The following is a 115,343-nucleotide window of genomic DNA, read 5'->3' on the forward strand; positions in this document are numbered from 1 at the left end:
AATGGTTTATTCGGTTCATCAATATTTTGCTTTGTATCTTTATCTTCAAGCACAGACTCAGCTTGTGAAGAAAAACTCATAAAGAGTAATAAGATACTTACCTTTTTATAACTCATGTTTCATTCCTTCATAAAAAACAATTAAATCATTTAACACATCTCTAAATTTAACCTTACAATTAATAATGATAATCATTATCAAATACAGGTTTGGCAAGTATATTGGGTTTGTCAAAAAATAGACAGAAAAATATGTATAAATTTTGGTTGAAAACGTTAACAAAATTATTTTTATTTAACGGTTAAAACAACCTAGTGTTTTCATGTTTATTATCAGAATAAAGCAACGAAATGGAGAGTGATGTTAAAAACGTCGTATCGATTTGATGTTAATTTTCAGGTTCCCTTTCAGATAAGCAGGAAACCTGAATGAAAAAATTATATCAGTTCAAAATGAGCTTTTTTACTATTGTAAATAGTTTCATTAGATTATTTTTTTCCATTCGTTTTAAGCCCGTTTTAAACTTTGACATTTCATATGCCTATTTTGAGCCTAATTTTATGCCTTGTATTTGCAGACAAGGCATATTGTAATTATTGTGGAATTAGCGACATGACAACTGTTTCGAAAGGCTCAAGAGTGATTAATGCCGTTTTTTCCACACTCGTTGGTTTTTGCGCATAAGCTTCACTGTGATAATCAATGTTGATTTTAAAATGTGAACTTGCCTTTGCCGGCAACTCTAAATCATTTTGTAAATCCAGATAATAAATTTGCTGTTTATCTGACGGATTGCGTAAAGTAATAATGGATTTATCTTGCGTCCATCCCGCCCAACCATATACCCCTAATTTTGTGGGATCTTTACCAATCCAATGGGTATCGAATAAGACGTTTTGGTTATCTCTTGCCCAATTAGCAGCCGATGCTAACGTATCCCAATTGTTTGTTGTCATCAGTTCAGGCGTAATGTACATTTCTTGTAATTGCGTTCCTGTTGCAAAGTAACTCCAAACTTGATCAGCAAAGTCATTTTCGGTTTCTTGTTGCAAATGTTTTGCTTGTTTAGCGTATACAATACCATGCAGCATAAGTGAATTTAATGGAAACAAGGGACCTTTTAAAACAATAGAACGATAGGTTTCCGCATCACGATAAGTTAACCACTGTTGAACTTTACTACCGGGTCCATAATAATTGACATCATCGCCACCTCGCCAGATAGAGTCGGCATAAAATAACCAAGACGGCGTCGCTTGTGTACCAGTTGTTAGATTAATATATAAATGATCATTAGCTTTACGCATATCTTGGATCAAATGGATCGCAGCATCAAAATCACTGGTAAATTGGCTGCCGGCGATCACTTTATCTGCATTACCTGTTCCATCGAGTTTGAACATGGTAATGTTCTGATTTTGGATTAATTCTAAAATTCGTTTATGAAAATTAGCGTAGTATTTAGGGCCTGATAAGGCGAGTTTGCCATCCATTGTTTCATAACCCAGTTTTAATGCATTGGCAACACGAGTATCACGTGGTTTATTGTATCCACCCCAAGGTGACAACCAAATACCCAGCGCGGCGTGATATTTTTCTGATGCGGTTTTTAATTTTTTAAATTCACTCGGAAAATTATCACCAAATCCCCAGTTACCCGTTAAATTATCCCAACCATCATCAAACAGATAACCATCTAGGGTAACATGACGTTTTTCAACTAATTCTTGACCATATTGTTCGATTCGTAACAGTGCTTCCTTTTCAGTATAGGGATTAAAAAATCCGATATCTAGCCAAGAATTATAATGTAAGTACGGGCTATATGGTCGCTGGCGAACTTGATTAATAAATTCATTTACATGGCGTCTTAATTGCCCTTTTTCATAAGTGCCAATATAGGTTTTGTAACTCAAGGTATGATTCACTTGTAACGGGATAGCTTGCGGAATTTTTTGCAACACACCACCTTCATAGGCAACGGTATTGGTCAATGGATTTTCGGGAATGATAAAAAAGGTATCACTAATAATCGGCGAACTGACAACGGAGCCGTAAACAAATGGCGCTTGAGAATGAAATGGCATTATAGAAACGTCTGACATTGAAAGTGCCTGTTTTTTAGGAGTGATTTGCAGTTCATAACTGGCAAAATGTTTATCATCATTGAGAATCAATAGGGTTTGAATCGCAATATCATGACCACTGAAATTTATATAAATTTGATTGTCTTTTTGTTGTAAATTATCTAAGTGAAAATCTTTATCGGTCAATTTTTTCCCCGAATTTAGTGTGATCTCAAATAGCGTATTAACAGTGATTGAATCATTAGTTACGGGATTAGTAATATTAAACGATGTGACGTTTTGTTGATTACCACTATCAGATAGGGTGATTTGGGTATGCTGCCCTGTTAATTGATATTCTTTAGCCCACACCGCATCAACAGACAAACCCAATGCGCTGAGTAACCCTATTGTGATCCAATTTTTGACATACGTTTTCATTACGACCTCCTGATTGATAAAAATTCGACAAAAGAATTGACCGAAACATGAATATCAGTATAGGTATTTGAATGATGATAAATTGTGATCTTGATTGCAGATTACAGGTGGATTGAAATTGTTAAAAAAAGCTTTTATTTGTCTCAAAATGAAAAGCTAATTTGGCTTCATGTTGAAATACAATGCTATTTTTTCCCTAAAATAGAGATAAGATTGTTTGTACCGAGTTCAACAATGAAAGATTGTTGATAATTAGACAGCGAATTTGCTTTTATTATCTGATGTGACAAAGATCGCATTTTTGATAAATACTTGCCAATTTGAATGCGTAGTTCAACAAAAATTCAGTTGTTGTCAATGCTATAATGATTTTAAGTGATAAATTTAAGCAAAATAGTGATATGGATGATAAATCCAAGGTATTTTCCATTTATATGCTGTCAATAAATTAGCTATTTGAACTAAATAATTAATCAAATAATTTGAATTGAATCGAAATACAATGATAACTGTTTGTATCTATTGGCATGAATATTACATTCTTTGAATTTGTTGATTTCTGATATGCTATCTGTTCGTTATTGCCTAATGAATAATGACACTATGCAACAAATCAAAGATAACTTAGAAAAAAATCAGATAGCTATTTATTTTTCTGTGGTAATGATAGCTATTGGTCTGGTATTTTGTTTAGACAACACCTCAATATTCGACATGTTTATCAATCCAGTATTAGCATTCATGTTGTTTGTCACTTTCTTACAAGTTCCTGTGACTGAGATTAAACCGTTTTGGTCTTATAAGCGATTTATGGTGGCATTACTTATAACAAATTTTGTTATTATACCTGTTGGGGTTGGATTATTAGCGCTATTTCTACCTTCCGAGCCTTTCATTAAACTGGGCGTATTACTTGTGTTACTTGCCCCTTGTATTGATTATGTTGTCACTTTTTCTCATCTTGGACGCGCAGATGCCCGTTTATTATTGATGGCAACACCTTTATTATTGTTGTTACAAATGTGTTTACTACCTGTTTACTTAACTTTTATGATTGGCGAACAGGTCAACCAGCTCATTCACCTCCAACCCTTTATCCATGCTTTTATATGGTTAATAGTCATTCCTTTCTGTTTAGCTACCTTAATGCAAGTCTGGGCTGTACGAAATCACACAGGCAAAAAAATGATACATGGGTTAAATATGTTACCCGTTCCAGCCACGGCATTAACGCTTTTTATCGTTATTTTGGCAGTTCTACCTCAGCTGAAAGGTAATTTATCAGTCGTTGTATCCGTTATTCCATTTTATATAATTTTTGCTATTGTCGCCCCTTTAGTTGGATGGTTAGTTGGTCGGTGTTTTCATGTTTCCGTCGCAGGAAGTCGAGCGATAGCTTTTAGTGCAGGTACTCGAAATGCGCTAGTCATTTTACCTTTAGCGTTAGCCATACCTAATGCAATACCTATCCTACCTGCAATTATCGTTACGCAAACACTTATCGAATTAATCAGCGAGCTAGTTTATGTTTATGTTATTGCTAAACTAAAATGATGCTTATAAGACAATGGGCTAAATGCCCATTTCCATTTTTTATTGCTCAATCAATTTTAATTTAGCGATCACAGGAATATGGTCGCTTACAAGCGGCCATTTGATACCATTCCACTCATTGCCATCATTGGGAATAATGAATTGCTCAACTTGCCATATTTGATTTCGACTTGTAAAAATATGATCTAAATCTAATCCAGGATTTCCTGCTGGCCAAGTGCGAGTATCGACATTTTCTTGTTTTACCAAAGTCCAGTATTTTTCAAGCTCTTTAATGACTCTATCATTTTTAACAGAATTAAAATCGCCTAACAATAACATAATTCCAGATACTAAATTAGGAAATTCATCATCTAAGTCCAGATCGTCAAAAACAATACTATTAATAAAACGTGCTTGTGACATTCTTACCTCATCTTCTTCATGCCAATCAAAATGAGTATTAAACACATAAATTGGCGAATCAAAACCCGGCACATTAATTTGACTTAACATCAGGGATCGTTGTTCAAAATCACCAGAGGGTAACAAAAAAGTTTTACTTTTTACTATTGGATATTTAGACAATATGGCATTACCGTAATTACCGCCTTTCATGTCCGTTGCTTTGCCAAACAGATAGTACATGCCCGTTTTTTCTGCTATTACTTTTGCTTGATCAAAGCCATCACTACGTGTGGTATTTTGATCGACTTCTTCAAGAGTTATGATATCCGCATCCATTGCTTTAATCGCGTTAGCAACTAAATCTAAATTAACCTTATGCTTTCTAAGCCCGCCTGCAATGTTGAAATTTGCAATGGTAATTTCTGGTTGATCTTTACCGGTATACACTTTATTCGGCGAATGTTGATATTGTGATATCACTAAATCTTCTGTTGCCAATGCATATGAAAATAACGAAAACAAACCCACTATAATCAGTACTAAACAATTTTTCTTCATATCTTTATCCTACAACTTTTTTGATTTCATCAATTCGAGTTAGATTATTCGAAGCTCTTTTTGATATTAATTGAATTTAAATGGACATGTCGCGATCACAATCACAACTTAATGATTATCATTGGAAAATACTGTCATATAAAAATGACTGATAAAAGCCATGCAGTGATACATGGCTTTCACTATTATGGTTGTGATGATTTATTTTTAATAATCATTTGTACAGGATAATGATCAGAGTAATTATCCGTAAAATCGTCTTTTAAGACTTTAACCTCAATAACGTCGTTTTTTAATGGGGGGGATATATAAATATAATCATAACGCAGCGGTGTTGAAGCTTGATCGTAAAATACTTTGGTTGGCGCTGTCGCAATAAATTCTTTATTTGTAATTTTCAACGCATCAATAAACCCTGCATCCAATAAATTTTGTTGAACGGTATAACTTAATTGTCCATTAATAAGATTTTCTAATATCGGTCTTTGTTTCTGTTTTTCTTTGATATCGTTTAACAGATTACTTTTATCGTAGGTTTCTTTATCCGCAGGTGAAAAAGAGTTTAAATCACCAGCAATAATCCATTTACCATTTGGATCACGGCTATATTTGATAGAATCGATAATTAAGTTCATTTCATCAATTCTTTTTTCTGTCCAAAATGGATTCATATGGGTAATAACAAAATGATAATTGCCAATATCGGCATACAGCGCACCATGCCATAGATTATCCACGACTTTATCAACATTGACTATAGGGTATTTTGACGTAATGGCGACAGGGAAAAAAGCGGCATCATCAGGTTTTTCTTTCAATAATACCGCATATTTATGTCCATAACTTGCGGCAAATTTTTCAAGCTTTTCACGAGTAAAAAAATTCATTTCTTGCCAGGCAATAATATCGGCATCTTGTGCTTTTGCCCATTCGATAAATTTCTGTTTTCCGTCTGTTTCGTCTAATTTCATACCATTATAGACATTGTAACTAATGATTTTAAGGTCTTTCACATCGTCAATTGAAGCAAATACAGTTGAAGTACTTAGGATAAAACTACTGATAATGGCTGCTAATTTTAATTTCCTTTTAATCATAATGATATACCTTTCTTTAATTAAGATTGGTTATTAGTATGAGGTTGATTGTGGTTTAAAAAAATATTTTTTTCTGATTTTTGTGATGTATATCAATATATTTTTATCTAGGTTGATGTTTTTTATGACGAATCAGTCAGCAATCAACGAAGTATTCCTTATAAAAATAGATTTTTTATTGATTATTGTTTGAAAATTAAGACATAAAATGAGTAAAAATTATTTTATGCCTTAACACAAAAAAGACGAAGTTTAATGCTTATATCAACACTTCAATTCCTTTTATTCTTGCAAGATAACAAAATTCAAATCGCTAATTGATTCAAGTGCATCAGCAATATCATTTAATGCTTCACTATAACCATCACAATTTTTGAAAGCTTCGGTGTTGGCATCGATTATTGTTGATTTAAAATCTTTGTAACCTTCACTAAAATCACTTCCTGTTAAGGTTAAAATTTGCTGCCAATTATTGAGTTTTGCTTGAATATCATTACGTCCTTGTTCACAAGCGATAGAATTTAAAGCAATATCAGGAATAGAAAACGTCGGTAATTTGTTTAATTCAGGTGTACGTTCAACAAAACGTACTCTATCTAAAGGTATATCATAATCATCTAATTCTTCTACATATTCTGGCGCAATTTTCCAAAACTCCGCTTCCCGGTATATTTTTTTTATCGTCGAGAATTTGGTAGAGTCCCTGATCGTGATTTTCTCTGGTACAGGTTTGTCAAGATCATATTTCCACCAATATTCGCTTTGATCAATAAATAAGTCATTGGTCACACTAAGAGGTAACTCTATTTCCTTTACCTTTCCATCATACATTATTGATACAGTGGTCATACTTGATTTTTTGGACATTAGTAGCATACCATAATCAGCGGGTTTCATTTTTTCGTCGATAAAATAGAAGTTCATTATTACGTAATTATTTAATGTTGGATTAATGATATTAAGTTCATTCTTTCGATTGGGTTTTACCAGAATATTTAAAGTTTCTTGGTTATAAACTAGAATATGTTTACCAAATTCAAAAGAGTAAGCGATCTTTGAAACTGGAGGAATAACGTGTTCAGTTCCATCAATGGTTACTTTTATTTCGTTCGAAGTTGGATTATCGATCATAGTTTGAATTTTACTTGGTACAAAACAGCCGACTAAAGCCAAACTGCAAACAACAATTAAAAAATATTTAATTTTAGTCATTACTTTTATTTCATTTTATCTTTTTTGGGGATTGCGATTTTACCACAATCATATATAAACACCACGCAAAAATTACAAATATTTCATTTATAATCAATAAGATAAATAAATTAAAAAAAAGAAAAAATTGTAAATATTGGAATGAATATTCTTAATAAAAAATTAAAAAAAATTTTTTAGATTTAAATAATGTTAAGTGAAAAAAATAACGATTTGTTTAATAGAACCTAATGTCACTTTATAACCCTAAAAAACTTAACATAGCATGATTAGCTGTTATTTAATGGGTTGAAAATAACTTTAAAGCAAAATGGAGCGAAGGTAAATTTCAAATGCTGATAAGATTAAATGATTAGATTTGATAATAAAACCAATATCTTTTATCCACCTAAAGATATTGGTTGTTTTTTAACTATCCTATTTTGGCCAAATAAATCGACCTTTAGCGTCCGGATCTTCTTCAATAAATTTTTTAAGTTTATCGGATTGGTAAAGTTGCTTAACGTCATTTGCCCATGCCGTGTTGAGATCTTCTTTTTTAACGACAACCATTAGCTCTAAATTGGGGGATAATTCTTCTTGAATTAATATATTATCAGCTGGTACTTTACTCAACCATGCCACACCGCCTGGCATAATTGCGTAATCAACTTCGCCGAGTACTCGCGGAATAATTTCTGATAAAAGCGTTTTAAATTTTAAATTATAGCTGTTTTCTATAATATCATTTAAGGTGATTATGCCTGATTGTGTGTCTGGTTTAAGCTTGATCCAACCTATTTTTTGTAACAACAATAATGATCGAGAAGTGTTGGAGGGATCATTCGGGATTGCAATGATTTGATTGGATGCAATATCATTGATTGAATGATGTTTCTGTGAAAATAGAGCGGCAGATATGGAAGGAATGTGTACTAAAGAGACAAGGTCGTTATGGGTCTCTTTGTTATAGACATCAAGATAATCTTGATGCTGTGCAGCATTCATATCAATACTCCCTTCAACCAGCGCGGTATTGGCATCCCGCAAAGAACTAAAATTGACCAGTTTGACGCTGTAGCCTTTTTTTTCTAATTCGGGCTTAACCACTCGCTCCATTAAAATGTTGTGCATACTAGGGGGTAATCCAACTATGATCTCTTTTTTGTCTGATTGTTTTATGTCCTTGCTTTTGTCTGTGTCACAACCTATCAACACGAGCCCCAATAATATTAAGGTAGGTAAATATAAATATTTTTTCATTATCATTCCTTCTGGATTGTGTTTGCAATATTTACAAAATATAACTCTTTGTTAATGTGTGTTATTTTTATAACGATAGGATATTTAGGATTATAATTATCAAGCTTTCATATTGATAATACTTAAAGTTTATATCATTATTCGATTAAGATATATAAATTTTCTGTTTAATCGCTGATCTATTTGTGGTTAAATATATTCATCATTCAGGACGTTCAAATAAATATAAAGGATTAAAAAGCATGAAAATATATATAATCCCCCTCATCTATAGTTGCTTACTATTGACTTTGTTAGGATGTGATAATAAGCAAAGCGATTCTAAAATCATCATCAATAATTATATTAATAATGGTCAATATGATGTTGCTCCTCACTCAAAACTGATTAAAAAGCAGCGGTTTGAAGGAAGTTATTTTGGTACGATTGAAACGAACGCAGATGGTTTGATCACCTTTTACAATTTGAACGATAAAAAAGTCTATTTTGATTATCAGCAGTCACAATATATGATCAAAAATCAGGAACTTTCAAAATACAAAATTAATGTTGATGATAAACAAAACATTGTTTCGATAACTGACTCATCCGGCAACGAAGTTATCCGCTCAACCTATGACGAACAAGGACGAGTTGTGAAACTTGAAAACAGCATTATTGGTGGTTCCAATTATCTATTTATTAATCAAATTACTTATAAAAATGAATTAGTTGTTGAAAGAGACTATGAAATTTTTGATAAAACAGATGAAGCAAATATCGTTCCACTTTACCTCAATAAAAAGCAATACTTTTATAATGCAGAGAAGCAGCTCATTAATAGCGTCGAACATGCTTTTATTGCTCAAAATGGTCAATATGAAAGCAATGAACACAATCAATTAATCCCCACAGAGCAATTAAACTGCGTTTACGATGATCCTAACCAGTATGGTGATTGGACAAAATTATATTGTTTAAACGAACAAGAAGAAACAAAGCGATTTATTTTACGCTCTTTCGAATACTATGACTAATGAAGGAAACAGCAATGAAAAGGATCATTTTCGTATGTGGTTTATCAATCATTCTATTTGGTTGCAATAAAAATGAAAAACTGAGTAATGTTGAGCTCACTAACAACTATTTATTGTTTAGTAGTGTTGAGAATATTCCGTATTCAAAACTGATTAGGCAACAAAAGATTATTGGCAGCGATCGCCAACAATATCTATCAGATGATAAAGGTTTCATTGTCTCAGTTGATATTGATCATGTGAAGATCACAAACGACTATACGACGAAAAAAAGCCATTTTTCGATAGATAATCAATATGATTTGGATTTAAATATGGATTTCGATGATAAGCAGAATCTTTTGCATTTAGAAGATTTAGCCAAAAAGATCGAATGGTCTTCAACTTATGATGATCAAAATAGAATAATAAAAATCGAGCGTATTTCCAATCCATCGACGATCAGTGATATTCAGTATGAAAATGGAAATATTTCTCGAATTGTTAATACTTATATCTTAAAAATGGATTTAGCCAATGTTTACACGTCAAGCGAAGAAAAGATATTTTTATATAACGACAAAAATCAATTAGATAAAGTTATCATTAAATTTTTTGATGACAAAGAGTTCAAACCAACAGAGACAAAAAGATGTTCCTTTTATGGATATAATGAACAAGGTGATTGGACGAAGTCATATTGTTTAAAAATGAATGAGAATTTTACTTATTTTAATTCACGAAAAATTGACTATTAAAAGTGTGCAAATAAGCTAATTTAATATGATTCTCCCTAATACTGGATAATGCTATTAAGGAGAATTGACCTACTTGCTCACTTATAATGCGCCTACAATTCGATGCGGAATATATAACTCTTCAAGATAAGTGATATCCTCTGGGGTTAACAAGACGTTTAACGACCCAACTGCATCATCTAAGTACCTCGTTTTTGTCGCACCAATAATCGGTGAGGTAACGCCTTTCGCAAACTGCCATGCTAATGCAATTTGAGTCATTGTTACGCCATATTTTTCAGCAAGTTCATGTACTCTTTTTACTATATTGGTATCGGTTTCTTGAGTACTATCATATTTTTCGATAGCGGTTTTATCCGTTTTACTACGTAACGTATCAGTCGTCCACTCTAATCGAGCAAGACGACCAGCAGCTAAAGGACTATAGGGTGTTAATGAAACATTAAATTGTTTACAAATTGGAATTAATTCTCTTTCATCTTCACGATACAATAAATTATAGTGATTTTGCATCGAGACAAATTTCGTCCAACCGTTTTGCTCAGCAGCAAGTTGCATGTTATAAAATTGGTAGCCATACATCGCAGAAGCACCTAGTGCTCGAACTTTTCCAACTTGAACCAACTTATGTAATGCTTCCATTGTTTCTGTAATTGGTGTGGTATAGTCAAAACGATGTATAATATATAAATCGATATAATCCGTACCTAATCGTTTAAGTGATCCGTCTATCTCTTTTTCAATTGCCCCTTTTGATAAGTGACCGTCATTAAAATAGACTTTGGTGGCTAAAATAACTTTATCACGAGCAATATTTTTTTTGATTGCTTGACCTAAATACGTTTCACTGGTTCCTGCTGAATAAATATTGGCTGTATCAATAAAATTGATACCCAAATTTAACGCATGCTGAATGATCGCTTCACTCTCACTTGGATTAAGTGTCCATGCATGCATTTTACTGGCAGGATCGCCAAAACTCATACAGCCCAAACAAAATCGTGACACTTCAATATCGGTATTGCCTAGTTTTACATATTCCATCATATCCCCTCTTTTTCCCAACCTAATTGTAATAGTGAGCATTGAACATTGTTAAATTTATTCTAAAACGGAATGTCATTGAGATAAACCAGCGATTCTTTTATAGTATCATGAATTAAATTCATCAATATGGTCAATATGCATAACTTTAATGAGCTAAATTATTTTATTATTATCGCTGAAGCAAAGAGTTTTGTTAAAGCGGCTAAATCGTTAGGTGTTTCATCCTCTGCACTCAGTCATAGTATGCGAAATTTAGAAACACGCCTTAATTTAAGACTTTTTAATCGTACTACGCGCAGTATGTCTCTTACCGAAGCTGGTGAGCAGCTTTACAAACAATTAGCCCCATTATATCAATCAATTAATGACGAAGTCAGCGCATTAGGACAGTTTCTTAATACACCTTCCGGAACAATTCGAATCAATGCCGCGAGCCTTGCGGTTGAAAGTATTATTTATCCTAAATTAATACCTTTATTAAAAAATTATCCTCAAGTAAAAATAGAAATTGTTTGCGATAATAATTGGGTTGATATTGTTAAGCAAGGATTTGATATGGGTTGTCGTATTGGTGATGATCTTCCTAAAGAAATGATTGCGGTAAAAATTTCAGAACCTTTAACAATGGCTTTAGTGGCAAGCCCCAATTATCTTAAAAATAGAATGATTCCTAAATGTATTAAAGATTTGGATCAGCATCAACTAATTGGTTTTCGCATTTCAGCCCAGCACGCAACAGAATTAACATGGGAATTTACGGATCAAGGACACATCATTAAGTACCAACCTTCATCCCAATTTGCGATTAACAATCATTTACGCAAACAGGCTGCATTAGATGGTTTAGGCATTACCTGGATGGGTAGACCCAATGTTGAAAAACAACTAGCTGAAGGCAGTTTGATAGAATTATTAACAGAATTTGCTATTACTTACGAACCCTTTTACATTTATTACCCTAGCCGAAAAGGACATTCAAATGTATTTAAATTAGTATTAAATGCATTGAAATACGAATGATTCAATGAGTTGTGGTATCCAATTCCATAATGCATCTTGTACCCATTTGTTGTCCTATTTAAGTCATAAACATATTACGTCAATAGACTAATGATAAAATAAGCGTGAGTTTAAAATGCTCAACCTTATTGATCAGATCAATATATGATCAAAAACAACTCATTTTTTAGTAATGTAATGATCATTATTGCACATTTTATGCACTTTCTTTACTTATTTATGTTATTTGCTTAATTAAATTTAATCAATTAAATTTAATTAGTTAATCATTAATTTCACTATACAGACTACTTTTTCAACTGAATTCAACTCATGCAAACATGATTATTTATCATTTGTCAGCCGTGAGTGCATAAAATCTAATATCCCCCCTACTTTTTAATTGAACAGGAGCTCTTGATGGATTCACAAATATGGGTTTTAGGTGTGTTGATTAGTAGTATTTTGTTAATAGTTATCAGTATTGTAAAATTGAAGCTTCATCCTTTTTTAGCCCTGCTATTATCGAGTTTTTACGTAGGCATATTAATGGGCATGAAACCATTAACAATGATAAGTGCAATTGAAGATGGTATCGGTGGAACACTTGGTTTTTTGGCTGCCGTAATTGGTTTAGGTACGATTCTAGGCAAAATGATGGAAGTATCCGGTGCAGCAGAACGCATAGGGATAACTTTGCAAAAATGTCGTTGGTTATCTCCCGAAGTCATCATGGTATTAGTGGGTTTAATTTGTGGTATCACCCTATTTGTTGAAGTAGGCGTAGTGCTTCTTATTCCTTTAGCTTTTTCAATAGCCAAAAAAACGCAGACTTCGCTATTAATGTTAGCTATTCCATTATGTACCGCTTTAATGGCTGTGCATTGTATTGTTCCTCCTCATCCCGCCGCATTATATGTTACTAATGCTTTAGGGGCAGATATTGGTAGTGTGATTTTATATGGCTTATTAATTGGACTTATTGCCTCATTAGTGGGGGGGCCCATTTTTTTAAGAATCATTAAAAATAAGATGCCATTTAAAAAAGTCCCTGAAGAGTTTTCTGATTTAAAAGTGCGTACCGAAGACGAATTACCTTCCTTAGCTGCTACGCTGTTTACAGTATTATTACCCATAATATTAATGCTGATCAAAACCACAGCAGAGTTAAATATTGATAAGACTACGTCCTTGTATGCAACGCTGGAATTTATTGGAAACCCTATTACTGCAATGTTTATTGGTGCATTTGTCGCTTATTATGTTTTAGGTCTTAGACGCAATATAGGAATGAGTAAATTATTAAATCATACCGAAAATTGCTTTTCATCTATTGCTAATATTCTGCTAATCATCGGAGCTGGAGGCGCATTTAACAGTATTTTAAAAACCAGTGGATTAAGTGATAGTTTAGCCAATATATTATCGCAATTAGATATGCATCCGATCTTATTAGCTTGGCTCGTCGCCATTATTTTGCATGCTGCGGTCGGTTCTGCAACGGTTGCTATGATGGGAGCCACAGCGATCGTATCACCTATGCTTAGCATGTATCCTAATGTCAGTCCCGAAATTATCACATTAGCAATTGGCTCAGGTGCAATTGGTTGTACAATTGTGACCGATTCATTATTTTGGCTGGTTAAACAATATTGTGGCGCAACAATGACCGAAATCTTCAAATATTATACCAGTGCTACTTTTATCGCTTCTGTCGTTGCATTACTTTGCACATTTTTATTATCAGGTATGATTTAATCATTCAACATAAGGAGTCAAAATGAATCAAATCGAAATTGAATGTCTTATTAAAGATAATCCTTTAGTTGATAAACTGATTAAACTTGAACCCTGTTACTGGTTTAATCCTAATATTACAACATTAGAAATAGGATTAAATTATGTGGGACTTGATCAACAAGATATTGCCGAGGCAAGCAATCGCTTAAAACGATTTGCCCCTTATTTAGCCATTGCTTTTCCAGAAACTTTAGCAACAAAAGGCATTATTGAATCTGATGTAGTTGAAATAGATCATATGAAAACAGCCTTAGAAGCACGTTACAATCAAAATATTGCTGGTAAGTTACTGTTGAAAAAAGATAGCCACTTACCTATTTCTGGCTCAATAAAAGCACGCGGAGGTATCTACGAGGTTTTAACGCATGCAGAAAAATTAGCCATTGAGCAAGGTTTATTATCTTATGAAGATAACTACAGCAAACTGTTTTCTGATGAATTTAAACAGTTTTTCAACCAATATAGTATTGCGGTAGGATCAACGGGTAATCTTGGCTTATCGATTGGTATCATGAGCGCCAAATTGGGCTTTAATGTTAGTGTTCATATGTCAGCTGATGCAAGAGAATGGAAAAAACAGAAGTTACGTTCTCATGGTGTGAATGTGATCGAATATGAAGATGACTACAGCGTCGCTGTCGAGCAAGGTCGCAAAGCCGCTGAGTCGGATCCTAGCTGTTTTTTTATCGATGATGAAAATTCTAAAACCCTTTTTTTGGGTTATTCCGTTGCTGGCGAACGTCTAAAACAACAATTTGACCAAATGGGTATTGTCGTTAACCGTGAAAATCCCTTATTTGTTTATTTACCTTGTGGTGTAGGCGGCGGACCTGGCGGTGTAGCTTTTGGTTTAAAAATGGCGTTTGGTGATCATGTCCATTGTATCTTTGCTGAACCCACCCACTCGCCTTGCATGTTTTTAGGTGTTTATACCGGTTTACACGATAAGATTTCAGTGCAAGATATCGGTATTGATAATCTAACCGCGGCAGATGGTCTGGCGGTAGGACGCGCATCAGGCTTTGTCGGTCGTGCAATGGAACGTTTGTTAGACGGTTATTATACGTTGTCAGACCAAGAGATGTATGATTTATTATCTTTACTCAATCAAACCGAAAATATTCAATTAGAACCTTCGGCTCTTGCTGGTATGAAAGGCGCTATCATAGTAAATCACGATTTACAGTATCAGCAACGTCTGCAATTAACACCGCAACAACTACAACATGCTACTCATCTGGTTTGGGCAACAGGTGGCGGGATGGTACCAGCAGAGGAGATGCAAAAATATCTTAATGCCGGCGCCAACTAACTAACCATGGCAGATAAATATCAAATGATGATATTTATCTGTCATGAAACGCATGCTTATTATTCTTTAACACATCAACATTATTTTATTCACAGTGAAATAAAACGAGAGCCTAGCGACTTAATCTAAGCGATGATAACAGATAACAGCGTTTAATAAACGCATATAAGCTGACATTGTGGCACGATATTCTGGATTTGGTGATAGATCGGCATGATAAAATAAAATCCAAATCACTTAGATATTCCTTATCATGTGAGCGAATAAAGATATAAGAAGAGAATATAAGGATAAGTCGACGATATTTAAAAAGTATGATTAACTTTTTAGGAACGTATTGCTTTCACATTAAATGAATTATTTTTGTAATATTTGCTTATTTTTTAAAACGCTGTCAAAGTCAGCTGCAAATATTTATCGCAGGAACTGTTATCGTCAAAACTGTTGTAGCAAGAACGAGTTTATGGATTGAATTGGTGCCAGTGGTCGGACTCGAACCGACACGCTTTTAAGGGCGGCGGATTTTGAAAACTAAAACCAATCATTAAAAAACAGTAACTTACAGATAAATCAATAATTTACAATGTCAATAAAAGGCGATATTAGTCAATAATGAGCAACTCTACCGCCATTTTACCGCCATTTATTTTATGTTTGATAATGGATTCAGCAAGGTTGCCTCCTCAAGATGATCTGGCGCAAGATGCGCATAACGCATTGTTGTTTTAATGTCTGTATGCCCCAGTATTTTTTGTAATACTAAAATATTACCGCTGTTTATCATAAAATGGCTGGCGAAGGTGTGACGCAGTACGTGGGTTAATTGTCCGTCAGGTAATTCGATCCCCGCCCGTTCAATTGCTCTTTTAAAAGCCTTTTCATGTGTTCCGCTAAAAATCTTATTATTTTCTTTGGGAATTTGGTTATATAGTTCTTTCGTAATTGGTACCGTACGATTGCGCCGCCCTTTTGTTTTTGTGTAGGTGATTTTATAAGGTTGTATTTGTGTTAACTTTAAATTGGCTATTTCAGACCAGCGCGCCCCTGTTGACAGCCCAATTTTGACCATTAATAGCAAATTAGCAACGTTGCTACTAGCACATTCATCTAATAATAATTTTATTTGTTCATTAGATAAGAACGCCATTTCCGATTCATCGGTTTTAAATTGTTTGATATTGCCGATCGGGTTGGGCTGATCCCATTCGCCAAGGCGTGCCAGTTCGTTAAACATGGCGCGCAAATAAACCAACTCAAGATTAAGTGTCCTTAACGATATTGTTTTAACTGAATCAGTTCGATAAAGCTCGCCGTTCATGCGTCTTTTGCGGTAATCTGTAAATGTTCTAGTAGTGAAATCATTGACTAACGGATCATTAGTTGACCGGCAAATAAACTCAAGTATCTTTTTTACTCGCTCACCGTCTTTTAGTGTCTGCCCGTGGGACTGGTACCAAGTATTAACCAAATCAGACATACGCCGGCGATCTTGTTTTTTAGCTATCCACGGCTTAGTCGCTGCTTGTTCGTCAATATAATTTTCATATGCTAGTGCTTCGCTTTTCGTACCGAATGTTTTACGGATTCTGCGCCCACCATCTAAATATTTTTCAAACAGCCACTTGCCGCCGGATTGTTTGCGTACACTCATCGTACACTCATCCTAAAATTTTAGCCTTTTGTGCTTGGAATTCTTCTTCCGTAATAATGCCTTTTTCTTTCAACGATGCTAATCGTTCTAATTGTTCCAGAGGGTCATTACTTGCTGCTTGCGGTTGACTAGCGTTTGATGCCCCGCCTTGTCTTAAATCTTCCATTGCTTGTTTTACCATGTTGGTAAATGGTATTACGTTTTTCTTGGGCACATTTTCCACGGTGTAAGTATGCCCACCCGCAGCTATAATAATTTGACCAAATAAAATCTTGGTTTGTCCGCCTACCGAGGAGATAGTGCTTAAGTCAACAGCCACTTGCTTAACCCCGAAAAACAAGCCTTTATCTAAGAAAATAACCCGTTGATTGGTTAAAATAATTAACCATGTTTTACCGTCCATTTTTCCTGATGAAACAGCGATTGGCGCTTCGCCCGGCATTGCGATTTGCGGAAAGTGCAAAAATTCTTTTTTTGTAAAAAAACCGTCATCATTAGAAAGTTTTTTTAATCGTTCAAATTCGGCTAGCAATTCGGATTTTGTTGCTGTTTTATAATCAATCATTTCTAATGCTCCTTTATTTATTTCTTTCATTATTTAATTCTTAAAAATACTACTCTTTAATAACTGATATTCGTCATCAGTAATAGCACCACTATTTTTTAATGCTGCAATTCGTTCAATTTTTTCCAATGCTTTGCTTGATAGTTCAATTGATTTTTTTTCTGTTTTGATACCGTCGATGTTTGGCTCACCCTCGCCAGTGCAAAGCCATTGTAAGTTTGCACCAGTATCTATTGAGCATTTAACTATTAAATCATAGGGAATTGAATTTCTTGCAACTCTATTACCTATAACGCTGACAGTAGTCCCAAGTAGTTCACTTAGTGACTTAACTGTTTTTGATCCATAAGCCAAAACCATTCTATTTATTATTTTTTTGCATTCATTTTCGGTATCCATAAATCACCTATAAAAATTAAAAATAATTCCGTTTCGGAGTATTGACACACATCCGTATTGGATAGTAATATAAAAAACAATCCGAAACGGATAGCTATAAAGGTCAATAACGGTCAATAATTCCAAAAGGGACATAATGCACTATGAGTAACGCAATTTCAATCAATTTAAATACTGCGCCGTTTGTCACCGTCGAACGATACGCCGAATTAACGGGGCTACCAGTCGAAACGGTCAAAACGCACATCAAAAACGGGTTGATCCCAACCAAAAGCAAACCTGTATCAGAAAAATCAAGCCGCACCCGCACCCTGGTCAACATGTTTGAGATCTCGGCTGTAGCGGCATCGGAAAGCAAGATAAAAATTAATCTAAATTTTGGAGGCTAACCATGAGCCACGCAATCTATTTGAGCTCTAAATCGTCTAATACGCCTACTGTGATCTACGTTCGCGTAAATCAGCATAATTCGGCTGGTTGGATCGAAAAAACCGATGGGCAAACAATTAAATTATTTAAAAAATTAGTTAATAGCTGAGGGTTAAAGGGGGTTATATGAACTCAATGCCCAACACCGAAACAAATATCCCGCGTGGGTTTCTACGGGATTTTCACCAAATTTTGAGCAGTCAACGGAGTTTGGCTCGTGCCGCGTTTAACCGATTGGCACCGGATCAAAAACGCTTGCTATTGCTAGCTGCGGATGTTGGCGCTCGATACAGTCACATCAACGCTGACGGCTCCCCCGCGTACACGTTCAATTTAAATTTTGATTCCCTCACAGACGACGAGATCGACCGGTTGAGACGGGGATTAAACAAACTACAAACCATTATTAATTCGTTCGCATTGTGCGAACAGGGCGATTTTAAACGGGAGAATCGACAATGACAACAGCACCAAAAACACCGGAGCTAACACGCCAATTACTCGTAACAATTAACGATGCCAAACGCGATCTGCGTCGCGGTTTGTGTGACGTTTTTACTACCAAACTGGAACGACTGGCTGCGTATATTCGATCTGACGATCTGAGTGCGTCCGAGGCGGCGGATCTACTGCGTGACGAGGCGGAATACATGCGCGAACAAATGCGGGAGGAACTTTAACGTGGCTGATTTAGCGGATATTGCTCAGGAACGGATCGACGTTTTTACCACTGCCGCACTGAGCAAAACGAACGTTTACACCGGTGAATCGGCACGTTGCTGCGTCAATTGCCAGGAACCAATTCCAGACGAGCGACGTCGTGCAATACCCGGTTGCAGTCTGTGCATTGACTGCCAACGCGAGGAGGAACTGCGAGGGCGAAATTTTGTTTAGCCGTTCTTTTCGTCCAATTTGCGATCACTCACGGAGTTAAATATTTATATGTGTGTAGAAATTGATCAGCGTTGTTTTGGCAACGATGTTATAAACATTATTTTAATTAGTGGCGGGAAAGATTCGTTAGCTGTTGGGCTGTTAGCTAGGGACAGCAATGTCCCTCGCCTAAATGTATTTGCCGACACGGGGCACGAGCATCCCGAAACGTATCGATATATAAACTATTTGACCGATCACGTTGGGGACATTCATCAGGTTTGCGCGGATTTAGCCGTCGATATTGAGCGAAAACGTCAATACGTTTCTGACCACTGGCACGAAAAATTAGTTAGTCAATACGGTTTTAGCTCTGAACAGGCAACCAACGCAATTACGCGAGCGATTAACGCCCTGCGACCAACTGGCAATCCGTTTTTAGATCTATGTCTTCTCAAAGGCAGATTCCCCTCCACTCGCGCTCGATTTTGCTCAACAATCTTAAAACACGACGTTGTAAAACGACAGATCGTTGATGTTTTGTTGCATAAATTTAACGAGGTAGTTATCTGGCAGGGCGTCCGTGCAGACGAGAGTGTGTCCAGATCTAATTTACCTGTATGGGAAACCGACGCTGATAACACCCCTGGACTGAACATTTATCGACCAATTTTGAATTGGTCACATGATCAGGTTTTTGAATTTGCCAAACGACACGGCGTGGAACCGAATCCGCTGTATAAACAGGGGTTTACCCGCGTTGGGTGTATGCCGTGTATTCACGCCAGAAAATCAGAACTGCGCGAGATTTTTTTACGTTATCCCGACCAGATTGAACGCGTCGCTAATTGGGAACAAATTGTTTCACAGTGTGCTCCTAGGGGGTGTGCGGCGTTTTTTATTTCAACATTAGATCCTGCCAATAGAGAAACAAATCCCGATCTCGTCAGTTTAAACTCCCACGGAATAAAAACAATTCAGGACTGGGCGCTAACAACTCGTGGCGGGCGTCAATTCGATTTGCTGGCAGGGCTGAACGACGGCGTTGCCTGTAACAGCGTTTACGCTGGTGTCTGTGAGTAATCGATATATTCAATTTAGGAAATAATATGTGTGTAGAAAAAATCAAAATCCGACATCCTCTATTGAGGTATTTTGGCGGTAAATTTAGGCTGGCTCCGTGGATAATTTCAAATTTTCCTAACCATTCTGTTTACGTTGAGCCATTCGGCGGTGCGGGTAGTGTATTGCTACGAAAAAATAAAATCCCCCGCGAGGTTTATAACGATATTGATTGTTCAGTGTTTAATTTGTTTAAAATTTTACGCGATCCTCAATCTGCAAAAAAATTAATTCAGTTAATTGCGTTAACCCCATTTCACAGAAATGAGTATCTAAACGCCTGTTATTGCAATTGTTCTGACGAAATAATTCAGGCTAGTCAATTATTAATCAGATCGTTTATGTCTTTTTCTTCAAATGGAATTCATCAAAAAAATTCAGGTTTTTCTGGTAGTACCAAAAAAAGGGGTACGACCGACGCAACAACATGGGCAAAAATACCTGCTAATTTGTTGGCAATTGTTGAGCGATTACAGGGGGTTATTATCGAAAATATTCCCGCGATCGAATTGTTAGACAAACACGACGGTCCAGAAACCCTATTTTATTGCGATCCGACCTATATGCACGCAACCAGAACAACTACCGCGGGATATCAATACGAGATGACGCTGGTTGATCATGAAATTTTTTTAAACAAAATTAAACGCGTCGAGGGGCGGGTTGTTATTTTCGGTTACAACAGCGAATTATATAACGACATGCTAAACGGTTGGGACAGGAAATGCACCAACGCACGAGCTGCGTCACAACGTGGCCCCATGATTAGAACTGAATGCGTTTGGATTAAACGGTGAAATTAGAGGAAAAACGGATGACTGTCCAAAGATCATTTTTAAAATGGGTCGGGGGAAAATCAAGAATTCTCGACCAATTATTACCTCATCTTCCTGTGTCAGACACTCTACGGCTGGTTGAGCCGTTTGTTGGTGCGGGTAACGTGTTTATAAACACAAATTATAAAAACTATCTATTATCAGATAAAAACAGCGATTTAATTAACGTGTACGTTTGGCTGAAAAATGACCTCGCGAGGATGATTAACGCCACCAAAAAATTATTTGATAACGGCGTTGATTTTTATCAGATACGCACTCAGTTTAATTGTCAGCTATTTCCCCCGTCGTCATTAGAACGTGCGGCGGCGTTTGTTTATTTGAATCGTCACTGTTTTAACGGGATCTGTAGATATAACCAACGTGGCGAGTTCAACGTACCGAGCGGCAAATATAAACGGGTCTATTTCCCGCAGGACGAACTGATCGCGTTTAGTAATAAATTGATATCCGTGCCCACTGATGTTGTGGTGGCGGATTTCACCACAATAATTAAATCTGCTGGTTTTGGCGACGTTATTTATTGTGATCCGCCTTATATTTCAGGTACCAAAAACGACATTTTCACAGGTTACACCGCCCACAAATTTAACTACCCAGTTACTAAATTACTGCACGATCTGCTAGTCCACGCCGTCCAGCGAGGCGCATCGGCGATCGTGTCTAACAGTGATAACCCAGTCGTACGGGGTATTTTTAGTGAGTTTGAAATTTACGAAATCGATGCCCCACGATCTGTTGCGGCCAACGGCAACCGTCGATCGGCGCATGAAATTATTGCTGTTTTAACGGCGGATATGGTTTAGAGGTAATCGATAATGGCAACGCATGATTTAAAAATAAGACCAGAACATTTTTATAATATTTTGATGGGAATAAAAACAGCAGAATTGCGATTAAATGATCGCGATTATCGTGTTGGTGACATTCTCTGTCTGCGTGAGTATGTTGACGGTAATTATACCTGTTATAGAATTTTTCGCCGCATTTCTCACGTATTAGACGATGAAGAATACCTACAGCCGGGGTATGTAATGCTAAGCCTGGTCGACGACGTAGTTAACTCCGCGGAATAACATGGCTTTCTCGATCATTCAGCGATTGCCACCAATCAGCGATAGGGCGCGATATGCCCTATCTGTTGTTATGCGCGATTACTACGATCGTGTTGGGCAATTTTTACCAAGTAAATTTATTCAACCCAAATCGCCGCGCAACACTGAGCGTCGGGCGCCGGCTGACCTATCAATTATTGAGCGCCCGCTGTGGGAACAGATGCCACACGAGTATCGTTATTTTCACCATTTTTTTAGTGATACACCGCAATTTATCGGTAGTTATTTTGCCCGTAAATATGCAACGCTCTATCAAGAAAAAGGTTCAAAAACCGCTAATACCTATTTACGCACATGCGGTCTAACTCGTTGTAGTGAAGTGCAAGAAAAATACACAATTAAAAACACCGGCACGAGCCTTGTCGCACAAGCTTTTTACAAGCAGCTTTCAACATTGCCAACTTACGACAAAATCGACGTCGATGAACTCGGCGCAAAGATTGCCGGGTATATGCAAAATCTTATTATTAAATTTTTAGAAACCGACGAATTTAAGCTGTCAAATGTCGATCACGAATTAAAGTTGTATAAATTTGCATTAGAACAAATCAAACCTTTAAAAATTACTGCACCCTATTTTGCTGATTATAAAAAGGGCGAGATTGCCGAACAGCAAATTGTTATCGCTTTAGCCAAGCTGTCGGACGACAAGTGGTGGCAAAACAAATTAAAAAGGATGTGGGCTTTTCAACGCGAGCACTTAGCAATCGCAGCAGGTCAGGTACAAAAATTTGCCAGCCCATACGCCAGTCGCACCTGTGTTGGTGAGTGGCGCGAACAGAAACGCAAAAATCGCGAATGGCTCAAAAACCAATGCATAGAAAATACTGAAACTGGAGAGCAATTTGAACTAGTTTTACAGGTGGACAAATCGAACGCCAACCCCGCGATCCGTCGCTGCGAATTGATGATCCGCATGAGAGGGTTTGAGGACATCGCCGACGAATTCGGTTACTGCGGTGCTTTTATCACAATAACCGCACCTTCAAAATTCCACGCAGTTCATGCTAAAGGTGGTTTTATCAAAAATTGGAATGCCGGCACACCGCGCGACACTCAAAAATATTTATGTAATGTATGGGCAAAAATTAGAGCTAAGCTGAATCGTGAACATATCAAAATATTTGGCTTTCGCGTTGCTGAGCCGCACCACGACGGTACGCCTCACTGGCATATTTTGGCATTTATGTTACCCGAACATGTAGGACAGGTTCACGAAATTATGAGAACGTATGCGCTAGACGAGGATGGCGACGAGCCAGGAGCGCAGGAAAATCGATTTAAATTTGTTGATATCGACAAACAGCGGGGATCAGCAACGGGTTATATTGCCAAATACATTTCGAAAAACATTGACGGTTACCAACTAGCCGATGAGGTCGACGACGAAACCGGGCAAAATTTGCGAGATATGGCAAAAAATGTATCTGCCTGGGCGAGCCGTTGGGGGATTCGGCAATTTCAACAGATCGGCGGTGCACCGGTGACGGTTTGGCGTGAATTACGTCGACTAGGCAGCCAAAAAGTCGATAATCCGGAAATCGATCCAGTATTAGCTGCGGCAGATGCCGGCGATTGGGCAGCCTACACGCAATTACAAGGTGGGGCTATGGTACAGCGCAACAACCTACGCGTTAGAATTTCGTACGAAGAGGAACAAAACCAGTTTGAAGAAGAGGTTAAAAAAATTAAAGGGGTTTTTTCGCCGATCGTTGGTATCGCCTCTTTTATATGCACCCGTTTAATAAAATGGGCTATCGTCTCTAAAAATAGGCGCGAACGCGCCCCTCGGAGTTCTGTCAATAACTATACGGCGTGTACGGTGGTCAAAACGTCGCCGCTGGACGATCAACGCGAGGCAATTAAAAAACAACTGAGAATCATCGGGTTACCGGACGACGATTTTACCGTAAATCGACTATTTTTTAGGCGCAGTATTCAAATTAACCGCGATCAGTATTTGAAATTGGACAATACGCTGGACGGAGTGCACCTAATTTTTAGTAATTCGCCGTCTGTTCCGCGAAAACCGCAAAAACAGGATATTGTTTTATTCGATTTTTAATTTTTAATACAGGGATCTAATGTGTTGACAATAAAACTAAAACCGATATATAGTAAAAATACGTTAGCAAAATCTAGCGTCAGACGTGGAAATCTGAAGTTTTACAGGAGCGCAACCGCTTAAGCGGTATTTTTATGCGTTAAACTTAGTCACATCTTTTCAATGGTGGGCTGAGTGGGTCAGCCGTAAGGTTGGCTGGTCTTCCTGTAAGCCAGTTTCCACACCTGCTTGGTTCACCTCCAGAGCGTGGAAACTCTTTAGGTGATTAAACTTTTTTACAGGAATTTAATCATGAAAATCTCACAAATTACACCCGTTGACACATCAGAAAATGTTGTTATTCATTTAAATCAATTCGCAAAAATCGAACAGGCCGAGACAATCGCCCGCGCTTGCATAAACGCACATTCAACCCCTGCCGACTTTGTGGTTGTGATTTGCTGTATAGCGGATTTGTTGCATGCAGTTATTGAAAAATCAGAATAAAATAAATATTAGGTGGTCGATGCTCTTGCTTATCAGGGAAGATTCATTTATCATCAAAATGCGTTAGGGTAACTCACTTTCTATACGGTGATCGGGTAACCTACATATTCAGTGGTGGTACACTGAACCCTTTAAGGCTCTAATTGAGCCTTAATTCTTTATAACTGCTTCTTAGTAATTTTTTCAGCTTCATCCTCTGTTAAATCCAATATTTAAAATTAAACCTTCTCTAATAGGTAAATTTATCGTCTGATTAAAACCGCTAAATAGTTTTATATAAAAATCAATGACATAATAAAATTTTTACTTGAAATTTTCGTTTTAAATTAATATACTGTATTTAATTACAGTATATTAATTTTCATTAGGAGCTACTCAAATGGGTGATATTGAACTAAAAAATCAAATTAAATTAGAGCGTGCAGAATTTATCAGTAGGTTGATGATTGATGCCGAATTATCTCAACGTGACGTTCAGATTGGATTGTGTTTGCTGCACGAATCCCTGTTAAAAATACAAAAAAACACTAAACAAAAACCTAACATCAACTCGGATTAACCATGTCCAGTGCCAGTTGTGGGTTAATATCACGGCTGGCCAGATAGGTATTTATTCGCCCCAACCCGCGCGCACTAGGGCTCAAAACCCGATCAAATTCCGATTTTATTCTAAACGTCAGGCCGCATTCAGGATCAGAACACGAACAATATTGATAGTTTAACAGTTTATGAGTGCGCGCGGTTTTTGTGATCACTGCGCGTTGTCCGCATTCTGGGCAAAATAATACTGGTTTTCTGCTCATGTTATCCCCTCGTCATTTCTACACGAGCCAATTATAACATATTTTAATCAGACGGCTGTGTAATTACCTCAAAATCAAATAGTAATTTGCTAGAAAATGGGGAATTGATCACGTCTGGATCGTTATTCACGGAATCGCTTATCAAATCTTGCAAAACTTTGGTTTCTGTACTCATATAGTTTTTGCGCAATTTAGTTACATCGCCAGTATTCGACCCGTTGGCAGGAATTACCCCGGATAGACCGGCAGGGAATCGATGTGCGTTCAATAGATCCTGTGCTGAAATGTTTTTGATATTGGCAAATTCGTCTTTGGCCGAGTTTAGATCGCCGACGGGTATTAGCTGTATCGCCTTTTCACTGCCGTCAGGTATATTTACAAACATATTTTTGAAGTTTCCAACTCCTCTTGAGTTTTCAATCTTTTCTTTTATTTCATTTTCGATTTCATCGGTCATATTCGGATCGTTAGTGTAAAAAATATAACCCATATGTGCCCCGTTGCTGTAATAACGCCGCCTAAACATTGTCGCCTCGCTATTCAACATTGCGCTATTAACACCGCCCATATAATCGGGGTACCCGTATACCCGTTGCTGTGTATCAGGCATTTTTATTTGTATTACATCATCAAACGGGTAAATAATTGTTTCATTTTTGTTTGGTAAAACCCAACCTGTAATGGCGTCTTCATCATCATTTTTATGTGCTCTCACATACAATGACATTAGCGGAATCAATCCAACAACTGAACCAAATGCATTGCGTAATTTTAATAGATAGCAATCACCAAAAATAATCAGCTCCTGGAATGCGGACATAGCGTCCATTTTGCTGAGTCCGCCGCTGATGTATGTGCTTAATAACATATTTCGCCGAGCCTGCACTATTCCGCCATGTTGGGCGTTCATATTAGGCAACTGAGATAATGCTAGTCGATCAACTGGTATTGTATAACAGTTTGATTCGTATTCGTTACGTGTTCCCAGATACGTGGTTAGATCTGTAACAACAATTTCGGGGCGTTCAAATGTGATCGATGTCATTTTTTTTGTTTTTTGATCACGTTTTTTGCGATTGAAAAATTTAATCATTTTTGTGTAATCCATGTTGATTTTCGTTGTTTTGTGTTGTTCAATGGCTCGTTAAACACAGCGTGCGAGGTTGCAAAAAATTCGTCTGCGTGTCCGGTTAGTTCTGTTCGACTAGCTGCATATGTAATCTGATTTGATTTGGCCGTAGTTTGTTGTTCAATCGACATAAACGCCGTGATTAGGTTTTTTTGCTCCCCGTCCCATTCAATTCGTTCCTCCTCTACAACATCCAGCATTTTTAAAACCAATTGATTTTTTATGCTGACGTTATAGTGAATGGCTCTCACTTCACGGCGAGCAAACTCTTTAATATGCTCATAAACACCATAACCAATCCCTGTTATATCAATACCAATGTAGGTTATATTAAACTTAGCCTTGATTTTTTTTATCTCGTTGGCCATGTATTTAAAATTCATGCCTCGCCATTTATAAATTGCTAATATTCTAAATTTTTCGTCGGGATGTAATGGCGGTGCCACTAATACAAACGTGGCATTATCCCTCGTTCGGCTTGGATCAAAACCTGCCCATACCTCACGATTACCAAACGGCCTGTCACTTTTTAGATCTAGATCCTGCCATTTGCTGGCGTCAGTGATACATTTTTGTAATTTTTCAAACTCAAACACACTTTTGCCGCTTTCAGCAAATTTACAGCAATATAAAATTTTGAACGCTTGAATGCTATTCGATTCTTTCAGATCGTCGATATCGACTTTATCAAAACCAAGATTGATAGCATCTTCCATTGTGATCAACAGCCGCCAGAATTTATCCGGGCAAATGGTACCGTTCATTCGGAGTTTCTCATCAGCTGGAAATTCAGTATTTTTACGTTTGGGTGATCCTGCCTGCCATTCCTCGCCCGACCATAATTTGTAACACGGATGGTCTTTAGTGCTAGGTGTTGAAAATAACGTTATTCTAAAATCGCCCAGTGTGGCCATAGCCTTTGCGCCGGTGTACAGGTCGATAAACTTGGACATCCAAAAAACTTCATCAAAATAAACATTACCGCTATAGCTTTGTGCTGTACTTACGTTATTGGCACATAAAATCAAATTTGCATGATTGCTCAGTGTGATAAAATCTCCGCCCTTTATCTCAACACCGAAAAATTCATCTGCAATACGTTTAATGTACGTTGAGAATACTCTTGCTTGCGCTTTAGATGATGATACAAATATCTGATTGTTACCCGTTAATACAGCATCTTCAAACGCTTCAAAAGCAAAATAAAAGGTGAATCCGATCTGCCTACTTTTTAAGATAAATCGATAACGTGATGCCGTTTTATGTTCTCTAACATATAACTGGTGGGGATATAGCAACGTTTTTGCAACATTATCAAAATCTTCTTTCGTAATGCCGGAAACGTCATTTTTTCGCTTTCTACGCGGTTTTCTGCCGGGTTTGTCATTCAGTTGTTGTAAATTGTTGCTATCGCCTGTACTTGTTTTTACAGCATCCGCAACCGGCGTTAGTTCAGATTTTAGTTGATTCTTAGCTCGCGCATTGATTAATTTAACGTGCTGAATAATTAAATTATCAATTTCTTTTAATTCAATCTCGGTCTTGTTATCACGAGCGACTAATAGCGCTAACCGGCGATTGATAGCATCTTCTACCGATTCTTCACTCAGCAGTAATGACCATTTGTATTTTTCTGCCCAATAGTAAACGATCCTCACATTTTTTAAATGCAACGATTTAGCTATCTCTTTCGGCGTATGACGTTGTAAATACAGCGCTTGCGCCGCTTTTATTAATTCGGGATTGTATCTCATGTGACTATTGTCTAATAATCACGTAAAACACTCATCAAAACCTTTTCGGAAAAGGCTTTATATCCGAATCACATCTGGTGAAAATTCAATTATTAATCGTTAACATACACACATCGATTAAATCAATTCAACCAAGTTAAAAATATGGCAGAAATAAAAATTAGTGATTGGTTATGCATCGCGCAGGAGGGTAAAACCATTGACGGTCGCGAAATTAAGCGAGAATGGATCGAAAGCGTTGCTAAAAATTACAGAATTGACCTTTATCAAGCATTGATCTGGTGCGAACACGAAGACCCTTTTTGGCGGCAATGGAGCGCAAATCTTGGTACTGTTGAAGAGTTAAAAACCGAAGAAGTAAATGGTAAATTGCGTTTAATGGCAAGGCTACGAGCCAACAGCATTTTGCAATCAATGAATGAACAAGAACAGAAAATTTACTCATCAGTTGAAATTTTACCCGATTTCCCCGATGAGGGATCGTATTACCTTGTCGGGTTAGCGGCAACCGATCAACCCGCAAGCACCGGATTATCACGTTTAGCATTTTCTAAGAATGGCCAAGCTACCGCTAAGGGATTTAGAGCCGCACCAGTCTTATTTTTAGGTAGCGGAAAAACAGAAACACCAAAGCACAATATTGATTTTTCTAAATTCACAAAAAGAGAGAACTACAGCATGACACAAGAAGAAATTGATGCGCTACTTGCCGATCTTAACGCGGCAAAACAATTAAATATTGACTTGCAAGCACAAATAGACGAGTTGAAAGCTCAACTTGAAAGCGGCGACACCGAAGCCGCGCAAGAAACTGTAGGCGATATTCAAGAGCAGGTGGAAGAGACAGAAGAAAGTCTGGAAAACGCAACCGAACACGTTGAAGACGTTAATCCGGCAGAGTTTTCGAAATTAAAAAAACAGATGATCGAACTGCAAAAACAAAACCAAACATTAACAGATAAGTTTAATGCGATGATTAATACGCCAGTTAATAAAAAGCCGGGTATTAGCTCACGATCTAGTGGCATTAAATTGCATTAATTAATAACAGGATAACCATTTATGTTGAATACCAGAGCAGAAAAACTAATCCAACAATATTGTACAGATTTGGCCTCACAGGCGGGCGTTGGTACTGTTACTAAACAGTTTTCATTATCCGCGCCAATGGAAACTTTACTCCGTGACGCCATTTTACACAGTACCGAATTTTTGCGGCTGATCACCTGTTTTGATGTTGATCAGTTAGCGGGGCAAGTTGTTATCACTGGAACATCGCAGCTATTGACGGGTCGTGTAGCCAATGGCCGATTTGTAAAAAAATTGGGGGTTGACGGTAATAAATTTAATTTAGTTGAAACAGATTCTTGCGCCGCAATCGACTGGAATACGTTAAGTGTTTGGGCTAATTCAGGTAATCGAGACGAATTTTTCAATAAGATTCAATCATTTATAGATAAACAATTCGCGCTTGATATGTTGCGCATTGGTTTTAATGGTACCAGTGTTGCAACAACAACCGATCCAACAAACAACCCTAACGGTGAGGATGTTAATAAAGGTTGGCACCAACTTGCTAAAGAGTGGAATGGAGGGGCGCAGGTCATGACCGATCCTGTTACGCTAGGTGTTGGTGGCAGTTATGAAACATTAGATGCTATGGCGTCAGATCTGATCAATCATCTACCTGTTGAATGCCGCAACGATCCAAATATTGTTATTTTGGTGGGTAGTGATTTGCTCGCGCGTGAACAGTTCCGACTATATAGCAAAGCCGATACGCCAACCGAAAATTTGGCCGCAGCTCAGCTTGATACAATTATTGCGGGCAAAAAAGCGTTTGTGCCGCCATTTATGCCAGGCAGGAGAATGGTCGCGACCACACTCAATAATTTACATATTTATACTCAACGTGGATCACGACGCCGTGCGGCTGAGGATGTGCAAGACCGTAAACAATTTGAAAATAAATATTGGCGCAATGAGGGGTATGCATTAGAGGTACCAGAACTGTATGTCGCGATTGATGAAAGTGCAATTTCATTTGTTTAATTTGATTTGTATTGCCGCTAGTTTCAACTAGCGGCTTAATAAAGGATGGATTTATGACGGTTGTTTTATCACCATTTCAACAACACCGGGAAAAAGTGGCGCAAATCAGTCAAGAAAAAGCGGTACTAGTTGATTCAAAAGATAGCTTACATATTGTTAATGCTGAGCTTGAACGTGATATCGAATACTTACGTAATTTCGGTAATAACATGGCAGAGCGTAATGAATACAAATTAAACGTTGTGTTGCCCAAGTGGCTGCCAAAAGTCGAGCGGTATTTGCAAGAGGGACGAATCTACCCAAATCCAATTTTTGTTTGGTGCATTATTTGGCTGTTTGATACTCAGCAGTTCGATCAGGGTCTCGATTGGGCAGAAATTGCAATAGAGCAAAACCAGGACACGCCGACGGCGTGGAGCATGAAACTGCCAGGTTTTGTTGCTAAAACTGTATTCGAATGGGTAGAGACCACAGCTACTAACGGCCATTCAATCGAGCCATATTTTAGTCGAGTGTTTGATCTGGTAAAAAACAAGTGGCGATTATATGAATCAGATACGGCGGAGTGGTACAAGTTCGCTGGTTTGTATCTATTACGTGATGAAAACGGCACGCCGAAGGCGACCGCTGTCGATAATGTCGACACTTTAAAACAAGCGCAAGAACTGTTGACACAGGCGCATGAAATTTACAGCAAAATTGGTGTAAAAACTATGCTGGGAAACATTGAACAACGAATTAATGCATTAACCAAATAACAGACTACACACAACCACCAGCGCCCAGCAAACTAAAATTAGTATTTTATTTGCTGAATTTGAAATTTGCGTACGGGCGCTTTTTTATAGGTTTTTGAGGATATTTATGTTTAGCGGACAGGATTTTAAACAATCAGACATTTACATCAAAAATGACGGTTTTTGGCCCGATCTTGATCTGTCTGATTTTATGATTGAGCGTTCTATGTCGCCTAATATTAATCAACAATTAATACGTGACGCGCTCGTGTCGGCAGTTGTTGAAATCAATTTGACGCTAGAACAATACAAAAAAACACAAATATCTAACGGGGTTAACACAGCATCAAAATGCGGAGTAGTCAGCGTTGATGGCATATCATCAACAGTGATTATTTATAAAAAAGCGGTTTTTGCAAGGGCTAAGTCGGATTTGGTCGGTGAATTTGTCAGTATTGCTAGTCGAGATGACAAACTCGGCGAAAGCCAAAAAGAAATGAAGGCTGCATTGCTCGCGGAAAGCACACGAGAAATTCGTAAATTACTAGGTCTGCGTCGCTGCGGGGTGGCTTTAATATGAGTTTAATTAATGAATTAACAAAATTTTTAAAAGATAACCTACCCGCAGATGTTTATCGTGGGCAAAAGTTTACCTCGTTTATGGACAACTTAGAAATCGATCGGGTATTTAAACAGATAACAAAAAAACCAACGGAACAACTATTATGCGCAAAACTGAAATACGATGCGGTGATAACATTTGACGAGTTCCCGTACCGAGTTTTTGACCCATGCCTAGTGTTTGCGTTAGTTATGTGTTGGCTTGAAAGTAAAAATTGTAGCGATGCGCAATTTGATAGTGTCAACCCGGATATTGACGTTTCAGAAAACGACGAACAAACGGCATATCTAATGATTTCAGTGCCGTTAATTGAATGCATTACGTTAATTGAAGATGAAAACGGGGCAATACCATATAAAGGTAGGCGATACAGATTAGGTGAAACCAGCATCTGGATGCACCCTGAGGACGTTAACATCAATGCGAATTAGTGGCGAACTAAATAAAGCTCAGTTAAAACATTTAAGGGCTGAAATAGAACGGATGAATTTAACGCCGGAAAAACGCCAAAAGCTGCTATATCGCATTATGAAAAATGGCGTAATAGCAGCAACTGAGCGCAACATTAAACGCCAAAAAACGCCAAGCGGCACAAATTTTGATAAACGCCATAGCAAACGTAGGGCAAAACTGCTCAGCAAAATAACCAAAAGCATAGGTGTTAAGTCAACACCATTTGAGGGGAAAGCGTTTTTTAAGGGGCAGTACAAGAGTACATCAAGCAAGGCGATCCCGATTGGCGTTGTAGCTAAAACCCAACAAGAAGGGTTGAAAGTTACACAAAACAAAGAGCAATTTACTAATCAAACTCACAACACGCAAAAAGGGTCGGTGACGGATAGGCAGGTAAAAAAATTACGAAAATTGGGGCATACACACCCAAAAAATAAAAAAAGGGTGCGCTCATCCGCCAAATGGCTAAGGGAAAATTTAAGTGAAGCACAGGCGGGGATTGTTATTAGGCAAATGCTAGCTGAACAAGCAAAAAGCAGTTGGGATATTAAAGTCCCTGGTCGTGAGTTTTTGGGCATTAGCGATGCGGATTTTGAAAAATCAATTAAACGCGAATTACGGAACATTAATTTTGGTGGCAGTAAAAGGGGGGATTTTTAAATGGTTTGGCCAACAATTACAATCAATCAATTAAATTTGTTGCAGGGTGAAACCGATGAGGTTGAACGTCGATTTCTATTTATCGGCAATGCTAACAAAAACAAAGGGCAAATTATTTCAGTCAATGCGCAAACTGATTTCAACAGCGTATTAGGTAATGATGATAGCGCGCTAAAAAAAGGCGTATTAGCAGCATTAGAAAACGCCGGCCAGAATTGGTTTGCCAGTATTGCAATACTCAATGACGGTCAAGACTGGACAGACGCTGTAATGCAGGCGCAAAAGATCGCCTCGTTTGAGGCGGTCGTCTATGCTGAAAATATCAATACGAAATCTGAAATCAATAAGGCGATCACACTCCGCAAGAATTTAATTGCTAAATACGGACGCTGGGTGCGATTCATATTGGGCGTGGAGGGTCTGCAATCAAACGAAACTTGGGCCAAATATGAATCGAGATTAGCTACACTGCAAAGCGGCATCGCCGAATATGCAATTACGCTTGTGCCGATGCTTTGGGGTAATGAGCCGTTTGTTAATGCGGGGCGCTCATGTAATCGTTCTGTAACCATCGCTGATGCGTTGGCGCGGGTTAAAACGGGTGCAGTCAGTAATTTAGGTCGCGACGCCCTGCCCGTTGATGCTGCCGGTGTTGAATTACCGTTAGCGACACTACAAACGTTAAATGCTAACCGCTACAGCGTGCCGATGTGGTACCCAGACTATGACGGCATTTATTGGGCAGACGATCGCACATTAGATGTTGAGGGTGGCGACTATCAATCAGCCGAAACAGTACGCGTTATCGATAAAGTAGCACGAAAAATCCGATTGTTAGCTATTGCTAAAATTGCTGACGCATCATTCAATAGTTCGGCTAATTCAATCGCCGTTCACCAGCAGTATTTTGCTAAACCGCTGCGTGAAATGTCAATTACTACTCAAATTAACGGTATTGAGTTTCCGGGCGAGGTCAAAAAACCTCGGGACGGCGATATCGTTATCACCTGGAAATCACAAAAAATTGTCGATATTTACGTCGTTGTGCGCACGCGTGATATTCCAATGCAAATCACTATCAGTCTGATGTTAGATTCATCATTAGATCAGTAATTAGGAGTAAAAAATGGGGTCAAGAATTACCGGAAAATCATTCGATGTGAACTATGCGGGTGAACTGATTCAAGTTAAAAGCATTACATTGACAATTACAGATAATAGCGCAACCGCAACCACTAACGGCGTGCCCGACGGGCATATAGCCGGGTCGGTGTCAGCCGAGGGTGCAATTACGTTGACCAGCAAATATTTTAATAAATTAATCGATATTGCCAGAGCTGCCGGATCATTTCGTGATATGCCGGCGGCTGATTTTATGTTCTATGCCAACACCGGCGATGAAGAGCAAAAAATCGAGGCATACGGCTGTAAGCTCAAAATCTCAGATCTGCTCAATGCTGATAAATCCAGTGACGATGAAACTACGCATACTGTCGATTATATGGTGACGTCACCCGATTTTGTCAGCATTAACGGAGTGCCGTATCTATCAGCAACAGATACACGCAATTTATTAAATAACTAGGTTTTGATGATGACTAATGAAGAATCGTTATTAGTAAAGATTGGGCTGGTGGGGTTTATGCTCGGCATAGCTAAATTGTTAGCAGGAGACGAGGCAATCACGTGGCGAAAAGTTGTTGGCAGGTCGTTGCTTGGTACCGGCTCCTCACTGATTGCTGGATTAATCATGATCCCCCACCCTAACGCGCCGCAATTGGTTGTTGTTGGAGCCGCGGCGTTGTTAGGTATTTTAGGGCATTCATTAATTGAATGGGTAGTTATCACCTATATAGATAAGAAGAAAGAGGATAATAAATGAATTTGTCACAACACTTTAAACTTTCAGAATTTGCGTGTAAATGCGGTTGCGGCCGTGACGATATCAATCCGAAATTGATTGATGTGCTGGAGGACGTGCGGATTTATTTTAACACCCCAGTCTACATTAACAGCGGTTGCCGTTGCCCACGGCACAATCAATCCGTGGGCGGAACGCGGCACAGCCAACATATATTAGGTAACGCGGCTGATATCAGCGTCAAACGCGTTAATCCTAAATCTGTGGCTGATTATTTGGAATCAAAATACCCAAATAAATTTGGGATTGGGCGCTACAAAACATTTACCCATATTGACGTCAGGAGTGTTAAAACGCGCTGGGGTTCAAATGAATAAAAGCCGGCTGGTCATTGTTGGAATTTTTGTATTAATGGTTTTCGGATTTGGTTTTTATTTTGCGTCATTACAACATGATAGCAGATCGTTAAAGCAAATAAACCAGCTGAATCGTGAAACAAACCGACATCAATTGGTTATTAACAATAAATCGCACGAGCTGGAAATAAAATTACAACAGGTAAAAACGTATGAAAGACAAAATCACAAAAAAACGCAGGCCGCTGGCGATGCTACTAATAGCAATTGCATTAGTTCTGATTTTGTCGAGCTGTTCAATCAACAAACAGCAGAATACGAAAATATTTTATCAACAAAACACGTTGACGAAATGCGTTGAAACATTGCCGCGTATCGAAAATAACACAGCATCGGCAATACAAAACGCATTAATTGAATGGCGCGGCATTTATATTGACTGCGCACTCAGACACAACATTTTAATTGAAACAATAATCGAGGTAGAACATGAAAATCACATTAACAATTAACGGTACAGATGTCACATTTGAGCCAACAAAACTAGCGTATAACTCGTATATCAACGATATCACGATGAACGACAAAGTCGCTCCGGCAACTAATTTTTTACGTCGTACTGTTGTCTCCGAAGATAAAGATAAGCTGAACGAGATTCTAGAAAAACACGTCGGCGCGGCATTACAAATTATTGAAAAAGTACTGAAACAGTTCGCTCCTGATTTAGAAATTGAAATAAAAAACTAAATCGGCGAGTAAGTAAGATTGAAAAAAATTCGTTAGAGCAGCTTTTGATCTTACGTCGCTACTATTTCCCGACCGAGAATGATAGTAGTGAAAACCTCGCCCGAGTGGCTTGGCTTGACAATCATCTAGCAGAGGTACAAGCGGCAGCAGTGGCAAACGGTATAGGAAAGGCGTTTAAAGGTATCAAATAAATGTCATCATCATTAGATTTCACAATTAAATTAACGGATCGCGTTACAGCACCGCTTAAACGTGTTCAGTCACAATTTAAATCATTTAATGCAACCGCAGCCAGTTCATTTAAAAAAATTGGTGGCGGCGGGCTGGCGCTGTTTGCCGTTGCTAAAAGCATAACTGCCCTGCTATCCCCTACCGCAGAAATGGACAGGGCTCTAAAAAACGCCAGTGTCGGCGGTGTTTCGTCAATTAATGAACTGCGCGCAGCGGCTAAAAAATTTAGCGCTGAGTATGGTACCAGCGCGCTTGATTTTGTTAACTCCGCATCATCGATTAAAGGGGCGCTATCCGGTATTAGTGATGTCGACGTACCGCAGGCTGTAGCTGCAATGAATATGCTGTCAAAAGCTACCGGCGAAAGCGTGGACATATCAACCGCATACATTGAGCAAATGGCATCAAATTACCGAAATGCGTCTAACAAAATTGGTCAACTCAATTTCGCCCGGCATGCTGCCGGTATCGCTGCGTATGCTAAAAATAATTTTAATGTCTCTACCCAGCAACTGCAAAGTATGATGCAAAGCACTAAAGGTGCTGCCGCTAATAACGGCGTGGGTATGGGGGAACAGGCGGTTGTTCTGGGTCTGGCCAGTAAAAGTTTGGGGAGTGGTGCAGCAAAATCTTATGCCGCACTTTACAAAAATTTAGGCGCCGCAGGTCGAGAGTTAGGACTATCGTTTGCTGATGCTAACGGCAAAATGCTGTCAATGCCCGAAATTATTGCAAAAATTCAGGGTAGATTCGGTAAGGATTTGTCGACGAACATTAAAGCCCAACGAGAATTGGATAAGGCTTTTGGGGCTGGCGCTGATATTGTTCGGGTGCTCTCGAATAATTTTGATGAACTACAACAACACACCCAGGAGATTGGCCGCGGTCAGAATTTTAAACTAATGCAAAGAATGGCTGAGGCAAATGTTAAACCGTTGGATAGAATCAATGCTCAATTCGTGAATATTAAAGAGTCGCTCGGTCGCGCATTATTACCAGTTTTAACACCTGTTATGAATACGATCGGAGGATTAATTGGTAAATTTTCTAAATGGTTGGAACTGTTCCCTAATTTAGCAAAATGGTTAGGTATTGTCACAGTGGCGTTTATGGGGTTGGCTGCTGTGGCCGCGATTTTCGCAATTATTTCTGGGGTCATCTCGTTATTGTGTTCCCCAATTATGTTAATCGTTTTGGCAATCGGTGCAGTAATCGCTGTTTGTTGGGTTTTTCGAGATAAAATCGGCGCTGTTATCAATTGGGTTATTGATAAATTTCAGGCGTTTTGGGCAGCACTCAGTCAAACGTGGTTTATTCAGGCGTTGATAAAATTTTTCCAATTTTTTGGGGCGGTTTTTTCGGCTGTTTGGCGTGGGATTTCCGCGGCGTTTGATGCCTGGATATCAGTAATTGGCTGGCTGTTTAATACAATTGTTTCCGCATTTTCAATAATTATCGACGTTATAGGGGATTTTTGGAACAGCATCCGTGACACATGGATCATTAATCTGCTGGTCGATAGTTTCAACTGGTTGTTTGATTTGGTGTGTTCTGGTTGGGATCTGATTATGTCGGCGTTCGACGCGTTGGTTGACGGGCTGTGTGCTGCGTGGGATTGGTTTGTGGGATTTTTTACCGATTTTTCGTTTTTTGATTCGTTTTCTGAAATCGGGGACGCATTGATTGGGATGTTTTCGAACGCGTGGAAACGGGTTAAAAATATGGGGATCGCTGTTATTAACACCATTATCGAGGGTTTGAACTATATACCGGGCGTAAATATTGAGCTGCTAGAATACGAGAAAATTGACGAGCCGGAACGCACCCCCGTCAACCCTGCTAAATCGCCGATTACTAGCACTGTTGTTAGTGAAATAGAGCCTGGGGGATTGTCTCGTGAAATTCGCAATAACAAATCTCAATCTATCGATAATAGTAAAAATATTCAATCGGTTACTATAAACAACGCGCAGCCACTGACGCCTGCGCAATTACAAGAATGGGAGACGCTATATGCTGGATAAATACGTTGATTTGTTCATAGCTGATCGTGATTTTTCGTTGAATAGTGGTTATGAGCCCAATTTGGCAAAAAATCAGCATAGCATAGGTCAGGATGTCAAACACTCAATTATTGAGAGCGGTTTGGCTACTGAATTAGTTGCTGAACGATCGCCTACAATGCGTTATGACGTATTCACGCAAATTATTCTGTTAGTTGAACGCGATCGCAGGATAGTGCCTGGCACTGTTCGCATCACAGAGGAAACATCTGAACGGCTATATTTAACTGCTGACACGTACGAATTTGGAAAAATTGGAGTAACAATCGATGGTTGATTATCAGAAAACATTTGAAAAAATCCTGCACGACCATGGTATGCCTATTGACGAAAACGCCGTACGCAGCGAGTTCGAGGAGTTGGTCAGAACTGAAGGGCTGATTACCAACACGTCGAAATATTCGCCGTTTTGGCGTCTAATTTTAGCTATTGTCATTCAACCCTATATTTGGCTAAAAAATGCATTTATCAAAAACGTGCTGATGAATATGTTTTTAATGACAGCCCGCGGTCAATTTTTAGATTTGTTTGCTAATGCTGTTAATTTAGAGCGTAAACCAGCAACAGCGGCAACAGGTGAAATTCTATTTACTAAATCAAATCAGAATCTATCGGTGGTTATACCTGCGGGCACTGTCATCAGTTCTCCAGAAATTAACGGGGTTGCATATCAATTACAAACCACTCAGGAGTATAGTATCCCTGTTGGCGTTGAACGTGCACGTGTTCCTGTGGTGGCAGTCGGCAGCGGTGAAAATTACAATTTAGCCGCAGGTTATTATCGTTATTTGGTTGAACAGATCGACGGCATAACAGTTACCAATGATGACAATTGGCTGATCTCTCCGGGCGCTAATATTGAATCAGATGATGATTTAAGGGATAGGACCCAGAACCAATACAATTTTGTCGGTCATTATCACACTGACGCAGTTTATCGGGGTATTGTGACAACAATTGCTGGGATATCTGCTAAACAGATTTTTTTCGTTCACGACGCGCCACGTGGCCCGGGTACAGCTAATTTGTACCTACTATTAAATGACGGTGTCGATTCGGCCTATTTTGTCGACAAAATTAACAACTACATTATGGGACAGGGGCATCGAGGACACGGTGACGATTTGAAATGTTTTGCTGTGCCAGGTAATCCATATGATATTAATGTCTCACTATATTTTGAACGTGAACAACAGCCGTCTGATGTCAATCAATACGTATTGAATATTGAAAATTTTATCCGTTGCGCATTTCGTCAGAACAACGATTATAACGTAACGCAGGTGAACGCATATTCACGTTTTAGCATCTCAAAATTAAACGAGGAGCTGCATGAACAATTTGATGAATTGCATTCAATTGTATTTAACATTGGCGACATTGTCAGCGAGTTAGAAGTGCCTAGGCTGCGAACTCTAACAATTAATGCAGAGGTCGCAGAATGAAACTGAAAATCAAATTGCCGGTCTGGATGAATCGGGGCGAACCGTTAAAATTGGCTAATGCCGCGGTTCAATACTGGGATCGTATGTATCAATGGTTAAAATTCCCTATTCTGCAGTTTGATCCGCTGACCTGTGATGAACGGCTGTTATTTTTGTACGCATATCAACGAGACGTTAAACGACTGAATAATGAATCCCTCCAGCTCTATCGAAAACGCCTTAGATACGCGTTCTCGAACGCCGCTGATTCTGGATCCGTTGCCGGGTTTAGAAATATTTTTGAGCGTTTAGAAATTGGTGCAGTTCAAATACTGGAACGTCAGCACGGCTACGATTGGGACGTTATTATTCTGAGATTATCAGATAACCAGTTAACAAATAATCGTGAATTACTAACTGAAATTATCAGACAATACGGCCGAACGTGCAGACGTTATTATTTTGAGATTGTTCACACGCAACCAATTCGTTTTCGATGCGGTGATTTCAATAATAATCAGCGTTACAACGGATCTGAATTTGATTTTAAACGAACACACCTGTCAGCGGTAATTGTTAGCGTTGGCGGATTTGGTGAAATAAAAACTCTACGGGGTACAACATGAGTAAAACGGCAATAATAAAAACAGGCGAACAATTTTTTATGCGTCAACTGAGCCAATCCCAACCGATAACGTTGGATCGGGTAATTTTTGCAAATATTGACGGAGTTAACGGGGATACCGATATCGATTTTAACGGTTTGATACCGTCCGCTGATCAGGTTGTACACACAGCGCCTGTCACTCAGACCGGGTTATTAAACGATAGAACCGTGGTTTATTCGGTTATTTTAGATACCGGTGTCGGGGATTTTTTGTTTAATTATATCGGGCTGATTAACGCGGAAACTAATACGCTATGTATGGTAATGCATACTGATCTAACTCGAAAAATAAAAACCGCTGGACAACGACAGGGTAATACTATCACTGAATCAATTTGGTTAGAAATCGATAACGCGTCTGAATCAACGGGGATTACAGTTAATGCAGAAACGTGGCAAATTGACTACTCAAAACGATTGGGGGGTGAGGATGAGCGCATCCGATTAACAAACTATGATTTATATAATCGATTGGCAATTCATTACGGTTTTGAAATAACCAAAACTGGCGATCAAATGGCTGTATCGTCAGGTTTGGCGTATGTTGCTGGTTTGCGTGTTGATCACACAACAGAAACGTTGATAAACATTGAAAGAAATCAATCGCTATATATTGATGCGTGGCTGGCCGGAACTACAACTGGCGAATGGTCTGTAAAATATAATTTAGTCGCAGGTACCAATTTACGGGATTACGAACACGCCGGATCTGATCATTACGTTGAACGTGTTGCCTCAGTTGACGCCAATGGTCAGCTGATTGTTGTTAAACCGAAATCGTTTGTCACCACGTCCGATCGTGCGTCAACTGATAACTGGGGGATTGTCAGACTCAGCTCGGCAACAAATAGCGAATCTGAATTAGAGGCGTCCACACCGCTGGCCGTTAAAATCACTCACGATTTGGCATCGTCAGCGAACGATAGCGCCATTCACGCGCACGAAAAATTGTCCGCTATTGAGCCGGTTGTGTCCCAGTTGCGCGATAAAATATCTATTAACAACAACAAAACCACAATTTTTTCACCCAATAAACAATTTGGGTACGTCATTGACAATGACGGCACGATTGGTCGCTGCGATAGCGACAACCGTTATTCATGGGCGTTTGATCGTTCAGGCGTTTTGACAGGCGGACGAGTGCCGGCAGCAAACGTTATCGATTTATCAAAACACGTTGAACAATTATTTTCGCAGGGCTGGAGCGATCACGCCGGTTTTGTTAAATTGCCGTCTGGGGTTTTGATCCAGTGGGGACAGGTTGATTATTATGAATCGTGGGGTGCGAATGGCGGAACTGGTAATTTTTTTACCTCGTTCCCTAACGCGTGTCTGTCGATCGTGTGTAGTGACCGCGACGCTGGTGCACACTCGATCGGCGCATGGCCAATATCACGATCTCAATTTAAATTCTGGGGTCGTTCCAGCGAAGCGTCGTTTAAAAATTCCGCAATAACGTATTTAGCTATAGGGGTATAAAATGAGATTTTTTTTCGATCACGATTCCAATTCGTTTTACATTGACGCTGTCAACGATTCGATCCCGCACACGGCGATCGAAATCACGCAGCAGCAACATCACGATTTATACGCTGCAATCAACGCTGGTTGCGTTGTATTTGATGATTTGTCGTATTCAGAGCCTAGGCCGTCTCAGTTTCACGAGTGGGACGGCCAGCAATGGGTCAAAAATATTTCTATCTACGATCGTTATATCATTGAGCAGAATCAGACTGTGAAAAATTTATTGATTTCTGAGGCTAGCGAACAGATAGCTGTGTTACAGGATATTATCGATCTCGATATGCAGTCCGCGGATGAGGAGCGGCGGCTCAAACAGTGGAAAAAATACAGAATTTTGTTAACTCGTATTGACGCGAATCAAACTGAAATAAATTGGCCAGAGAAACCGGAATAATCAATTATGTGGTGTGATAAAACATTTTCATTAGCAAAATATCAGCAGATGAACTATGAGGTTATAGCGATTGAACCGTATCCGATTACTAATAGCAAATTTTTATCCCCTACAGAGGCGATTAACGCACTGCAACGCCAGATCGACAGCGTAACGCCGGTTGCTGTTGTAATGATCTCGTCTGTAACAGAAACTGAATTTATTCGTCAGTTAACGGCGTTTAGCCGGTGCTGGGATTTGCCAGAAATTACGCGCGCATTGAGAACAGCCAAAACAGTGCAGGATTTGGAAATAACAAAAATGGTTATCCCAAACCCTGCCGATCGCAGGGTGGTCAAACAATTATCATCCAGTAATACACGTGCAATTGTTAACGCTCAAACGTTGAAATCGGCACAACAATGCCCTCGGTCGTCAATAAATAGCGTCATGCGTGAACTGCAACAGTTTGCACAGAAAAAATCTGAAATTTTGAACAGTGTCACAAACAATACGGCATCATTAACTAGCGGTAGCATTGATGTTAATTTTTTTTATGGTTATCCCTGTGATCTCTATAAAAATTTGCCTAACAGTGAACATATTTTTACGTTTTTGTTGGCGTTTTCAGATATTAATTTAACCCCTATTTTGGATTTAGTGCATGATAGAATGCTCATCGAACAATAACGGATCATCGGGTCGCGTTGATAATATTGTATTAGCGTTAGATGGTGAATCAATCGTATTAAAAAACCCGTCAATTTCTGTTGAGTATGATTTGCCGGAAGACGACCAGTCGGGGCAATCGTCATCGACTAACAGCAGTGAAAAAGGAATCAAGCCCAAAAAGCTTAATATTAGCGGGTTAATTGAATACTCAACGCCGGATCGGCTCAGTCGTTTAATCGAATTGTCGTATCAAACAGAAAATGGCGGTGCAAAAAAATTATATCGTATTGCCAACGCTACGGCTAACGTCGTCAATCTACGTGAGGCTGTTTTCAGCGGAAAAATTTCGGTTTCCCCTCATTCGTCACTGCTCGCGTGGCAAATAGGATTTTCTCTATCAGAGCGGAAATCTGTCCCCGAAAAACGAGAAACTCGCGCTCAACAACTGGCGGTAGAAAACGGTGATGAGCACGTCGGCGCAATAATTGAAGAGGTACCAGACGAACACGAGGAGAGCGCCGAGCTTTCCTGGTTTGAGCAAAATGTTTTGGCGCGGGCTAATGATGCGTTAGGGTAGTCAAATGAAAATACATAAATATGCAGTTATCAATAACGATCGCATTCAGATTATTGATTGTAATATCGTTTTGGAATTAAATTCGTGTGGACGTGGATTTATTACCGTCCCGGCTAATAACGATTCGTACATAAACAAAACGTTGATTATAAACGTTGGATACGGCACTGATTTGCAGCGATTTTTTACTGGTTACGTGGAAAGTGAGCAGACCGCGGCAAAAAACACTAAAAAGCTTTTTATTCGCGAATTAATCGGTTGTTATAAACAGAATATTGATTGTTCGTTTCAACACCCTACATTAAAAATTGTCACTGAATATCTAACGTCAAAAAATGGGTTGCAGTTTAATTTGCCCAATGCAACATACGTTAATACTAAAATACCGCATTTTAAACATTCAGGAACAGGAGATCATCTATTGCGCGAAATTGGCAGGGCGTTCAGCATTCCGGAATACGTTTTTTTTCAAACGCCGACAGGCAAAATCTATTGCGGTAGTTATAGTGACAGCTATTTTTCTGATAAAAATATCGATCTGGGCGACAATTTAAATACAATTTCTTCGTCTACCGCTGGATCAAATATTGTGGAAATTCCACTGGTACCAAAATTGCGGCCTGGAGTAAAAATAAACGGCAAAAAAATCACTACTGTCAATTTGATTAACGATAATATGACTATCTCATTTGAGGATGTCACGGTTAAAAAATCAGCAGCGCGCCGTCAAATAGAACGAGAGTTCCCAGAGTTGGCAGACGGCTATCATCTGTCAAAAATGGCGAAAGTTGTGGCTATTTCTGATGAGACAAATTTGGGAGATATATCAACACCATTTCGCCCTAAATACGCAGTAAACGTACAATTGCTAGACGAGAACGGCGCAGAATCTAAAACGCCAGTTTATAAATCGGTGCCATTGCCTGTCACCAATATTGGATCCGAGGGGGGCTCGTATCACTATCCCGAGGTTGGTACCGAGGTTGAGATAGGTTTTATTAACGGCAGACCTGACCAGCCAGTAATACGCAATATTTACCCAAACAACAAAACAATGCCAGATATCAAAAAAAACGAGCATCTGCTACAGCAGCGTGCAGAGGTTTTTACTAAAATTGACCACGTAGGCAACATGACCCGCGAGAGCGACCAGACGGTAACTGATAACGCCCGCGATTATTGTTTAAATAGTGATTCGTCAACAGAAAAAACAACAACCAAAACAGTTTCGGTTGCTGCAAATTATACAGTTAATGTCTACAGTAATTGCAAATTATCTGCTAACACAATTAGTGCGATTTCTTTGGATGATTTTACAGTCGGCACCAGCTCGAACCAGGTGCAATACGTGGGCAAAAATTACACATTGAACGTTGACGGGGATCAGTGCGTCCAAATAAAACAAAATTGTGATTTAACGGTGACTAATAGTATCACAACCACCGCTAGCGAAATTCGTGAAACGGTTGCCACTATTCGTCAATCAATAGCCGGTGCCCAACAACAAATACTGGCGCCGTCGGTTTGGTTGGGATCGTCAACAATAAATATTTCGCAACTGATGCTGGACACGTTAGAATTAATTGAACGCCTCGCAGAGCTGACAGCTCAACACACGCATCCAAATACCAGCCCCCCTACAAATTCGGCGGCAATTAACGGCGTTAAATTAGATGCTCTCAAATTGGATGAAAAGTATTCTCCAATTATAGCTAAATAGTCGTTGTTTTGATTAGCCCCTGCTGGGGCGTTTTATTGTGCTCTTATACATCGAAATAGCGTTTTCGATTATTTTCGATTGCGGCGTGCCTGTTAGTTTACTCAGTTCAGATATGAGTTCAATTGTTTCAATTGGTAGTTTGTATCCTCGCGATTTTACCCCTCTCTTTTCATCACTACGTTTTTGGATTTCCGATTTCGATAATGCCACGTTGGCTCCCTATTGATTTTTAATTAATCAATTGATATATTAGGATCATCGGTGGGGTGGCACCCCCACCTTTGATTGGAACTAGTAAACAGGTAGCGATACCGTTAGTAGAACCAAGAGAATTAAGATATAGCGCATCTTATTCTCTCCTTATTTGCCCCCGTCTTCGGTCGGGGGTTTACCGTATCAGCACCCTGCTGATATTTATAATTATAGATGCACCTACCTATAAAATCAACCTCTTTTTTCAAAAAATCCAATTATTAATTTATTAATCATCAAAAATCAACATTTAAACGCCAAATCGATCGCGTGACCAAAACGGCGCTACACCGCACCCGCCTACGAGGTTTGAGGCGAAAATTTTTTTCAGTTGAATTTTATTACAAAAACTATTACGAACGTATATTGTAAATAGGATCGTCGAGGATCGTGTAAAACTGAAATAAATGAAAAGCTTTTCAGTATTTTTCAGTTTTTAACTTATAAAAAAGATCGCTGTAATTTGTAACCAATTAATTAATTGTAATATTTTTATTTTAGGTCAAATTATTAATTTAAATTTCTCTAACAGTATAAATATTTTTTTATTAAAATCATGCAGTTATAAAAAATAAAACTGAAATCGATTAGTTTAATAATTAGCTATATTTGAGAGGGTAGGGTTTGATTACTACAACCATTTTTTCATCAGATGCAACAAAAATGCACCGCCATTTTACCGCCACTGACTATTATTTAATTATTTTTCGGAGATGAAAATTTTGCATAACTAGTTGATTTTATTGGTGCCAGTGGTCGGACTCGAACCGACACGCTTTTAAGGGCGGCGGATTTTGAATCCGCTGCGTCTACCAATTTCGCCACACTGGCATTAGAAGTGTAAATAAGTAAACGTTGGCAATTATACTAAGCTTTGCAATAACTGCAACTGATATTATGATAATGTGCTTTGAATGCCTAAAAAATCAACTACCAACGACGCTTCCACGCCGGTAATTTTTTCAAAATAGTATAAGCAGTTTGTTTTGCTATCGAATAGTCAATATTATGGTTATTGGCATACCGTAAAGTCACTTCATGCCATTTTTGGTCAAAGGTTTTCATGGTACCATCCTGATTGGCACAATATTTACAATAATTTTTAGATAGATCATGCAAAGGATAATCAGCAATTGAAGTCATTGGCATGCCACATGCAATACACATTTTCATTTTTAAAATCTCGATTAAATTAACTATTGTGATTAAATCTTACCTAACCTAATGCCTAAAAATCCTACTCTGACTAAGTCAAGATTACAAGATATTGTATGATAAAGCGCATAAAATTATTCTATTAAATCAAGCTCAACTTGTGATGAGCGTTGTTTAGACGGAAATTTTTGCTGAAGCATGGCTAAATAACGACGCTTATAAGCACGTTGTAGACACAAACGTAATACTTCCTTTTTTTGTTTATCAGTATAGCTTAACCAGCTGAAACGTTCTTCTCTTGACCGATAACAGCCTATACAATACCCTTGTTTATCGGTTTCGCAAACACGCTTACATGGACTGGGTATATCAAAAAATTCAATCTGATCCAATACGTTATATTTCCTGTAAACAAATAATATATGTTAGTTAATGCCCTTTTAAACCAAATCCTTTGCACAGAATTTTAAAGCAGTCATCACAATCATGTGTTGATGCATTGAGTAATGTTTGGGTTGGTGCATGAATCAGTTTGTTGGTTAGCCGACGTGAAAATTCAGCAAGCACATCTTCAATATTCTCACCTTGCCGAAATGCATTTAAAGCTTTTTCTTCTTGTTCACGTTGTATACTTTCAGCATTTTGACGATACTGTTTTACATAATCAATCACAGAACGCGTTTTTAACCAATCTAAAAAATGTTCGGCTTGCTCTCGAATAATGTGTTGTGCTTCTTGAGCTGCTACCATTCGTTGTTGTAGATTGTTCTCAACTGTTTTTTGCAAATCATCGACCGAATAAAGATGTACATGGTCAAGTTTACTGATCTCTTCTTCTACATCTCGAGGAACCGCTAAATCAATAAACAGCATTTGACGGTTATTTCTTGCCAATAAACTTCGCTCTACCATTCCTTTACCAATAATAGGTAGCGGACTCGCTGTTGAACTTATGACAATATCTACATCTTTAAGACGATTTGCAATATCAGGTAAAGAGATAATTTCGGCATCGATAAGTGCGGTTAGTTTAAGGGCTTTTTCTCGAGTTCGATTAGCTACAATGACATGATTGAATCGATGAGGTTTTAAATAACGAGCAATAAGTTCAATTGTGTCACCCGCCCCAACTAACATCACATTTAAATTTTGCGTTGTTTTAAATAGATTTCGGGCTATAAGACAAGCGGCATAAGCAACGGAAGCCGTGTTTGAGCCTATTTTCGTTTCTGTTCGTACTATTTTCGCTACACGAAATACCGTTTGAAATAGCTTTTCTAATTTAAGTGACAAGCTATTATTTTGCTGGGCATAACAATAAGCTTGTTTAACTTGACCTAATATTTGGGGTTCTCCAAGCACCATTGAATCAATACCACATGCAACAGACATTAAGTGTTCAACTGCCTGCTGTCCTTGTTTCCAATAAAGCATGTCGTGATAATGTTGAATGTCAATATGATGAAACTGCCCTAGCCAGCTTTCTACAGATTGTTTTAAGTTTAAATAGTCAATTTGGTGCTCAAAGCTAAGATAAATTTCTGTGCGATTACAGGTTGATAAGATCACACATCCTTCAACTAAAGGGTGTTGATATAAGCTGTATAATGCTTTATCAATAATTTCATTGGGAAAAGCGAGTTTTTCTCTCAGCGACACGGGTGCCGTTTTATGATTGACACCTAATATAGTGATTGACATTGCAATTTTCTTATATAATTGTTTGTAAGATATGACGATTTATAGCACCTTTATAACAGGTTATTATACATGAAAATTTGAAAACGTTAATTTCTCATTACCTTTTTTATTCTTTTAATAATCAGTTATAATGTTTTACCTATTATTGATTAACATTGAAGAGGCAATTATGTTTAAATTTAAATACGCTTTGATCTTACTGCCTTTGTTACTTACAGCCTGTCAAGTTACCAAACATAAAGACACAGCAACCATTGAAGAACAATGGCAACTTCACCAACAAGATCTTAAGCAAATAAATGCATTTCAAGTTAATGGAAGTATTGCTCATTTTAGTGAAAACTCTCGAAGTTATGGACGTTTTTTTATTGTTCAAAAATCGATAGATCGTTATGAAATCAAACTTACTACACCTGTTGGAACCAACATTTTAACACTAATTGCAGAACCAAATTATGCTGAAGTGATCGACAAAAATGGCAAGCATTATACTGATTATAATGTTGAAAGTTTGATGAATAAAATCGCCAGGATCGATGTGCCTTTAAATTCATTACATAATTGGCTTAAGGGATTTTCTAACGACAGTATCAACGATAAAATCGATAATTCGGGGCGTTTAGCATTAACCGAATTTTTGCAACAAGACAAAAAGTGGCTATTAAGAATATCGAATTACATGACGAAAACTTTTAATAATAAATCGGTAGATTTACCCGCAATGATCGAACTTAATCATGATAATGAACGAGTACGCTTAAAAATTGATAATTGGATTTTACGGTAATAAGGATTTTTCATGTATCAATGGCTTTCACCCGCTAAATTAAATTTATTTTTATATATTACTGGGCGTCGTCCTGATAATTATCATAATTTACAAACACTATTTCAATTTATCGATATGAGTGACAGATTATCTTTCAATCTTCGTGAGGATGATAAGATTAATTTAGTCACTCAATTTAGTGATATCCCTTCAGATAAAAATTTAATTACTCTCGCAGCCCAACGATTAAAATCTTATACTGGCCGACATGAGTTAGGGATTGATATTGCGATTGATAAAATAATTCCTATGGGTGGTGGGCTGGGTGGCGCATCATCGAATGCCGCAACGACGTTAGTTGCACTTAATCAATTATGGAATCTTAATTTATCACGCCAAACATTGATCGAGATTGGTCGTAATATCGGTGCCGATGTACCAATTTTTATCTATGGTCACACAGCATTAGCACAAGGAATTGGCGATCAGTTGCAATCGGTTGAATTTCCGGAATATTGGTATTTGGTCACCTACCCTAATACTGCAATCTCAACAGTCAAGGTGTTTAACGATCCTGATCTTAAGCGAGATACACCTGTTCGAAGCGTTGATGAATTGCTATCCTTAGATCAATTTAGTAACGATTGTGAAGTGGTGGTGCGCAAGCGTTATCCAAAAGTAAACGCAATCATTACTCATCTTTCGCAATTTGCTCCAACACGATTAACTGGTACGGGCGCTTGTGTTTTTACGCAATGTCAATCAAAGGCAGAAGCCGAAAAGCTACAAGATACGTTGATAGACTTTGATGTAAAAAGTTTTGTGACTAAATCGTTAAACAATTCTCCGCTTTATAGCAATTAAATCAAGATTTTGATTCACGGTTATTAACCCTTAACGAAATGGTTAAATTATTGATCTGAATCATTTAATCCACAGAATCACTAGGAATCACATATAAGCGTCGATTATAATATTCAACACAGTACAAACCTTGATAAGTTTTATACCCCTGCCGAGATAATCTCGATTTTAACCATGCCTCACTTTTACCCAAATCCTCTAAAACATCATTTCTTGGTTTTTCATTTTCTAAGACGATAGCAGAAATATCTTTATCCCCTTTTTTAACGACCGTTAATTGTCCATTAGGCTCCAAAATCGCTTTTTCAACAGAATTGATATTAAAGACATTTTTCATCCGCAATAGTACGGCAAAGCTTGATATATCCAGATTTACTGATGTGAAAGCATCCAATTTTATTTTGCCTTTATCCATTAATACGATCGGATTACCAACAATAAAGGCTTTGGCATTTTGGCTATTTTTTTTCAGATAATTCGAGGTGTACATTATTGCCGTCCACATGAGTAATACAATTAAAAAATCATAAACGGTTAATTTAGGGTTATAGATAATACCGCCTGCAATACCCCCCAAAATCATGTTACCAATAAAATCGATACTCGACATTTGAGACAACGATGTTTTTCCGGTAATTTTTAAAAACAAAATAATGCAAATAAAGACAACCAATAATTTTAAGGCAATGACTAAAAAATCATAGTAATTCATTTTAGTATTACTCCAATAATTTATTGAACGATATGCATAAAATAGTAATCTTTAAAAGGACTGGAATCGTATTAAATATTTAAAGTTAGAAAAGAGAGTATTAATTATTTAACGTTAGAAATGAATCATTAAGTATAGTTAAGGCATTGTATCACAAACTTTTCAGATAAAACTGCGCTTTTTACCATTACATTATCAATTTAACAGTTTAATGTATTATTGCGATGATAACGCAACGCAGGGAATAAAGTTTTCACCATATACGTTTAAATCGATGACAATATTCCGCTCATTGTTTTATAACAATTAAGGATGAAATACACCATCACGAATATAACTTTAGTAATCAATAATATTAACGCATTGATTTAAAAAATCGTATTTTGACTAGCAATTAAAATAATCACATTTTTTACCTATTTGATTGATGATTTAATAAAAACGATTTGATAAATGTAAAGCTTGCCAGAAAAAAACAAATTCATCTTTTCATTCAGATAATGTTTTATAAATCGAACAGGTATAACTTTACTAACTATTACCGTTTATGAGACAATCTATGTTGTATTATCCTATTTTTAACCAAGTAATAGCATTGTTTATAATTTTTTACGATTATCAATTGAAGTTATTTTCTAACTTAATATAGGAAAAATAAAAATGAGACAAAATCAAACTGATCTGGCTGCTCTATTTTTACGTATTGCTTTAGGTGTTATGTTTTTGGTTCATGGTTTCACTAAGTTACTCGTCTTTACACCCTCTGGTACAGCACAATATTTTGAATCACTTGGATTTCCCGATTTTGTTGGTTATATCGCCATTGTCTTTGAAATTGGTGGCGGTGCATTACTGTTAGTTGGTATATTAACTCGTGTCATTGCTATTTTAGCCATTATTGAATTACTCATTATCACCGTTATCCATTTTAATAATGGATGGACATTCAGTAATACCGGTGGTGGTTGGGAATACCCTGCTTTTATGGTCATTACCGCTTTTAGTCTTGCACTATTAGGCAATGGTCGTTATAGCGTTTTAGGTCAAAAATATTCTGAACTTATTGAATAGTCGTTTGAATAAATCGTTTTTATTGATGCAATAATTGATTAGGAAGATATCATAAACATAAACGATATCTTCCTGAAATATAATCAATAAAATAAACTTATTTCGTTGGCAGTATTAAATAATAGAGAGTTTTTCCAGCGCCTTTGACATTCAATCAAATCATTCTGTTTTTTCAAAATTTAATCTATCTTTTTTTGTATGAACTCATGACAATTGATAACGTTTGCAAATCCTGCCAATGCTGACATAAAGCTATAATGGACTTTTTTAGCGGGGATGATTTCATCATTAAATTCAAGATCACGGTTTGTACATGCATCATGAATTAATATCGGTTGATAACCAAGTTCATTGGCACATCGAGTAGTTGAATCCACACACATATGGCTCATCATGCCACAAATGACCAGTTGTTTGACTGAGTATTGTTGTAATTTTTGGTGTAAATCAGTCTGATAAAAACTATTGGGATAAGATTTTTGTATAATCAATTCATTCTCTTCACTAATTGGTAATAATTTAGGGTGAAGTTCAGCACCAACACTATCTTTAACAAAAAAATCAGCATTACTACCTTGTTTAAAATGCTGAATATAAAAGATAGGTAATTTTTTTATTCTAAAATCATGTTGTAGGTGCAACGTGTTGGTTAATGCACTTTCCGTATTGATTAAAGGAAATTTTCCTTCCGGAAAATAATCATTTTGTACATCGATGATGATCAACGCTTGTTTCATTTTTTACTCCTTAGTACATATAGATGACGAATTATGCGATAATCCTCTTATCATTAACATAGCAAGATGAAAGCATTCATTACTGGCAACTTTCAAAGTGAAAAAATGGACAAAAAAGATCGTGCAATACTAGATGAATTGACCAAAGATAGCCGTCAATCATGGAAAGAAATTGGTGAAAAAGTTTTTTTGACTGGTCAGGCCGTAGGTCAACGAGTTTTAACAATGCAAACTTGTGGCATTATTGAAAGATTTACTATTGATAAAAAAACCGATTATTTACAGTTTATTACCATTTATATGAGTTCTAACCAATTCAATTCATTTGAAAATACCGTTAAATCTTACAATCAAATTATCGAATTTTACAAAATCACCGGCGACGGGTGCTATTTTATAAAAAGTTGCTTTGATAAATTTGAACTAACCCTTTTTTTGGAAAAGATAGAACATTATTGTCGTTATAAAGTTAGTCATCAATTGAAAAAATTATCACCCAATAATCAGGCTGAAAAATATACTCTATAAATTTCGAAAAATTAAGATGATATCGCTTTGTGATAGAAACAATTTATACGTTGTTGAAACAGAATTTAAATTTACAAAAATTTAATAAAAAAACAAAAAAACAGTTGCGAGCAGACTTTTTATGTTATATTTTGTTCAGAAATTAGATTAATAAATCAACTTAATGGTTTTTATTTTATGAATTGTTTTTGCGCTTTTATTACTAAACATCATCATCACCATCATTCCTGAATAGTCTTCGGGCGATTGGTGCTGGAAGACATTTGGTCTTCCGGTGATATCGCGAAAGCAAATAGAAAACCCTCGGAAGATCAAACTTCCGAGGGTTTTTTGTTTGTGGTTTATAAATTTTTTGGATAAGTTGGAGAATAATATGTTGGATAATTCGCGTTTACGCATTGCGATGCAAAAATCTGGTCGTTTAAGTGATGAATCAAAAAAATTGCTGGCACAGTGTGGCATTAAAATTAATCTTCAAGAACAACGCTTAATCGCATTTGCTGAGAATATGCCAATCGATATTTTACGTGTTCGTGACGACGATATTCCCGGTCTGGTTATCGACGGTGTGGTCGATATTGGTATCGTGGGTGAAAATGTTTTAGAAGAAGAAGTACTTGATAGACAAGCGGAAGGGCAAAATCCTCAGTACAAAAAATTACGTCGTTTAGATTTTGGTGGTTGTCGGTTATCCATTGCTGCCCCGCGCGATTTCGATTATACCGGCCCTGAATGTTTAAATAATCTGCGTATTGCCACCACTTATCCTCACCTACTTCGTCGTTATCTTGCTGAATACAATGTGACATTTAAAACTTGTTTGTTAAACGGGTCGGTGGAAGTTGCCCCTCGAGCAGGATTAGCTGATGTTATTTGTGATTTAGTTTCAAGTGGCGCCACCCTTGAGGCAAATGGTTTACAAGAAATCGAAATTATCTATCAATCCAAAGCATGTTTAATTCAACGACAAGGCGAAATGCCAGCAATTAAGCAAGCGCTGATTGATAAAGTCATGACACGTATTCAAGGGGTAATCCAAGCTCGCGAATCCAAATATATTATGTTGCATGCCCCAACACAGGTATTAGATCAAGTGGTTGCCTTGTTACCGGGTGCTGAAAATCCAACAATATTACCGCTAACTGGCGAACAAAATCGAGTCGCGTTACATATGGTTAGTAGTGAATCGCTATTTTGGGAAACCATGGAAAAGCTAAAAGCATTAGGTGCAAGCTCAATTCTTGTATTACCAATTGAAAAAATGATGGAGTAAAGTATGAAACTCTCTTATTGGCAACAATGTTCAGAACAAGAACAAACCGCTTTATTGACTCGTCCAGCTATGACTGCATCAGACTCAATTAGTCAATCTGTTGCAGATATTTTAGATCAAGTTAAGCAATATGGTGACGAAGCGTTAAAAGCCTTAAGTAACAAGTTTGATAAAGTTCAAATTAATCAGATTAAATTAAGCAACAGTGAAATTAAAATGGCAATCGATCGGGTTAATCCTGATTTAAAACAAGCTATGCAATTAGCTGTTGGCAATATTAAAAAATTTCATCAAGCGCAGGTTAAACAGACAGTAACTGTTGAAACAATGCCCGGCATTACATGTCAACTTGTAACCCGACCAATCAATTCAGTTGGGCTCTATATTCCAGGGGGATCTGCGCCGTTGTTATCTACCGTATTGATGCTTGCCATACCTGCTAATATTGCAGGTTGTCGCAAAGTGATACTTTGTTCCCCCCCACCAATAGCGGATGAGATCTTATATGCCGCTGAGCTGTGTGGCGTTACCGAAATTTATCAACTAGGTGGTGCCCAAGCTATTGCTGCCATGGCATTTGGTACAGAGTCTGTGCCTAAAGTAGACAAAATTTTTGGCCCCGGTAATGCTTATGTAACAGAAGCAAAACGTCAGGTTAGCCAACGCCTTGATGGTGCTGCAATTGATATGCCTGCGGGGCCATCCGAAGTGCTCGTTATTGCAGATAGTTCAGCTAATCCTGCATTTATTGCTGCTGATTTGTTATCACAAGCTGAACATGGTCCGGATTCACAAGTTGTACTTCTTACTCCTGATGAAAAACTGGCTCAAGCAGTATCATTAGAAGTCGATAAGCAGCTTGCACAATTATCACGGCAAGCTATTGCCGAGAAAGCGTTACAAGAAAGTCGACTTATTGTCACTCAAGATTTAGAACAATGCGTTGCAATCAGTAACCGTTATGGGCCAGAACATTTAATCATTCAAACCCAAAATGCCGATGAACTTGTCGAGCAGATAACCAGTGCTGGCTCTATTTTTCTTGGTGATTGGTCGCCTGAATCAGCTGGCGATTATGCGTCGGGTACTAACCATGTATTACCGACTTATGGTTACACTGCTACCTACTCAAGTTTAGGATTAGCTGACTTTCAAAAACGGATGACAGTTCAAAAGTTAACACCTGATGGGTTAAAAGCCATTGGTAACGCAGTAGAACTAATGGCGCAAGCAGAACACCTCACAGCACACAAACAAGCAGTTACATTGCGTTTAGCAGTATTAAATCAAACTAATCAAAGGTAGGTATAGCCAATGGATATTAATCAATTAGTGAGAAAAAATGTACAAAAATTGACACCCTACCAATCCGCCAGACGTATTGGCGGTCAAGGTGATGTTTGGCTTAATGCAAATGAATACCCTGTTGCGCCACATTTTGAGTTAACACAGCAAACATTAAATCGTTATCCGGAACCGCAACCACAGCAAGTAATTAGGGGCTATGCACAATATGCCGGTGTACAACCCGATCAATTACTTGTCAGTCGAGGAGCAGATGAAGCAATTGAACTTTTGATGCGAGCATTTTGCGAGCCTGAACAAGATAGTATTTTATATTGTCCGCCGACATATGGTATGTACCAAGTTAGTGCAGAAACATTGGGTATAAAAACTAAGATCGTTCCGACAACAAAAGATTGGCAACTCGATCTTAACGGTATTGAACAAAATCTTGAGAATGTTAAGTTAATTTATGTCTGTTCACCGAATAACCCCACTGGTAATTTAATCAACGCTGAAGATATTAAATCCCTGCTTAATATGGCCCAAGACCGTGCTTTAGTTGTTATTGATGAAGCTTATATTGAATTTTCACCACAATCATCGGTAGTCAGCTGGCTAACTAATTATCCACACTTAGTGATTTTACGGACTTTATCTAAAGCATTTGCATTAGCAGGGTTACGCTGTGGATTTACGATTGCGAACAAATCCGTCATTGATACTCTACAAAAAGTGATTGCCCCTTATCCATTAGCCACACCTGTAGCAGATATTGCCGCACAAGCACTGAGTAAAGACGGTATCAATACGATGAAGTTAAATGTTCAATACCTTAATGACCAAAAACAAAAATTTGCCGATCAACTCACCCAATTATCCCTGGTTGAAAAAGTTTACCCAAGCTGGTCTAACTATTTGTGTGTTAAATTTCAAGATGATAAAGATGTCTTTAATAACCTTTGGAATCAAGGAATTATTTTACGCGATCAAAGTAAATCAATGGGTCAAAAAAACATTATACGCATTTCCATTGGAACTCAAATTGAATGTGATGCGGTTATAACAGCACTTAAAACGATAGAATAGGAGTCATCATGTTACAAAAATATTTATTTATCGATCGGGATGGTACCTTAATTACTGAACCGCCTATTGATTTCCAAGTTGATCGTTTTGAAAAGCTTGCTTTTGAGCCTAATGTCATACCGGCGTTACTCAAACTACAAGCCGCAGGCTTTAAATTGGTCATGGTGACCAATCAAGATGGACTAGGAACCAGTCGTTACCCACAAGCTGATTTTGATGGTCCACATAATCTAATGATGCAAATCTTTCAATCACAAGGCGTGAACTTTGAAGAAGTACTTATCTGTCCGCATTTTCCTGAAGATAATTGCCAATGTCGAAAACCCAAAATTCAATTAGTGCTACCTTATTTGTCTAGCGGTAAATTAGACAAAACCAATAGTTATGTTATAGGTGACAGGGTCACAGACATGCAACTCGCTGAAAATATGGGAATTAATGGACTCCATTATCACCCAACACATTTAAATTGGAGCGAGATTGCGCAACGATTAACCACAGCCGATCGTTATGCAAAAGTCGAACGACACACCAAAGAAACTAACATACTGGTTGAAGTTTGGTTAGACCGACAAGGTGGAAGCCAAATCAATACTGGCATTGGTTTTTTTGATCATATGCTTGACCAAATTGCGACCCATGGAGGAATTAAGCTTAATATCCAAGTTAAAGGTGATTTGCATGTTGATGATCATCATACTATTGAAGACACAGGACTTGCTTTAGGCGAAGCATTGAAAATTGCCCTTGGCGATAAACGAGGTATTGCTCGCTATGCGTCGGTAATTCCTATGGATGAATGTTTAGCGAAATGTTCAATGGATATATCTGGTCGTCCTTATTTGAAATTCAATGCGCAATTTTCTCATCAAAAAGTGGGCGATATGAGTACACAAATGGTTGAACACTTTTTTTACTCCATAAGTTATGCCATGGGTATTACCCTTCATATCGAAACCGAAGGCGATAACGATCATCATAAAGTGGAAAGTCTATTTAAAGCTTTTGCCCGAACGTTAAAACAAGCGATCAAAATCGAAAGTGACAGATTACCCAGTTCAAAAGGAGTGTTGTAATGAACATTGTGATTTTAGATACGGGTTGCGCTAATCTTTCTTCAGTTAAATATGCGATTGAAAGATTAGGATACCAACCTATTATCAGTCTGGAACCTGATATCGTGCTTAACTCTGATAAGCTTTTCTTACCGGGTGTTGGTTCAGCTTCAGCTGCAATGCAGAAATTAAAAGAACGCAACTTAGTCGAGCTTATTAAAGTGTGTACCCAACCTGTTTTAGGCATTTGTTTAGGCATGCAATTATTGGCTCAATATAGTAATGAAGGTCATGTTGACACATTAGGAATAATAAACGAAAAAGTCATTAAAATCCCCGATTGTGGACTACCACTGCCTCATATGGGGTGGAATAAAGTCTACCCGAAAGCCGGACATCATCTATTTCGAGATATTCCAGATGGTGCTTATTTTTACTTTGTTCATGGATACGCGATGCCATTATGCTCAGCAACTATTGCAGAAACCAATTACGGCGAAAACTTTACCTCTGCCGTGCAAAAAGACAACTTTTACGGTGTTCAATTTCATCCCGAGCGTTCTGGCTTAGCCGGTGCAAAATTGCTCAAAAACTTTCTGGAGATGTAGTCATGAATGCCTATCCTACTATCATACCTGCACTGGATCTAATTGATGGCGCCGTTGTTCGATTACATCAAGGTGATTATGATCTCAAACGTGATTATGGCAATAACCCACTACTGAGATTACAAGACTATCAAAACCAAGGAGCCAAGCTATTACATCTTGTTGATTTAACCGGCGCAAAAGATCCCAATGCACGCCAAATATCCTTGATTCAAACCTTAATTGCAGGTGTACAAGTTCCTGTTCAAGTTGGTGGTGGTATCCGTACAGAAGAGGATATCAAAGCCCTACTTGCCGCAGGCGCCACTCGAGTAGTCATCGGTTCAACAGCCATTAAACAACCTCAACTCGTTAAGCAATGGTTTAACACTTATGGTGCAGATGCATTAGTGTTAGCGCTCGATGTACGAATTGATGAGCAAGGTAACAAATATGTCGCTATTCATGGTTGGCAAGAGAATTCGAACCAAACACTTGAGCAGGTAATTGACGATTATCTACCTTATGGTTTGAAACATGTGCTTTGTACCGATATATCTAAAGATGGGACACTTAGTGGTTCCAATGTCAAACTTTATCAAGAAATAAGTCAACAATTTCCACAAATCGCGTTTCAAGCATCGGGGGGAATCGGACAATTAACAGACGTACAAGCACTACAAGAAAGTGGTGTTGCCGGTGTGATTGTCGGTCGAGCATTGCTTGAAGGTAAATTTACAGTTCAGGAGGCAATTTCATGCTGGCAAAAAGGATAATCCCTTGTTTAGATGTTCGTGACGGTCAAGTGGTCAAAGGGGTACAGTTTCGCAATCATGAGATCATCGGCGATATTGTACCTCTAGCCAAAAGATATGCTGAAGAAGGTGCTGACGAGCTGGTTTTTTATGACATAACAGCATCTTCTGACGGGCGTGTGGTCGATAAAAGTTGGGTTGCCAAAGTTGCAGAAGTGATTGATATTCCTTTTTGTGTAGCTGGCGGTATTAAAACCGTCGAAGATGCTGGGCAAATATTAACCTTTGGTGCGGATAAAATATCGATTAACTCCCCTGCTTTAGCTAACCCCGATTTAATTACAGAGTTAGCCAATTGTTATGGTGTGCAGTGTATTGTAGTTGGGATTGATACTTGGTACGACCAAGAAACTGACAACTACCATGTCTATCAATTTACGGGAGATGAAAAACGTACCGTTGCAACCAAATGGAATACCCTAGATTGGGTTAAGGAAGTGCAGAAACGAGGCGCCGGTGAAATCGTACTCAATATGATGAATCAAGATGGCGTTCGTCATGGGTATGATCTTAAACAACTTAAAGCGATACGCAAAGTTTGCCAAGTTCCATTAATTGCTTCAGGTGGTGCAGGCACAATGGCGCACTTTTTAGATGCTTTTCAAGATGCTGGTGTGGATGGTGCTTTGGCAGCGTCAGTATTTCATAAACAAATTATTAATATTGCAGAACTTAAACAGTATTTAGCTAACCACGGAGTAGAGATTCGATTATGTTAGTTTCCAATTCAGACAACCAATTAGACGCGAGTCAGCTTGATTGGCAAAAAGTGAATAACTTAATGCCTGTTATTATTCAACACTATGTTTCAGGTGATGTGTTAATGCTTGGCTACATGACGCCAGAAGCCCTTAAACAAACCCAAACTACTGGTAAAGTAACTTTCTATTCACGAACTAAAAATCGACTATGGACGAAAGGCGAAACCTCAGGACATTTTTTAAATGTAAAAAGCATTTCAACCGATTGTGATAACGATACCCTACTGATTTTAGTTGATCCAATTGGCGCTACGTGTCATACCGGTAGCAACAGTTGCTTTGCTAAGGCTAAAACGGAATGGGGGTTTTTATATCAATTAGAACAGTTGCTTGCTGCACGTAAAAATGCCGATCCTCAGTCATCGTATACCGCAAAACTTTATCATGATGGCACCAAGCGTATAGCGCAAAAAGTGGGCGAAGAAGGCGTTGAAACCGCGCTGGCTGCCACCGTACATGACCGAGAAGAACTTAAAAATGAGTCAGCGGATCTGATCTATCATTTGTTAGTTTTATTACAAGATCAAAATCTGTCCCTTCAAGATGTTATTGGTATACTAAAAGCTAGACACAAATAAAACGATACAATAAAGTGCGAAAACCTCGCACTTTACTCAATATTTATTCGGAATAATTTACCGAATGTCAGTCATCAATGACCTAACAAATTGGCAATTTCACACCATTAAACATAGCTTGTACTTCAACATTGTTATCACAAAGAATCAGTCTATCAACCGTTTGTCTATTTAAATGGGGTGAAAATTGACTGATGAAATCGTACATATAGCTACGTAAAAAGAGTGATCGAGCAAAGGCAATATAAGTCGTACTATAAGGAAATATATGGCCAGCATTAAGCACGACAAAATCGCTATCGATGTTTTCATTGACTGCCATTTTCGCCACAATGCCAACCCCTACACCCAATTTAACATAAGTTTTAATTAAATCCGCATCGGTTGTGCTAAATACAATATTGGGTAATTGTTTGGCATTAATAAATGCCTGATTTAAATCTGATCCATCATTAGAAAAATCATAGCTGACTAAAGGATATTTTGATAACTCTTCAATTGAAATTATATTACTTTTAGCCAAAGGATGATCCTTCATGACAATCACAGCTTGATTCCAATGGTAGCAAGGTAAAGCGATCATATCATCACTTAACTGCGAAAGATCGGTAATTATCGCAAAATCAGCTTGACCGGTTTGCGCTTGCAATAGACATTGTTGAGAAGACCCTTGCTCCATATGCAAAATAATATGCGGATATTGTTGCATGAACTTTTGGATGACAACTGGCAAGGTGTAACGGGCTTGCGTATAGGTTGTTGTGATGGTTAAAGAACCTTGATTTGGCTGACTGAACTCTTTAGCAATGATTTTGATATCTTTTGATTTATTGAGGATTTCTTTAGCTAATGCAATGATTTTTTCGCCTACCGGTGTCACTTCTGAAAGATGTTTTCCTACACGGGTAAAAATTTGGACGCCTAATTCATCCTCTAATAATTTAATCTGTTTGCTTATACCAGGCTGCGATGTATAAAGTTTTTCGGACGTTAGCGAAACATTGAGATCGTTGTTCACCACTTCGACAATATAACGTAATTGTTGCAATTTCATGACAAAGGCTCCTTTAACTCTATACACTTCCCTCTTGATTAATACGTATTAAAAAAGAGGGAAATTATAAGGTAATTCCTTTCACACTTTAGCACAAACGAACCCACGACTTTATACTAAAACGTATACTTAACCTGAATGATATTAACAATCATTCAGGCGTTCTTACCTATTTTTTACTATTGATCCATTTGCCGTCGACGTATTGCATTACCCAACCAGTTGATTTGCCATTTACTTCTGATGTGACATATTGCTGTTTGCTTTTACGACTAAAACGCACAATTGATGGGTTACCATCAGGATCTTTACTTGGTGCTTCAGTTAAATACATAAATTTTTCGGGTAAACGATCTTTAAAACGCTGTAACTCTTCAATCAATGGTGCACGTGTTTCCCTTGATTTTGGAAAATTGTGTGCAGCCAGAAAGATTCCCGATGCACCATCACGTAGTACAAAGTGTGCATCTGACTTAGTACATTTAAGTTCAGGCAAATCGACCGGATCCTCTTTTGGTGGTGCAACATCACCATTTTTTAAGATCTTACGCGTATTTTTACAATCTGGATTGGTACATCCCATGTATAGACCAAAACGTCCTGATTTGAGATGCATTTCAGATCCACATTTTTCACATTCAATAATAGGGCCTTCATAGCTTTTGACTTTGAAGTTACCTTTTTCAACAAGCGATCCATCACAAATTGGATTATTACCACAAATATGCAGTTTTCGCTCATTATCAAGCAGATAACTATCCATTGCCGTATGACATTTAGGACAACGCTTACGAGCTCTTAACGCATCAGTTTCGGCTGTTTCTGACTCTTCTAAAATATTTAGGGTTTCATGTTCAGGGATTAAGTTAATTGTTTGCTTACAACGCTCTTTAGGCGGTAATGCATAACCGGAACAAGCAAGGAACACACCCGTTCCAGCCGTTTTAATGCCCATTTCACGTCCACAATTTGGACAGGTTATTTCTGGCGTTAAGACTAAAGGATTTAATTGCATTCCTCCTTTGTCTGGCGTTTGTTCAGCAATTTCCAGATGTTTACTAAAATCACTAAAAAACTGATCGAGTACTTCTCGCCATTCTTGTTTTTTATTGGCAATTTCATCCAGTGCATCTTCCATGCGTGCCGTGAAATCATAGCTCATAAGATCATTAAAATTCTCATTTAAGCGATCTGTAACAATTTCACCAATCTTTTCAGCATAAAAACGACGATTATCTAAACGTACATAGCCCCGATCTTGAATAGTTGAAATGATCGTTGCATAAGTTGATGGTCGCCCTATTTCACGCTTTTCAAGCTCTTTTACTAATGACGCTTCATTATAACGTGCAGGTGGTTTAGTAAAGTGTTGATTCGGATTTAAGCTAATTAAATCCAATTTGTCATTAACATTAACCGTCGGTAAAATTTTATCGTCACTATTTTTTGATAATTGAGGTTGCACTTTTGTCCAACCATCAAAGCGTAATGTACGTCCCTTCGCTTTTAAAATAAAATCTCCCGCTTTTACGGTGATTGTGGTGGAATTGTATTCGGCAGCGGTCATTTGACAAGCAACAAACTGTCGCCAAATAAGCTGATAGAGTTTGCACGCATCAGCGTCAACATCGCTAAGCTTATCAGCCAGTATTGTTACATCAGATGGACGAATGGCTTCATGTGCTTCTTGCGAATTCTTTTTACTGCTGTAAACATTGGCAGATTTTGGCAGGTATTTATCCCCAAAATTCTGACCAATATAATCACGCACCATAGTCAATGCATCTTGACTTAAATTGGTTGAATCCGTACGCATATAGGTGATGTAACCTGCTTCATAAAGACGCTGAGCTAACATCATCGTCTTTTTAACACCAAACCCTAAACGGGTACTTGCTGCTTGTTGCAAAGTGGAAGTAATAAAAGGTGCTGTCGGATTGCTTTTGGTTGGTTTTTCTTCAATATTGGTAACATGGTACTGGCTTTTATTAAGTTCAGCCAATGCAATATCGATCGCTATTTTATCTTTTGGCTCAAATGCTTCATTTTTATAATGTGTCACTTGTAACGTTAATTGCGCTTTATTCTGCGTCATTAAATCAGCATACAGATCCCAATACTCTTCGGGAATAAAGGCATGAATTTCACGCTCACGTTCAACGACAAGTCTAACAGCAACCGATTGGACACGCCCCGCAGATAAACCTCGAGCCACTTTTTTCCAAAGTAATGGCGAAAGCATAAAGCCCACAACCCGATCCATAAAGCGACGAGCCTGCTGAGCATTTACCCGATCCATATCTAACATAGATGGTTTATTAAATGCATTTTTAATGGCTGTTTTCGTAATTTCGTTAAATACTACACGACGGTACTTATTGTCATCGCCACCAATCACATCTTTTAAATGCCAGGCTATAGCTTCCCCTTCTCTATCCAAGTCGGTTGCGAGGTAAATCATATCGGCATCTTTAGCCAATTTTTTAAGTTCTGATACAACACGTTCCTTACCGGGTAGAATCTCATAATGTGCTTTCCAACCATGATAAGGATCTACGCTCATGCGACTGACTAACGCTTCTTTTTCTGAGCGTTTTACTTTCTTCTCGGCTTTATCTTTAGTCGTTTTCTCAGCGCGTTGGCTACTACCACTAACGGGTAAATCTCGAATATGCCCCACACTTGATTTTACAACATACTCTTTGCCAAGATATTTATTAATTGTTTTTGCTTTAGCTGGTGATTCCACAATAACAAGGGATTTTCCCATAATTAAACCTATTTATCCTGTAGTTTGTGTTATTTACTGTTACGCTTCACATCAAGAAGTGACAGTAAATCATCTTTTATTGTTGATACTTTTGTCGCATATTGTTCTTTTTGCTCAGCATCTTCAATAAGTTGCGTAATGGTTTGTGACAACGTACAACCACGGCGTTTAGCTAAATTCGCTAAGCGTTGCCAAACTAAAAACTCCAAATCGATGGACTTCTTCCGTGTATATTGTTGTTCTGCGTTAAAATGTCGTTTTCGTTTTGCCCGTATAGTCTGCTTCATGCGATTATCTAAATCGGGATTCAAATGCGATTTTATCCAATCAACAACGCTTGTTGGATTATGTTCTAACAGTAATAATTCATTTACGGCATGTTGAGCAGCACTTTTTTCAATATAACGAGTTATTGGCTCGCCCTCTAGATGTTTTTTTACTAAATAGTGCCACTTCCAACCACATTCAAGGTTTTCGAGTTGTTGATATTTCATTTGTTCACCTTGTGACGCTGTAACTATAGAGATTATATGTAGCATAATCGTTTTACACAATAAAGAAAATTATTGCATTTGACAAATTTTTTATAAATCTGGTATCGTTCACCTTTTATATCGTTCTTTATTTAAGGAATCAAAAATAATGGTTAAAGCTGATGTTATTTATATTAATGGCTATATTTATACAGCAGATAAAAAAGATACAGTTTGTGAAGCGATAGCAATCAAAAATGGTTACATAATAGCAACAGGCTCCACAGATAAAATAAATAGCCATCACTATGTTGATAATGATACAGCAATTTACGATCTTCATGGTAAAACGATGATGCCGGGGATAATCGACTCACACCTTCATACTTTTTGGGGTGGCATGCAATTGACCTCATGTAATTTGAATTATCAAAGTTTAACCGTTGAGGATACTTTAGCAATTATTCAAAAACACTTGGATAAAGACAGTCAGAATAATAGCACACAATGGCTACAAGTTCGAGGCTGGTTAAGGCAAGAAGTGTTACCAATTGGTACCGATATTACACGCTTCGATCTGGATAAACTCAATACTCAGCGACCGGTAATCCTTTTTTCTAACGATTGTCATACGTTAGTTGCTAATAGTATTGCGTTGCAAAAATTTGGTTTGGATAGAAACACACCCGAACCGACAGATGGAAAAATTGGCAGAACACAAGACGGTGAACTTAATGGCATTTTAGAAGATGCACCGGCTATGCGAGCTTTTGATAGCATATCAAAATTGACGGAAGAACAAGCCGCACATATTGCTAAATTAGCACAGGCAGAATTAAACAAACAAGGCGTAACAGCCGTGATGGACGCACGGATAACTGAAACGCAAGCCGATGCCTTTTTGAAGTTGCAACAGCAAGATCAACTTACCATTCGGTTATTTGGTGCACGAGAGTTACCGCCAGATGATGTGACATCCATTGAAGCTATTCCGGCATTACTCGAAAAAGTTAAACAGTTTGCAAACCGTTATGATGATAAAAATTGGCAACCTAAGCCCGGTATTAAAATTTCACATACTAAACTGTTTGTTGACGGGGTAATGCAAGCACCATTAATGACAGCAAGACTATTACAACCTTATCAACTTGAAGATGAAAAAGATCGTTATGGTGATTTGTACTATTCAACTGAGATGCTAAATGCTTTAATTTTAGAGTCCTCGCGTGCTGGTTTTCATCCTCATATGCATACTGTTGGTGAAGGTGCCATTGAAGTGGTGCTTGATGCAATCGAAAAAATGCGCCAAGCATTACCGGATGCCGATATCCGCCCTAGCACGGCGCACAATGAACTTAGTGCTGCGCATCAATATGCAAGGTATAAGCAATTAAATGCTTGTGTGGTGTTTTCATTCCAATGGGCTGGCTGTAGCGACGCCATGGTTGAACAATACCAAACACTATTTGGCGAAAAACGCTATAACGGTTTAGAAGCCCACGGGCAATATATCGATGCAGGCGTCAACTGCGCCTTTGGTAGCGATTGGCCAATTGATCCATTAAATGAATGGTATGATTTTCAAATAGCCATGACCCGACAAATTGATGCACAGCACCCACGTTTAAACAGTGACCGTAATTTAACTGCTACCGAAGTCTTACGCTGCGCAACCATTGGCGCTGCTTATGTGCTAAAACAAGATGAGTATATTGGCTCAATTGAAAAAGGTAAATTTGCTGATTTGATCATCTTAGATCGCAATCCATTTACCATTCCAGCAACCGATATGCAAAATGTGAAAGTATTAACGACTATTGTTGGTGGTAAAACAGTTTATCAGCAAGACTCATAAAAACTATAGCTTTAGATAGATTGTTTAAAAAATAGAGCCAACCTAACCGTTGGCTTTATTTTTGTTTAGTCATTACGTCTTTATCGTTTATAAGAATAATAGGTACGTTAGCTGATAAGCAAGCTGTTCCCCACGTAGAAGCGATGATTAGTTCCTTGTTAGTTTTAATCATTGCTATATACATTAGCAATCAGTACTGAAAGTAAGAATAATGGTAAATGCTTTGGTTATATATCTATAATAAGGAAAATCAAACTTACTTTTTATTCAAGTTTTCTTACATTTTAAAACATTATCCAAAATATCACTGTTATTAGAAAAGCTTTAAACAATAATTTTCCTAAAAATATTTTTTTCACTACTTTATATCAAATCCACAATAATCTCTTTTTTCTCCAATTTAAAATACAATAGATTTTATGAACAAATTACCTTGGCTTTTTCAATTTTTTATCCTTCTATGCTTATCCATAATAGAACGCTGAACATAAATATAGGTCACGTCTACGAGTTTAAATAATCAATTTTTATTAAGATTTGTTCAGAAATAATTCATATTGAATGATCTAATTCAAAATTTGCATAATTTAATGTCAATATAATAAAAATTAACTTGCATAATTATAATAATATGGGAGAATTCCCTGCCGCTTTTAGCGGGTAAAAAGGCAAAACTATACTTAGTAGTTTTTTATTGTTTTTTGGGACAGAGGAGCAAAGTTAGTCATGTCCGCAATAAAAATGAAACGAGTTTTAACCACACCTGCATTGATTGCATTTGGTTTAGCTTATATGGTTCCTTTGGGGATCTTTACCACTTATGGGGAAGTCACTGTTACAAGTAATGGACACCTACCTATAGCCTATATTATCACTCTAGCAATGATCTTTTTCACAGCATTGAGCTATTGCCGTATGGCCAATAAGCTACCAATTGCTGGTTCAGCCTATTCGTATGTACAACGTACTTTTGGTGGAAAAGTCGGTTTTTTGGTTGGTTGGGCTCAAATTTTAGATTACCTTTTTTTACCAATTTTAAATTATTTGGTTTTAGGTATTTATTTAAACGAAGCGTTTCCAGCGATTCCTGCACCCGTATTTGTTTTAGGATCTTTAATTGGCGTAAGTTTACTCAATTATTTGGGAATTAAACTAATTAATTCGGTTAATTTCACTTTGATCATCATTCAAATGATTTTTATCGGTTTATTTATCTTTTTGACATTTACAAACGTTAATTTAACGCCTGATGCTATGATGAAACCATTATCAGTTAATGCTGACGATTTTAGCGGATTACTATCTGGTGCAGCAATATTATGTTTGGCTTTTTTAGGGTTTGATGCTATTGCGACATTAGCTGAAGAATCGAATGATGCCCAAAAATCGCTACCAAGAGCAATTATCTGGACTGTTCTTATTGCTGGATGTATCTTTTTAGTCGTTTCTTATTGTGCTCATTTAGCTTATCCAAATTGGACTGATTTTGCAGAAAATAAAGATACCGCAAGTTTGGAAGTTGTTCGTCGTGTGGGCGATATTAGCCGATTAGGTGGAGAGTTTATGTATAACTTCTTCCAAGCGGCTTATTTAACTGGTGTATTTGCCTCTGCAATGACTGCACAAACCAGTGTTTCACGGATCTTCTATGCAATGGGTCGTGAAGGCGTATTACCAAAGCAGATCTTTTATCGTATCCACCCTCGTTTTAGAACACCTTATTTATCTATAATATTTGTAGCATGTTTTTCATTATTATCGTTGGTGTTAAGTTTAACATTGGTTGTTTCAATGATTAGCTTTGGGGCGTTAGTCGCATTTACTTTTGTCAATTTATGTGTAATTAAAAGCTATTTAGGTGAAGGTCAAACCAAAACATTCGCGTTAATCATCAAATATGGTCTTTTACCGGCAATTGGTGTTTTACTTTCTTTATGGTTGTGGACTAGTTTAGATGCGACAGCCATGATAGTTGGTTTAATTTGGCTCGCTATTGGATTTTTCTATCTGATATATTTAACTAAGGGTTTTACAAAATTATTGCCATCTATTGATCCACACGAATTAAATTCAATCATCAAAGATTAGCTTAATTTTTTTAAATAGTTCTACTTAAAAGTATTCAGTTCTCGCCCTTTTAAAACCATTCCGTCGACCTAAGTCGACGGAATATATATGTTTATAACATTCTGTTTTGATAAAGATTTATCAATTATTCACCAAAACCTGTAGCAAATAATTCGCGGATTTCATCCATTGCAGCTTGCTCGTCTTCTCCATCACAGATGATTTCAACAGTTGAACCACCTTTTACACCTGCTCCAAGCAACCCCATCATACTTTTTAGTTTAATTGCTTTGTCGTTATAAACAAGCTCAATTGATGATTTATAGCGACCGGCTAATTTGACTAATGCCGTTACTGGGCGCGCATGAAGACCGGTTGAATTTTTTACTACCATTTGCTCTTTTAACATACTAAGTCCTTCTTTCTATCTTAAGTTAATACAATACCTAGTATTTATATCATAAAATAATCTGTTTTGCTCATTTTTAGATATAAATTTTTATAATTTATACAAAGCTTTTTATTAATTTAAACTTAATACTATTTTATGCCCAATAATATCTAACTACATGAAAAAAAACAGGCGCTGCAAAACAGATTGAATCAAAACGATCAAGTACACCACCATGTCCGCCAATTAGGTTACCCCAATCTTTTACCCCCCTATCACGCTTTATGGCAGACATAACTAATCCGCCAAAAAATCCTAGCAAGGTGATCATGAGTGAAATTAAACCAGCTTGAATAAAACTAAATGGCGTAATCCAAAACAGACAACTACCAATAAAACTGGCTGTAACTATGCCACCAATAAATCCTTCCACTGTTTTGGATGGTGATAGATTAGGGCTAATTTTATGTTTACCAAATAATTTACCAAAGACATACTGCAAAACATCTGACATTTGAACAACTAACACCAAAAAAGCAATAAGTAATAAATTTCGGTCGTGATAGTTATCAATTTGGAGTGACAATAAGGCAGGTACACAAGAGATATTATATACGGTGATGACTAATCCCCATTGTACTTCGGCCGTTCTGTCTAAGAATTTAAATGAGGATCCAGTAATTGTGGCTAAAATCGATAAAATTAAAAAACCGTATACTGGAATGAATATGCTAAATAGACCATACCATGAAACAGCGACTAAAATATATTGCGCTGGCAACGCTATTCCGAAAGCAAATATTAAAACGTAATAATCATCTCGGCTAATACTGGTCAGATTAAGAAACTCTCGTAATGCTAAACCCGATACCACGAAAAATAAAAAAATGACGGCTAATTTTCCGATCAAAAAAGCAGTACCTAAAATCGCCACCATGACCCACCATGCATTAATGCGAGTATTTAAATTATCAATAACACGATTAGGGGATCGAATTCGATGTTTTAACGTGAGTCCAATTAACGAAGCAACGATTAAAAATAGAGTAACGCCCAAAAATAACAATAAAGTATGGTATTGATAGTTAGACATCTATTTCCTCAAACTGCTGATTTTTTAATACGTTAAAAATGAATGTTGAAATCATTTTACAATAAATTATAAATAATACGACTGGCAAATCCGCCTATAAAGAGTAAAAGTTGTATCATCACTGTCACTATTTGAATTTTGAAAAGTCGTAATGTCCCTTTTTCGCGCTCATACATTGTTCGAGATTTAGAAAAATCAGATTTAATTAAACCTAATTTTACAAGCGCATGATCTAACTCTTTCAACACTATTGAGGGTTCATGGATATATGGCGTCAAATATTCAAAAAGTTTGATATCGAAAGTAGTCCTAAGTGCATAATATTGACTTATTAAACCTAAAATAAAAACAAAAAAACAGATTAAACTTATCAGATTTGAATCATTAATTGCCAGATAAATAAAGCCAATGACCAACGCAGAAATTGTTAATAACCCAGAAAAAATATTAATTTGCTTACTCAAAGAAAGCAAACTACACAATGTCACAATTTGAGTTTGATTGGTGTGAAACTGTTTTCTATTATGTTCAGATTTCAGCATGTAGATTTCTGCTCCATTCTGTTAATATTAACCGTTGTCTAGTTGAAATAATAATATTACGCCGACATAGTCTTACCTTAGCTATCGCATCATCAACATTCTTGGCTCGATGAGTCCACAACAACCACGCGATAACTGCTGTCGCACTTCTTGAATAGCCTAATGCACAGCAAACTAACAATCGACCTTGCAGTCGATATTGTTCAATGATTTCAGCCGTCATTTGACATTGCGCTTGCGTGAGCGGTGTCATATCCAAAATGGGCATTAGCGTATAGTTACCTTTAAATCGACCTATCGGCAGTTCTGCACATAAATCAACAATAGATGTAAATTGATTGTGTTTCAGATAGTACGTTGAAGGAATTCTACCTAAATGAACGTTATCCTCAATGAAATTGTTTGGATGGTGCCTAATCGTCCATAAACGTGAATTAATCCACATAATGATAAAATAAGGCAAATATAATAAAATAACGACGAGTGAAAAATGCCCATTAGATTGTTTTTGATATCCTTTTGCACCTATCAATAAATAATTAAGCGCGACCAACAAAAATGCCCCAGAAAGCCAAAATAACCAAAGTCCCCAACCCTTCATATAAATGGCCAAACTCATGGTTAACAGAGTTAAACAATAATAAATAAAAGCCCAACGGTACTGTTTTGATAAAGACGTGAATTTTAATGGCGATATTCCATTATTAGGCCATAACCAAATACACAAACAACCTACCCATACACCTGTTGGGATATCAAAAAAATGATGTTGCCAGGTTGTTAATACCGATAGCGCAATTAACAAACACCAAATATGCAAAATATTACGGAAAAAAGTCTGAAAATAATTAGCATAGAACTGCCATAAAATAATAAGTAATGTGATATGTAATGATGGGGCTTGATTAAAAGGTTTATCAAATCCCATAAGAAAATCAAAAAGTAAACCAAAAAATCCGTCCATAGCTGGACGATCAAAACTGAATTTAAGTGGGAAAAGAAGAAAACAACAGACACAAATAATTTGTGCGGTTAATAATCTAAAGCAAAGTATTTTTAATGACTGATTCGATTTTGCTAGTAATATAGCAAGTCCATACATTAAATCTATCGACCAATAGGGCACAATCGTCCATGACCAAAGTGGTATGAGCGTTTCCCAATCAAAAACAATGCTACTGACATCATTACGTTCAGCTGTGAATGCATTGCTAAAATTGTAACTAGCAAAGAAGAATACCGTTAACCCGATAAGCCATAAACATTTGTTAATGTTTAATTGAATAAAACACTGCTTCATCATAACATTAATCAATTAATCAATGCGCTGAGCTAATGACACCGTAAAAATCCCCCACTGATCAATACGCATTGTGACTTTTCGAAAGCCTGCTGCCATGACAAGTTGATCCATTTCAAGCTGTGTCCGTCTGCGCATTATCCATGGTTGCCCGTCACGATGTGAAGTTAATGCTCGGGCAATAAACTCAAGTTGAGGATGCCAAGGTTGATTGGTATAAATTAAATATCCACCTTTGGGGATAGCATCCGCTAAACCCGATAAAGACTCACGTAATAATGAATTATCACTAAACAATTCATACAAACCAGAAACGACAGCTAATGTTGGTTTAGGCGATAGGTCAGCTAACTGCTGTCTGTTAAAAGCATCGCCCTTTTCAAACTGAACAAGGTGACTCAAGCCTAATTCAGTAATCAAATTTTGACCATCACGAATATTAATATCGCTATAATCTCTAAGGAGTACTGAATCAGGTTTCTTGGCTAATTGATTAATAGTCTCAAGAATATAACGTCCATGACCTGCTGCTATATCAACAATATTGACGATATTATCGTGTTTTTGTAATTGCGATATGGCTAATTTTAATAATTCTTCAAGATGTATTTTACGTTGCCGAATTCCTCGCCAACCCATTGATTGCAAATAAATATAGTCAAAAAACTGACCTAATTTTGAACTTCCTGAAGGTTGATTACGATAAACATAATCCAATGTACTACCTGAGTCGAACCCAGTTTCAACTCCAAGTTTGATACCATCAGAAATTTTACTGGCATATTTTAAATTAGCTTTAATGAATTTCCAGTATAGAGGTTTAACTATTCCCTTAACAGGCAATGATAAATTATCGGCTTCTTGCTTAGTGTAACCAACAAGATCTGCGTTAACCAAAGAAGGAATATTCGGTTGATTTGCAAAGCACCCTATAATAAAACGCCTTGCTCTTTCAATAGCGATATGGCGTTCTTGTTCACCAAACGTGTCATGATAAAAATTAGGCAAAATATGAAATTCTTTTTGAGTGGTACCTAAATTTTCATAAAACTGTTTCTGAGGTTTGCTTCTGACAACAAAATCAGAACCAGAAACAAGTATTTGAGTTGGCACTGTTATTGCATTAGCATCTTTAACAATACGATCAGCTACAGAATATAAATCAAGTAGCAATCTGACTGAAATTGGTCGAGTGATTAATGGATCTTGATTAAATGATTCTGCTCGTTGTTTGTCATGAGTCAATAATCCAGATTTAACGTAACTATTAACAAAAAAATTACCTTTCAGATTATATAATAATTTTAAACCAGGCACTGCCAAAGGAACATAAAGTTTTACACGAAAAGCAGGCGCTCCTAGTACTAAGGCTCGAATATTAGGGGTATAGTCATGTACCCATGCACTTGCAATGACGGCACCCACACTTTGTGCAATTATTGCAATATCTTGTTGTCTTAAACTATATTCTTGGGTAATGTGTTCAATAAAAGCATTCGCATCCTTGATCAACGTGGCAAAATTGGGGGCATCGCCTCGTTCACCTTCTGATTGTCCATTACCTCGGGCATCCCATGCGAAAATTTGAAAATTAGGTAATTCAAGTTCGTCGGCAAGATGCGCTATTCGACCAGAATGTTCATGTCCTCGATGAAAAAGCACAATCGCTTGTTTGGGTTGAATATCGCCATCTATTGCCGGCCAATAGCGATAAAATATTTGGCATCCATCATGGCTTGTGAATGTTTTTTGTTGCTGTTGACGCATCGACAACTCCTTGTTAAATTTTAGCTTCTTGCAAACCTTTTCGAATTCGATTCACAGTCGTCCATATGAGTAAAAAAATAATTATCCCTAATAACGCATTTATCCAATTCAATGGTAACAAACCGGTAGCAATACCTAAACTGATTAAGCTAAAAATAAAAGCTCTATCGCTTTTTCCCATTGGACCGTCATACCGTCTGGATGCACCAATTAGTAACCCTAAAACACCACTATATTCAGTTAAAAAAGACAGTAACACAATCAATATCACTAAACCAGTATTGACACTTGGCACCTGAATAAATACTAATAATAGCGCACAATCGGAAATAACATCCGTTATTTCATTTAAATATGCGCCCAAATTAGATTTTTGATGATACTCTCGTGCTAACATGCCATCAATGGCATTGAGCGCCATTCGAATAAACATCCATATTGGAATTAAGAAAAATAGCCAAAGATATTCAATAAAATAACTCACAATCAAGGCGATAAAAATAGAGCCCATACAAGCGAATAAGGTGACCTGATTAGCGGTAATGTTCGCATTATAGAATTTCTCAACGCAGGGACGAAGTAACGATTGAAATCGGGATTTTAATTGATAAATTGATAACACAAACAATCCTTTTATAAATTACTCTTTATTACTATGACTTACACTGAATCGTCATGTACTTAAACATTTAAACAATCCGTTGTAACTGTGTATACTTTAATGAACTTACCATAAAATGCAAACGATTAAGCACATTTACTTCGCCTGCACCATCATCAAAGTCTAAATAGAGTAAGTTGAGTTTTGGGTTAAGATCTCGCATTCGTTTTTCAACACCTTTAGATACAACATGATTTGCAATACATCCAAACGGTTGCAGGCTAATAACATTGTTAATTCCCTGTTCAGCAAATGTCATAATGCCAGCAGGAATCAACCAACCTTCACCATATTGATTCGCCAGATTTAAGATTTCTTCAGCCTTTTTAGACATATCGCGAATATTATGGAAAGGTTGATAATACTTAAATTGGGACAAAATTTTATTTGTTTTATCAATATACCGATATGCAATCTTTTCAAAAAAGGACATTAGATAAGAGATATAACTCTTTGATGAGAGATAATTATTGACATTACTATCATAATTAACAAAACATTGCGCAAAAAACTCAATCATTGGTGGAATAACCGGTTCAATACCCTGCTCGACTAGCCATTCAACACTGTGTTGATTACCAAAACTATTATATTTAACGTAAATTTCGCCCACTATACCAATTTGTGGACAATCTTTATGGTGTGTTTCAATTTGATTAAAGTGTAGAACGGCTTGCGTTAATAGTTCGAAGATGGCCTTTTTACCTTGCTTTTGTTGAATAAGTTGTTGCAATTTATGCATATAAAGCGCTTTAAGCTGATCAGCTTGTTGTTTAACTTTCGCTCTTGGCGCAATGGCGTAATACATTTTTGATAGTGAATCAGCAAAAAGCATCGCAAAAAAAGTTATCGGTAATGTTTTAAACCAATTTAGCTTAAAGCCAGGTTGTTCTATTTCATTAATATTTCCAGTACTAAGTGAAATAATGGGAATATCTTCAAAACCATTACTGATCATCGCTTTCTTGATCAACGATAAATAACTACTCGCTCGACATTGTCCACCCGTTTGAGTTATCCCTATTGCCACATCATTACGGTCATATTTACCTGAACGCAATGCTTTAATAATATCCCCAACAATAATTGTTGCTGGATAACAGATTTCGTTATTGCAGTATTTTAATCCCCATTCGACTGAACGCTTATCTGGTTTAGGTAATGTTTCCAGTTTATAACCCGATAACGCAAAAATTGGCGTTAAAAGCGGAGAATAAAAATCGGAGATAAACGGTGCTAAAATGGTTCGACGTTGTTTATCTTGCTTGCTAAAAATAGCCGTTTTTTTACGTTCATCTGTTTTTAACGGTTGCTGATGATTCATTCGTATCGATTCAATAATGGAACGTAAACGTAATCTGACAGAACCCGTTGCGGTAATTTCGTCAACACGAATTATCGTACCGGTTTTACCTTTTGATTCTAAAATTGCTTTACACTCATCGGTAACAATAGCATCAGGCCCGCAACCAAATGAATTAAGTTGAACAAATTGGATATTATTGGGTTGCTCTGCAACGAATGAAGCGGCAGCATATAAACGATTCGGGTAGTTCCATTGAGAACAAATTTGAAGTTCTGGCGGTAACTGGCTAATGCCACCTAATACAGAATCTTCAGTAATCACATCACAACCAAGCGCATTTAAGATTTCAGGTGTTTTATGGTTTATTAAACTATCACTATGATAAGGCCGTCCTGCTAAAATAAATACATATCGCCCTGTTTGTTTGGCATTATCTAATACTTCAATCGCTTTGTTGTAAAGATTCTGTTTAAACTGGGACTGTGCCATTAATGCTGCCGAAAAGGCGTTATCAATGACTTTTTTCGCTATACCTAATGACCGTAAATATTGAACACAACTTTTTTTGAGTAACTTCACATCCGTGAAATTCATCACAGGATAATCAATCGGAATACCATATTTTAATTCTGGATTGATAGCACTATGTATGACTTCTGCATAACTACTCACAATAGGACAATTATAACTATTTACTGCATTATCAAACTGTGATGATTCAAATACGACCATAGGCATAAAAATACGATCCACTTTTTGACCAACTAATTCCATAATATGCCCATGTGCTAATTTAGCAGGAAAACAGATACTATCAGACATCACTGTACCTGCTCCTTGTTCATAAATTTTATGGGTCGAATAAGGTGAAAGTATTACGTTGATACCACTTTGAGTCAATAACGTATGCCAAAAAGGAAAATTTTCATATTGTCCAAGAACACGAGGTATGCCTATATTAATTTTTGCTTGAGGATTTTCGACAGTGATTCGATCAAACAAGAGCGCGTTTTTATAATCAAACATGTTAAAGGCATGATTATCTTTATATTGATTATTACTTAAGAAACGTTCACATTTATTACCAGAATAATATTTTTGCCCATTGGCAAAACGGTAGATCATAATATCACAATTATTTTCGCACCCCTTACAGCGAGAAGGTTTCGCTTTGTTATCTTCAGCTTTTGCTAAGTTATCCAGCCCAATAAATTGTGAAGGTGTATTATTTTCAACAAAATGATTTTTTGCCACTAAAGCAGAGCCATAGGCGCCCATTAATTCAGGGATATTTGAGCTGGTGATTTGCGCACCGGTTAATTGTTCTAAGGCTCGAAAAACAGCAGGATTCTTAAAAGTTCCACCTTGCACGACGATATTATTACCTAATTTACGCATATCGTGCAGTTTAAGCACTTTATGAATTGCATTTTTAATCACTGAAAACGCAAGTCCAGCCGAAATATCCCCCATGGTGGCATTTTCGCGAAGGGCTTGTTTAACTTTAGAGTTCATAAACACAGTACAGCGTGTACCTAAATCACAAGGATGAGTTGATTGACAGGCCGCATCGGCGAAATCAATGGTATTTGAATTTAATGATTTAGCAAAAGTTTCAATGAATGAACCACACCCTGATGAACAAGCTTCATTAAGTTCGATATGATTAACCACACCATTGGCAATAAAAATGGCTTTCATATCTTGACCACCGATATCCATGATAAAACTGACATTTGGATCAATATGCTTTGCTGCGGCAAAATGCGCCATCGTTTCAACTAAACCATCATCAATACCAAATGCGGCTTTTAATAACTCTTCTCCATAACCGGTGACACCCGTCCGCAAAATCACAATATCTTTATTGGATGTCTCAATTTCTTTTTTTAATTGAGATAATCCTTTAATCAGTGCACTAATTGAATGACCGTTATTGGGGGCATAATAAGTAAACAGTAGTTCATCATCTTCACTAATTAACGTAATTTTGGTTGTCGTTGAACCACTATCTATGCCCAAAAAAGCATTTTGCTTTTTATAATCTGCGATATTTAATCGAGGAATATCGATATATTTTCGTCTTTTTTTCCAGTCATCAAATGATAAGGCTTCATTAAAAAGAGGAGATAATCGAAAAGATTGATTCACTGCAATTTTTGTTGAAGCATTTAATTTCTCGATAAAACTATTAATTGAAAGTTCAGCACGTTCAATCGGATGAATTGCCGCCCCCCAAGCAGACAACAATGTTGGATAAGGCGTTTCAACTAGCTGATCTTCACCTAATTTCAACGTATTAAGCGCTGCTTTACCTAAGGTTGGAATAAAGGAAAATGGCCCACCAATTAACATCACTTTAGGAACGATATCATAACCACGTGCTAAGGTATTAACGAGTTGAATACAAACAGCATGTAAAACAGAATAGGCGATATTTTCTTTTGAGACATTACGACTAATGAGATTTTGGACATCGGTTTTGGCAAAAACGCCACAACGAGAAGCAATCGGAAAGATTTTGTCATGATGTTGAGCGAGTTGATCAAATTGTTGAACAGGCGTGTTTAATAGCGTTGCCATTTGATCGATAAATGCCCCTGTCCCACCTGCACAGCTACCGTTCATTCGAATATCGGGAGGACGATCGGGAAAGAAGAAAATCATCTTACTATCTTCACCGCCAATATCAATTAAGGTTCTGACTTCGGGATAGTTGCGCTGCACAACTTCAGATGCCGCCACCACTTCTTGGATAAAAGGAATATGGGCTTTTTCAGATATTCCCATACCAGCCGAACCCGTTACCTTGACGGATAGACAAATATTATTACCTAACTTCTGTTTAATTTCATTAAGTAAATCGAGGACTGTCGCCACAATATGTGTATTATGACGAACGTAATTGGTATAAACAAAATTGTCAAACTCATCAAGTACAACACATTTCGCTGTTGTGGAACCCACATCTAAACCAAATTTAAATAATTTTGACATAAGCAGCACATAATCCCCAAAGCATCCATTACTTTTTTTATCGATATAATCAATATCGCTTTATTTTTTATGTGTAATAATTATAGCCGAATCTTATTTTTTTTTAATCAATTTGGTTAAAAAATATTTTGTTTTAAAGTTGCGTTTTTAAAATCCTATTAAATTAATTTCTATCAGAGAAAATAGTTAGCTAAAACCATTTTTAATAGGGTGAACTAACTATTTTTTTGTATCTTTTATGAGGATAATAATATGTATTAATTCATTTTTTCTAATCCCTGCTTAGCGATCGCAATAACATTTTTTAAATCGACGCCTTGCGCTTTAGCAGCAAAAATACAACCACAATAACATTGTCGATAGACATCATATTCTTTGCAAAGCTCGATAGAACGTTTATAACCATTATTTTTTTTAAAATCAGAAGGTAGATAATTCACCGAAAAAATTTCTTGAATTTCAAAACCCAGTTGATTGATTTTCTGGCTATTTTTTTTAGGACTTAACGTCAATGCACTAGCAAAATAATCGTATCCCAATTCTTGCGCTTTAATCGCTGCCAAATCTAAGCGCATTTTATAGCAGAGATGACAACGCTCTCCTCCTTCGGGCTCATCACGCAAATGCCCAACTTGTTTAACAAACTCTGCCGGTTGGTAAGGTGCTTCTAAAAACTGGACATTATGCCCTGTTTTCAGGTTAAAATCGTTGATGAATTTTTGTTGAACCAGACTACGGTGTTCATATTCAACTCTTGGATGAATATTCGAATTGGCAAAATAGATAGTAATATCAGCATACTGCGCCAAATACTCTAAAACATAGGTACTACATGGTGCACAGCAACTATGAATCAATAATTTAGGGCGAACTGCTTCGTGCTGCCAATCTGCGATGACTTCTTGTAAAACAGAATCGTAATTGATTTTGTTATGAGGATTTAATTTTTCCAGTATATTTTTAGCATTAATTAACATGATGACTCGTTTATAATTTTGATGATTAAAGTCTTTTTAAGCTGCGCTATGATATAGCGATAAACGCAACCATTCAAGCTTAGCATGTAATTTTTTATACTGAAACAAAGGTAATAACTAAAACTTTTTGATAATCTAATTATTACGTCAATAGCGTGCTTTTACTCAATAGTCATTAAACCTGAAGTTTATTCAATCATCTAACCTTGTTCATTGATTAACTTATTAAAACAAACTGTTATACTGATTAATTATTCATCTCAAAATCGATATCAATAATATTAGTGCCCTGACACTTTAGAAAATAAGTTTATAATAATTACCCCAAACATGATAAATCCCATACCGATTACAGCCGCTAAGTCCAAAGTTTGTTTCATAAAGATCCAAGCAATCAAACTAATAAGCACAATACCAATTCCTGACCAAATCGCATAAGCAATACCTACGGGAATGGTTTTTAATGCTAAGGAAAGAATATAAAATGATGCGCTATAACCAACAATTGTAATAATAGAATAAATAAGATGGGTAAACCCATTCGATAATTTTAATGAAGATGTAGCGATAACTTCACAAATAATAGCGAAAAAAAGATAAAGATATGCATTCATAATAATACCTATAGTCATTTGAAAAACAAATTTATTGGTTAAGTTTAAAACCTTAACGTTCTGATGTTTTATTAACCTATCACACCTTAATCAATAATATTAAAGCTTAATTATGGTTTCATTTCATCATGCTAATTTGAACAAACAGGTAAACTTGAAAGCTATCAAAGCTAGAAAATTATTAAAAAGGAATATTAAATGGTGGGTTGTGAGGGGATCGAACCCGCGACCAATTGATTAAGGGTGTCGAGTTCTTGAAAATCAAGAAACCATTAAATAAATATAAATCAATAAACTATAGACAATAATCGCTCCCGAAAATGTAAAGCTTTTAACATTATTTTAGTTTATTTTATATTATTTACGACACAAATATGCCACACTCCAAACTATCCTATCAATAACCATTTCGAATTCCCTTATTAATTTTATCACCGCACCAACAAAATATCATTTACATTTACATTACAAAACCGTTTGTGACCTCTCCGCATGTATAATATCAAACAAAAATTTATTACACAATATAGTAAATTTTGACATATCTGAAAACAAATAGTTGTTATTTATGAATAAATTATTGCTAATCAATTCAATCAAATATATATATTTAACAATCGACGATATTTTAAATTATATTAGTGAAAAGTTAATTAATGAGAACATTTGTTATAAAGTTGAATAGAGCGATTGACAGATAGAATAGAATTACTAATTTATGTAAAAAATTAAAAATGGATTTTGAGATTTTAACAGCAATTGATGGGCGTGAATTAGATGAAAATTTTATACGTGCCAACGTTTACGATTATAAAAATTGTTTTTTGACGAATGGAGAAATCGGTTGCGCTCTGAGTTATATAGGGGTGTAAAGAGAAATTATAAAAACGGAGGTTGCCATATTCGCTAATTATTGAGGACGATGCTATCCTCGATAATAGAGTTTTGGATTTTATAAGTGCATTTGAAAAAACAAAAAACGGGATGTTTTTACAGACTGATGACGTTGAGTATGCAAAAAATAAAAAGATAAAACTCGGCGAGTTTAATGTTTTCCCAATATCCAAGGGAGGTTCGCACAACCGGCTATATTATCATGCTAAAAACCGCTCAAAAAATGGTTGATTTTCTAATGCCAATCAGATACGGGGCAGATATGTTTGAAATTTTCAGAACCAGCGGTGACGTAAAAATTTACGTCACGTCACCCTGCCACATCTAATTGAAACCAATGATCGCGATAAGAATGATTCCTCACTAAAGGAGGAGAGCAAATTGGTTGTTGCTAATCGAAAATTATCGACAAAAATTATATAACATAGAAAAAAGACCCAAAATGCATTTTATTTTTTCGATACTGCAAATATTTTCAAAAAAACCAAAATATCGTCATTACCACCAGTACTAAACGCTAATCAGGCGGGTACGTGAATCAATATCAACACTATTAACGTCAATACACGTTAATAGTATTCGGTATTTTTCCACGATTTCAATTATGTAACCTTATCACCCACGGACATTTCGAGATCAATTGTATCCTGTAAAAACTCAATTTTTTTGTTAGTAATGTCATTTAATTTTTGTTTTTCAGGTTATTTTCGGCGATAATCCGTTCGGCTATTAAAACAAAAATCTACGGCAACGGGCTGGCCTTGTTTTTCCGGCTGTATAACGCATTTTGCTGTTTGCTACTTAAATAGTTTTTTGTGATATTCAGCCGTAATTTCGATTGCGTTTTTAGGTATTTTGCTGATATTAAAATCATTGAATTCGTTGTGATATAAATGATAAAAAATAGTCATGTTACCTCCTAATAACCACAATTTTGACTGAAGAATTTGTGTAATTATTGCCAGTTTTACCACAAACTCGTACAAATGATGTCGAGTTTCTGGATTGCACTCGCTATGTGGCACCCACTGTACGCGTTGCTAGCTAGCGCAAAATAAAAAAACAGTTGATAACGTCATAGGGAGAGCTATAACCGTTCCTACTGGATAGACCAATCGGCATCATTATTATTTACTATTTGATGCATCGCTTCGCGGGTATCAAACATGAAAACTTTTCAGCGAGGAATTAGTTTTAAGAATCAATAAATTACCAGCAATGAAATGCTAGTTCTTACAAGACGCGCCAGAGAATCAATTATTATCGGCGATAACATTGTGTTTACGGTTATTTCAACGAACGGATGTTATTCGCGAATCGGGATAGACGCCCCAACAGACGTCCCTATTCTAAGGGATAGTCCTAAAAATAAACAACCATCTAATTCGATCGCGGAGAAATAAAATGGAAAAACTACAGTAATATCTGAACATTTTAGGAGCTACATATGCATTGGGTTAACAATAATTTAATAGATGATAAAAACGAAAATTTGGTTGGATGTAACGAGGGCAGTGATTGTTGGGATTAGACCGAAATCCGCATTTATGACAACAACAATAATGACATAACCGACGAGGATTTAACTGATTGGGAGTTTGCTGAGATCACAGATCTGGATGCGAACCGCGAGGATTGCGAAGAAAAAATCGTTATTGTTTCTAGAAAATTAAACGTTACTGGCACAGTGTAATTAATTTATAGTAACAACAGTCGCTATAGCGCTAATAATTGGATTGAAACAATGGCGTAACCCTACGATACAGATGCAAAATGAATTCCTTTTACATTTATGTACCTTATATAATAAGATTGAAGTAAATCTAATAAAAGGAAATTTTTATGAAAAAAATAACAATATTGTTTATGTGTTTATTTTTAAGTGGATGCAGCTCTATTTTTTCACAAATTTGGGGAAATAAATATTATAAAAGTGATGTGACATTTATTATGCTTAATGAGGATGGCTCAAAAAAGTATCCTCGTCCATCCGATGCTGTATTATTCGCTAGTTTAAAATGGGACTATTTTTCGTACCGTTACGATGCAGGTAATGCAATAGTTGGGATGCCTATTATCACTTATGAACACTCAGATGAAATGATTAAAAAATTAGTCATTTTCCTAAAATGGGCTAAGCTTCCATACGAAGAACAGTTGATCACCTTAAATGAAACGCAAAATTCATTACCGAATAATACCCCCAATAAACCCAATGGAAAAACATCTACTACGGATTTTTTCTTATTCCATGATAACGAAAAAAAACCATATTTAACATTTAAAAGGAACCCGTCTTATTTTTCATTATTCCCTGATATGTATTTTTCGATAAGTACTGACTCAGCAGTTAATATGATACATGAAATTTTTTATATTCAAAAGATGAGAAGAGCTTACGAACAAGAGCATAACCTCAAATAGGTTTGAGGTATATTATTAAAGAGGGCAGTTCGCCCTTTTTTAATTCTCAAGACCTCTTGATAAGCATATTTGTAACTCCACTAACCTAAAAGTAACCAAACCTTTTCACTCTTTTACCTAAAGGATAATAATTTTGAACATGATTGACAAACACGTCATTAACGTTTACTGTGGATCTTGCATGTTTTATTTCGATAAACACGACGACCGAGTACTGTTTTGCGCTATACGAAACGAGAGCCACATTTTATGTGATGACCCAACATTAAAATTAGTCCAGATGTTCAACTCGATTTTACAGATTTACTACCCCCTATGAATTATTCTATTTGGTCTGTTTTAATCCTCCCCCATTTGATTTAGGTTGGACATAACAGTTGTTTAAATGAAATGAAACAGATAAACAAGTTAAAGATATTTTATTACCAACTGTTAATAAACCTCTTTTTGACCACATTAGCGGTAAACGCTCCAACACGCATTGAGTATCTTTTATCAAATAACCAATAATAAAGTAATAAAAATGGAAATTATAACCCTAAAAGAAGCGTTGGAGATGTCTAAATTATTGTACTCATACCTTTATGAACACAAAATAGAGTATTGTTTTTCTTCTCAATCTAAATCAGAAAGAAAATCTGAAAATGTTTAGCCTATAAAAAAGAATTTGAAGAAAAATTTATATCGCTTCATAAAGCCAACCGGCTAACCTTTAAGAAAAAGGAGGTAAAAAAATGTCAATTAAAAAGCGAGGCGATGTATGGCATATTGACATCGTCGCACCGGGTGGCAAAAGAATTAGGCGATCTACTGGCACTACCGACAAAAAACAAGCGTTAGAATATCATGATCGATTGAAGTCTGAATTGTGGGAGATGTCGAGATTAAATAAAAAACCGGAGAGATTTTTAGAAGATGCGGTTATTTTATTTTTACGAGACGGTCAAGATCAAAAAAGTTTCAAAACAAAACAGTCACGAGCTGAATATTTGTTGAAGTATTTTTCTGGTCGAGAATTATCATCAATCACGGGGGAGGAAATCCGTGAATCTTTACCTGTGAAAGTTGAAAGAACGGGCAAGCCCGTCTCCAATGCGACATTAAACAGATATCGAGCGGACATAATGCTCATGTTTTCATTGGCGCACAAATCGAGCTGGATCGTTGCCGTCCCGTATGTACCACGATCCAAGAAGCCGAATGTACGGGTTAGGTGGATAACACGAGAAAAGGCGGTTTTGCTCATTCAGAATTTAAGTCTGGACTTGATGAAGATGTGTGTTCTTTTGCGTAATCAACAGGTGCACGTATGACCGAAATTTTTACGATGACATGGCATAATGTGGATGTAGTTAACAGGATAGCATCAGTCACAAATGATAATGCAAAATCAAGTAAAGCCCGTTCACTGATATTAAACTCAGACGCATTAGCGTTGATACGAAAACGACGTTTAAAAAATGATTGTGAGTATGTTTTTACGAGAGATACGCTAAAACGAGTTTATGACATTGATCGTCGTGATTTTAATAGGGCGTGTGAATTGTCCCGTATACAAGATTTCACATTTCACGATTTACGTCACACGTGGGCCAGCTGGCACACCACTCTATAAGCTCAAAGATCTTGGCGGATGGGAGACGATAAAAATGGTGAAAAAATACGCCCACTTGAACACCGAACACTTGCTACAGTACGGCAGTAATGTCACATTTGCGACACAAGCACAAGTGACATTAACGGCACAATTTTACAGACAGCGTAAAATACTTATAAATCATACTTTTATGGTGGGTTGTGAGGGGATCGAACCCGCGACCAATTGATTAAGAGTCAACTGCTCTACCGACTGAGCTAACAACCCATAAAGTATTTCGAAGTATATAGTAAACTTAATTCAAAAGCAAATTAGCAACACCAATTTTTTTTGTAAAACATTGATATTAATCTTAATATATCATTTCATACCTTAACGCCCACATGGTCTAATTACAAATATAACATGTATCATTTTATAATGGCGGTACTTTATCAACCTTAATAGCGGTCAGTTAATATACAATTTCAGGTATCATCGATAAGCAATAATGGAGCAAGGTAAAAAAATCTCTCGCTATTTTAGCGAGAGATTTTATTGGCAAGACTATAAATTTTTAATCGCAAGATATTGTTCTTGCAATTTGGTTTTATCATCAATATAGCCTTGTTGTTTTTCTTTCTCTTTGGCAACGACTGCTGCCGGTGCTTTATCTACAAAACTGGCATTCGATAATTTACCGGCAATACGAGCTATTTCACCGTCAATACGGGCTATCTCTTTTTCAAGACGCGCTAATTCATCGTATTTATTAATTAAGCCAGCCATTGGCATTAATAGCTCAGCGCCATCCACCAATTTAGTTACTGATAATGGCCCCGTTTCACCCTCATCTAATAAGACAATTTCGGATAATCTGGCTAACGATTCAATAAAATTGATATTATCACTGATGATTCGATGAACTGTAGGCGAAGCTTTACGAATCAATAGTTGCAATGGTTTACTTGGTGCAATATTCATCTCAGCACGAATATTTCGAACAGCAATGACCACATCTTTAATCCAGTTAATATCCGCAACGGCTTGGTCATCAGTATGCTTGCTATCAAATGCAGGCATCGGCTGTAACATAATAGTATCGGCTTTAATCGCCATTAATGGTTTAACACTTTGCCAAATCTCTTCTGTAATAAAAGGAATAATTGGATGTGCAAGTCGTAATAATGCCTCAAGAACGGTGACTAAGGTATGACGGGCAGCACGTTGTTCGGATTGTCCACCATTGGCTAATACTGATTTAGTCAATTCTAAATACCAATCACAGAACTGATTCCACGTAAATTCATATAAAATATTAGCAGCTAAATCAAATCGATAAGTATCAAAAGCTTCACGATAAGATTTCACGGTTTGGTTAAATTCAGCTAATATCCATTTATCCGCTAATGAATAAGCCAGATCGCCACCTTTGAAACCACAATCATGTGCTTCGGTGTTCATTAGCACATAACGGCTAGCATTCCAAAGTTTATTACAGAAGTTACGATAACCTTCTAAACGTTTTAAATCCCAATTGATATCACGCCCAGTTGATGCAAGCGCCGCTAAAGTAAAGCGTAATGCATCAGTACCATGTGCTTCTATCCCGTTTGGAAACTGTTTTTCCGTACGTTTGGCTATTTTTTCAGCCAATTGAGGTTGCATCATATTACCAGTACGTTTTTCGAGTAAATCAGCAAGTGATATCCCATCAATCATATCTAAAGGATCGATAACATTTCCTTTAGATTTAGACATTTTTTGCCCTTCTTCATCACGAATCAAGCCTGTCACATAGACTGTTTTAAACGGAACTTGAGGTTTGCCGTCTTTATCTTTAATAAAGTGCATGGTCATCATGATCATTCTAGCTACCCAGAAGAAGATGATATCAAAGCCTGTAACTAAAACATTCGTTGGATGAAAAGTTGCTAAATCATCGGTATTTTCTGGCCAACCTAATGTTGAGAATGTCCAAAGCGCAGATGAGAACCATGTATCAAGCACATCTTCATCTTGAGATAAAATAATATCGTCAGATAAATTATTTTCTCGTCGGACTTCAGCTTCATCGCGTCCAACATACACACGACCTTGCTGATCATACCAAGCAGGAATACGATGACCCCACCATAATTGACGTGAAATACACCAATCTTGAATATCATTCATCCAAGAAAAGTACATGTTTTCGTACTGTTTTGGTACAAATTGAATATCGCCATTTTTCACCGCATCAATAGCTGGCTCAGCTAACACTTTAGCTCGAACATACCATTGGTCTGTTAACATTGGTTCGATAACAACGCCACCACGATCGCCATAAGGAATGGTTAAATCATGCGGTTCGATTTTTTCTAAAATGGCTTGAGCTTCACATGCAGCAATGACCGCTTTGCGTGCTGCAAAACGCTCTAAATTTTGGAACTCAGACGGAATATCAGTTGAATAGATATCACTTGCTTCACCATTGGTATCAAAAACTTCAGCTTGTGCACGAATATCACCGTCAAATGTAAAAATGTTGATCATCGGTAATTGATGTCGACGACCGACTTCGTAGTCATTGAAATCATGCGCAGGTGTAATTTTTACACAACCGGTACCTTTGGTCATATCAGCATGTTCATCGCCAACAATCGGAATACGACGGTTAACAAAAGGCAATATCACATAGTGACCAATTAAATCTTTGTAACGCGGATCTTCAGGATTAACAGCCACACCGGTATCCCCAAATAGCGTTTCGGGGCGAGTAGTTGCAACCACTAAATAGTCTTTGCCATCAGCAGTTTTTGCGCCGTCAGCTAAGGGATAACGCAAATGCCACATAGACCCTTTTACTTCACGATTTTCAACTTCTAAATCAGAAATAGCTGTACGTAACTTCGGATCCCAGTTTACTAAACGTTTACCACGATAAATTAAATCCTCTTGATAAAGCCTTACAAATACCTCTTTAACGGCATTAGATAAACCTTCATCCATGGTAAAACGCTCACGATCCCAATCAACCGAATCACCCAAACGACGCATTTGCTTAGTAATGCTTCCCCCAGATTCGGCTTTCCATTGCCAAATTTTTTCAATAAAAGCTTCACGACCATAATCATGACGGGTTTTACTTTCTTCGGCTGCAATTTTACGCTCTACCACCATTTGCGTTGCAATACCGGCATGGTCAGTACCAGATTGCCATAATGTGTTATGACCTTGCATACGATGATACCGAATCAACGCATCCATAATCGTTTGTTGAAACGCATGTCCCATATGTAAACTACCTGTCACATTAGGTGGTGGTATCGCTATGCAATAGCTAGGCTGGGATTTGTCACCGTTGGGTTTAAAATAACCGCTCTGTTCCCAATGTTGGTAAATGGGCTGTTCGATTTCTTGTGGATTATAAGTCGAATTTTTCATATAAATGCATTAATCCTAATTCAAGGCATAAAAATGGAACTATTTTACAATAAAATAGAAAAACAATAAATTGGCTTAATACTATCATAAAGTATTAAATTTGCTGTTTGAAAACTTAATGACCAAGCATAGCAATACTAGCCATTATGTACATAATATGGGTATTGTTTTCAGATTAAAACCACTTTCTTTATACGTTTTATACCTATTTCTGGCAAGTGATTTCAATCGTTCCTCAACAGGCACAAAATCAATAATATCATGATATAATCCAGAAAATTCAGGGAATTGTTCCTGCAAATTAATCAATAATTGGCGATTGCCACTACTGCGTTTTTGAGGCCAACAGATTTCAACAGGTGATCCCCCTTTCATTCCTTCGCCGACTAAATTATGAGGAACAAAATTATCGGTATCCAGTTGCCAAAGGTATTCATCGATACGTTCAGCTTGAACTTGATCTTGGCAAGCAACCAACACTCTTTGTTTTGCCTGCCATGCCTCGACAATTTTTTGGCAAGCGAGTTTTTCATAAAACAATATGCCTGTTTCGCTTGCTTCTGTTTGGTTTTCTAACAGATAGAAAATCACTTTTTTCATAAAAATAGTAATGCCGTCTTATTGATCTAACAAATATTGAATCAACATAGCAACCGGTCGCCCTGTCGCACCTTTGTTTGCACCTGATTTCCATGCTGTACCCGCAATATCTAAATGTGCCCAATGGTATTTTTGAGTAAAACGAGACAAGAAACATGCCGCTGTAATCGTACCACCATCACGCCCACCAGCATTGACAATATCGGCACACGTTGATTTAATCTGATCTTGGAAATCATTATCCATTGGTAAAGCCCATGCTTTATCATCCGCTTTGTTGGATGCATGCACTAATTGTGTTACTAACTTTTCATCATTTCCCATCACGCCCGTATAATGATGTCCTAAAGCCACAATACATGCACCAGTTAGCGTTGCAATATCAATCACCGCTTTTGGATTAAAACGCTCAACATAAGTTAGTGTATCACATAAAACTAAACGACCTTCCGCATCTGTATTAATCACTTCAACCGTTGTACCTGACATTGTCGTTAAAATATCGCCAGGACGATAAGCATTACCATCGGGCATATTTTCACATCCAGCCATAACACCAACCACATTAATTGGTAAATTTAATTCTGCTACAGCTTGCATTACGCCATAAACGGTAGCTGCGCCACACATATCGTATTTCATTTCATCCATACTTGCAGCTGGTTTAATTGACAAACCACCAGAATCAAACGTTAATCCCTTACCGACTAAAACAATAGGTTGCGCTTTTTTGTCTTTCGCGCCTTTATATTCAATAACAGTCATAATCGATTCATTCCGTGAACCTCTTCCTACTGCTAAATAGGCATTCATATTTAATTTAGCGAGCTCTTTTTCACCTAAGCACGTCGTTTTTAATGATTCATAAGTTTTGTCTAGCAATTTACCTTGTTCTGCTAAATATTGTGCATTACAGATATTTGAAGGCATATTAGCCAGCGTTTTTGTAGCCAAGATAGCATCAGCAATAATTTTACCCTGTTGTAAATTGCAACTAATCGATTGCGTTTGTTCTTTATCACCATAAATCAAATTAACTTTAGCAAGATTCAGTTTGGGTGCTTTTTCCGTTTTGAATAGATCAAAGTGATACGTTATATCATTCACAATTTGCGGTAATTGTTTTGCAATGATTGAACTATAGGCAGTATTGACGGTTAGTAAATCCCAAGTGATGCTCTTAATATTTTTAGCAACTAACTCTTTCACCACATTTTGAATCACTTTTTTGGCTTTTGAAAAATCAAATTCTTTACATTTGCCACAGCCAACCAATAATAACTTTTGAGTAAAACCAGCTATACAAGGGTACAACAGAGTGGTTTTTCCTAATTCACCACTAATATCACCACTTTTAATAAGTTGGCTAATCATGCCATGAGTCAATTCATCGATTTCATTAACAATGTCTGATTGTTTCTTACCTGAATCTATTGAAATAACTAAACATTCTGTTTTTTGATTCGTTAAAGTATGACTGTTTTTGATTAAGAATTCCATAATGTTTCTCGTGTAAAAGATAATGCGAATAGTAATATTTTATCGATTCATCATGGGATAGCAACAAAAAGATAACTAATTACTCTTATTTCAGTTTATAATAATTAGATCTGAAAAAACGTTTAATTTTGTATAGGTAAAATGTGATAATTCGTCGATATTTAGTTAAAGAGACATTGAAAACACAAGGTGCTATTTTGTTTATCTTGCTCCTTATTTTCTTTTCTCAAAAATTAATTAAAATTTTATCGAGCGCGATCGAAGGAAATATTCCTCGTGACTTAATCATGCCCTTGTTAGTCTTGGGTATTTCTAATATGGCTGATTTGATTTTACCTTTAAGTCTTTTTTTAGGGGTGCTTATTACATTTGGTCGCTTATATTCAGACAGTGAAATGGTTGCTATGCATGCCTGCGGCGTGAAAAAAAATGTCACTTATCAAGTCGTTTTTTTACTATGTATCTTCACCTGCTCATTAACAATGCTAAATACTTTATGGTTCGGGCCTTGGTCAAATATCAAGCAAAGTCAATTAATTGAAAATGCAAAATTAAATCCAAGTTTAGCGGGATTATTATCCGGACAATTTCAACAAACTCCTGACGGAAATTCGGTCATCTATATTGGTAATGTCAATAATAACAATTTAGAAAATGTTTTTATCGCTAAAGTAAAAACTAAAGATAACGAAAGACCCTCGATCATAATTGCGAATAAAGGCAAAACCGGCCATGACAAAGAAGGCAATCAAATTATTACGTTAGAAAGCGCCAATCGTTACGAAGGAAACATACAATTACAAGATTTTCGTATATCAAATTTTCATAATTATTTGGGAATTATCAAACCTAAAGAATTAGATATGAATAGTGATGATGAAAAAATTGATGTACAACAGCTTGGATTAACTGAATTGCAAACGCTGAAAACGCCCAAAACCAAAGCTGAGTTTTATTGGCGGTTAACACTGATTGTTTCTGTTCCATTAATGGCTTTTTTAGTTATTCCACTGAGTGTCACAAATCCAAGGCAAGGTAGGCTTTCGCAAATCTTACCCGCTTTACTGCTCTATTTGGTCTATTTTCTGTTAGCCAGTTCAATAAAAGCAAATGCTGGAAAAGGTCGTATGGATGCTGAATTTTGGTTTTACTTAATTAATATTACCTATTTTATTATTGCATTGATATTAAATTGCTGGGATAGCATCTTCATGCGTAAACTTCGTCTAAAATTCAGTAAATCATAAAGGGGAAAAATGTGTTTTCGATTTTAGATCGCTACATTGGTAGAACAATTTTAAGCTCAATAGGTCTGAGCCTGTTTTTACTTATTAGCTTGTCAGGGATTATTCGTTTTATAGACCAACTCAGAAGAATAAAAGGTGATTATGATGCTTTTTCAGTTGGTATATATACGGCCTTAATGACACCTAAAGATCTGGAAACTTTTTTTCCAATGGCAGCATTGTTAGGCGCTTTAATTGGATTAGGGTTACTGGCATCTCGAAGCGAGCTTATCGTTATGGAAACGTCTGGTTTTAGCCGTTTTAAAATTGCAAAAGCCGTTATGAAAACGGCTATACCATTAGTGATTATTACTATGGCAATCGGTGAATGGGTAGCCCCTGAGTGTGAGCAAACTGCCCGTAATATGCGTTCTGTAAAAATATATGGCAATTCGTTATTAGCTGAACAAGGTAGTTTATGGGCAAAAGATGGAAACAATTATATCTATATTGGTCGTGTTAATGACGATAATTCCATTAACGATATTTCAATTTATGCGACAGATAATAATCAATTATTGTCTATAACCCATGCTGATTATGGCATATTTAAAAAAAATGAATGGACATTAACGCAAGTTGAAAGAAATGACTTTAGTGATCCGGTTAAAGTAAATGGGACAAATCTGATGTCCATGAAATGGGAAACTAACATCACACCGGATAAATTGAACATTGTTGCTTTTGATCCTGATTCGCTGTCTGCTACAGGACTTTATAAATATTCACAATATCTGCACAACTCGGGACAAGATACGAGATATTATGATTTACTTTTCTGGAAAAAAATCATAAAACCGGTCTCTGTTGCTGTCATGATGTTACTTGCCCTATCGTTTATATTTGGCCCACTGCGAAGTGTGTCAACGGGTGTTAGGGTCATCATCGGCATTAGTTTTGGGTTTATTTTCTATATAGCCGATAACTTATTTGCTCAAATGAGTATCGTTATTGGTATCTATCCAATCATAGGATCGTTAATAACCAGTTTTGTTTTTTTACTGATAAGTTATGCACTATTTAAAAGAAGAAATTAAACCAACATACCCTTAATGTTTGTTGATCTTATTATTTACCATTTAACGCCTATCATTCAATAAATGAATGATAGGAAATCAAGATTTATGTTTTTCAAAAAGAGATAAATATTCCCCATACCCCTCTTCGACCAGTTTATTAACCGGAATAAAACGTAAAGCAGCAGAATTAATACAATAACGCAATCCACCTAACGCTTTAGGCCCATCATTAAAAACATGCCCAAGGTGAGAATCCCCTTTTACGGATCGGACTTCGGTTCTATGCATACCATAACTGTTATCTGCTTTTTCAAGAATATGATGATCATTAACAGGACGAGAAAAACTTGGCCAACCACATCCAGAATCAAATTTATCGTAAGAAGTAAATAAAGGTTCACCGGATACAATATCGACATATAATCCTTCTTCATGATTATCATTAAACTCATTTTCAAACGGTGGTTCTGTGCCATTTTGTTGCGTCACATGATATTGCATAGCGGTTAATTTAGAAATGGCTTGGTCTTTCGTAAGTTTATTCATAAGTCACCTAATAGCTAATATTGAAGAACTTAATTAGCAAAACAGCTTTTAAAGCTAACTATTTTGCCAACATCGATTGTAAAACTTTATCTTTAAGCCAAAAGTAATGATATAAAGCCCCGAGAATATGTACCAAAATTAATACGGCTAACAAATATGAACTGATTAAATGTGTGCTATGGAAAAACAGATAAAACTCATTTGGCATATCGATAGCAGGAATGGAAACAAGACCAAAAACATTGAGCGGGCGACTACTCATCAAATACCCAGATAACGGAACAATTAACAGAAAAATATAGATAAAGCCTTGGGTAGATTTTGATAAAATTCGCTGTAATCTTTGATGTTTATCTAAAACATCAGGGATACCATATTGGATAATTACTTTAATACGCCATATTGTTACAATGAAGACTAAAACACCAATTGATTTATGTAACAAATAGATATTCGGCATCCCTCCCAAAAAATGAGATAGAATGATTTTAAACATAATCAGCAAAAACGCTAATATCACTAACACTGCTGATAGCCAATGTATTAATTTTTGTTGACTTCGATACTGAGGGTAATCTTGCATAACTTACTCACTTTTAGGTTTAGATTTATCTTGCCAATGCTGTGACAAAAATGACGAACGCCCGGACAATTGATAATAACGATTGTAATGTTGTGACTGTTTTTTATAAAAGTCTTGATGATACTCTTCAGCTGGATAAAAAGCGACAGCGGGTTCAATAGCGACTTGAATCGGGTGAGTAAAACGACCACTTGCCTCTAACTCTTTTTTCGATTCTAGTGCTAAATTATGTTGGAATTGATTATGATAAAAAATAACCGGACGGTAAGAATCTCCTCGATCAGCAAACTGACCATGTTGATCCGTAGGATCAATTTGTTGCCAAAAAATATCTAATAACTTTTTATAACTAATTTTCTTTGGATCAAACGTAATTTGAACGGCTTCAGTATGTCCGGTATCACCTTGACATACTTGTTCATAGGTAGGGTTTACTACATGCCCACCCGTATAACCCGACACCACACTAATAACACCTTCGTATTGATCGAACGGTTTGACCATACACCAAAAACAACCGCCGGCGAATGTTGCTTGCTCATATTGTTGCATAATAATCTCCAATAAAAATGATTTTAAAAGACACCCCTTGAAAAAGCTTAAAAAATCACCATTTAACAAGCTAACCATCTCAGTTTTAGGAGGATCGAATATGGCTAGTGGTTGGGCATCTGACGATGCCGTTAATCAACAAATTGAAAGCACCATTGCAGATGCTATCGAAAATGCTAGACGCCAACTTAAACAAGGTGCTCAAAGTGCTGATTTCTGCATTGAATGCGGTGATCCTATTCCAAAAGCACGAAAGCTTGCATTACCTGGCGTACAATATTGTTTAAACTGCCAACAAGAACTGGATAAACAGTCTGCTAAAGCGGCGATTTTATATAATCGTCGAGGCAGCAAAGACAGTCAACTACGTTAATATTTTGTTTATTGCCTAATTATAAAATTCATTGTGATGTTGAAAACTGAAAATCCGCAACTATTTCGATTTAATAAAATCGTTATCTTATAAAAGATAACACGTTTTGCGCTTATTAACACCTTTAAGTTAATCACTTTTTTTAGATCAGCTTACATATAAAGATAAGGATTAAATCATGATTAGAGCGTTACTGATTTCATCATGCAGCTTTCATAAGTAGAAAAACAAGCAACGCTCCTTTTTTTATACTATTCATAACCAAAACACATAGATAGCGAATGTATTTTAGCAATGGTCGTCTACTTTTTTTTATCTGGATGAGGATCTTTTACTGAATCGCCCTGTCCTGAAACAATATACCAACCATTTTTGATATGTGGTTTTTTGTTATGATCCGGACATGGTGGCAAGGATTTTTTACTTTGATTGGAAAAAGTATAACCGCAATCAGCACACTTATAAGTGCCAGCTGAAACATCACTACCGTATGAAGCAAATTTTTGTACCATTATTAGCTCCTCGTATGTTGTAGGTTAGTGATAAGCACATTACTTATCACTATTATATATAAACGTCTATCAGTAAAAAATCAAGTTTAGATTTGATTAATTTACAATCCAACTGACAATAATTTTCTCATTAATTTTTCAAAAATCAGATATAATAAAACCTGCATTTCAAGAAAAAACACGTTTTTAACAAAAATTCTTCATAAATTAGAACTCACTAAATTTAATCTCGACCATTTTAAATTTAATTTTTTATTTCTCTAAAAAGGCATGGATCAATGCCACTTAAAATAACTTTTTAATTTGGAGGTTGGAAATGTATTTACTACAAATGGCACCGAAATTTTTACTTGCACTCATCATTTTACTTATTTACGTGAAACTATCGGGTAAAAGTCAAATTGCCCCGATGTCTCAGTTAGATCAGGTTGGTAGTATGGTAATCGGTGCGTTAGTCGGGGGAGCTTTACTCAGTCCAACCGTTTCAGCTTGGGAAGCCGCTGGTCTTGTCGCAATTTGGGCAGCGTTATTAATTTTAATTCGCTTTATTAAATCAAAAAATTCTCGATTAAGAGATGCGATTGACGGTGAAGCAATTCAGTTAGTTAAAAACGGAAAATTATTAACAGATAATTTTGCCAAGGCAAACTTGCCTGTACGTGATTTTGAAACTTTAGTGAACATACAAGGAATATCCTCATTTAGTCAATTAAAACAAGTTTGGTATGAATTAAATGGTTCGCTAACCATTATTAAGAAAGGTGAAAAAGATATTGCTGAACTGATCATCGAAAATGGCTGTATTAGTCAAGATAATCTTGAACAACTCAAAAAAGATGAAGATTGGCTCATGCAGGAAATCCATAAACAAGGATATGAAAAAGTCGAAGACATTTTTTGTGCAGAATGGTTTGATAATAAACTCATCATCTACCCATATGATAAAACTGAAGATAAGTCAGCTTAAAACCCACTTAAAAAAATAACCACCTAATTAAATTAACTTTAGCTAATTAAACTTGTTAGTTAAAGTTATTTAATTGCACATTGGGATCCATAATATCTTCTATCGTATACTTTTCAAGCTCTTTCAAAAATGCTTCTTTAGCATCCGACAGATAGTATTTTAAACGACAAGCAGGACTGATATGACAAAATGATAAACTGCAATTAAGAAGATTTAGCGGTTCTATTTGTCTAACCACAGTACCAATATTAATCAGTTTTTTTTCTATTTTTAATTTAATGCCACCATTTTTTCCTTGCTTGGTCTCGACATAACCTAATTTACTTAAATTATAAACGACTTTAACCAAATGATTTTTAGAAATTTTAAAATAATGACTAATATCTGCGATACTGACTAGCTGATCACCATCTACCGTGGATAAATAAAGAAGCACACGTATACTGTAATCGGTAAAACTTGATAATTGCACTGATTTTTCCTATCTACTTAAAAAACTTATCATCTCACATTATAGGCAATATCAATGATTAAATTAACCCTCTTTTTATGACTAATTGAATTTTTATTACCAAGTTAAAAAACTAAATTATCATGGTGTTATCCTCATCAACAACATGAGGATAACAATCAGTTTAAGTTTTGTTATGCTGCACAATAATTTAGTATTTGATTTAGATCTTTACTGGCTTGAGAAGTCATACGAAGATCAAATTTATCTTGTAAAATATTCAATATATTATCGGTTAAAAATTCAGGCATTGAAGGCCCTGCATAAATTCCTTTGATACCTAGCGACAATAATGTCAATAATATAACTATAGCTTTCTGTTCAAACCATGATAAAACCAAAGTCAATGGTAATTCATTCACGCCACATCCAAAAGCTTCAACCAACGCCAATGCTAATTGCACTGCGGAATAAGCATCATTACATTGTCCAATATCAATTAATCGAGGAATGCCGTTGATATTGCCGAAATTTTGCATATTAAACCGATATTTACCACAACCTAAAGTTAAAATAACACTATCTTTAGGAACTTGATTTGCCATTTCGGTATAATAATGCCGTTCACTTTTACTGCCGTCACATCCACCAATTAAAAAGAAATGCTTAATATTACCTGCTTTAACTTGTTCGACAACCGTTGGTGCTACATTTAATAAAGTATTACGGGCAAAGCCGACAGTAATAAAATGCTCTAATTCCGTATAATCAAATCCGGGTTGGTTCAATGCACACTCAATAACGGGACTAAAATCATCTGTTTCAATATGAGTGACACCTGGCCAGCCAACCATACTTCGGGTAAAGATACGCTCTGCATAGCCTTTAGTAAAAGGATTAATAATACAGTTAGACGTCATGACGATAGCGCCAGGAAAATTAGCAAATTCAGTCTGTTGATTTTGCCAAGCTGTACCGTAGTTTCCAACTAAATGTGAATATTTTTTTAATTCAGGATAAGCATGAGCCGGTAACATTTCGCCGTGTGTATACACATTAATGCCTTTATCTTGAGTCTGTTCTAATATCAAACGCAAATCATGAAAATCGTGACCAGAGACAAGGATACATTTACCTGCAACAGGTCTAGTATTGACTTTAGTCGGGATAGGATCGCCAAATGTATTGGTAGCGCCGGCATCAAGCATTCCCATTACTTTATAATTCAATCGTCCTATTTGCATGGATAATTGAAATAATTTATTAATGTCAGAAGGATTATCGCCAAGAAAACTCATCATTTCATGATATTCGGTGTAAATATCTTGATTAAATTGCCCCAAAACAGCAGCGTGTTCCATATAAGCAGCTGCCCCTTTCAATCCATATAGTGCTAATAAGCGCAGTCCAATGACATCCTTTCCGACTTTATCTTGATCGTGCTTTAACATCACTAAAGAAGAAAAATCCAATAATTCTTGCTTAGTTTTAGGAAAATTTAATTGGGCTACATAGGTTAACGCAGGTAAATGTTCATTAAATTGTAGTACAGCAACTTTGGCTAGCTGTTCTAATTTTTGAGAATAGATATCGGCTTCTGCAAGATACGCCAACATTCTGTCTGCATCAAAATTCACATTAGTTAACGTTGAGAAAAATGTTTGTGCACACCATCTATCGATTTGTCTGTCCACAATGTCATGTCTACGACAAATGGCCGCCCAAAATGAAACCTTTTGCAAACTGGCGACTAAAACATCTTGAAGATCAGAAACTTCTGCTGTTTTACCACACATTCCTTTAGAATAACTACACCCTTTTTCATTTGATTTTATTATTGTTTGCTCACACTGAATACAAAACATCATTACTCCTGTTTTCTTTCCTCTTACTAAAACAGGTATATAAAATACATGTTTAAAATAAAAAAGAAAAGTGAATTTACCAATTTAATTTTTTAATAAACATGAAAAATTTGAACTTATATTGAAACTAAGAGTCAGAATTCATATTGTTATACCACTTAAAAGATAGACAGTTTGATAATTACAATTAAGGAATACTAGAAACGCTTCGCTCATCCTAAGCCTAGTTAGGATATTGTCTGATGATTTCGATAAAAATCGGTTTTCAAGCCAGATCGAAAATTTGCTTTTCCATTCATTTCTTAAATAAAAAATTAAAATTATTTACTTATTTTAACTTAATTCAATAGGTTACATGTAAGAAATATCAAATATTAATCGCCAAAATAAATTTGATTAAGTGATTAAAATCAGAAATAATGCTAAACCGATTATTTTAATCATGCATAATTATTGATTAAATATTAATTGATATTCATGTCATTATAAAAAAGGTGAACTACAATATACTTAGACGGGTAAGCAGTTTGTTATAAATACAAACCATAATAGATGACATCAAATGTTAATGGAGTAAATATCCTTGGTTGTTCCTCAAGTTAACCGAACCCAGTCAAATGACAAGTAATTGTTGTTATTTAAGCATCAATTTAATGCCATTAAAATCAAAAAAATAATCTCAAAAATAAAATCTTAACCTAGTATGCGTTAATCTATTAAGGAATAAAGGTTAAAATCTTAAAATTAATAAAGTTTTAACAGGAAAGAAATATGTTTACTGATTCAAACACTAAACAAATAAGTTTTTGTTTTCATACTCAGAAAAAAAAATTTATAAAATGGAAAAAATTAGCCAAAAAAGCCAATATGACGTTATCAGACTGGATTGTAAAAAAACTTAATTCAGACATCGATATTGTGTTACGGGACATTGTTCTTCCTAATGATATCGAAAAAGATGACAGATGGCTGATAAAATTAACCATACCCTCAGTGATAAAAGGTTATTGGGTCTATTGTTCAAGAGAAAGGAAAATGAAATTAGTTAAATGGATCACCAATAAATTAGATTCCTAATAAGGAATTAATCAAGACCAACTTTTACAGAATAATTCTATAACGCAACGATAAGGTTATAGAGAAACAGACTAAAATAAAACAGAAATATGATAAACATTGAGCGGTTAATCAATTTTTTTTAAATTTCTATTGACGTAGAAATTAAGATGGGTAAAATGCACTGCATTCGAAACGCATTTATTTTTAACGAATCGTTTTGAGCCCGGGTGGTGAAATCGGTAGACACAAGGGATTTAAAATCCCTCGGCCTTTTTGGCCGTGCGAGTTCAAGTCTCGCCCCGGGCACCACATCTATCTCTCTTTATCCTTCTTTCATCGACTTATTTTATCACTGTCTTAACGGCACCTTTGTAAGCATGTTATTCCTAACTTATATCAACATTTTACTAAAAAACTTTATCAATCATTTAATTAAAGATGTTTTAGTTGTTTAATAAAATTCAATTTTTTAGATAAGCCAGATCCACTGCTTGAACAAAAATAATATAATCATCCATACTGTTTAATAGATCAGTAGCTAACGGCGAAGTATGCTCAAAAAATAGCGCTATAATTAAACTTTTTAGTGACAAGATTAGTTTGGTAAGGAAATGTTATTGGAGTAACTTTTATCTATGATATTAACAACTCTAAAATGAATTATTGCTTAGAACGCAGACCCAAAATTTTTGGGTCTGAAGATTAAACACTAAATGACGAACCACAACCACAAGTCGTTGTTGCATTAGGATTATCAACCACAAAACGTGAGCCTTGTAATCCTTCTACATAATCAATGGTACCGCCAACTAAGTATTGTAAACTCATAGGATCGATAACCAACGATACCCCATTTTTCTCTATGGCTAAATCATCTTCGTTTACTTTCTCGTCAAAAGTAAACCCATACTGAAATCCACTACATCCTCCACCTGTAATATAAACCCTTAATTTAAGATTTGGGTTTTCTTCTTCGGTGACTAACGCTTTTACTTTATTCGCTGCAGCATCAGTAAAATTAATTGGTAAAGCATTGCCCATTTTATTCTCCTACTGTCTTGATCTGCTTATTATATACTGTGTAAAAAAGAAATTACAAAATGAAAAACTCTATTATTTAAATTTTTGTTTAGTTGCTTGAAATAATTTTGAAACTATGAATAAATACCACCATATTTCTTCAATGAGAATACAACATATGTTTACAAAATCATTAAAATCCGAAATATTCTTTCATCAAGCTTTATCCGTTTTACCTGGTGGCGTAAATTCACCAGTACGGGCTTTTAATGGCGTGGGTGGAATACCCTTATTTATTGAGCGTGCCAATGGTGCTTATATTTATGACGTTGATGAAAAAGCCTATATCGATTATGTAGGCTCATGGGGTCCAATGATCCTTGGACACAATGATCCAGACGTAGCTGACGCAGTCATTCACGCTGTGCGTAATGGACTCAGTTTTGGTGCTCCGACCGAAATTGAAACTAAAGTAGCCAATTTAGTCACTGAACTTATGCCATCGATAGAGATGCTACGCATGGTCAACTCAGGTACTGAAGCAACCATGAGTGCAATACGCGTGGCACGGGGTTTTACCGGGCGTGATAAAATCATTAAATTTGAAGGATGCTATCATGGCCATGCTGATTATCTATTGGTAAAAGCAGGATCAGGAGCCCTTACTTTTGGACATCCGACGTCACCCGGCGTACCTAATGATTTTGTTAAGCATACTTTAGTATGTGATTATAACAATCTTGAATCAGTTAAAAAACAGTTTGAACAATATCCAAATGAAATTGCCGCGATTATTATTGAGCCCGTTGCCGGCAACATGAATTGTATCCCGGCTAAAAAATCGTTTTTACAAGGATTAAGAGCGCTTTGTGATGACTATGGGGCATTGTTAATTATTGATGAAGTGATGACAGGATTTAGGGTAGCACTAGGTGGAGCGCAAGATTATTATGACATTGTCCCCGATTTGACTTGTTTAGGTAAAATCATTGGAGGGGGAATGCCTGTGGGCGCATTTGGTGGTCGTGCAGATATCATGCAACAATTAGCGCCAACCGGACCAATTTATCAAGCTGGTACGCTTTCGGGTAATCCTGTTGCCATGGCAGCCGGATATGCAACCTTAACCAAATTGATGGACGTAGGTATTTATCAAGAATTAGAGGAGAAAACTAAAACGCTAACAAACGGACTTTTATCCGCTGCCAGACAGCATAAAGTTCCTTTTGCGGTCAATCAAGCGGGTGCGATGTTCGGATTTTTCTTTACAAATGCTTCCGAAGTAAGCAGTTATCAAGATGTAATGAATTGTGATATTGAATTATTCAAAAAATTCTATCATCATATGCTCACTGAAGGTGTTTACTTTGCACCGTCAGCTTTTGAAGCAGGTTTCATGTCACTTATGCACACAGATAAAGAAATCAATCATACTATTGATGCAGCAAGTCGTTTTTTTAGTAAGATAAGTTAAATTGATGACACAAAGTTTTTGATACCATTAGCGATTAAAATATTAAACTATTAACATAGGTAATTAATTTATGGTTAATCCACTTAAAGAAGGTGAAAAAGCACCTCAATTTTCGTTGCCTGACCAAGATGGAGAGCTAATAAGCTCTAAAGACTTTAAAGGTCAACGTATGTTGATCTATTTCTATCCCAAAGCCATGACACCTGGCTGTACAGTTCAAGCTTGTAATTTACGGGATTGTGCTGATGACCTCAAAAAATACAATGTGGTAATCATTGGCATTAGTACAGATAAGCCAGAAAAGTTATCAAGATTTTCAGAAAAAGAATTATTAAACTTTACGTTGCTTTCTGATGAAAATCATGAATTATGTGAAGCTTTTGGCACATGGGGTGAAAAAGAGTTTATGGGAAAAACCTATGACGGCATTCACCGTATTAGTTTCTTAATTGGGACTGATGGAAAAATCGAAAAAGTCTTTGACGATTTCAAAACCAGTAATCACCATGAAGTGGTTTTAGATTACCTCAAAAACCACTCAAAATAGACATCTTAAAAGCAGATTAACCTAATCTGCTTTTACTTTATCAAAACTATTAATCTCATCCGGATTTGGCCAAGCATTAATAATTGCTTTGACTAAAGTGGCAAGTGGGATAGCAAAAAATATTCCCCAAAATCCCCATAATCCACCAAATACAATCACCGCTAAAATAATTACTAATGGATGAAGATTCAATTTCTCGGAAAAAAGACAAGGAACTAACAAATTACCGTCTAAAGCCTGAATAAGCACATAAAAGAAAATCAAATACCCAAATTCTGGACTGATGCCCCATTGGAATAGAGCAATAAGAATAACCGGAATACTTGAAATAATAATCCCAATATAAGGAATCAACACCGAAAGCCCAACAATTACCGCCAATAATAATCCATAATCTAAACCAAAAAACCAAAATGGAATATACACGCTAATACCAAGAATAAGAATATGCAAAACATTGCCTACAATATAGTTAGCAATTTGCGTATCCATTTCAGCGGCGACTTTATTTAACACTCCTCGATTTTTAGGCAGAATACGAGAACAATATCCCCATATTTTTGCTTTATCTTTCAAAAAGAAAAACATCATAATAGGGACTAGCACGGCATTAATTGCAACTGAAACAAGACCAAACAGGGAAACAATAGAGAATTGTAATAACGAATTTCCAGTTTGCACGACTCTGCTAGTAATGCCTTGAATAATAGAATCAAATAATCCAACATCAATCAGTTCGGGGTAGTGTTCCGGCAGTGATGTCAAAAACTTATTAGCAAAATTGAGCATGTTTGGAATATTGGTTATCAAACTAATACTTTGTTGCCAAACTAAAGGTACCAGAATCATAAAACATGCTAAAACAACAAGAAGAAAAATGAGTAATACAATGATAACCGCAAAAGTGCGTGGAATGCCCTTTCGATACAAAAAATTGACTGGGGTATCAAGCAAATAGGAAAGCACGATTGCAATGAAAACAGGTAAAAGAATTTTATTAAAAAAATAAATAATTAAAAACAGGAAGACTAAAACCACTATCAACGATACCACATGCGGATCACTGAATCGTCTTTTATACCATTCCACAAACAATTTAAACATTGCAAACACTCCTATTTTGCTGTTTATATTAGATTAAGTTTCAATACGATAAATTATAAGCCAATGCATTTATCGTTTAAATCCACCTAAAATACCACGAGTAATGCGTCGACCGATTTCATTGGCTACTTGTCGCGTTGCGCTTCGAGCAACTTTTTGCGCAAAGCCATCTTGTTGACCACCTCTTGGGCCTTTATGACCAAAAAACAGAGAACTTAGCATATCTAACCAACCACCACTACTGGATTTTTCAGTTGGTTCTGTTGAATTATCATCATCAGCTGATTGAACGTTAGCTGAATTATCCAATGAAAAACCTGCTTTTATTTTCTCATAAGCTGATTGCCGATCGACAGTTTTAGCATATTTATCATAAAATAGCGATTGTTTAATAATCTCAGGAATTTTTTCAGGTGTAATTGGACCAATTTTAGAATTTGGTGCAATAACAAAACCACGCTCAACCATATTAGGACGCCCTTTCTCATCTAAAAAAGAAATTAAGGCTTCGCCGACAGCTAATTCCATAATCACTTTTTCGGTATCTAAATTGGGATTAGCTCGCATAGTTTGAGCCGCGGCTTTTACTGCTTTTTGATCTTTAGGCGTAAATGCCCTAAGCGCATGTTGGACACGATTGCCAAGCTGACCAAGAACGGTATCGGGGATATCGGTAGGATTTTGAGTAACAAAATAGATACCAACGCCTTTAGAGCGAATCAGTCTGACTACCTGCTCAATTTTCTGTAATAAAGCGGGGGTAATATCATTAAATAGTAAATGCGCTTCATCAAAAAAGAAGACTAATTTAGGTTTATCAGGATCACCAATTTCAGGCATATGTTCAAACAGTTCTGACAGCAACCACAACAAAAAAACAGAATACAATTTAGGTGAGTTATATAATTTATCTGCAGCTAAAATATTAATCATACCGTGACCGTTGGCATCGGTTTTCATTAAATCTTGAATATCAAGCATAGGTTCACCTAAAAAATATTCTGCCCCTTCTTGATCAAGCGATAATAAACTGCGTTGTATGGCACCAATCGATGATAAAGAAATATTGCCGTATTCAGACGTAAATTTTTTTGCATTATCACCAATTAACTGTACTAAGGCTCGTAAATCTTTAAAATCCAGTAATAAAAGATTATTGTCATCGGCAATTTTAAATACCAGTTGTAATACATCTGATTGAATATCATTAAGATTTAATAATCGTGCTAATAAAATTGGACCAATATCCGAAACGGTACTTCGCACCGGAATCCCTTTTTCTGCAAACACATCCCACAATTCAATGGGCGAGGCTTCAGGTTGCCAATCAGTTACCCCAATGCTTGTTAGGCGTGCTTTAAGTTTATCTGTTAAAATCCCTTTCTCACCCAAACCGGTCAAATCCCCTTTAACATCAGCCAAAAATACCGGTACACCTATATGAGAAAAACTCTCTGCCATTTTTTGAAGCGTCACTGTTTTACCAGTACCTGTTGCACCAGAAATGAGACCATGACGATTGGCTAATGCGCTGATAATAGATAAATCCTTGCCATTGCTTTTGGCTATAACGATAGATTCACTCATACATTAAATCCTCATTAAATTGCTATTAAAACAATCAGTAATATTGTAAGCTAAGAATGCAATATCGACGATTTAACCATTCATTAGCCAACATAAGGAGCCAATATGTTTCCAGAATATCGAGAATTAATTTCAAAATTAAAAAATACAGATTTACGATTTCAAAAATTATTTGATCAACATAATGCTTTGGATCAAAAAATTAAAAACATTGAGTCAGGTATCGAAATCGACACATCCGAAACTATCGAAAACTTAAAAAAACAGAAACTTAAACTTAAAGATGAAATACACACAATCTTAAAAAATCAGGCATAAATACGGGATAAAAAACATCAATAGCGTATTAGTCAATCTTTATTCAAAAAATTAGTGTTGTGAAAACAATGTTGATGTAGGTGCTTTTATAAAAAGCAATAAATATAAATAAACCCCAAACAAGGGGTTTATGATGATAACAGATAAAACAAAAACTAAAAAATTTAATAATAAAGCGAATTTTTACTTGCTTAATTGTTCTTTTGTCGTTCTTTTTTTACGATTTTTAATCAATACAATAATATTTTTATGTGGAGTTTTCATATTTTAATTTCCTCTTTTTGTTATAGTTATCACACCACGAAAATGTATGGAATTTTTAAAGAGTGACTAGCAATATCCTTATCAAGTATTTTGTATAAAATACTCGCCATCTCCAATAATGGTAGTTACTTTAGCATAAATTAACGGTATTACCAATTATTTTGGTTATTTAGTAAGCGACTTCCATATCGCCTACTTGCGCTACCAACAAATTTAGAACCATTGCCCAAAACGTTTTATATAAATTCGTTTCATTAACTGCGCAACAAAACAATAAGATAGTAGTGTGGCAATTAACCATGGGAAATATGACCAAGGTAAAGGAGCAAGACCAATCAAACTTCCTATTGGAGAAAATGGAATATAAATACCTACGATCATTATCAATAATGTCATCACAATGACCGGAAACGCTGCTGTACTTTGAACAAATGGAATTTTTTGTGTTCTTAACATATGCACAACTAAAGTTTGTGAAAGTAACCCTTCAATAAACCAACCAGAATGGAATAATGATTGTACTTCGACACTATTTGCACTGAACACAAACCACATTAACGCATAGGTAGTAATATCAAAAATAGAAGATGTTGGTCCAATCCAAATCATAAATCGTTTGATATTTTGCGCATCCCATTTACGAGGCTTTTGTAAAAACTCATCATCCATTTTATCCCAAGGTAATGATAATTGTGAAATATCATACAATAAATTTTGGATCAACAAATGAATTGCTAGCATAGGTAAAAAAGGTAAAAATGCACTGGCAACTAACACCGAAAAAATATTACCAAAGTTTGAACTGGCAGTCATATTCAAATACTTCATAATATTACCGAATGTTTCTCGACCGCAAATTACCCCTTCTTCTAACACCATTAAACTCTTTTCAAGCAAAATGATATCCGCTGATTCTTTCGCAATGTCGGTTGCAGTATCCACCGATATACCAACATCGGCGTCACGTAATGCAGGCGCATCATTGATACCATCGCCTAAAAAGCCCACTGTATGACCATTTTCTTGTAATAAACGGATGATTCGTGATTTTTGTAAAGGTGTTAATTTAGCAAAAATAGTACGTTGCTCAATTTGTTCTTTGAGTTCATCATCATCCATTTTTTCAATTTCGGTACCCAGTAAGGGAGTTCCTGGCTCTAGACCCACTTCACGACACACTTTTATGGTAATAATTTCATTATCACCAGTTAAAACTTTTACCCCTACACCATGTTCATTTAATGCAGAAATGGCTTCGTATGCGCTCTCTTTTGGCGGATCTAAAAACGTTAAGAACCCTCGAATTGCAAGGTCAGTCTCATCTTGGACACTGTATTGCGTTTTTGTTTGTGAAGCAGAAATATTTTTTAATCCCACCGCTAAAACTCGGAATCCTTCTTTATTGTAGTTATGAGCAAGTTCGATTAACTCTTGTTTGCGTTTTTCATCTAATGGCAAATATTCACCGTCTTGATAAACATAACGAGAAATAGACAGCATCTCTTCAACGGCACCTTTGCAAATCATCAAATGATCATCATTACCATTTTGCACCACAACCGATAAACGACGACGAACAAAATCAAATGGCAATTCATCAATCTTTTTATAAAGTCCAACCCCGACTTTTTTAACACTGGTTTTCTCTTCAGTGAAACGGATAATGGCTTTGTCCATTAGGTTTTTCATACCACTTTGATAATAGCTGTTTAACCAAGCGAGTTCTAATACAGCTGGGTCAACTTGACCATAACTATCAAGATGATGTTCAAGGATAATTTTATCTTGTGTCAATGTACCCGTTTTGTCGGTACATAAAATATCCATTGCACCAAAATTTTGAATCGCATTAAGACGTTTCACAACAACCTTACGCTTTGCCATTCCAACCGCACCTTTAGCCAGGTTAGCACTGACAATCATCGGCAACATTTCAGGGGTTAATCCAACCGCTACCGCCAAAGCAAACAAAGCCGCATCGCCCCAATCCCCTTTTGAAATACCATTTATCACAAAAACAATTGGCACCATAATAAGCATAAAACGGATCAGTAACCAACTAACACTATTCACACCTCGATCGAATGACGTTTCAGCACGGGAACCAACAATGGATTTAGCTAATGATCCAAAATGCGTGTCTGCACCTGTGGCAACCACAATTGCCTTAGCCGTTCCACTTACCACATTCGTCCCCATAAAACAGACGTTATTCACATCAAGAACATTATCTTTATCAATATCAGATGCATTAATTTCATCGGTTGTCTTTTGTGAAACGGCGCCTAAAGTGTCATATTTTTCAACAGGTATAGACTCACCTGTCAGTACCGCTTGGCTGACAAAAAGATCCCGTGATTCAATTAAGCGGATATCCGCAGGAATCATATCCCCTGCCGATAAAAAGACAATATCGCCAGGCACAATCTCGCTTAACGGAATTTCAAAATGTTCAGGATTCATATCCTTATGCGGACGTCTTAATACCGTTGCCGTTGTTCGAATCATCGATTTGAGCGCTTCAGCGGCTTTATTAGATCGAAACTCTTGCCAAAAACGCAATAAACCACTTAATGAAACCATGGTTAAAATGATAATAATACTGGTTAGATCGGTTTCTTCCCCCTTTTGTAAAGGTAACCAGAAATCGGTCACAAAACTAACCACCGCTAAAATAAGTAACACAAAAATAAATGGATTATTAAACGCCATTAATAATTGCATGAACACTGAAGGGACTTTTTCGCGGGCTACTTCGTTTTTGCCATACTCTTCTAATCTAGATTTTGCATTTTCTTGCGTTAAACCGGACAAGCTCGATTGAAATTTAGATAAAATGCTATCTAAGCTATGTTGAGCTTCATGAATTGCTTTAATATCTGAGCTTGTTTGTGAATGAATTTTTGTAGTGTTTTTGGTCATCTTATGTACCTATATTCATAATTTTTTAGACAAAAATATGCCTACTCACTGTTAAAAAATAACAATAAGCAAAGTAACTAATTGAATAGCTAAGACTTTAATGCCACAGCATGACCGCACTCAAAGCGATGGCTGAGCAAAAAATAATTTAGCGAGATAATTTAATTAAGAATTAGATACAACTCGGTGGTTCTAAATGTTTTTCTGAAAAAAGTAATGAACACAACATTAAGATGTGCGCACCATGATGTTTTGAATTTGTGTGATAGCGTGTAAAAAATTGCATATCGTTCACCGTTACCGTTCGATCAATTTCGGCGCGTGAACTGAAAAAATGATTATTTAGACAGGTTCATTAACCGATAATGATTTGTGTTTGAATACATCTCCCCATATATGGGGTGACCCGATTGAGCGTCCATAGTTCTCCTATAAAATTGAACTCAACACTTTGTATTTCAACTTTTCTTAACCCTCATTTTTAACCACCTAATAGTTAAAAAAGTAAGAAAAGCTCAAAGGCGGGCAATTTATACGCCTTTAGCCAAAATAAGTCAACCAATAATCCTTTAAAAAGGTCATAACAGCTTAAAAACAGCACTTATCGCCCCAATAAATGGTTTTTTGTATATAAATAATACACACAAAACTTAATATCATTTACAATAACTAATACTATTCAACGCAAGGAAAACGAAAGTGGAACTCATAACATTACTCGACACTAATTGGTTAAATTTCGTGATCATTTTCGCACTTTCATTTTTATGGTTTTTCAATCGAAAAAGATCACCCAATCAATACCTCGATAATATCATTATATATGCTGATATTTTAGAAAAGACACCTAAGCCAAAATACCAAAAGGATTACTTGAATAATATTAAAAGTAAACTTCTTTGGGACAAGGTCTGTTTTTATCAAACCGGTGACATGAATAAAGAAAGAATCGCAATTTCGTTAATTAATGCTGACATTAAAAACATCATCAATTTATTACAATTAAATTCACTAACCCAATACTTTTGTATCAGACAAAATAAAATAACGGCAGTCAATCCTTTTTTAGTTAAAGAAGTCATCCTATTATGTGTTGGGTTCATTCTCGCTTTTATTATGGTGATATCGAATCTTGATACCGTTTTTAGATCAAATTCAATGATTAATATAATCATTGCCTCGATAACCATTTTTATTATCTTATTGATTGCAACTCAGTTCGCCATAGCGCCTTTAAAAAGGCTTAATACCTATCGATTGATTTTGAAAGACGACACTTTTTTAAAGCGTGCTAATGACCAACTAGTTCGCATTATTCAAGAAAGTAATAATAGTAATCCTGGTTTTGAAAAATCCATGATGAGTAAAGAAGAATCGCATCAATCATAACCCAATTTCGAAGGCTTTATCTGCTGTGGTAATAAATAAGGCGACAAATCTGGGCTTTACGTCGCCTTAATAGTTATATGGGAACTAAGCACGTATATTTAAACGGGCATTTTTAAGCTGCTCTACAAGTTCAAGCAATGATTGATTTAACTGATTCATAAATTGTTGGTAAGAAAACGCCTTTTTACTGATTTCATCTAATTGTCGTTCCCAATGCGCAGTCATATCGGGGATAGACATAATATCTGGTAACGATAAAATTAACTTACGTCCAACTGGAGTAGCACGAATTGATTTGCCTTGTCGTGTTAAAAATTGACGTTTAAATAACAGTTCTATTATTCCTGCTCGGGTTGCTTCTGTGCCTAAACCATCGGTTTCCCGCAATATTTTTTTAATCTCTGGATCTTTAACAAATCTTGCAATACCTGTCATTGCGGAAAGTAAAGTTGCATCATTAAAAGGTTTAGGGGGTTGTGTTTCTTTACTGATAAGTTCAGCATCAATACACTGCACTGCCTCCCCTTTTTTCACTAATTTAGTTAACAATCCATTACTCTCTGCATCCGCTTCGGATTGATCAGCTTGTAAAGTTTTCGTTCCAAACAACGCTTTCCAGCCTGCTTCAAGCATTTGCGTTGCTCTAGCAATAAATTTTCCACCTTGAATATCAACATCAATTTGTAATTCAGCGTATTTATATAAAGGATAAAATTGTGCTAAATATTGGGTTGCAATCACCTGATAAACTAATTTTTCATTATCCGTTAAATTGTCCATTTTAGCCTTGCGCTGTGTTGGAATGATGGCATGGTGCGCTTCAACTTTTTTATCGTTCCAAGCTTTTGTCCGCAGACTAAAATCAGCGTTTTCAATAGCAGGCTGTAAATCCGGGCAATTATTTTCGATTGCTAATTTTACACTGATTATTTGGTTAAGATGCTCTTCGGGTAAAAAACGGCAATCGGATCTCGGGTAGGTGATCAATTTATGCTTTTCATATAGTGACTGGCAAATATCAAGCACATCTTGTGCACTTAATCCATTTTTTTTAGCCATCTCAATTTGAAGAGCGGATAAATTAAATGGCATAGGTGGTGCAACTTCTTTCTTTTTGTTACTGACTTTCTCAATAATACCGGTTTGATCTTTAATTCTTTGACAAACATTTTCGGCTAATGCTTTGACTAAAACTCGTCCTTCTTCATCTTGATAGGGAGCACAAGCTTCGCTAGGTTGCCACTTGGCCTTAAATATTTCATTATGCTGGGTTTGAAGTACAGCAAAAACTTCATAAAACGGTTTGGAAACAAACTTTTCAATATCTAAATCACGCCTTACCACTAAACCAAGAATAGGCGTTTGTACCCGTCCAATGGATAACACTCCTCGATACCCGCCTCGTTGCCCCACCAGCGTACACAGACGACTCATATTAATACCATACAACCAATCAGCACGGGCTCTTGCAAGCGCTGACGTAGAGAGCGGAATAAAATCTTGATTACTGCGTAATTGTTCAAGCGATTTTTCAACTGCACTGGCATTTAAATCACTAATCAAGCAACGCTTAATTGTTTTGCGTTTATCGGGCGTGAGTTGACAATAATTCAAAACTTCATCGACTAATAATTGCCCTTCTCGATCTGGATCGCCTGCATGTACAATCTGATCGGCAGATTTAATCAATTCGACTAAAATATCAAATTGGCTTTTTGTACTCCCTTTTGGCATCAAAATCCATTTTTCCGGAACAATAGGAAGATCATCGATCACCCATTTTTTAAAGCGATCATCATACACTTCTGGGGTGGCTTGTTCTAAAAGATGTCCGATACACCAACTCACAATATCGCCATTAGCGGCTTTGATAAAACCCGTTCCTTTTTGATGTGGTTTAGGCAAAACATCGGCAATAGCCCTTGCTAAACTGGGCTTTTCAGCAATAAACAGACGATAAGTTTGATTAGATTGCATAATTATTAGTCTTAATCATAAATTTGAAACAAAATAAGTTTGATAGGATGATTTAACGCTAAAATTTAAATGATTTAACATCTTCAATAACAATGCCTTGTCAGCATCCCTACAAGGCAGAATGCGACAATAAAAACAAATTAAAATATGTTTGTCTAAACACATCAAACCTTGTTCTTTTCGACTTTTTTGCTTTGTCGTGTACCATTCAATCTTAAAACCAGTGTGATAGGCCAAATACGGTAAGGCTCCATAAATTATCATATTATCCTTTAAAATTTCCAATCCTGCTAAGTCTGTTATTAATGCTCAATAAGGTTGAAAATTGTTACATAAGTCTTAACGCCATTCAAGCGCAATAATTTGCAGAAAATCATTCCCAACAATAAACACAAAAATAACCTAATCTTTACAATGCATCAAAAGAACAGGACTAAGCTTAGTCTGTTTAAGTAATCCTAATACCCTAAAGAGGACAGTTATTATTTATAATCTTATCACAAGGCTGAAATCAACTAAGATTGAAAGCACAACACTTATCACTTTGCCAATACCTCGTCAACAATGCATGTTAAAGCTTTTAAAATATCATTTAATTGATTAATTATGTTACAAGATTCAGCTTTATCATTTTTTAGTTGTCGTGATTTTAAAACGGGTTTTTACCACCACTTTTTGAACTTAAGCCAAATGGCAGAAACAATAGAAATAACAATAAGAATCAAGATTAACCCAACAAAAGACCAAGGATGCTCACTAAAAGGAATACCGGCAAGATTGACACCAAGTAAACTGGTTATAAACGTGATTGGTGTAAATATAATGGTAAATAGTGACATTAAATAGATTCGTTTATTGGTCGATTCTGCCAAAAAGCTATTAATTTGCTCCATAATCGAGGCAAGACGCAATAAACAACTATCGATATCTGACACATAGTGGCTTTGTTGATTAGAAATATCATGTAGACGTTGGCGATCGTTATCATCAATCCAAGAAATCCTTTCGGTTGAAATTTTAACAAAAATATCCCGTTGCGGAGATAATAATCGACGAAGAATGATCAACTGTTTACGTACTCGACCAATTTCTTTATGTGAAAGAATTCGCTGATTTAATACTAAGTCTTCAAGTTTAACAATTTTGTTATGTACACTATCAAACGATAAATTGACTTGATCACTAATGAGTTCGGATACTTGAATCAACCAATCAGCAACATCAACAGGCCCTATTCCTTTTTCTAAATTATCTTTTAATTGGAAAATCGCATCGATTTGTTGATGTCGGGTCGAAACAATTAAATTATCGGTAATGTAAAAACGGAAGGTTACAATCGGATCGGGTAATTCATTTGGCGTATAATTAACACCTTTTAATACGACTAAAATACCCGTATCAAAACGAATTTCTTTCGATATTTGGTTGGGTTTAATTAACTCATTTTTCACTAAATCCGGAATCAATTTTGTCTGATTAATCCACTTAATCGTTTCGGATTTAGCAAAATCCAGATGGATCCAACATGGCTTTTGCACCGTCGCTTGGCAATCATTACTTAAAGGATTGGCTTTACCTTTACCATCAAATTGACAACTAAAAACAGGTTTTGCTGATATAAGATCTGAAACAGGAACGGAATTTTCACTATTTTCATTCGTCATTATAAGCCCCATTTGTTAAGTTTTCTTAATTATATACTGAAATTGCTTAAAAATGGAGCGATTGATTAACTTAATTTATCAAAATTAAGGCATTAAATAGAGTTGCGGAACCAAAGCATTACTAGGGTGCGGAATAATACCTAATTCAACCCCATACCAATGATTAATATTTTCAACAGTTAATACTTCAGCAGATGCACCTTGCTTAACGATTTTTCCCTGACTAAGAAGCAACACTTTATCCGCATACAAGGCAGCCAAATTAAGATCATGTAACACACAACATACTGCCAGTTGCTGTTCTTTGGCGAGTTGTTTTAATAATCGCAATGTATGTTGCTGATGATACAGATCTAATGCTGAAGTGGGTTCATCTAAAAAAAGTAGCTTTTCAGTTGGCTCCTCTTGCCACAATTGGGCTAAAACGCGAGCCAATTGTACACGTTGCTGTTCTCCGCCTGACAAGCTACGGTAATCTCGGTTGGCCAACTTCAAGCAATCAGTTTGTTGCATAGTTTCGTGAATGGCTTGCTCGCAATGAAGTTTACCGTAAGGTGCTCGCCCCATTGCCACCACTTCTTTTACCGTAAAAGGAAACGTCATCTGGCTATGCTGTAACATCACCGTTCTCACTTTAGCTAATTGCTTAGCAGACCATTGTGTCATCGCTTTATCAAAAAGATAAATATCGCCAGATGATGGGGTCTGATAACCCGTTAAAAGCCGTAATAAAGTTGATTTACCTGCACCATTAGGACCAATGATAATGGCAATTTCGCCAGCTTGAATATCTAAAGACACATCATCGATTAAACACCGAGTACCACAATAAAAAGTTAAGTTTTTTGCTGTCAACATCGTCAAATTATACCCGTTATTTGTGCCTTAAAATGAGCCAAAGAAAATAAGGTC

At 36.6% G+C, this 115,343-nt stretch carries 115 protein-coding genes, 3 tRNA genes and 1 other annotated feature (2 of these 119 cut by a window edge); of the genes, 67 read left to right on the forward strand and 51 right to left on the reverse strand.

Going from position 1 to position 115,343, the window contains the following annotated elements; translation table 11 throughout:
* Positions 1-116, reverse strand: the beginning of a protein-coding gene (locus tag J3U14_RS01915) for a TonB-dependent hemoglobin/transferrin/lactoferrin family receptor (RefSeq protein WP_267350865.1). It extends 2,224 nt beyond the left edge of the window; the window shows 116 of its 2,340 coding nt (coding positions 1-116); the start codon lies at positions 114-116; the stop codon falls past the left edge of the window.
* 477 nt (positions 117-593) lie between these two features.
* Positions 594-2,507, reverse strand: a complete 1,914-nt coding sequence (locus J3U14_RS01920) for an enterotoxin (RefSeq protein ID WP_324169812.1) — start codon at positions 2,505-2,507, stop codon at positions 594-596.
* A 603-nt stretch (positions 2,508-3,110) separates the two neighbouring features.
* Between J3U14_RS01920 and J3U14_RS01925 the strand changes: the two genes are divergently transcribed.
* Complete coding sequence (locus J3U14_RS01925) at positions 3,111-4,061, forward strand: hypothetical protein (RefSeq protein ID WP_267350864.1); 951 nt, start codon at positions 3,111-3,113, stop codon at positions 4,059-4,061.
* A 39-nt stretch (positions 4,062-4,100) separates the two neighbouring features.
* Here J3U14_RS01925 and J3U14_RS01930 read toward each other — a convergent pair whose 3' ends face one another.
* From J3U14_RS01930 to J3U14_RS01945, 4 genes are all read right to left on the reverse strand, one after another.
* The gene (locus J3U14_RS01930) at positions 4,101-5,006 is read right to left on the reverse strand and encodes an endonuclease/exonuclease/phosphatase family protein (protein WP_267350863.1); all 906 of its coding nucleotides are present in this window, start codon (positions 5,004-5,006) and stop codon (positions 4,101-4,103) included.
* 185 nt (positions 5,007-5,191) lie between these two features.
* On the reverse strand, positions 5,192-6,103 hold the full coding sequence (locus J3U14_RS01935; protein ID WP_267350862.1) for an endonuclease/exonuclease/phosphatase family protein: 912 nt from the start codon (positions 6,101-6,103) through the stop codon (positions 5,192-5,194).
* Between the two features lie 282 nt (positions 6,104-6,385).
* Positions 6,386-7,315 carry a hypothetical protein gene (locus tag J3U14_RS01940; RefSeq protein ID WP_267350861.1) on the reverse strand — a complete coding sequence of 310 codons (930 nt, stop codon included), beginning with the start codon at positions 7,313-7,315 and terminating at the stop codon, positions 6,386-6,388.
* Positions 7,316-7,732: 417 nt separating this feature from the next.
* A complete protein-coding gene (locus J3U14_RS01945; protein ID WP_267350859.1) occupies positions 7,733-8,557 on the reverse strand; it encodes a MetQ/NlpA family ABC transporter substrate-binding protein in 825 nt (274 codons plus the stop codon).
* Positions 8,558-8,799: 242 nt separating this feature from the next.
* On the opposite strand from J3U14_RS01945, the gene J3U14_RS01950 reads away from it, so the two are divergent.
* Together J3U14_RS01950 and J3U14_RS01955 are read left to right on the forward strand one after the other, a co-directional pair.
* Positions 8,800-9,573 carry an RHS repeat domain-containing protein gene (locus J3U14_RS01950; protein ID WP_267350857.1) on the forward strand — a complete coding sequence of 258 codons (774 nt, stop codon included), beginning with the start codon at positions 8,800-8,802 and terminating at the stop codon, positions 9,571-9,573.
* 14 nt (positions 9,574-9,587) lie between these two features.
* Entirely contained in the window at positions 9,588-10,310 is a 723-nt protein-coding gene (locus tag J3U14_RS01955) for a hypothetical protein (protein ID WP_267350855.1), read from the forward strand.
* A gap of 81 nt (positions 10,311-10,391) precedes the next feature.
* On the opposite strand, the gene J3U14_RS01960 is transcribed toward J3U14_RS01955, so the two are convergent.
* The gene (locus J3U14_RS01960) at positions 10,392-11,354 is read right to left on the reverse strand and encodes an aldo/keto reductase (RefSeq protein ID WP_416380145.1); all 963 of its coding nucleotides are present in this window, start codon (positions 11,352-11,354) and stop codon (positions 10,392-10,394) included.
* Positions 11,355-11,492: 138 nt separating this feature from the next.
* Here J3U14_RS01960 and J3U14_RS01965 point away from each other — a divergent pair, with 138 nt between their 5' ends.
* The 3 genes from J3U14_RS01965 (at position 11,493) to dsdA (ending at position 15,468) form a co-directional block, all read left to right on the forward strand.
* The gene (locus J3U14_RS01965) at positions 11,493-12,377 is read left to right on the forward strand and encodes a LysR family transcriptional regulator (RefSeq protein ID WP_267350851.1); all 885 of its coding nucleotides are present in this window, start codon (positions 11,493-11,495) and stop codon (positions 12,375-12,377) included.
* A 399-nt stretch (positions 12,378-12,776) separates the two neighbouring features.
* A complete protein-coding gene (gene dsdX, locus J3U14_RS01970; RefSeq protein ID WP_267350849.1) occupies positions 12,777-14,114 on the forward strand; it encodes a D-serine transporter DsdX in 1,338 nt (445 codons plus the stop codon).
* Positions 14,115-14,136: 22 nt separating this feature from the next.
* The gene (gene dsdA / locus J3U14_RS01975) at positions 14,137-15,468 is read left to right on the forward strand and encodes a D-serine ammonia-lyase (RefSeq protein WP_267350847.1); all 1,332 of its coding nucleotides are present in this window, start codon (positions 14,137-14,139) and stop codon (positions 15,466-15,468) included.
* Positions 15,469-16,111: 643 nt separating this feature from the next.
* Here dsdA and J3U14_RS01980 read toward each other — a convergent pair.
* Genes J3U14_RS01980 through J3U14_RS01990 form a run of 3 tightly spaced genes read right to left on the reverse strand, consistent with a single transcriptional unit; the run spans position 16,112 to position 18,083 of the window.
* On the reverse strand, positions 16,112-17,119 hold the full coding sequence (locus J3U14_RS01980; protein WP_267350845.1) for a tyrosine-type recombinase/integrase: 1,008 nt from the start codon (positions 17,117-17,119) through the stop codon (positions 16,112-16,114).
* A 7-nt stretch (positions 17,120-17,126) separates the two neighbouring features.
* Complete coding sequence (locus J3U14_RS01985) at positions 17,127-17,714, reverse strand: PH domain-containing protein (protein WP_267350844.1); 588 nt, start codon at positions 17,712-17,714, stop codon at positions 17,127-17,129.
* Positions 17,715-17,717: 3 nt separating this feature from the next.
* On the reverse strand, positions 17,718-18,083 hold the full coding sequence (locus J3U14_RS01990) for a helix-turn-helix transcriptional regulator (protein ID WP_267350843.1): 366 nt from the start codon (positions 18,081-18,083) through the stop codon (positions 17,718-17,720).
* 143 nt (positions 18,084-18,226) lie between these two features.
* Here J3U14_RS01990 and J3U14_RS01995 point away from each other — a divergent pair, with 143 nt between their 5' ends.
* The 10 genes from J3U14_RS01995 (at position 18,227) to J3U14_RS02040 (ending at position 25,568) form a co-directional block, all read left to right on the forward strand.
* Positions 18,227-18,472, forward strand: coding sequence for a hypothetical protein (locus J3U14_RS01995; RefSeq protein ID WP_267350842.1), 246 nt, complete (start codon positions 18,227-18,229; stop codon positions 18,470-18,472).
* Positions 18,473-18,970: 498 nt separating this feature from the next.
* Entirely contained in the window at positions 18,971-19,192 is a 222-nt protein-coding gene (locus J3U14_RS02000; protein ID WP_267350841.1) for a DUF2732 family protein, read from the forward strand.
* Between the two features lie 121 nt (positions 19,193-19,313).
* Entirely contained in the window at positions 19,314-19,406 is a 93-nt protein-coding gene (locus J3U14_RS02005) for a TraR/DksA C4-type zinc finger protein (protein WP_267351010.1), read from the forward strand.
* Between the two features lie 48 nt (positions 19,407-19,454).
* Complete coding sequence (locus J3U14_RS02010) at positions 19,455-20,468, forward strand: phosphoadenosine phosphosulfate reductase family protein (protein WP_267350840.1); 1,014 nt, start codon at positions 19,455-19,457, stop codon at positions 20,466-20,468.
* A gap of 26 nt (positions 20,469-20,494) precedes the next feature.
* Positions 20,495-21,304, forward strand: coding sequence for a DNA adenine methylase (locus J3U14_RS02015; protein WP_267350839.1), 810 nt, complete (start codon positions 20,495-20,497; stop codon positions 21,302-21,304).
* On the forward strand, positions 21,301-22,149 hold the full coding sequence (locus tag J3U14_RS02020; RefSeq protein WP_267350838.1) for a DNA adenine methylase: 849 nt from the start codon (positions 21,301-21,303) through the stop codon (positions 22,147-22,149). The genes J3U14_RS02015 and J3U14_RS02020 overlap by 4 nt, the downstream gene beginning before the upstream one ends.
* Positions 22,150-22,161: 12 nt before the next feature.
* Positions 22,162-22,419, forward strand: coding sequence for a DUF3850 domain-containing protein (locus tag J3U14_RS02025; protein ID WP_267350837.1), 258 nt, complete (start codon positions 22,162-22,164; stop codon positions 22,417-22,419).
* Between the two features lies 1 nt (position 22,420).
* Entirely contained in the window at positions 22,421-24,523 is a 2,103-nt protein-coding gene (locus J3U14_RS02030; protein WP_267350836.1) for a replication endonuclease, read from the forward strand.
* 291 nt (positions 24,524-24,814) lie between these two features.
* Positions 24,815-25,009 (forward strand): hypothetical protein, encoded by a 195-nt coding sequence (locus J3U14_RS02035; protein WP_267350835.1) that lies wholly within the window; start codon positions 24,815-24,817, stop codon positions 25,007-25,009.
* Positions 25,010-25,388: 379 nt separating this feature from the next.
* Complete coding sequence (locus J3U14_RS02040; RefSeq protein WP_267350834.1) at positions 25,389-25,568, forward strand: hypothetical protein; 180 nt, start codon at positions 25,389-25,391, stop codon at positions 25,566-25,568.
* Here the strand turns inward: J3U14_RS02040 and J3U14_RS11685 are convergent.
* Genes J3U14_RS11685 through J3U14_RS02050 form a run of 3 tightly spaced genes read right to left on the reverse strand, consistent with a single transcriptional unit; the run spans position 25,555 to position 28,695 of the window.
* Complete coding sequence (locus tag J3U14_RS11685) at positions 25,555-25,812, reverse strand: ogr/Delta-like zinc finger family protein (protein WP_416380139.1); 258 nt, start codon at positions 25,810-25,812, stop codon at positions 25,555-25,557. The genes J3U14_RS02040 and J3U14_RS11685 overlap by 14 nt on opposite strands.
* Before the next feature lie 43 nt (positions 25,813-25,855).
* Positions 25,856-26,920 carry a phage portal protein gene (locus J3U14_RS02045; protein ID WP_267350833.1) on the reverse strand — a complete coding sequence of 355 codons (1,065 nt, stop codon included), beginning with the start codon at positions 26,918-26,920 and terminating at the stop codon, positions 25,856-25,858.
* A complete protein-coding gene (locus J3U14_RS02050) occupies positions 26,902-28,695 on the reverse strand; it encodes a terminase large subunit domain-containing protein (protein WP_267350832.1) in 1,794 nt (597 codons plus the stop codon). Before J3U14_RS02050 ends, J3U14_RS02045 begins: the two co-directional genes overlap by 19 nt.
* A gap of 144 nt (positions 28,696-28,839) precedes the next feature.
* Here J3U14_RS02050 and J3U14_RS02055 point away from each other — a divergent pair, with 144 nt between their 5' ends.
* The 22 genes from J3U14_RS02055 (at position 28,840) to J3U14_RS02155 (ending at position 45,434) form a co-directional block, all read left to right on the forward strand.
* Positions 28,840-29,736, forward strand: a complete 897-nt coding sequence (locus tag J3U14_RS02055; RefSeq protein WP_267350831.1) for a GPO family capsid scaffolding protein — start codon at positions 28,840-28,842, stop codon at positions 29,734-29,736.
* Positions 29,737-29,757: 21 nt separating this feature from the next.
* Positions 29,758-30,747: a phage major capsid protein, P2 family gene (locus J3U14_RS02060; protein WP_267350830.1), complete on the forward strand. Its 990-nt coding sequence runs from the start codon at positions 29,758-29,760 to the stop codon at positions 30,745-30,747.
* A 53-nt stretch (positions 30,748-30,800) separates the two neighbouring features.
* Positions 30,801-31,505: a phage terminase small subunit gene (gene gpM, locus J3U14_RS02065; RefSeq protein ID WP_267350829.1), complete on the forward strand. Its 705-nt coding sequence runs from the start codon at positions 30,801-30,803 to the stop codon at positions 31,503-31,505.
* Between the two features lie 106 nt (positions 31,506-31,611).
* Positions 31,612-32,064: a head completion/stabilization protein gene (locus J3U14_RS02070; RefSeq protein ID WP_267350828.1), complete on the forward strand. Its 453-nt coding sequence runs from the start codon at positions 31,612-31,614 to the stop codon at positions 32,062-32,064.
* Positions 32,061-32,537, forward strand: a complete 477-nt coding sequence (locus tag J3U14_RS02075) for a phage tail protein (RefSeq protein ID WP_267350827.1) — start codon at positions 32,061-32,063, stop codon at positions 32,535-32,537. Before J3U14_RS02070 ends, J3U14_RS02075 begins: the two co-directional genes overlap by 4 nt.
* Positions 32,527-33,219, forward strand: a complete 693-nt coding sequence (locus J3U14_RS02080) for a hypothetical protein (RefSeq protein WP_267350826.1) — start codon at positions 32,527-32,529, stop codon at positions 33,217-33,219. Before J3U14_RS02075 ends, J3U14_RS02080 begins: the two co-directional genes overlap by 11 nt.
* A complete protein-coding gene (locus J3U14_RS02085) occupies positions 33,220-34,332 on the forward strand; it encodes a DUF2586 domain-containing protein (RefSeq protein ID WP_267350825.1) in 1,113 nt (370 codons plus the stop codon).
* 13 nt (positions 34,333-34,345) lie between these two features.
* Complete coding sequence (locus tag J3U14_RS02090) at positions 34,346-34,804, forward strand: phage protein (RefSeq protein ID WP_267350824.1); 459 nt, start codon at positions 34,346-34,348, stop codon at positions 34,802-34,804.
* Positions 34,805-34,813: 9 nt separating this feature from the next.
* Entirely contained in the window at positions 34,814-35,101 is a 288-nt protein-coding gene (locus tag J3U14_RS02095) for a holin (protein WP_267350823.1), read from the forward strand.
* Complete coding sequence (locus J3U14_RS02100) at positions 35,098-35,457, forward strand: D-Ala-D-Ala carboxypeptidase family metallohydrolase (protein ID WP_267350822.1); 360 nt, start codon at positions 35,098-35,100, stop codon at positions 35,455-35,457. Before J3U14_RS02095 ends, J3U14_RS02100 begins: the two co-directional genes overlap by 4 nt.
* Positions 35,450-35,797, forward strand: coding sequence for a hypothetical protein (locus J3U14_RS02105; protein WP_267350821.1), 348 nt, complete (start codon positions 35,450-35,452; stop codon positions 35,795-35,797). Before J3U14_RS02100 ends, J3U14_RS02105 begins: the two co-directional genes overlap by 8 nt.
* A gap of 128 nt (positions 35,798-35,925) precedes the next feature.
* Positions 35,926-36,183, forward strand: a complete 258-nt coding sequence (locus J3U14_RS02110) for a putative phage tail assembly chaperone (RefSeq protein ID WP_267350820.1) — start codon at positions 35,926-35,928, stop codon at positions 36,181-36,183.
* Positions 36,184-36,227: 44 nt separating this feature from the next.
* Positions 36,228-36,374 (forward strand): DUF6890 family protein, encoded by a 147-nt coding sequence (locus J3U14_RS11690; protein WP_416380138.1) that lies wholly within the window; start codon positions 36,228-36,230, stop codon positions 36,372-36,374.
* A complete protein-coding gene (locus J3U14_RS02115) occupies positions 36,375-38,438 on the forward strand; it encodes a phage tail tape measure protein (protein ID WP_267350819.1) in 2,064 nt (687 codons plus the stop codon).
* Positions 38,428-38,754: a DUF2590 family protein gene (locus tag J3U14_RS02120; protein ID WP_267350818.1), complete on the forward strand. Its 327-nt coding sequence runs from the start codon at positions 38,428-38,430 to the stop codon at positions 38,752-38,754. Before J3U14_RS02115 ends, J3U14_RS02120 begins: the two co-directional genes overlap by 11 nt.
* Positions 38,747-39,922, forward strand: a complete 1,176-nt coding sequence (locus J3U14_RS02125; protein ID WP_267350817.1) for a baseplate J/gp47 family protein — start codon at positions 38,747-38,749, stop codon at positions 39,920-39,922. The genes J3U14_RS02120 and J3U14_RS02125 overlap by 8 nt, the downstream gene beginning before the upstream one ends.
* Complete coding sequence (locus J3U14_RS02130) at positions 39,919-40,527, forward strand: phage tail protein (RefSeq protein ID WP_267350816.1); 609 nt, start codon at positions 39,919-39,921, stop codon at positions 40,525-40,527. Before J3U14_RS02125 ends, J3U14_RS02130 begins: the two co-directional genes overlap by 4 nt.
* Positions 40,524-42,047: a phage tail protein gene (locus J3U14_RS02135; RefSeq protein WP_267350815.1), complete on the forward strand. Its 1,524-nt coding sequence runs from the start codon at positions 40,524-40,526 to the stop codon at positions 42,045-42,047. The genes J3U14_RS02130 and J3U14_RS02135 overlap by 4 nt, the downstream gene beginning before the upstream one ends.
* A 1-nt stretch (position 42,048) precedes the next feature.
* A complete protein-coding gene (locus tag J3U14_RS02140; RefSeq protein ID WP_267350814.1) occupies positions 42,049-42,486 on the forward strand; it encodes a tail fiber assembly protein in 438 nt (145 codons plus the stop codon).
* A 6-nt stretch (positions 42,487-42,492) separates the two neighbouring features.
* A complete protein-coding gene (locus tag J3U14_RS02145) occupies positions 42,493-43,155 on the forward strand; it encodes a hypothetical protein (protein ID WP_267350813.1) in 663 nt (220 codons plus the stop codon).
* Complete coding sequence (locus tag J3U14_RS02150) at positions 43,130-43,714, forward strand: hypothetical protein (protein WP_267350812.1); 585 nt, start codon at positions 43,130-43,132, stop codon at positions 43,712-43,714. The genes J3U14_RS02145 and J3U14_RS02150 overlap by 26 nt, the downstream gene beginning before the upstream one ends.
* Before the next feature lie 4 nt (positions 43,715-43,718).
* Positions 43,719-45,434, forward strand: a complete 1,716-nt coding sequence (locus tag J3U14_RS02155) for a hypothetical protein (RefSeq protein ID WP_267350811.1) — start codon at positions 43,719-43,721, stop codon at positions 45,432-45,434.
* A gap of 12 nt (positions 45,435-45,446) precedes the next feature.
* Here J3U14_RS02155 and J3U14_RS11695 read toward each other — a convergent pair whose 3' ends face one another.
* The 5 genes from J3U14_RS11695 to hemA all read right to left on the reverse strand — a co-directional run bounded on the left by J3U14_RS11695 (position 45,447) and on the right by hemA (position 48,542).
* A complete protein-coding gene (locus tag J3U14_RS11695; RefSeq protein ID WP_416380137.1) occupies positions 45,447-45,644 on the reverse strand; it encodes a ribbon-helix-helix domain-containing protein in 198 nt (65 codons plus the stop codon).
* Between the two features lie 786 nt (positions 45,645-46,430).
* Positions 46,431-46,517 (reverse strand) — tRNA-Leu (locus J3U14_RS02165).
* Positions 46,518-46,616: 99 nt separating this feature from the next.
* Positions 46,617-46,859 (reverse strand): zinc ribbon domain-containing protein, encoded by a 243-nt coding sequence (locus J3U14_RS02170; protein ID WP_267350809.1) that lies wholly within the window; start codon positions 46,857-46,859, stop codon positions 46,617-46,619.
* 116 nt (positions 46,860-46,975) lie between these two features.
* Entirely contained in the window at positions 46,976-47,233 is a 258-nt protein-coding gene (locus tag J3U14_RS02175) for a DUF1289 domain-containing protein (protein ID WP_267350808.1), read from the reverse strand.
* 37 nt (positions 47,234-47,270) lie between these two features.
* A complete protein-coding gene (gene hemA, locus J3U14_RS02180; protein ID WP_267350807.1) occupies positions 47,271-48,542 on the reverse strand; it encodes a glutamyl-tRNA reductase in 1,272 nt (423 codons plus the stop codon).
* Positions 48,543-48,711: 169 nt separating this feature from the next.
* Here hemA and lolB point away from each other — a divergent pair, with 169 nt between their 5' ends.
* Both lolB and ispE read left to right on the forward strand, forming a co-directional pair.
* The gene (gene lolB / locus J3U14_RS02185; RefSeq protein WP_267350806.1) at positions 48,712-49,329 is read left to right on the forward strand and encodes a lipoprotein insertase outer membrane protein LolB; all 618 of its coding nucleotides are present in this window, start codon (positions 48,712-48,714) and stop codon (positions 49,327-49,329) included.
* Between the two features lie 12 nt (positions 49,330-49,341).
* Positions 49,342-50,175, forward strand: coding sequence for a 4-(cytidine 5'-diphospho)-2-C-methyl-D-erythritol kinase (gene ispE / locus J3U14_RS02190; protein WP_267350805.1), 834 nt, complete (start codon positions 49,342-49,344; stop codon positions 50,173-50,175).
* A gap of 64 nt (positions 50,176-50,239) precedes the next feature.
* On the opposite strand, the gene J3U14_RS02195 is transcribed toward ispE, so the two are convergent.
* The gene (locus J3U14_RS02195) at positions 50,240-50,887 is read right to left on the reverse strand and encodes a DUF421 domain-containing protein (protein ID WP_220215102.1); all 648 of its coding nucleotides are present in this window, start codon (positions 50,885-50,887) and stop codon (positions 50,240-50,242) included.
* 660 nt (positions 50,888-51,547) lie between these two features.
* Here J3U14_RS02195 and J3U14_RS02200 point away from each other — a divergent pair.
* Positions 51,548-51,958 (forward strand): DoxX family protein, encoded by a 411-nt coding sequence (locus tag J3U14_RS02200; RefSeq protein ID WP_220215103.1) that lies wholly within the window; start codon positions 51,548-51,550, stop codon positions 51,956-51,958.
* A gap of 179 nt (positions 51,959-52,137) precedes the next feature.
* Here J3U14_RS02200 and J3U14_RS02205 read toward each other — a convergent pair whose 3' ends face one another.
* Positions 52,138-52,695: a cysteine hydrolase family protein gene (locus tag J3U14_RS02205; protein WP_267350804.1), complete on the reverse strand. Its 558-nt coding sequence runs from the start codon at positions 52,693-52,695 to the stop codon at positions 52,138-52,140.
* A gap of 105 nt (positions 52,696-52,800) precedes the next feature.
* Between J3U14_RS02205 and J3U14_RS02210 the strand changes: the two genes are divergently transcribed.
* The 9 genes from J3U14_RS02210 to hisIE all read left to right on the forward strand — a co-directional run bounded on the left by J3U14_RS02210 (position 52,801) and on the right by hisIE (position 60,665).
* Complete coding sequence (locus J3U14_RS02210; protein WP_267350803.1) at positions 52,801-53,223, forward strand: Lrp/AsnC family transcriptional regulator; 423 nt, start codon at positions 52,801-52,803, stop codon at positions 53,221-53,223.
* 209 nt (positions 53,224-53,432) lie between these two features.
* Positions 53,433-53,558: a sequence feature (His leader region), on the forward strand.
* A gap of 38 nt (positions 53,559-53,596) precedes the next feature.
* Entirely contained in the window at positions 53,597-54,496 is a 900-nt protein-coding gene (gene hisG / locus J3U14_RS02215; RefSeq protein ID WP_267350802.1) for an ATP phosphoribosyltransferase, read from the forward strand.
* Between the two features lie 3 nt (positions 54,497-54,499).
* Positions 54,500-55,801 carry a histidinol dehydrogenase gene (gene hisD / locus J3U14_RS02220; protein ID WP_267350801.1) on the forward strand — a complete coding sequence of 434 codons (1,302 nt, stop codon included), beginning with the start codon at positions 54,500-54,502 and terminating at the stop codon, positions 55,799-55,801.
* Between the two features lie 9 nt (positions 55,802-55,810).
* Positions 55,811-56,869 (forward strand): histidinol-phosphate transaminase, encoded by a 1,059-nt coding sequence (gene hisC, locus J3U14_RS02225; RefSeq protein WP_267350800.1) that lies wholly within the window; start codon positions 55,811-55,813, stop codon positions 56,867-56,869.
* A gap of 8 nt (positions 56,870-56,877) precedes the next feature.
* Positions 56,878-57,945: a bifunctional histidinol-phosphatase/imidazoleglycerol-phosphate dehydratase HisB gene (gene hisB / locus J3U14_RS02230; protein ID WP_267350799.1), complete on the forward strand. Its 1,068-nt coding sequence runs from the start codon at positions 56,878-56,880 to the stop codon at positions 57,943-57,945.
* The gene (gene hisH / locus J3U14_RS02235) at positions 57,945-58,532 is read left to right on the forward strand and encodes an imidazole glycerol phosphate synthase subunit HisH (RefSeq protein WP_267350798.1); all 588 of its coding nucleotides are present in this window, start codon (positions 57,945-57,947) and stop codon (positions 58,530-58,532) included. The genes hisB and hisH overlap by 1 nt, the downstream gene beginning before the upstream one ends.
* Before the next feature lie 2 nt (positions 58,533-58,534).
* Positions 58,535-59,287 (forward strand): 1-(5-phosphoribosyl)-5-[(5-phosphoribosylamino)methylideneamino]imidazole-4-carboxamide isomerase, encoded by a 753-nt coding sequence (hisA, locus tag J3U14_RS02240; RefSeq protein WP_267350797.1) that lies wholly within the window; start codon positions 58,535-58,537, stop codon positions 59,285-59,287.
* Positions 59,269-60,045, forward strand: coding sequence for an imidazole glycerol phosphate synthase subunit HisF (gene hisF / locus J3U14_RS02245; RefSeq protein ID WP_267350796.1), 777 nt, complete (start codon positions 59,269-59,271; stop codon positions 60,043-60,045). Before hisA ends, hisF begins: the two co-directional genes overlap by 19 nt.
* Complete coding sequence (hisIE, locus tag J3U14_RS02250; RefSeq protein ID WP_267350795.1) at positions 60,039-60,665, forward strand: bifunctional phosphoribosyl-AMP cyclohydrolase/phosphoribosyl-ATP diphosphatase HisIE; 627 nt, start codon at positions 60,039-60,041, stop codon at positions 60,663-60,665. Before hisF ends, hisIE begins: the two co-directional genes overlap by 7 nt.
* Before the next feature lie 82 nt (positions 60,666-60,747).
* Here the strand turns inward: hisIE and cysB are convergent, their stop codons facing one another.
* The 3 genes from cysB to matP all read right to left on the reverse strand — a co-directional run bounded on the left by cysB (position 60,748) and on the right by matP (position 64,983).
* The gene (gene cysB, locus J3U14_RS02255; RefSeq protein ID WP_267350794.1) at positions 60,748-61,719 is read right to left on the reverse strand and encodes an HTH-type transcriptional regulator CysB; all 972 of its coding nucleotides are present in this window, start codon (positions 61,717-61,719) and stop codon (positions 60,748-60,750) included.
* A gap of 169 nt (positions 61,720-61,888) precedes the next feature.
* Complete coding sequence (gene topA / locus J3U14_RS02260; protein WP_267350793.1) at positions 61,889-64,489, reverse strand: type I DNA topoisomerase; 2,601 nt, start codon at positions 64,487-64,489, stop codon at positions 61,889-61,891.
* A gap of 29 nt (positions 64,490-64,518) precedes the next feature.
* Positions 64,519-64,983 (reverse strand): macrodomain Ter protein MatP, encoded by a 465-nt coding sequence (gene matP / locus J3U14_RS02265; RefSeq protein ID WP_220215114.1) that lies wholly within the window; start codon positions 64,981-64,983, stop codon positions 64,519-64,521.
* A 148-nt stretch (positions 64,984-65,131) separates the two neighbouring features.
* On the opposite strand from matP, the gene J3U14_RS02270 reads away from it, so the two are divergent.
* Positions 65,132-66,817: an amidohydrolase gene (locus J3U14_RS02270; RefSeq protein WP_267350792.1), complete on the forward strand. Its 1,686-nt coding sequence runs from the start codon at positions 65,132-65,134 to the stop codon at positions 66,815-66,817.
* 726 nt (positions 66,818-67,543) lie between these two features.
* Positions 67,544-68,905: an APC family permease gene (locus tag J3U14_RS02275; RefSeq protein ID WP_267350791.1), complete on the forward strand. Its 1,362-nt coding sequence runs from the start codon at positions 67,544-67,546 to the stop codon at positions 68,903-68,905.
* 124 nt (positions 68,906-69,029) lie between these two features.
* Here the strand turns inward: J3U14_RS02275 and J3U14_RS02280 are convergent, their stop codons facing one another.
* The 9 genes from J3U14_RS02280 to J3U14_RS02320 form a co-directional block, all read right to left on the reverse strand.
* Positions 69,030-69,293: an HPr family phosphocarrier protein gene (locus J3U14_RS02280; RefSeq protein ID WP_065558280.1), complete on the reverse strand. Its 264-nt coding sequence runs from the start codon at positions 69,291-69,293 to the stop codon at positions 69,030-69,032.
* 136 nt (positions 69,294-69,429) lie between these two features.
* Complete coding sequence (locus J3U14_RS02285) at positions 69,430-70,368, reverse strand: phosphatidate cytidylyltransferase (protein ID WP_267350790.1); 939 nt, start codon at positions 70,366-70,368, stop codon at positions 69,430-69,432.
* A 56-nt stretch (positions 70,369-70,424) separates the two neighbouring features.
* Complete coding sequence (locus tag J3U14_RS02290) at positions 70,425-70,910, reverse strand: hypothetical protein (RefSeq protein ID WP_267350789.1); 486 nt, start codon at positions 70,908-70,910, stop codon at positions 70,425-70,427.
* Entirely contained in the window at positions 70,897-72,213 is a 1,317-nt protein-coding gene (locus J3U14_RS02295; protein WP_267350788.1) for a phosphatase PAP2/dual specificity phosphatase family protein, read from the reverse strand. Before J3U14_RS02295 ends, J3U14_RS02290 begins: the two co-directional genes overlap by 14 nt.
* 12 nt (positions 72,214-72,225) lie before the next feature.
* Entirely contained in the window at positions 72,226-73,977 is a 1,752-nt protein-coding gene (locus J3U14_RS02300; protein ID WP_267350787.1) for a bifunctional alpha/beta hydrolase/class I SAM-dependent methyltransferase, read from the reverse strand.
* A 13-nt stretch (positions 73,978-73,990) separates the two neighbouring features.
* Positions 73,991-74,599 (reverse strand): CDP-alcohol phosphatidyltransferase family protein, encoded by a 609-nt coding sequence (locus J3U14_RS02305; RefSeq protein ID WP_267350786.1) that lies wholly within the window; start codon positions 74,597-74,599, stop codon positions 73,991-73,993.
* A 67-nt stretch (positions 74,600-74,666) separates the two neighbouring features.
* The gene (locus J3U14_RS02310) at positions 74,667-78,941 is read right to left on the reverse strand and encodes an acyl-CoA dehydratase activase-related protein (RefSeq protein WP_267350785.1); all 4,275 of its coding nucleotides are present in this window, start codon (positions 78,939-78,941) and stop codon (positions 74,667-74,669) included.
* Positions 78,942-79,198: 257 nt separating this feature from the next.
* Positions 79,199-79,918, reverse strand: coding sequence for an epoxyqueuosine reductase QueH (locus tag J3U14_RS02315; RefSeq protein ID WP_267350784.1), 720 nt, complete (start codon positions 79,916-79,918; stop codon positions 79,199-79,201).
* 281 nt (positions 79,919-80,199) lie between these two features.
* Positions 80,200-80,532 (reverse strand): DMT family transporter, encoded by a 333-nt coding sequence (locus J3U14_RS02320; protein ID WP_065558273.1) that lies wholly within the window; start codon positions 80,530-80,532, stop codon positions 80,200-80,202.
* A gap of 707 nt (positions 80,533-81,239) precedes the next feature.
* On the opposite strand from J3U14_RS02320, the gene J3U14_RS11700 reads away from it, so the two are divergent.
* From J3U14_RS11700 to J3U14_RS11705, 5 genes are all read left to right on the forward strand, one after another.
* Positions 81,240-81,404, forward strand: coding sequence for a glycosyltransferase family 25 protein (locus J3U14_RS11700; RefSeq protein WP_416380144.1), 165 nt, complete (start codon positions 81,240-81,242; stop codon positions 81,402-81,404).
* 1,245 nt (positions 81,405-82,649) lie between these two features.
* Positions 82,650-82,829, forward strand: a complete 180-nt coding sequence (locus J3U14_RS11670) for a carbon storage regulator (RefSeq protein WP_324169809.1) — start codon at positions 82,650-82,652, stop codon at positions 82,827-82,829.
* 439 nt (positions 82,830-83,268) lie between these two features.
* A complete protein-coding gene (locus J3U14_RS02325; protein ID WP_267350783.1) occupies positions 83,269-83,850 on the forward strand; it encodes a hypothetical protein in 582 nt (193 codons plus the stop codon).
* Between the two features lie 734 nt (positions 83,851-84,584).
* Positions 84,585-85,163: a hypothetical protein gene (locus tag J3U14_RS02330; protein ID WP_267350782.1), complete on the forward strand. Its 579-nt coding sequence runs from the start codon at positions 84,585-84,587 to the stop codon at positions 85,161-85,163.
* Between the two features lie 14 nt (positions 85,164-85,177).
* Positions 85,178-85,465 carry a tyrosine-type recombinase/integrase gene (locus tag J3U14_RS11705; RefSeq protein WP_416380424.1) on the forward strand — a complete coding sequence of 96 codons (288 nt, stop codon included), beginning with the start codon at positions 85,178-85,180 and terminating at the stop codon, positions 85,463-85,465.
* Positions 85,466-85,638: 173 nt separating this feature from the next.
* On the opposite strand, the gene J3U14_RS02335 is transcribed toward J3U14_RS11705, so the two are convergent.
* The 4 genes from J3U14_RS02335 to J3U14_RS02350 all read right to left on the reverse strand — a co-directional run bounded on the left by J3U14_RS02335 (position 85,639) and on the right by J3U14_RS02350 (position 90,952).
* A tRNA-Lys gene (locus J3U14_RS02335) sits at positions 85,639-85,714 on the reverse strand.
* Positions 85,715-85,993: 279 nt separating this feature from the next.
* Positions 85,994-88,852 (reverse strand): valine--tRNA ligase, encoded by a 2,859-nt coding sequence (locus J3U14_RS02340; protein WP_267350780.1) that lies wholly within the window; start codon positions 88,850-88,852, stop codon positions 85,994-85,996.
* Positions 88,853-88,996: 144 nt separating this feature from the next.
* Complete coding sequence (locus tag J3U14_RS02345) at positions 88,997-89,452, reverse strand: DNA polymerase III subunit chi (RefSeq protein WP_267350779.1); 456 nt, start codon at positions 89,450-89,452, stop codon at positions 88,997-88,999.
* An 18-nt stretch (positions 89,453-89,470) separates the two neighbouring features.
* Positions 89,471-90,952 carry a leucyl aminopeptidase gene (locus J3U14_RS02350; protein WP_267350778.1) on the reverse strand — a complete coding sequence of 494 codons (1,482 nt, stop codon included), beginning with the start codon at positions 90,950-90,952 and terminating at the stop codon, positions 89,471-89,473.
* 143 nt (positions 90,953-91,095) lie between these two features.
* Here J3U14_RS02350 and lptF point away from each other — a divergent pair, with 143 nt between their 5' ends.
* Positions 91,096-92,199, forward strand: coding sequence for an LPS export ABC transporter permease LptF (lptF, locus tag J3U14_RS02355; RefSeq protein ID WP_267350777.1), 1,104 nt, complete (start codon positions 91,096-91,098; stop codon positions 92,197-92,199).
* Positions 92,200-92,210: 11 nt separating this feature from the next.
* On the forward strand, positions 92,211-93,275 hold the full coding sequence (gene lptG, locus J3U14_RS02360) for an LPS export ABC transporter permease LptG (RefSeq protein ID WP_267350776.1): 1,065 nt from the start codon (positions 92,211-92,213) through the stop codon (positions 93,273-93,275).
* A gap of 78 nt (positions 93,276-93,353) precedes the next feature.
* On the opposite strand, the gene msrB is transcribed toward lptG, so the two are convergent.
* Genes msrB through msrA form a run of 3 tightly spaced genes read right to left on the reverse strand, consistent with a single transcriptional unit; the run spans position 93,354 to position 94,938 of the window.
* Entirely contained in the window at positions 93,354-93,803 is a 450-nt protein-coding gene (msrB, locus tag J3U14_RS02365) for a peptide-methionine (R)-S-oxide reductase MsrB (RefSeq protein ID WP_267350775.1), read from the reverse strand.
* Between the two features lie 58 nt (positions 93,804-93,861).
* Complete coding sequence (locus J3U14_RS02370; RefSeq protein WP_267350774.1) at positions 93,862-94,386, reverse strand: cytochrome b; 525 nt, start codon at positions 94,384-94,386, stop codon at positions 93,862-93,864.
* Positions 94,387-94,389: 3 nt separating this feature from the next.
* On the reverse strand, positions 94,390-94,938 hold the full coding sequence (gene msrA / locus J3U14_RS02375; RefSeq protein WP_267350773.1) for a peptide-methionine (S)-S-oxide reductase MsrA: 549 nt from the start codon (positions 94,936-94,938) through the stop codon (positions 94,390-94,392).
* A gap of 100 nt (positions 94,939-95,038) precedes the next feature.
* Between msrA and J3U14_RS02380 the strand changes: the two genes are divergently transcribed.
* Complete coding sequence (locus tag J3U14_RS02380; protein WP_065558217.1) at positions 95,039-95,311, forward strand: DksA/TraR family C4-type zinc finger protein; 273 nt, start codon at positions 95,039-95,041, stop codon at positions 95,309-95,311.
* Positions 95,312-95,613: 302 nt separating this feature from the next.
* On the opposite strand, the gene J3U14_RS02385 is transcribed toward J3U14_RS02380, so the two are convergent.
* Complete coding sequence (locus J3U14_RS02385; RefSeq protein WP_065558216.1) at positions 95,614-95,823, reverse strand: hypothetical protein; 210 nt, start codon at positions 95,821-95,823, stop codon at positions 95,614-95,616.
* Between the two features lie 316 nt (positions 95,824-96,139).
* On the opposite strand from J3U14_RS02385, the gene J3U14_RS02390 reads away from it, so the two are divergent.
* Positions 96,140-96,790, forward strand: a complete 651-nt coding sequence (locus tag J3U14_RS02390; protein WP_081298988.1) for a DUF421 domain-containing protein — start codon at positions 96,140-96,142, stop codon at positions 96,788-96,790.
* Between the two features lie 55 nt (positions 96,791-96,845).
* Here the strand turns inward: J3U14_RS02390 and J3U14_RS02395 are convergent, their stop codons facing one another.
* Both J3U14_RS02395 and hcp read right to left on the reverse strand, forming a co-directional pair.
* Positions 96,846-97,262 (reverse strand): Rrf2 family transcriptional regulator, encoded by a 417-nt coding sequence (locus J3U14_RS02395; protein WP_267350772.1) that lies wholly within the window; start codon positions 97,260-97,262, stop codon positions 96,846-96,848.
* A gap of 173 nt (positions 97,263-97,435) precedes the next feature.
* Entirely contained in the window at positions 97,436-99,106 is a 1,671-nt protein-coding gene (gene hcp, locus J3U14_RS02400) for a hydroxylamine reductase (protein ID WP_267350771.1), read from the reverse strand.
* 771 nt (positions 99,107-99,877) lie between these two features.
* Between hcp and J3U14_RS02405 the strand changes: the two genes are divergently transcribed.
* The gene (locus J3U14_RS02405; protein ID WP_065558212.1) at positions 99,878-100,183 is read left to right on the forward strand and encodes a hypothetical protein; all 306 of its coding nucleotides are present in this window, start codon (positions 99,878-99,880) and stop codon (positions 100,181-100,183) included.
* A gap of 203 nt (positions 100,184-100,386) precedes the next feature.
* Positions 100,387-100,474 (forward strand) — tRNA-Leu (locus tag J3U14_RS02410).
* A 393-nt stretch (positions 100,475-100,867) separates the two neighbouring features.
* Here J3U14_RS02410 and erpA read toward each other — a convergent pair.
* On the reverse strand, positions 100,868-101,206 hold the full coding sequence (gene erpA, locus J3U14_RS02415) for an iron-sulfur cluster insertion protein ErpA (RefSeq protein ID WP_065558211.1): 339 nt from the start codon (positions 101,204-101,206) through the stop codon (positions 100,868-100,870).
* Between the two features lie 157 nt (positions 101,207-101,363).
* Here erpA and hemL point away from each other — a divergent pair, with 157 nt between their 5' ends.
* Positions 101,364-102,659, forward strand: a complete 1,296-nt coding sequence (gene hemL, locus J3U14_RS02420; protein WP_267350770.1) for a glutamate-1-semialdehyde 2,1-aminomutase — start codon at positions 101,364-101,366, stop codon at positions 102,657-102,659.
* 70 nt (positions 102,660-102,729) lie between these two features.
* A complete protein-coding gene (gene bcp / locus J3U14_RS02425; RefSeq protein ID WP_065558209.1) occupies positions 102,730-103,206 on the forward strand; it encodes a thioredoxin-dependent thiol peroxidase in 477 nt (158 codons plus the stop codon).
* Positions 103,207-103,227: 21 nt separating this feature from the next.
* Here bcp and J3U14_RS02430 read toward each other — a convergent pair whose 3' ends face one another.
* Together J3U14_RS02430 and J3U14_RS02435 are read right to left on the reverse strand one after the other, a co-directional pair.
* Positions 103,228-104,310 carry an AI-2E family transporter gene (locus J3U14_RS02430; protein ID WP_267350769.1) on the reverse strand — a complete coding sequence of 361 codons (1,083 nt, stop codon included), beginning with the start codon at positions 104,308-104,310 and terminating at the stop codon, positions 103,228-103,230.
* 69 nt (positions 104,311-104,379) lie between these two features.
* A complete protein-coding gene (locus tag J3U14_RS02435) occupies positions 104,380-105,897 on the reverse strand; it encodes a helicase HerA-like C-terminal domain-containing protein (protein WP_267350768.1) in 1,518 nt (505 codons plus the stop codon).
* A gap of 105 nt (positions 105,898-106,002) precedes the next feature.
* On the opposite strand from J3U14_RS02435, the gene J3U14_RS02440 reads away from it, so the two are divergent.
* Positions 106,003-106,215, forward strand: a complete 213-nt coding sequence (locus J3U14_RS02440) for a YdcH family protein (RefSeq protein WP_065558206.1) — start codon at positions 106,003-106,005, stop codon at positions 106,213-106,215.
* Between the two features lie 477 nt (positions 106,216-106,692).
* Here J3U14_RS02440 and mgtA read toward each other — a convergent pair whose 3' ends face one another.
* Entirely contained in the window at positions 106,693-109,401 is a 2,709-nt protein-coding gene (gene mgtA, locus J3U14_RS02445) for a magnesium-translocating P-type ATPase (RefSeq protein WP_267350767.1), read from the reverse strand.
* 699 nt (positions 109,402-110,100) lie between these two features.
* Here mgtA and J3U14_RS02450 point away from each other — a divergent pair.
* On the forward strand, positions 110,101-110,790 hold the full coding sequence (locus J3U14_RS02450) for a hypothetical protein (protein ID WP_267350766.1): 690 nt from the start codon (positions 110,101-110,103) through the stop codon (positions 110,788-110,790).
* Between the two features lie 84 nt (positions 110,791-110,874).
* Here J3U14_RS02450 and J3U14_RS02455 read toward each other — a convergent pair whose 3' ends face one another.
* From J3U14_RS02455 to J3U14_RS02470, 5 genes are all read right to left on the reverse strand, one after another.
* Positions 110,875-112,767: a DNA topoisomerase III gene (locus tag J3U14_RS02455; RefSeq protein WP_267350765.1), complete on the reverse strand. Its 1,893-nt coding sequence runs from the start codon at positions 112,765-112,767 to the stop codon at positions 110,875-110,877.
* 15 nt (positions 112,768-112,782) lie between these two features.
* Positions 112,783-113,052 carry a GNAT family N-acetyltransferase gene (locus J3U14_RS11710; protein ID WP_411589717.1) on the reverse strand — a complete coding sequence of 90 codons (270 nt, stop codon included), beginning with the start codon at positions 113,050-113,052 and terminating at the stop codon, positions 112,783-112,785.
* A gap of 377 nt (positions 113,053-113,429) precedes the next feature.
* Positions 113,430-114,431, reverse strand: coding sequence for a zinc transporter ZntB (gene zntB, locus J3U14_RS02460; RefSeq protein WP_065558201.1), 1,002 nt, complete (start codon positions 114,429-114,431; stop codon positions 113,430-113,432).
* Between the two features lie 84 nt (positions 114,432-114,515).
* A complete protein-coding gene (locus tag J3U14_RS02465; protein ID WP_267350763.1) occupies positions 114,516-115,289 on the reverse strand; it encodes a heme ABC transporter ATP-binding protein in 774 nt (257 codons plus the stop codon).
* A gap of 16 nt (positions 115,290-115,305) precedes the next feature.
* A protein-coding gene (locus J3U14_RS02470) for a FecCD family ABC transporter permease (protein ID WP_411589888.1) crosses the window boundary here: on the reverse strand, positions 115,306-115,343 show its 3' portion. Its footprint extends 889 nt past the window's final position; 38 of the gene's 927 nt are visible here — the last part of the coding sequence; its start codon lies beyond the right edge, outside the window — the gene reads right to left on this strand; the stop codon is at positions 115,306-115,308.

Source organism: Gilliamella sp. B3801, from assembly GCF_026536645.1.
GTDB classification, from domain to species: domain Bacteria; phylum Pseudomonadota; class Gammaproteobacteria; order Enterobacterales; family Orbaceae; genus Gilliamella; species Gilliamella apicola_I.

Excerpts from the sequence above, each read along its gene's own strand:
- J3U14_RS01920 (WP_324169812.1), bottom strand. The coding sequence starts at position 2,507 with ATGAAAACGTATGTCAAAAATTGGATCACAATAGGGTTACTCAGCGCA.
- J3U14_RS01925 (WP_267350864.1), top strand. The coding sequence starts at position 3,111 with ATGCAACAAATCAAAGATAACTTAGAAAAAAATCAGATAGCTATTTAT.
- J3U14_RS01930 (WP_267350863.1), bottom strand. The coding sequence starts at position 5,006 with ATGAAGAAAAATTGTTTAGTACTGATTATAGTGGGTTTGTTTTCGTTA.
- J3U14_RS01935 (WP_267350862.1), bottom strand. The coding sequence starts at position 6,103 with ATGATTAAAAGGAAATTAAAATTAGCAGCCATTATCAGTAGTTTTATC.
- J3U14_RS01940 (WP_267350861.1), bottom strand. The coding sequence starts at position 7,315 with ATGACTAAAATTAAATATTTTTTAATTGTTGTTTGCAGTTTGGCTTTA.
- J3U14_RS01945 (WP_267350859.1), bottom strand. The coding sequence starts at position 8,557 with ATGAAAAAATATTTATATTTACCTACCTTAATATTATTGGGGCTCGTG.
- J3U14_RS01950 (WP_267350857.1), top strand. The coding sequence starts at position 8,800 with ATGAAAATATATATAATCCCCCTCATCTATAGTTGCTTACTATTGACT.
- J3U14_RS01955 (WP_267350855.1), top strand. The coding sequence starts at position 9,588 with ATGAAAAGGATCATTTTCGTATGTGGTTTATCAATCATTCTATTTGGT.
- J3U14_RS01960 (WP_416380145.1), bottom strand. The coding sequence starts at position 11,354 with ATGGAATATGTAAAACTAGGCAATACCGATATTGAAGTGTCACGATTT.
- J3U14_RS01965 (WP_267350851.1), top strand. The coding sequence starts at position 11,493 with ATGCATAACTTTAATGAGCTAAATTATTTTATTATTATCGCTGAAGCA.
- dsdX (WP_267350849.1), top strand. The coding sequence starts at position 12,777 with ATGGATTCACAAATATGGGTTTTAGGTGTGTTGATTAGTAGTATTTTG.
- dsdA (WP_267350847.1), top strand. The coding sequence starts at position 14,137 with ATGAATCAAATCGAAATTGAATGTCTTATTAAAGATAATCCTTTAGTT.
- J3U14_RS01980 (WP_267350845.1), bottom strand. The coding sequence starts at position 17,119 with ATGAGTGTACGCAAACAATCCGGCGGCAAGTGGCTGTTTGAAAAATAT.
- J3U14_RS01985 (WP_267350844.1), bottom strand. The coding sequence starts at position 17,714 with ATGAAAGAAATAAATAAAGGAGCATTAGAAATGATTGATTATAAAACA.
- J3U14_RS01990 (WP_267350843.1), bottom strand. The coding sequence starts at position 18,083 with ATGGATACCGAAAATGAATGCAAAAAAATAATAAATAGAATGGTTTTG.
- J3U14_RS01995 (WP_267350842.1), top strand. The coding sequence starts at position 18,227 with ATGAGTAACGCAATTTCAATCAATTTAAATACTGCGCCGTTTGTCACC.
- J3U14_RS02000 (WP_267350841.1), top strand. The coding sequence starts at position 18,971 with ATGACAACAGCACCAAAAACACCGGAGCTAACACGCCAATTACTCGTA.
- J3U14_RS02010 (WP_267350840.1), top strand. The coding sequence starts at position 19,455 with ATGTGTGTAGAAATTGATCAGCGTTGTTTTGGCAACGATGTTATAAAC.
- J3U14_RS02015 (WP_267350839.1), top strand. The coding sequence starts at position 20,495 with ATGTGTGTAGAAAAAATCAAAATCCGACATCCTCTATTGAGGTATTTT.
- J3U14_RS02025 (WP_267350837.1), top strand. The coding sequence starts at position 22,162 with ATGGCAACGCATGATTTAAAAATAAGACCAGAACATTTTTATAATATT.
- J3U14_RS02030 (WP_267350836.1), top strand. The coding sequence starts at position 22,421 with ATGGCTTTCTCGATCATTCAGCGATTGCCACCAATCAGCGATAGGGCG.
- J3U14_RS02035 (WP_267350835.1), top strand. The coding sequence starts at position 24,815 with ATGAAAATCTCACAAATTACACCCGTTGACACATCAGAAAATGTTGTT.
- J3U14_RS02040 (WP_267350834.1), top strand. The coding sequence starts at position 25,389 with ATGGGTGATATTGAACTAAAAAATCAAATTAAATTAGAGCGTGCAGAA.
- J3U14_RS11685 (WP_416380139.1), bottom strand. The coding sequence starts at position 25,812 with ATGAGCAGAAAACCAGTATTATTTTGCCCAGAATGCGGACAACGCGCA.
- J3U14_RS02045 (WP_267350833.1), bottom strand. The coding sequence starts at position 26,920 with ATGGATTACACAAAAATGATTAAATTTTTCAATCGCAAAAAACGTGAT.
- J3U14_RS02050 (WP_267350832.1), bottom strand. The coding sequence starts at position 28,695 with ATGAGATACAATCCCGAATTAATAAAAGCGGCGCAAGCGCTGTATTTA.
- J3U14_RS02055 (WP_267350831.1), top strand. The coding sequence starts at position 28,840 with ATGGCAGAAATAAAAATTAGTGATTGGTTATGCATCGCGCAGGAGGGT.
- J3U14_RS02060 (WP_267350830.1), top strand. The coding sequence starts at position 29,758 with ATGTTGAATACCAGAGCAGAAAAACTAATCCAACAATATTGTACAGAT.
- gpM (WP_267350829.1), top strand. The coding sequence starts at position 30,801 with ATGACGGTTGTTTTATCACCATTTCAACAACACCGGGAAAAAGTGGCG.
- J3U14_RS02070 (WP_267350828.1), top strand. The coding sequence starts at position 31,612 with ATGTTTAGCGGACAGGATTTTAAACAATCAGACATTTACATCAAAAAT.
- J3U14_RS02075 (WP_267350827.1), top strand. The coding sequence starts at position 32,061 with ATGAGTTTAATTAATGAATTAACAAAATTTTTAAAAGATAACCTACCC.
- J3U14_RS02080 (WP_267350826.1), top strand. The coding sequence starts at position 32,527 with ATGCGAATTAGTGGCGAACTAAATAAAGCTCAGTTAAAACATTTAAGG.
- J3U14_RS02085 (WP_267350825.1), top strand. The coding sequence starts at position 33,220 with ATGGTTTGGCCAACAATTACAATCAATCAATTAAATTTGTTGCAGGGT.
- J3U14_RS02090 (WP_267350824.1), top strand. The coding sequence starts at position 34,346 with ATGGGGTCAAGAATTACCGGAAAATCATTCGATGTGAACTATGCGGGT.
- J3U14_RS02095 (WP_267350823.1), top strand. The coding sequence starts at position 34,814 with ATGACTAATGAAGAATCGTTATTAGTAAAGATTGGGCTGGTGGGGTTT.
- J3U14_RS02100 (WP_267350822.1), top strand. The coding sequence starts at position 35,098 with ATGAATTTGTCACAACACTTTAAACTTTCAGAATTTGCGTGTAAATGC.
- J3U14_RS02105 (WP_267350821.1), top strand. The coding sequence starts at position 35,450 with ATGAATAAAAGCCGGCTGGTCATTGTTGGAATTTTTGTATTAATGGTT.
- J3U14_RS02110 (WP_267350820.1), top strand. The coding sequence starts at position 35,926 with ATGAAAATCACATTAACAATTAACGGTACAGATGTCACATTTGAGCCA.
- J3U14_RS02115 (WP_267350819.1), top strand. The coding sequence starts at position 36,375 with ATGTCATCATCATTAGATTTCACAATTAAATTAACGGATCGCGTTACA.
- J3U14_RS02120 (WP_267350818.1), top strand. The coding sequence starts at position 38,428 with ATGCTGGATAAATACGTTGATTTGTTCATAGCTGATCGTGATTTTTCG.
- J3U14_RS02125 (WP_267350817.1), top strand. The coding sequence starts at position 38,747 with ATGGTTGATTATCAGAAAACATTTGAAAAAATCCTGCACGACCATGGT.
- J3U14_RS02130 (WP_267350816.1), top strand. The coding sequence starts at position 39,919 with ATGAAACTGAAAATCAAATTGCCGGTCTGGATGAATCGGGGCGAACCG.
- J3U14_RS02135 (WP_267350815.1), top strand. The coding sequence starts at position 40,524 with ATGAGTAAAACGGCAATAATAAAAACAGGCGAACAATTTTTTATGCGT.
- J3U14_RS02140 (WP_267350814.1), top strand. The coding sequence starts at position 42,049 with ATGAGATTTTTTTTCGATCACGATTCCAATTCGTTTTACATTGACGCT.
- J3U14_RS02145 (WP_267350813.1), top strand. The coding sequence starts at position 42,493 with ATGTGGTGTGATAAAACATTTTCATTAGCAAAATATCAGCAGATGAAC.
- J3U14_RS02150 (WP_267350812.1), top strand. The coding sequence starts at position 43,130 with ATGATAGAATGCTCATCGAACAATAACGGATCATCGGGTCGCGTTGAT.
- J3U14_RS02155 (WP_267350811.1), top strand. The coding sequence starts at position 43,719 with ATGAAAATACATAAATATGCAGTTATCAATAACGATCGCATTCAGATT.
- J3U14_RS02170 (WP_267350809.1), bottom strand. The coding sequence starts at position 46,859 with ATGAAAATGTGTATTGCATGTGGCATGCCAATGACTTCAATTGCTGAT.
- hemA (WP_267350807.1), bottom strand. The coding sequence starts at position 48,542 with ATGTCAATCACTATATTAGGTGTCAATCATAAAACGGCACCCGTGTCG.
- lolB (WP_267350806.1), top strand. The coding sequence starts at position 48,712 with ATGTTTAAATTTAAATACGCTTTGATCTTACTGCCTTTGTTACTTACA.
- ispE (WP_267350805.1), top strand. The coding sequence starts at position 49,342 with ATGTATCAATGGCTTTCACCCGCTAAATTAAATTTATTTTTATATATT.
- J3U14_RS02195 (WP_220215102.1), bottom strand. The coding sequence starts at position 50,887 with ATGAATTACTATGATTTTTTAGTCATTGCCTTAAAATTATTGGTTGTC.
- J3U14_RS02200 (WP_220215103.1), top strand. The coding sequence starts at position 51,548 with ATGAGACAAAATCAAACTGATCTGGCTGCTCTATTTTTACGTATTGCT.
- J3U14_RS02205 (WP_267350804.1), bottom strand. The coding sequence starts at position 52,695 with ATGAAACAAGCGTTGATCATCATCGATGTACAAAATGATTATTTTCCG.
- J3U14_RS02210 (WP_267350803.1), top strand. The coding sequence starts at position 52,801 with ATGGACAAAAAAGATCGTGCAATACTAGATGAATTGACCAAAGATAGC.
- hisG (WP_267350802.1), top strand. The coding sequence starts at position 53,597 with ATGTTGGATAATTCGCGTTTACGCATTGCGATGCAAAAATCTGGTCGT.
- hisD (WP_267350801.1), top strand. The coding sequence starts at position 54,500 with ATGAAACTCTCTTATTGGCAACAATGTTCAGAACAAGAACAAACCGCT.
- hisC (WP_267350800.1), top strand. The coding sequence starts at position 55,811 with ATGGATATTAATCAATTAGTGAGAAAAAATGTACAAAAATTGACACCC.
- hisB (WP_267350799.1), top strand. The coding sequence starts at position 56,878 with ATGTTACAAAAATATTTATTTATCGATCGGGATGGTACCTTAATTACT.
- hisH (WP_267350798.1), top strand. The coding sequence starts at position 57,945 with ATGAACATTGTGATTTTAGATACGGGTTGCGCTAATCTTTCTTCAGTT.
- hisA (WP_267350797.1), top strand. The coding sequence starts at position 58,535 with ATGAATGCCTATCCTACTATCATACCTGCACTGGATCTAATTGATGGC.
- hisF (WP_267350796.1), top strand. The coding sequence starts at position 59,269 with ATGCTGGCAAAAAGGATAATCCCTTGTTTAGATGTTCGTGACGGTCAA.
- hisIE (WP_267350795.1), top strand. The coding sequence starts at position 60,039 with ATGTTAGTTTCCAATTCAGACAACCAATTAGACGCGAGTCAGCTTGAT.
- cysB (WP_267350794.1), bottom strand. The coding sequence starts at position 61,719 with ATGAAATTGCAACAATTACGTTATATTGTCGAAGTGGTGAACAACGAT.
- topA (WP_267350793.1), bottom strand. The coding sequence starts at position 64,489 with ATGGGAAAATCCCTTGTTATTGTGGAATCACCAGCTAAAGCAAAAACA.
- matP (WP_220215114.1), bottom strand. The coding sequence starts at position 64,983 with ATGAAATATCAACAACTCGAAAACCTTGAATGTGGTTGGAAGTGGCAC.
- J3U14_RS02270 (WP_267350792.1), top strand. The coding sequence starts at position 65,132 with ATGGTTAAAGCTGATGTTATTTATATTAATGGCTATATTTATACAGCA.
- J3U14_RS02275 (WP_267350791.1), top strand. The coding sequence starts at position 67,544 with ATGTCCGCAATAAAAATGAAACGAGTTTTAACCACACCTGCATTGATT.
- J3U14_RS02280 (WP_065558280.1), bottom strand. The coding sequence starts at position 69,293 with ATGTTAAAAGAGCAAATGGTAGTAAAAAATTCAACCGGTCTTCATGCG.
- J3U14_RS02285 (WP_267350790.1), bottom strand. The coding sequence starts at position 70,368 with ATGTCTAACTATCAATACCATACTTTATTGTTATTTTTGGGCGTTACT.
- J3U14_RS02290 (WP_267350789.1), bottom strand. The coding sequence starts at position 70,910 with ATGCTGAAATCTGAACATAATAGAAAACAGTTTCACACCAATCAAACT.
- J3U14_RS02295 (WP_267350788.1), bottom strand. The coding sequence starts at position 72,213 with ATGATGAAGCAGTGTTTTATTCAATTAAACATTAACAAATGTTTATGG.
- J3U14_RS02300 (WP_267350787.1), bottom strand. The coding sequence starts at position 73,977 with ATGCGTCAACAGCAACAAAAAACATTCACAAGCCATGATGGATGCCAA.
- J3U14_RS02310 (WP_267350785.1), bottom strand. The coding sequence starts at position 78,941 with ATGTCAAAATTATTTAAATTTGGTTTAGATGTGGGTTCCACAACAGCG.
- J3U14_RS02315 (WP_267350784.1), bottom strand. The coding sequence starts at position 79,918 with ATGTTAATTAATGCTAAAAATATACTGGAAAAATTAAATCCTCATAAC.
- J3U14_RS02320 (WP_065558273.1), bottom strand. The coding sequence starts at position 80,532 with ATGAATGCATATCTTTATCTTTTTTTCGCTATTATTTGTGAAGTTATC.
- J3U14_RS11670 (WP_324169809.1), top strand. The coding sequence starts at position 82,650 with ATGCTAGTTCTTACAAGACGCGCCAGAGAATCAATTATTATCGGCGAT.
- J3U14_RS02325 (WP_267350783.1), top strand. The coding sequence starts at position 83,269 with ATGAAAAAAATAACAATATTGTTTATGTGTTTATTTTTAAGTGGATGC.
- J3U14_RS02330 (WP_267350782.1), top strand. The coding sequence starts at position 84,585 with ATGTCAATTAAAAAGCGAGGCGATGTATGGCATATTGACATCGTCGCA.
- J3U14_RS11705 (WP_416380424.1), top strand. The coding sequence starts at position 85,178 with ATGACATGGCATAATGTGGATGTAGTTAACAGGATAGCATCAGTCACA.
- J3U14_RS02340 (WP_267350780.1), bottom strand. The coding sequence starts at position 88,852 with ATGAAAAATTCGACTTATAATCCACAAGAAATCGAACAGCCCATTTAC.
- J3U14_RS02345 (WP_267350779.1), bottom strand. The coding sequence starts at position 89,452 with ATGAAAAAAGTGATTTTCTATCTGTTAGAAAACCAAACAGAAGCAAGC.
- J3U14_RS02350 (WP_267350778.1), bottom strand. The coding sequence starts at position 90,952 with ATGGAATTCTTAATCAAAAACAGTCATACTTTAACGAATCAAAAAACA.
- msrB (WP_267350775.1), bottom strand. The coding sequence starts at position 93,803 with ATGAATAAACTTACGAAAGACCAAGCCATTTCTAAATTAACCGCTATG.
- J3U14_RS02370 (WP_267350774.1), bottom strand. The coding sequence starts at position 94,386 with ATGCAAGATTACCCTCAGTATCGAAGTCAACAAAAATTAATACATTGG.
- msrA (WP_267350773.1), bottom strand. The coding sequence starts at position 94,938 with ATGCAACAATATGAGCAAGCAACATTCGCCGGCGGTTGTTTTTGGTGT.
- J3U14_RS02380 (WP_065558217.1), top strand. The coding sequence starts at position 95,039 with ATGGCTAGTGGTTGGGCATCTGACGATGCCGTTAATCAACAAATTGAA.
- J3U14_RS02385 (WP_065558216.1), bottom strand. The coding sequence starts at position 95,823 with ATGGTACAAAAATTTGCTTCATACGGTAGTGATGTTTCAGCTGGCACT.
- J3U14_RS02390 (WP_081298988.1), top strand. The coding sequence starts at position 96,140 with ATGTATTTACTACAAATGGCACCGAAATTTTTACTTGCACTCATCATT.
- hcp (WP_267350771.1), bottom strand. The coding sequence starts at position 99,106 with ATGTTTTGTATTCAGTGTGAGCAAACAATAATAAAATCAAATGAAAAA.
- J3U14_RS02405 (WP_065558212.1), top strand. The coding sequence starts at position 99,878 with ATGTTTACTGATTCAAACACTAAACAAATAAGTTTTTGTTTTCATACT.
- erpA (WP_065558211.1), bottom strand. The coding sequence starts at position 101,206 with ATGGGCAATGCTTTACCAATTAATTTTACTGATGCTGCAGCGAATAAA.
- hemL (WP_267350770.1), top strand. The coding sequence starts at position 101,364 with ATGTTTACAAAATCATTAAAATCCGAAATATTCTTTCATCAAGCTTTA.
- bcp (WP_065558209.1), top strand. The coding sequence starts at position 102,730 with ATGGTTAATCCACTTAAAGAAGGTGAAAAAGCACCTCAATTTTCGTTG.
- J3U14_RS02430 (WP_267350769.1), bottom strand. The coding sequence starts at position 104,310 with ATGTTTAAATTGTTTGTGGAATGGTATAAAAGACGATTCAGTGATCCG.
- J3U14_RS02435 (WP_267350768.1), bottom strand. The coding sequence starts at position 105,897 with ATGAGTGAATCTATCGTTATAGCCAAAAGCAATGGCAAGGATTTATCT.
- J3U14_RS02440 (WP_065558206.1), top strand. The coding sequence starts at position 106,003 with ATGTTTCCAGAATATCGAGAATTAATTTCAAAATTAAAAAATACAGAT.
- mgtA (WP_267350767.1), bottom strand. The coding sequence starts at position 109,401 with ATGACCAAAAACACTACAAAAATTCATTCACAAACAAGCTCAGATATT.
- J3U14_RS02455 (WP_267350765.1), bottom strand. The coding sequence starts at position 112,767 with ATGCAATCTAATCAAACTTATCGTCTGTTTATTGCTGAAAAGCCCAGT.
- zntB (WP_065558201.1), bottom strand. The coding sequence starts at position 114,431 with ATGACGAATGAAAATAGTGAAAATTCCGTTCCTGTTTCAGATCTTATA.
- J3U14_RS02465 (WP_267350763.1), bottom strand. The coding sequence starts at position 115,289 with ATGTTGACAGCAAAAAACTTAACTTTTTATTGTGGTACTCGGTGTTTA.